The 82,607-nt window shown below is 72.4% G+C and carries 70 protein-coding genes and 2 pseudogenes (1 of these 72 only partly in view); 40 read left to right on the top strand and 32 right to left on the bottom strand.

Translation table 11 applies throughout. From position 1 onward, the window contains the following. From EMA17_RS39055 to EMA17_RS39040, 4 genes are all read left to right on the top strand, one after another. A partial coding sequence (locus tag EMA17_RS39055) for a carboxyl transferase domain-containing protein (protein ID WP_126641950.1) occupies window positions 1-4,066 on the top strand: 4,066 nt, incomplete at its 5' end. Between the two features lie 616 nt (window positions 4,067-4,682). Continuing rightward, entirely contained in the window at window positions 4,683-5,489 is an 807-nt protein-coding gene (locus EMA17_RS39050) for a DJ-1/PfpI family protein (protein WP_174861500.1), read from the top strand. A 234-nt stretch (window positions 5,490-5,723) separates the two neighbouring features. After that, window positions 5,724-6,524, top strand: a complete 801-nt coding sequence (locus tag EMA17_RS39045; RefSeq protein WP_126641949.1) for a peptidoglycan-binding domain-containing protein — start codon at window positions 5,724-5,726, stop codon at window positions 6,522-6,524. A 229-nt stretch (window positions 6,525-6,753) separates the two neighbouring features. After that, the gene (locus EMA17_RS39040; protein WP_126641948.1) at window positions 6,754-7,740 is read left to right on the top strand and encodes an aldo/keto reductase; all 987 of its coding nucleotides are present in this window, start codon (window positions 6,754-6,756) and stop codon (window positions 7,738-7,740) included. 96 nt (window positions 7,741-7,836) lie between these two features. Here EMA17_RS39040 and EMA17_RS39035 read toward each other — a convergent pair whose 3' ends face one another. The 5 genes from EMA17_RS39035 to EMA17_RS39015 form a co-directional block, all read right to left on the bottom strand. Continuing rightward, window positions 7,837-8,790, bottom strand: a complete 954-nt coding sequence (locus EMA17_RS39035; protein WP_126641967.1) for a GNAT family N-acetyltransferase — start codon at window positions 8,788-8,790, stop codon at window positions 7,837-7,839. 257 nt (window positions 8,791-9,047) lie between these two features. Next, on the bottom strand, window positions 9,048-9,794 hold the full coding sequence (locus tag EMA17_RS39030) for a CmcI family methyltransferase (RefSeq protein WP_126641947.1): 747 nt from the start codon (window positions 9,792-9,794) through the stop codon (window positions 9,048-9,050). Window positions 9,795-9,984: 190 nt separating this feature from the next. Next, window positions 9,985-10,368, bottom strand: coding sequence for a MerR family transcriptional regulator (locus EMA17_RS39025; protein ID WP_126641946.1), 384 nt, complete (start codon window positions 10,366-10,368; stop codon window positions 9,985-9,987). A 150-nt stretch (window positions 10,369-10,518) separates the two neighbouring features. After that, the gene (locus tag EMA17_RS39020; protein ID WP_126641945.1) at window positions 10,519-10,914 is read right to left on the bottom strand and encodes a nuclear transport factor 2 family protein; all 396 of its coding nucleotides are present in this window, start codon (window positions 10,912-10,914) and stop codon (window positions 10,519-10,521) included. Between the two features lie 209 nt (window positions 10,915-11,123). Further along, entirely contained in the window at window positions 11,124-11,783 is a 660-nt protein-coding gene (locus tag EMA17_RS39015; RefSeq protein WP_246127187.1) for a TetR/AcrR family transcriptional regulator, read from the bottom strand. Window positions 11,784-11,887: 104 nt separating this feature from the next. On the opposite strand from EMA17_RS39015, the gene EMA17_RS39010 reads away from it, so the two are divergent. The 3 genes from EMA17_RS39010 to EMA17_RS39000 all read left to right on the top strand — a co-directional run bounded on the left by EMA17_RS39010 (window position 11,888) and on the right by EMA17_RS39000 (window position 15,811). Then, window positions 11,888-13,144, top strand: coding sequence for a cytochrome P450 (locus tag EMA17_RS39010; RefSeq protein WP_126641944.1), 1,257 nt, complete (start codon window positions 11,888-11,890; stop codon window positions 13,142-13,144). Between the two features lie 20 nt (window positions 13,145-13,164). Next, a complete protein-coding gene (locus EMA17_RS39005) occupies window positions 13,165-13,359 on the top strand; it encodes a ferredoxin (RefSeq protein WP_126641965.1) in 195 nt (64 codons plus the stop codon). Between the two features lie 250 nt (window positions 13,360-13,609). Further along, on the top strand, window positions 13,610-15,811 hold the full coding sequence (locus tag EMA17_RS39000; RefSeq protein ID WP_126641964.1) for a beta-glucosidase: 2,202 nt from the start codon (window positions 13,610-13,612) through the stop codon (window positions 15,809-15,811). 108 nt (window positions 15,812-15,919) lie between these two features. On the opposite strand, the gene EMA17_RS38995 is transcribed toward EMA17_RS39000, so the two are convergent. The 3 genes from EMA17_RS38995 to EMA17_RS38985 all read right to left on the bottom strand — a co-directional run bounded on the left by EMA17_RS38995 (window position 15,920) and on the right by EMA17_RS38985 (window position 18,587). Then, window positions 15,920-16,498: a TetR/AcrR family transcriptional regulator gene (locus EMA17_RS38995; protein WP_126641943.1), complete on the bottom strand. Its 579-nt coding sequence runs from the start codon at window positions 16,496-16,498 to the stop codon at window positions 15,920-15,922. Window positions 16,499-16,557: 59 nt separating this feature from the next. Next, entirely contained in the window at window positions 16,558-17,238 is a 681-nt protein-coding gene (locus tag EMA17_RS38990) for a hypothetical protein (protein ID WP_126641942.1), read from the bottom strand. A gap of 80 nt (window positions 17,239-17,318) precedes the next feature. Continuing rightward, a complete protein-coding gene (locus EMA17_RS38985; protein WP_218043218.1) occupies window positions 17,319-18,587 on the bottom strand; it encodes a glycosyltransferase 87 family protein in 1,269 nt (422 codons plus the stop codon). 392 nt (window positions 18,588-18,979) lie between these two features. Here EMA17_RS38985 and EMA17_RS38980 point away from each other — a divergent pair, with 392 nt between their 5' ends. Together EMA17_RS38980 and wecB are read left to right on the top strand one after the other, a co-directional pair. Continuing rightward, the gene (locus tag EMA17_RS38980; RefSeq protein ID WP_126641963.1) at window positions 18,980-20,314 is read left to right on the top strand and encodes an XrtP-associated glycosyltransferase; all 1,335 of its coding nucleotides are present in this window, start codon (window positions 18,980-18,982) and stop codon (window positions 20,312-20,314) included. Window positions 20,315-20,360: 46 nt separating this feature from the next. Beyond that, on the top strand, window positions 20,361-21,497 hold the full coding sequence (wecB, locus tag EMA17_RS38975) for a non-hydrolyzing UDP-N-acetylglucosamine 2-epimerase (RefSeq protein ID WP_246127185.1): 1,137 nt from the start codon (window positions 20,361-20,363) through the stop codon (window positions 21,495-21,497). Window positions 21,498-21,592: 95 nt separating this feature from the next. Here wecB and EMA17_RS38970 read toward each other — a convergent pair whose 3' ends face one another. Both EMA17_RS38970 and EMA17_RS38965 read right to left on the bottom strand, forming a co-directional pair. Continuing rightward, the gene (locus EMA17_RS38970) at window positions 21,593-21,913 is read right to left on the bottom strand and encodes a hypothetical protein (RefSeq protein ID WP_126641940.1); all 321 of its coding nucleotides are present in this window, start codon (window positions 21,911-21,913) and stop codon (window positions 21,593-21,595) included. A 134-nt stretch (window positions 21,914-22,047) separates the two neighbouring features. After that, window positions 22,048-22,488 carry a hypothetical protein gene (locus EMA17_RS38965; RefSeq protein WP_126641939.1) on the bottom strand — a complete coding sequence of 147 codons (441 nt, stop codon included), beginning with the start codon at window positions 22,486-22,488 and terminating at the stop codon, window positions 22,048-22,050. 168 nt (window positions 22,489-22,656) lie between these two features. Here EMA17_RS38965 and EMA17_RS38960 point away from each other — a divergent pair, with 168 nt between their 5' ends. Continuing rightward, window positions 22,657-22,911 (top strand): helix-turn-helix transcriptional regulator, encoded by a 255-nt coding sequence (locus EMA17_RS38960; RefSeq protein ID WP_126641938.1) that lies wholly within the window; start codon window positions 22,657-22,659, stop codon window positions 22,909-22,911. Window positions 22,912-22,938: 27 nt separating this feature from the next. Here the strand turns inward: EMA17_RS38960 and EMA17_RS38955 are convergent, their stop codons facing one another. From EMA17_RS38955 to EMA17_RS38945, 3 genes are all read right to left on the bottom strand, one after another. Continuing rightward, complete coding sequence (locus tag EMA17_RS38955; RefSeq protein WP_126641961.1) at window positions 22,939-23,868, bottom strand: M56 family metallopeptidase; 930 nt, start codon at window positions 23,866-23,868, stop codon at window positions 22,939-22,941. 2 nt (window positions 23,869-23,870) lie between these two features. Next, complete coding sequence (locus EMA17_RS38950; RefSeq protein ID WP_126641937.1) at window positions 23,871-24,281, bottom strand: BlaI/MecI/CopY family transcriptional regulator; 411 nt, start codon at window positions 24,279-24,281, stop codon at window positions 23,871-23,873. A gap of 227 nt (window positions 24,282-24,508) precedes the next feature. Next, window positions 24,509-27,640, bottom strand: a complete 3,132-nt coding sequence (locus tag EMA17_RS38945) for a WD40 repeat domain-containing protein (RefSeq protein ID WP_160161723.1) — start codon at window positions 27,638-27,640, stop codon at window positions 24,509-24,511. A 439-nt stretch (window positions 27,641-28,079) separates the two neighbouring features. Between EMA17_RS38945 and EMA17_RS38940 the strand changes: the two genes are divergently transcribed. The 3 genes from EMA17_RS38940 to EMA17_RS38930 all read left to right on the top strand — a co-directional run bounded on the left by EMA17_RS38940 (window position 28,080) and on the right by EMA17_RS38930 (window position 31,965). Beyond that, entirely contained in the window at window positions 28,080-29,636 is a 1,557-nt protein-coding gene (locus EMA17_RS38940) for a class I adenylate-forming enzyme family protein (RefSeq protein ID WP_126641935.1), read from the top strand. 90 nt (window positions 29,637-29,726) lie between these two features. Continuing rightward, the gene (locus tag EMA17_RS38935; protein ID WP_246127184.1) at window positions 29,727-30,356 is read left to right on the top strand and encodes a TetR/AcrR family transcriptional regulator; all 630 of its coding nucleotides are present in this window, start codon (window positions 29,727-29,729) and stop codon (window positions 30,354-30,356) included. Window positions 30,357-30,528: 172 nt separating this feature from the next. Beyond that, a complete protein-coding gene (locus EMA17_RS38930; protein WP_126641934.1) occupies window positions 30,529-31,965 on the top strand; it encodes an MFS transporter in 1,437 nt (478 codons plus the stop codon). Window positions 31,966-32,050: 85 nt separating this feature from the next. On the opposite strand, the gene EMA17_RS38925 is transcribed toward EMA17_RS38930, so the two are convergent. Then, a complete protein-coding gene (locus EMA17_RS38925; protein WP_126641933.1) occupies window positions 32,051-32,626 on the bottom strand; it encodes a DsbA family protein in 576 nt (191 codons plus the stop codon). A 271-nt stretch (window positions 32,627-32,897) separates the two neighbouring features. Between EMA17_RS38925 and EMA17_RS38920 the strand changes: the two genes are divergently transcribed. Beyond that, on the top strand, window positions 32,898-33,821 hold the full coding sequence (locus EMA17_RS38920; RefSeq protein ID WP_126641932.1) for an anti-sigma factor RsbA family regulatory protein: 924 nt from the start codon (window positions 32,898-32,900) through the stop codon (window positions 33,819-33,821). 104 nt (window positions 33,822-33,925) lie between these two features. On the opposite strand, the gene EMA17_RS38915 is transcribed toward EMA17_RS38920, so the two are convergent. Continuing rightward, window positions 33,926-34,129: a hypothetical protein gene (locus tag EMA17_RS38915; RefSeq protein WP_126641931.1), complete on the bottom strand. Its 204-nt coding sequence runs from the start codon at window positions 34,127-34,129 to the stop codon at window positions 33,926-33,928. 634 nt (window positions 34,130-34,763) lie between these two features. Between EMA17_RS38915 and EMA17_RS38910 the strand changes: the two genes are divergently transcribed. Continuing rightward, window positions 34,764-35,933, top strand: coding sequence for an NAD(P)/FAD-dependent oxidoreductase (locus tag EMA17_RS38910; protein WP_126641930.1), 1,170 nt, complete (start codon window positions 34,764-34,766; stop codon window positions 35,931-35,933). A gap of 228 nt (window positions 35,934-36,161) precedes the next feature. Here the strand turns inward: EMA17_RS38910 and EMA17_RS38905 are convergent, their stop codons facing one another. Together EMA17_RS38905 and EMA17_RS38895 are read right to left on the bottom strand one after the other, a co-directional pair. After that, window positions 36,162-36,797, bottom strand: coding sequence for a hypothetical protein (locus tag EMA17_RS38905; protein ID WP_126641929.1), 636 nt, complete (start codon window positions 36,795-36,797; stop codon window positions 36,162-36,164). Window positions 36,798-37,002: 205 nt separating this feature from the next. Next, window positions 37,003-37,959: a S1C family serine protease gene (locus tag EMA17_RS38895; protein WP_126641928.1), complete on the bottom strand. Its 957-nt coding sequence runs from the start codon at window positions 37,957-37,959 to the stop codon at window positions 37,003-37,005. A gap of 187 nt (window positions 37,960-38,146) precedes the next feature. On the opposite strand from EMA17_RS38895, the gene EMA17_RS38890 reads away from it, so the two are divergent. After that, window positions 38,147-38,926 (top strand): alpha/beta fold hydrolase, encoded by a 780-nt coding sequence (locus tag EMA17_RS38890; protein WP_126641927.1) that lies wholly within the window; start codon window positions 38,147-38,149, stop codon window positions 38,924-38,926. A 157-nt stretch (window positions 38,927-39,083) separates the two neighbouring features. Here EMA17_RS38890 and EMA17_RS38885 read toward each other — a convergent pair whose 3' ends face one another. Further along, entirely contained in the window at window positions 39,084-39,545 is a 462-nt protein-coding gene (locus EMA17_RS38885) for a carboxymuconolactone decarboxylase family protein (RefSeq protein WP_126641926.1), read from the bottom strand. Between the two features lie 101 nt (window positions 39,546-39,646). Here EMA17_RS38885 and EMA17_RS38880 point away from each other — a divergent pair, with 101 nt between their 5' ends. After that, on the top strand, window positions 39,647-40,543 hold the full coding sequence (locus tag EMA17_RS38880; RefSeq protein ID WP_126641925.1) for a sigma-70 family RNA polymerase sigma factor: 897 nt from the start codon (window positions 39,647-39,649) through the stop codon (window positions 40,541-40,543). A gap of 97 nt (window positions 40,544-40,640) precedes the next feature. Here the strand turns inward: EMA17_RS38880 and EMA17_RS38875 are convergent, their stop codons facing one another. Both EMA17_RS38875 and EMA17_RS38870 read right to left on the bottom strand, forming a co-directional pair. After that, window positions 40,641-41,030 (bottom strand): hypothetical protein, encoded by a 390-nt coding sequence (locus tag EMA17_RS38875; RefSeq protein WP_126641924.1) that lies wholly within the window; start codon window positions 41,028-41,030, stop codon window positions 40,641-40,643. A 191-nt stretch (window positions 41,031-41,221) separates the two neighbouring features. Then, entirely contained in the window at window positions 41,222-43,432 is a 2,211-nt protein-coding gene (locus tag EMA17_RS38870) for an MMPL family transporter (RefSeq protein ID WP_126641923.1), read from the bottom strand. Window positions 43,433-43,715: 283 nt separating this feature from the next. Here EMA17_RS38870 and EMA17_RS38865 point away from each other — a divergent pair, with 283 nt between their 5' ends. The 19 genes from EMA17_RS38865 (at window position 43,716) to EMA17_RS38780 (ending at window position 68,987) form a co-directional block, all read left to right on the top strand. Further along, complete coding sequence (locus EMA17_RS38865) at window positions 43,716-44,450, top strand: response regulator transcription factor (protein WP_126641922.1); 735 nt, start codon at window positions 43,716-43,718, stop codon at window positions 44,448-44,450. Further along, a complete protein-coding gene (locus tag EMA17_RS38860; RefSeq protein ID WP_246127183.1) occupies window positions 44,444-45,955 on the top strand; it encodes a sensor histidine kinase in 1,512 nt (503 codons plus the stop codon). The genes EMA17_RS38865 and EMA17_RS38860 overlap by 7 nt, the downstream gene beginning before the upstream one ends. A gap of 373 nt (window positions 45,956-46,328) precedes the next feature. Continuing rightward, on the top strand, window positions 46,329-46,484 hold the full coding sequence (locus tag EMA17_RS52195; protein WP_160161722.1) for a hypothetical protein: 156 nt from the start codon (window positions 46,329-46,331) through the stop codon (window positions 46,482-46,484). A 773-nt stretch (window positions 46,485-47,257) separates the two neighbouring features. Beyond that, window positions 47,258-48,610, top strand: a complete 1,353-nt coding sequence (locus tag EMA17_RS38855) for a lysine N(6)-hydroxylase/L-ornithine N(5)-oxygenase family protein (RefSeq protein ID WP_126641921.1) — start codon at window positions 47,258-47,260, stop codon at window positions 48,608-48,610. Continuing rightward, on the top strand, window positions 48,607-49,713 hold the full coding sequence (locus tag EMA17_RS38850) for an NAD(P)/FAD-dependent oxidoreductase (protein ID WP_246127182.1): 1,107 nt from the start codon (window positions 48,607-48,609) through the stop codon (window positions 49,711-49,713). Before EMA17_RS38855 ends, EMA17_RS38850 begins: the two co-directional genes overlap by 4 nt. A 19-nt stretch (window positions 49,714-49,732) precedes the next feature. Further along, complete coding sequence (locus EMA17_RS38845; RefSeq protein WP_126641920.1) at window positions 49,733-52,036, top strand: class I tRNA ligase family protein; 2,304 nt, start codon at window positions 49,733-49,735, stop codon at window positions 52,034-52,036. Then, complete coding sequence (locus EMA17_RS38840; RefSeq protein WP_126641919.1) at window positions 52,033-55,374, top strand: non-ribosomal peptide synthetase; 3,342 nt, start codon at window positions 52,033-52,035, stop codon at window positions 55,372-55,374. Before EMA17_RS38845 ends, EMA17_RS38840 begins: the two co-directional genes overlap by 4 nt. Then, window positions 55,371-56,921 (top strand): AMP-binding protein, encoded by a 1,551-nt coding sequence (locus EMA17_RS38835; RefSeq protein ID WP_126641918.1) that lies wholly within the window; start codon window positions 55,371-55,373, stop codon window positions 56,919-56,921. Before EMA17_RS38840 ends, EMA17_RS38835 begins: the two co-directional genes overlap by 4 nt. Beyond that, complete coding sequence (locus tag EMA17_RS38830; RefSeq protein ID WP_126641917.1) at window positions 56,905-57,168, top strand: acyl carrier protein; 264 nt, start codon at window positions 56,905-56,907, stop codon at window positions 57,166-57,168. The genes EMA17_RS38835 and EMA17_RS38830 overlap by 17 nt, the downstream gene beginning before the upstream one ends. 1 nt (window position 57,169) lies before the next feature. Further along, entirely contained in the window at window positions 57,170-57,784 is a 615-nt protein-coding gene (locus EMA17_RS38825) for a GNAT family N-acetyltransferase (protein ID WP_126641916.1), read from the top strand. Further along, window positions 57,781-58,878, top strand: coding sequence for a C45 family autoproteolytic acyltransferase/hydrolase (locus tag EMA17_RS38820; protein ID WP_126641915.1), 1,098 nt, complete (start codon window positions 57,781-57,783; stop codon window positions 58,876-58,878). The genes EMA17_RS38825 and EMA17_RS38820 overlap by 4 nt, the downstream gene beginning before the upstream one ends. Beyond that, complete coding sequence (locus EMA17_RS38815; protein WP_246127181.1) at window positions 58,875-59,669, top strand: thioesterase II family protein; 795 nt, start codon at window positions 58,875-58,877, stop codon at window positions 59,667-59,669. The genes EMA17_RS38820 and EMA17_RS38815 overlap by 4 nt, the downstream gene beginning before the upstream one ends. A 70-nt stretch (window positions 59,670-59,739) precedes the next feature. Then, a complete protein-coding gene (locus EMA17_RS38810) occupies window positions 59,740-60,603 on the top strand; it encodes an isocitrate lyase/PEP mutase family protein (protein ID WP_126641914.1) in 864 nt (287 codons plus the stop codon). Next, window positions 60,600-61,517, top strand: a complete 918-nt coding sequence (locus EMA17_RS38805) for a beta-ketoacyl-[acyl-carrier-protein] synthase family protein (protein WP_126641913.1) — start codon at window positions 60,600-60,602, stop codon at window positions 61,515-61,517. The genes EMA17_RS38810 and EMA17_RS38805 overlap by 4 nt, the downstream gene beginning before the upstream one ends. Window positions 61,518-61,560: 43 nt before the next feature. Beyond that, window positions 61,561-63,906 carry an iron-containing redox enzyme family protein gene (locus EMA17_RS38800; protein ID WP_126641912.1) on the top strand — a complete coding sequence of 782 codons (2,346 nt, stop codon included), beginning with the start codon at window positions 61,561-61,563 and terminating at the stop codon, window positions 63,904-63,906. A 48-nt stretch (window positions 63,907-63,954) separates the two neighbouring features. After that, window positions 63,955-65,040 carry a saccharopine dehydrogenase gene (locus EMA17_RS38795; RefSeq protein WP_218043217.1) on the top strand — a complete coding sequence of 362 codons (1,086 nt, stop codon included), beginning with the start codon at window positions 63,955-63,957 and terminating at the stop codon, window positions 65,038-65,040. Next, window positions 65,033-66,193: a saccharopine dehydrogenase family protein gene (locus tag EMA17_RS38790; protein ID WP_126641911.1), complete on the top strand. Its 1,161-nt coding sequence runs from the start codon at window positions 65,033-65,035 to the stop codon at window positions 66,191-66,193. Before EMA17_RS38795 ends, EMA17_RS38790 begins: the two co-directional genes overlap by 8 nt. 131 nt (window positions 66,194-66,324) lie before the next feature. Continuing rightward, window positions 66,325-67,659: an ATP-grasp domain-containing protein gene (locus EMA17_RS38785; RefSeq protein WP_126641910.1), complete on the top strand. Its 1,335-nt coding sequence runs from the start codon at window positions 66,325-66,327 to the stop codon at window positions 67,657-67,659. 5 nt (window positions 67,660-67,664) lie between these two features. Further along, window positions 67,665-68,987, top strand: a complete 1,323-nt coding sequence (locus EMA17_RS38780) for an MFS transporter (protein ID WP_126641909.1) — start codon at window positions 67,665-67,667, stop codon at window positions 68,985-68,987. A gap of 364 nt (window positions 68,988-69,351) precedes the next feature. Here EMA17_RS38780 and EMA17_RS54700 read toward each other — a convergent pair. Continuing rightward, window positions 69,352-69,678 (bottom strand): annotated as a pseudogene (locus tag EMA17_RS54700) (class IV lanthionine synthetase LanL); the annotation flags it as partial. Beyond that, the gene (locus tag EMA17_RS54695) at window positions 69,626-70,306 is read right to left on the bottom strand and encodes a class III lanthionine synthetase LanKC N-terminal domain-containing protein (protein WP_246127180.1); all 681 of its coding nucleotides are present in this window, start codon (window positions 70,304-70,306) and stop codon (window positions 69,626-69,628) included. The gene EMA17_RS54695 and the pseudogene EMA17_RS54700, both read right to left, overlap by 53 nt. A 534-nt stretch (window positions 70,307-70,840) precedes the next feature. On the opposite strand from EMA17_RS54695, the gene EMA17_RS38770 reads away from it, so the two are divergent. Further along, on the top strand, window positions 70,841-71,770 hold the full coding sequence (locus EMA17_RS38770; RefSeq protein WP_371863110.1) for a hypothetical protein: 930 nt from the start codon (window positions 70,841-70,843) through the stop codon (window positions 71,768-71,770). Between the two features lie 92 nt (window positions 71,771-71,862). Here the strand turns inward: EMA17_RS38770 and EMA17_RS38765 are convergent, their stop codons facing one another. The 7 genes from EMA17_RS38765 to EMA17_RS38735 form a co-directional block, all read right to left on the bottom strand. Next, window positions 71,863-72,627: a hypothetical protein gene (locus EMA17_RS38765; RefSeq protein ID WP_126641908.1), complete on the bottom strand. Its 765-nt coding sequence runs from the start codon at window positions 72,625-72,627 to the stop codon at window positions 71,863-71,865. A 66-nt stretch (window positions 72,628-72,693) separates the two neighbouring features. Continuing rightward, window positions 72,694-72,957, bottom strand: a complete 264-nt coding sequence (locus EMA17_RS38760; protein WP_246127188.1) for a DUF397 domain-containing protein — start codon at window positions 72,955-72,957, stop codon at window positions 72,694-72,696. A gap of 382 nt (window positions 72,958-73,339) precedes the next feature. Next, entirely contained in the window at window positions 73,340-73,774 is a 435-nt protein-coding gene (locus EMA17_RS38755) for a hypothetical protein (protein ID WP_126641907.1), read from the bottom strand. Window positions 73,775-73,862: 88 nt separating this feature from the next. Then, a complete protein-coding gene (locus EMA17_RS38750) occupies window positions 73,863-74,483 on the bottom strand; it encodes a cysteine peptidase family C39 domain-containing protein (protein ID WP_126641906.1) in 621 nt (206 codons plus the stop codon). Between the two features lie 15 nt (window positions 74,484-74,498). Beyond that, entirely contained in the window at window positions 74,499-75,197 is a 699-nt protein-coding gene (locus EMA17_RS38745) for an alpha/beta fold hydrolase (protein ID WP_126641905.1), read from the bottom strand. Window positions 75,198-75,311: 114 nt separating this feature from the next. Then, a complete protein-coding gene (locus EMA17_RS38740; RefSeq protein WP_126641904.1) occupies window positions 75,312-76,490 on the bottom strand; it encodes a GDSL-type esterase/lipase family protein in 1,179 nt (392 codons plus the stop codon). Between the two features lie 76 nt (window positions 76,491-76,566). Next, a complete protein-coding gene (locus tag EMA17_RS38735; protein WP_160161721.1) occupies window positions 76,567-78,081 on the bottom strand; it encodes an MFS transporter in 1,515 nt (504 codons plus the stop codon). A 182-nt stretch (window positions 78,082-78,263) separates the two neighbouring features. On the opposite strand from EMA17_RS38735, the gene EMA17_RS38730 reads away from it, so the two are divergent. The 3 genes and pseudogenes from EMA17_RS38730 to EMA17_RS55855 form a co-directional block, all read left to right on the top strand. Further along, window positions 78,264-78,926, top strand: coding sequence for a TetR/AcrR family transcriptional regulator (locus EMA17_RS38730; RefSeq protein WP_126641902.1), 663 nt, complete (start codon window positions 78,264-78,266; stop codon window positions 78,924-78,926). A gap of 151 nt (window positions 78,927-79,077) precedes the next feature. After that, the gene (locus EMA17_RS38725; RefSeq protein WP_126641901.1) at window positions 79,078-79,431 is read left to right on the top strand and encodes a hypothetical protein; all 354 of its coding nucleotides are present in this window, start codon (window positions 79,078-79,080) and stop codon (window positions 79,429-79,431) included. A gap of 129 nt (window positions 79,432-79,560) precedes the next feature. Beyond that, a pseudogene (locus EMA17_RS55855) lies at window positions 79,561-79,860 on the top strand (TrmO family methyltransferase domain-containing protein); the annotation flags it as partial. Window positions 79,861-79,980: 120 nt separating this feature from the next. Here EMA17_RS55855 and EMA17_RS38715 read toward each other — a convergent pair. From EMA17_RS38715 to EMA17_RS38705, 3 genes are all read right to left on the bottom strand, one after another. Then, window positions 79,981-80,430 carry a phospholipase gene (locus tag EMA17_RS38715; protein WP_126641900.1) on the bottom strand — a complete coding sequence of 150 codons (450 nt, stop codon included), beginning with the start codon at window positions 80,428-80,430 and terminating at the stop codon, window positions 79,981-79,983. Window positions 80,431-80,708: 278 nt separating this feature from the next. Continuing rightward, the gene (locus EMA17_RS38710; protein WP_218043216.1) at window positions 80,709-81,953 is read right to left on the bottom strand and encodes a sensor histidine kinase; all 1,245 of its coding nucleotides are present in this window, start codon (window positions 81,951-81,953) and stop codon (window positions 80,709-80,711) included. Next, window positions 81,944-82,607, bottom strand: partial view of a response regulator transcription factor gene (locus tag EMA17_RS38705; protein WP_126641899.1) — the 3' portion only. 8 nt of this gene lie beyond the right edge of the window; the window shows 664 of its 672 coding nt (coding positions 9-672); its start codon lies beyond the right edge, outside the window; its stop codon occupies window positions 81,944-81,946. Before EMA17_RS38705 ends, EMA17_RS38710 begins: the two co-directional genes overlap by 10 nt.

Genomic DNA, 82,607 nt, shown 5'->3' with positions numbered 1-82,607 from the left:
GGAGGAGCGCGCCGAACGCCAGCGGCTGTTGTCCACCGCCTTCGGCGGCCGGCCGCAGGTCCAGCACGAGAGCGGCCGACCGCTCGACTTGAAGCTGCGCGGTGTGGGCTACCGTGTCCGCGTCGCGCGGGTGGGCGCGCACCGGTTCCGGGTCGGTATCGAGGCGGGCGAGGTGGTGCGCACCGCCGACGTCGAGCTCGACCGGTTCGACCGGCACACCGGTCAGATCGTGGTCAACGGCACCCGCTACCGGCTGCTCACCGCCACCCACGGGCCGACCCACCTGGTCGAGGTCGACGGCGTCACCCACCGCGTCGGTCGCGACGAGGGCGGCGTCGTACGCTCCCCCGCACCCGCCCTGGTCGTCGCGACCCCCCTTGCGGTCGGCGACGAGGTCGAGGCCGGCGCCCCGGTCCTGGTCCTGGAGAGCATGAAGATGGAAACGGTGCTCCGCGCACCGTTCCGCGCACGCCTGAAGGAATGCTCGGTCTCCGTGGGCAGCCAGGTGGAGACCGGCGCCCCGCTGCTGCGCCTGGAACCGCTCGCCGACGACGACGGCGAGGCCGAGGACACCACCGCCGGCGCGTCCGTCGAGCTGGACCTGCCCGCCGCGCCGGAGACCGTCCCCGTGCGTGCGCGCACCCGGCGCGGCCAGGAGGACCTTCGCAGCCTGCTGCTCGGCTTCGACGTCGACCCGCACGACGAACGCCGCGTGCTCGACGACTACCTCGCCGCGCGCACCGCCGCCGCCGAGGCCGGCCACCGACCGCTGGTGCGCGAGTTGGAACTCGTCGAGATGTTCACCGACCTCGCCGAACTGAGCCGCAACCGGCCCGCGGGCGAGGACGTCGGCGGCGACGGCCACCTGCACAGCGCCCGCGAGTACTTCCACAGCTACCTGCAGAGCCTGGACGTGGAACGCGCCGGACTGCCCCCGGCGTTCCGGGCCAAGCTCGCCAAGGCACTCGCCCACTACGGCGTCACCGAGCCGGAGCCGTCGGCCGAGCTCGAAGCCGCGGTGTTCCGGATCTTCCTCGCCCAGCAGCGCGCCTCCGCCGACGCCGCCGTCATCGCCACCCTGCTGCGCTCCTGGCTGCGCGAGGCGCCGCCGGACGCGACGCTGCACGAGCCCGCGGGTCTGGCCCTGGAGCGCCTGATCGCCGCCACCCAGGTCCGCTTCCCCGTGCTCGCCGACCTCGCGCGCGGCGTGGTCTACGACTGGTTCGGCCGGCCGCTGCTGCGCCGCAACCGCGCCCGTGTGTACGCCGGCGTGCGCAAGCACCTGCGTCACCTGGACGCGCACCCGGACACTCCGGACCGCGCCGAGCGGGTCGCCGAGATGGTGCGCAGCACCGAGCCCCTGGTTCGGCTGCTCGGCCAGCGACTGGTCCGCGACAACCTCGACAACGCGACCATGCTGGAGGTGCTGACCCGGCGCTACTACGGCAACAAGGGCCTCACCGACGTGCGCACCCGCGAGATCGCGGGCTGCACGTTCGTGGTCGCCGAGCGGGCCGGCTCCTCGCTGGTCTCCGCCGCGGTGGGCTTCGAGGCCCTGGGCGGCGCGCTGCGCGGCCTCGCCGAACTGGCCGCCGACGGCAACCCGATCGACGCGGACATCTACCTGTCCTGGGAGAACCAGCCGGAGAGCGCGGACGCGACGGCCGCCGCGCTGCACGAGGTGGTCGCCGCGCAGCCGCTGCCGCCTCGGGTCCGCCGACTGACCACCACGGTGGCCGGTCGTGGCGGTGCGGTGATGCACCACCACTTCACGTTCCGCCCGTCCGACACCGGGATGGTGGAGGAGCGGCTGATTCGTGGTCTGCACCCGTACATCGCGCAGCGCATGCAGTTGGAGCGGCTGAGCAAGTTCGACCTCACCCGGCTGCCGTCCTCGGACGAGGAGGTCTACCTCTTCCAGTGCGTGGCCAGGGAGAACCCCGCCGACGACCGCCTCGTCGCCTTCGCCCAGGTCCGCGACCTCACCGAACTCCGCGACCACGAGGGCCGACTGGTCGCACTGCCGACCGCCGAGGACATCCTCGCCACCTGCCTCGACTCGATCCGCCGCGCCCAGTCGCGGCGACCGTCGGCGAAGCGCTTCAACACCAACCGGATCGTGGTCTACGTGTGGCCGCCGAGCGCACTCACGCACGCCGAGATGGAGATGATCGCCGGGCGCGTGCGGCCGACCACCGCGGGTGCGGGCCTGGAGGAGATCCTGTTCATCGCCCGCCAGCGCGACCCGCAGACCGGCGAGTTGACCAAGATCGCGGTACGGATCCCCTTCGACGCCGCCGGCGGTACCGAACTGACCATCGGCGAGCCGTCGGACGAGCCGGTCGAGCCGCTGGACGGCTACCGGTTGAAGGTGCTGCGCGCGAGCAGCCGCAACACCGTCTACCCGTACGAACTCACGGACCGCCTCGGTGACTTCGTCGAGTACGACCTGAACCACGAGCACACCCTCGTGCCGGTCGACCGGCCCAAGGGCACCAACTCCGCCGCGATCGTGGCGGGCGTGGTCCGCACCGCCACCGCACGGCACCCCGAGGGTGTCACCCGCGTGGTCCTGCTCGGCGATCCGACGAAGTCGCTGGGGGCGCTGTCCGAGCCGGAGTGCCGTCGGGTGATCGCGGCGCTGGACCTCGCGGAGCGGATGCGGGTGCCGGTGGAGTGGTACGCGCTGTCGTCGGGTGCCCGGATCTCGATGGAGTCGGGCACGGAGAACATGGACTGGGTGGCCGCCGCGCTCAAGCGGATCGTCACGTTCACCCAGGACGGCGGCGAGATCAACATCGTGGTCGCGGGCATCAACGTCGGCGCCCAGCCGTACTGGAACGCCGAGGCCACCATGCTCATGCACACCAAGGGCATCCTCGTGATGACCCCCGACTCGGCCATGGTGCTCACCGGGAAGCACGCCCTCGACTTCTCCGGCGGCGTGTCGGCCGAGGACAACTTCGGCATCGGCGGCTACGACCGGGTGATGGGCCCGAACGGGCAGGCGCAGTACTGGGCGCCGGACCTGAACGCGGCGCGCGACGTGCTGATGTCGCACTACGACCACACCTACGTCGTCCCGGGCGAACTCGCGCCGCGTCGGACCGGCACCACCGACCCGAAGGACCGCGACGTGTCGACCTTCCCGCACGTGGTGGAGGGCAGCGACTTCACCACGGTCGGGGAGATCTTCTCCGCCGAGGCCAACCCCGACCGCAAGAAGCCGTTCGACATCCGCACCGTGATGCGCGCGCTGTCCGACCAGGACCACCCGGTCCTGGAGCGCTGGGCGGGCATGGCCGACGCGGACACGGCGGCGGTCCAGGACGTGCACCTGGGCGGCATGCCGGTGTGCCTGCTCGGCATCGAGTCCCGGGCGGTGCCGCGACGCGGCTTCCCGCCCACGGACGGGCCGGCCACCTACACCGCGGGCACGCTGTTCCCGCAGTCGTCCAAGAAGGCCGCGCGGGCGATCAACGCCGCGTCCGGGAACCGGCCGCTGGTGGTGCTGGCCAACCTGTCCGGGTTCGACGGCTCGCCCGAGTCGATGCGCAAGCTGCAGTTGGAATACGGCGCCGAGATCGGCCGGGCGATCGTGAACTTCCGCGGGCCGATCGTGTTCTGCGTGATCTCGCGCTACCACGGCGGCGCGTTCGTGGTCTTCTCCAAGGCGCTCAACCCGAACATGACCGTGCTGGCCATCGAGGGCTCGTTCGCGTCGGTCCTCGGCGGGGCGCCCGCGGCGGCGGTGGTGTTCGCCGGCGACGTCAACGCACGCACCGCGGCCGACCCGAGGGTCCGCGACCTGGAGTCGCGCGCGGCGGCGGCCTCCGGCGCGGACCGGGCCACGCTGACCGCCGAGCTGGACGAACTGCGCTCGTCGGTCCGGACCGAGAAACTGGGCGAGGTCGCCGCGGAGTTCGACCGGGTCCACGACATCCGCCGTGCGGTGGAGGTGGGTTCGGTGGACGCGGTGATCGAGGCGCGGGAGTTGCGGCCGCGGATCATCGAGGCGATCGGGACGCACTGGGCGGAGCCGGACTCGGCGGCCGCGGCGGGCTGAGCGAAGGAACGTACCGGGCGGCCCCGGCTCTTCGGAAACGGAGAGTCGGGGCCGCCGCGCTCGGCCCCGTCACCCGGCCGGGCCCCATCACGCGACCGGTCACGAGTCGCGTCGTCCGGCGGACGGCCGCCGAACCGGCGGCCCGATCGACGCGGTTGTGGTGTGTGTCCCGGATCGAAAGGGCGCGCGCTCCGAAGGCGTCGATCCGTCGGATCGCACGGCCCCTGCGCGTTCGATACGACGCCGACTTCGCCGGCGCGCGCGCCACTTCCGCCCCCAGGTCGCCGCTTCGGCAACCCCCGTGCCCGCGCGCGGGCGACACGCGCGGTCCGGTCGCCGCCCGGACCGCGCGGTCGCGCTCGCGTGCACCGCACTGTCGACATCCTCGCCACTGTGCACGGTGCGGCGAAATCCCAGATTTCTGGGGGGTATTCGGGACGGCCCGGCGAAGCGCCGCCCGCCCGGCCGCGTGTATGACTGGTGGCCGTCGCGAACAGCCGTTTGTTTCAAGGGACTTGGTGTCGGAATCCGCTCACCGTGGGAACTTCACCGGCTCGCCGGCCGACTGCTGGGGCGAGAGGGAACGCCGAGCACGTGTCGAGTGAGAGGTGTCCTGATGGTGAATGACGAGCGGGACGAGGGTCGTCGCGGGATTCTGAAGGGTGCGGTCGTCGCGGCGGTGGGAGCGGGGCTGTTGGCCGCCGGGGCGTCGGGGACGGCCGGGGCGTCGGAGGAGGGGTTGCCGGAGGCGGCCGACCGCGACGACCGTGCCCCGGGCCGGGTTCGCGTCGCCGTGTTGCTCTACGAGGGGGTCACGGCGCTGGACGCGATCGGACCGTACGAGGTCCTGTGCCGGGTCCCGGGCACCCGGGTGACGATGGTCGCGCGCCGGGCCGGGCGCGTTCACACCGACACCGGGCAGGTGGCGCTGATCGCCGAACGGTCGTTGCGCGAGGTGCGCGGCGCCGACGTACTGCTGGTGCCGGGCGGCGGCCCCGGCATGGTGGCGGCGAGCCGGGACGCCGAGACCCTCGACTGGATCCGCCGCATGCACCGCACCACCACGTGGACCACGTCGGTGTGTACCGGATCCCTGATCCTGGGCGCCGCCGGCCTGCTGCGCGGCCTGCCCGCCACGACCTACTGGGCCTCGCGCGGGCAACTGGCGACGTTCGGCGCCACCTACACCCCGGGGCGGTTCGTCGAGGCGGGGAAGATCGTCACGGCGGCGGGCGTCTCGGCCGGCATCGACATGGCTTTGCACCTCACTTCCCGGTTGACGAACGATCGGGTGGCCCAGGCCGCGCAGTTGGCGATCGAGTACGACCCGGATCCGCCGTACGACACCGGCAGCCCGGAGCATGCGGACGCCGAACTGCGCGCGTTGGCCCTGAAGTTGATCGAGGACTCCGCCGCGCGGTAGCGACCCCCGCCCGCTCTCGCAGTCCGATGATACGACCATATGACTACACCACGTCATCGAACATATACTCGTGGTACACATCGCAGGTCGGTGGGTATGCCCCGATCGACGTCAGTGCGCGTTCCGTGCCGCGGCCGCGGAACGCGCCCGGGGTCTGTTCGGGTCCACCGGAACGGGACCGCCCACCCCGGCCATCGAGAATACGTTCCGCCCGGCGTGAAATGGGGGCCGCCCATGGCTACATGGGACGACCTGATCGCACATCTCCAAGCTGTACCGGAAGGCGTATACGAGAGCTGGAACGCCCGCGACGGGTACGACAACCAAACCAAGTGGGGACGGGAGTTCGGCGAGGACGGCGTGCCGTGGTGCGTCATCTTCGACTGGTGCATGTACAACGACGTCGGCCTCGCGGACATCGTGCCCAAGGTCGACAACGTCGGCGCGTTCGCGAACTGGGCCCGCGCGCACGGCCAGTGGTCGGAATACCCGAGTTGGGGCGCCTGGGTCGACTTCGGCAACGGCGCGCACACCGAGATCGTGGTCCGCTTCGACGACGTCCACGTGTACACCAAGGGCGGCAACACGATCCCGGCCGGCGGCGACGGCGGCCAGGGCAACGGCGTCTACTCGCACACGTTTCGGCGCACCGACGCGCGGGTGACCGGCTATCTGGCCCCGCGCTTCCCGGACGGTTGCCCACCCACCGCCGATCCGCACGACCCGCGCGGTAGGTCCGGCGGCGGGATCCCGACCGTCAGCCTCGCCAACATCCTCGACTCCGCGCGCCTCGACCCACCCGCGCCCCAGGGCTCGGCGGCGCACCGCACCGACGTCCTCCTGGTCGAGCAGGCGCTCCAGGCCGAGGGCCTGCTCGCGTCCGCCTACGTCGACGGTTCCTTCGGAACCGCCACGATCCACGCCTACGCCGCCTACCAACGCCGCCTCGGCTACTCCGGCCAGGACGCCAACGGCATCCCCGGCCAACGATCGCTGACCCGCCTGGCCGGCCAACACGGCTTCCGGGTCGGCTGACGCACCATCCGCGAGGCGGTCGGGTCGGGCCCGGGTCGGTTCCCACCGACGCGGGCTTCGACCCGGCCGACCTCGCTGCCGTCGACGCGCACGGATCGGGCGTCGGTCGGCTCCCGATCGCCCCGTCGCCCCCGAGCAGGCGCCGACGGGTTGACCTGGAGCGCGGTCCAGGTTGTTGACTCGTGCCCTCGGGCCCGGGACATCGCGGGCCGCGGCGTTGGGGGTCTCCATGAAGTACCGCACCATCGGGGTCGATTCGGGCACGCGTCGGGAGGTGAGCGTGCTTGCGCTGGGGGCGATGTTGTTCGGGTCGGTGACCGACGAGAAGACCTCCTACGCGGTGTTGGATCATTTCGTCGAGGCCGGGGGCACGTTCATCGACACCTCCGACAACTACGCCTTCTGGGTCGACGGGGGACTCGGCGGGCAGAGCGAGGCGTTGCTCGGACGCTGGCGGCGCAGCCGCGGCGTCGGGAACGAGATCGTCATCGCCACCAAGCTGGGCGCGGCACCGCTCGCGGCGGGCACCGGCTACATCGACAACGCCGAGGGCCTGTCCGCGAAGGCGATTCGCGAGGCGGCCGAGCGGAGCCGGGAGCGGCTGGGGGTGGAGCGGCTCGATCTGCTCTACGCGCACATCGAGGACCGGAGCGTGCCGCCGCGCGAAACCGTGGAGGCCTTCGGGGAGTTGGTGACCGGGGGTACGGTCGGCCTGTTGGGCGCGAGCAATCACGCCGTGTGGCGCGTGGAGCGGGCCCGTTCGCTCGCCGCGGCGGCGGGGGTGCCGGGGTACGAGGTGCTCCAGTACCAGCACAGCCACCTGCGCCCGCGCTACGACATACCCGACGCGCTCTTCCCCGACGGCAGCCTCGGTCACGCCGGTCCGGAGCTGCTGGGCTACCTGCGCGCCGAGCCGGATCTGACCCTGGTCGCCTATTCGCCGCTCCTCGGCGGTGCGTACGCGCGGCCCGACAAGCCGCTGCCGCCGGACTACGACCACCCGGGCACGCCCGCGAGGCTGGCGGTGTTGCGGGAGGTCGCGCGGGAGATCGGGGCGACGGTGAACCAGGTCGTGCTCGCCTGGCAGATCGGCGGCGCGTTCCCGATCGTCCCGCTCGCCGGCGCCTCCTCCGTCGCGCAGTTGGCGGAGAACCTGGCCGCCGTGGACCTGGAACTGACGCCGGATCAGCGCACCCGGCTGGACAGCGCGCACTGAACCGGACCCCGGGCGGCGGATAGTTCGAGCCGGTCCGGGATCCGGCGAAGCGGGCGGGCGAGGACGGCGCGTTCCGCGTCCTCGCCCGCCGGCCCGTCAGCGCCAGGTCATATTGATCTCACGCTCGAAGTTGACATACCCCGCCCGCCGAAACGCGTTCGCCATGGGGATGTTGCCGAGGTCCGTCGCCGCGCGGATCCGGGGCACGTCCTGTGCGGCCAGCACGCGGGTGCCCTCGGCCAGGATGTCGTCGACGTAACCCTTGCCGCGATGCGCGGGCAGTACCGCGATGTAGGCGATGACCGGGTTGTAGCCGTTGTGTGCCGGGATGACGAACCCCAGCGGCTCCCCGTCCGGCAGCGTCGCGACGCGCCACCACTCCTTCGGGCTCGCGTAGCGGTCCAGTTCCTCGTCGTACTGGGCAACCGCCGCTTCACGCGCGGTCATTCGGATCAGCTCGTCCCGCCCGTGCGCGTCCAACGTCCCCTCCAGGACCCCGGTCATCAGCGCGACCAGTTCCTCGGTGTCGTGCACCGGACGGAACGTCAGTCGGCCGCGCGGCTCCGGGATCGGCGTCCCGGGGCGCCATTCCAACCGCAGGCGCTCCACGAACAGCCGGGCGCCCAGGCCCTCCAGCGCCGTCATGCGGGTTCGCACGGCCGGGCCGACGAGCGTGTCCTCGCGCCAGTCGGGCGGGACGAAGCGGGTGTACTCCGGGGGGCGGGTCCCGGCGGGCAGGATGTCGGACAACGCGGTGCGCACCAGGCGCGCCGCGAACTCCGGGCGCTCCGCCGCCGGGACACCGTCGACGCCGTCGTCGACGTCGAGGATGTCCAGGTAGCGCGGCAGCCGGTCGCCCGGACGGCTCCACCACGCGGCTCGGGCCAGGAGTCGGTCACCGCGCAGGGCGACCCACATCCATTCCGGTCGGCGGCGGCCGGCGGCGAGGTCGTCCGACAGTTCGGTGTTGAGGACGTAGGGCAGTAGGGAGAAGAGGGCGAGTTCGTCGCGTCCGGTGATCGGACGCGTGATCGGGTCCTGCTGTTCCACGGTCAAGGCATACTCCGGTGAAGAGCGCCCCGTCCGTTCCGGGGTCAGACTCGGTCGGTCCCCCGGGAGGACACGGGCGCGGTGATGACGGTGTACATCGCGTGTCCCTCCTCTCGTCGTCACGTCCCCCGCGGCTGTCTGCCGAAGGGCGTCCGGCCGCACTTTCTACCGAACAACGCCCGTCACCCGCAAACGCTTTTCCCGCGCGGGCCGGACGCGCGCCCCGCGCTTCCCGTGCCCGTCCGCGCGGCCCGCCGCTACGGCGCCGGGCGGCGCCGTACCCGCTGCAGCCAGCCGTGTGGGTGACTGGTGACGCCGTAGAGTTCCAGGTCGCGGCGGGTGGTGAAGGCGCTGCCGCGGTCGCCGGCCAGCCAGTCGGTGATCGCCGGGACCACGCCGCCCGGCATGCCGGGCGGGCACAGGTCGGGGTCGTCCACGATGCCGTCCTCGACGACGAAGAAGCCGCCGTCGGGCACCAGGTGGGCGAAGTTGCGCAGCGCGGCGGCGGTCGTGTCGTACTCGTGCAGGGTGTCCTCGACGACCAGACAGCGCGCACCGGGCGGGACCAGTCGTTCGACGCGTTCGGCGAGCCCCGGGTCGCGGACGTCGCCCGCGACGAGGGTGATGTCGCGCGCGAAGTGCGGATCGGCGGAGCCGAGCAGCGCGGCCGCGCGCGACTGGTCCAGGTCGACCGAGATCACCCGGACGGCCTCGGGGACCCGGCCGTAGCCGGCCAGGGTGCGCAGTCGGTCGCGGAACCACAGGGTCGAGCCGCCCAGATGGGTACCCAGTTCCACCACGACCTGTGTCCGCGAGGACCACAGCACGTGCTCGAACACGCGCAGGTCCTCGGGAAACTTCTTGATCCGCAGACCGGCGTACCAATCGCGGACGTGCTGCCGGCCGCGGGCCCGCCGGTACTCCAGGAGCGTCGTCTCGTGGTCGGCGACCACGGTCGGCGGCAACCGGTCACCGTCGAAGTTGTCGGTGTCGGTGTCGATCATGGCGGCCCTCTCCTGTCCCGGCGTCCGGACGGGCCGGAGTGCTCCGGCACCCGTACCCGTGCCCGTACATCCATATCGGGAGAGCACACCATCGCGCCCGGTTTCGGCGCTGTCGACACGGATTGTTCCATCATCGAACGCCGCGCGGTCATCCGTCGTCCGCCGGGAGCACACGCGACCGGTCCCGGGATCAGTCCGGCAGCACCGACCGGTAGTAGTCGATCTTGCCCCGCAGATGCCCCTGCCGCGCCCGCAGCAGCGCGATCTGCTCCTCCACCGAGGCGTCGTGCCGCTCCAGGAGGGCGATCCGCTCGGTCAGCGACTCCCGGTCGCCGGTGCGGGCCAGTTCGGCGTAGCGGCGCATGTCCGCGATCGGCATCCCGGTGTCCCGCAGGCAGCGCAGGATGCCGAGCCATTGCAGGTCCTGCTCGGTGAACCGGCGATGCCCGCTGGGCGCGCGGCCCACGTCGGAGAGCAGGCCGATGCGTTCGTAGTAGCGCAGGGTGTCCAGGCTGAAGCCGGAGCGCTCGGCCGTCTCGGCCGGGGTCAGGTGGCGCGGCGCGGTGGTGGTCATACCGGAATTGTGCCGGGCGGGCGCCGAACGCCGTCGACCCCGTTCGCCCGGGGTCGAGGCCTCCCGGTCGCGCACCCGCCCCGTGCCGGGGTCGCCGAGGGCCGCATCGCGGCGACCGCGGGGTCGCCGAGGCCCGACGCGGCCGCGACATCACGGCGTCTTGCTGTACCCCAGCCCCTCGACGATGCGCCCGTCGCGCACCTGCATGAGGTTGACGCCCGCCACGGTGGTGGACTCGGCGTGCGCCTCGCCGAACACCTCGTTCACCTCGCCCGGCGTGAACGTCACCCGCCACTTGATCACCGCGCGGTCGTCGAAGACGTAGACCTCCTCCGGCCGGAAGGCGATCTTCGGGTCGGCCGCCAACTCCTTCCAGAAGGTCTCGCACGCCTCCAGCCCCTCGTAGCGGGTCCCGTCCGGGGCGGGCTGGACGGTGACCATCACACAACCTTCGCCGACCAGGCCCTCGATCAGCGTCGGGTCGTGCTTCGTGAACGCGTCGTTGAACTGCGCGATGACCTCGGCCGTCGACTTGAACGCGGACATGGCGAACCTCCGGGGGGAGTGGTGGGGGGTGCGGCCCGCCGGCGCGGCGGCCCGTGACGACAATCCTCCGCCCCACGTCCGGGACCGACAATTCCCTGCGGGTAATGGCCGTCCCGGGTCCGGGGGCACGCGTGTTCCGGCCGCTGTCGACCGAACGTGCGCCCGAACCGGCCGCGGTACGTCGGACGCGGTCGCGTCGACGCCCGCGCTCACGCCCCCGCTTCGGGCCCGGCCGCCGGAACGGCGCGCATCAGCACCAGCGGCAGGTAGACCTCGTCCACGATGTCGATCACGACCTCGTCCGCGATCGGCGTCCCGAACAGCAGGAATTCGTTGCGCAGCAGGTCGGTGGCCACCGCCGCTCGGCGCGAGGTCGGCACCCCGGGATCGATCTCACCCCGTTCGACGGCGCGTTCGAGCACACGACGGGTCCGTTCCGGGCCGACCGTATGCATCCGTTCCCGGACCAGACAGGCGAGTTCGGGGTCGTGCGTGGTCTCGGCGAGCAATCCGCGCAGGATGCCGCCGAGCGGACCGGCCATCCTGGCCGCCATCTCCCGCAACAGCGCGATCATGTCGGAGCGCAGCGCCCCGGTGTCGGGCGGTTCGCTCTCCCCCACGCTGATCAACTTGCAGGCATCCATGGCCAGTTCCGCACGACTGGACCAGCGCCGATAGAGCGTGGCCTTGCCCGTGCGCGCGCGGGCGGCCACCCGCTCCATGGTCAGTCCGGCGTAGCCGACATCCATCAGTTCGGCCAGCGTCGCCGCCAGGATGGCGTTCTCCAGTTCCTCGCCGCGGCGTCGTGGTCCCTTGCGATGGTCGACGGTCACCCCGCCCACCGGGCCGACATTCGGTGACAGGTTCACTCCTCAAGGTTATCGAGAGATCGTTGCGTTCTCTGTGCGATGAGCCTAGCCTCCCAAGCAGAGAACCACTCGTTCTCTATCAGATCAAGGCTGCGAGGGGATCGATGACCGAGACCGCTGCGACCTTCCCCACCGACGAATCCTCGACCTTCCCGACCGGGGCCGGCCCCGACGAGGCCCCCGCCTTCCCGAGCGACCGCACCTGCCCCTACCGACTGCCCGACTCCTACAACACGCTGCGCGACGCGCCGAGTTCGCTGCGTCGGGTGACCCTGTACGACGGCCGCCCGGCATGGGTGGTGACCCGGTACGAGGCGGCCCGGAAACTACTGGCCGACCCCCGGCTGTCCTCGAATCGCGCGAACCCCGACTTCCCCCTGACCTCACCCCGCCTGTACGCGCTGCGCAACCGCAAGCCCGGCTTCCTCGCCCTGGACCCGCCCGAGCACGGGCCCCGACGGCGGATGACCATCAGCGAGTTCACCGTCCGGCGGATCAAGGGCATGCGCCCGGACGTGGAGCGGATCGTGCACGCCGCGATCGACGACCTGATCGCCGACGGGCCGCCCGCCGACCTGGTCACCCGGCTCTCCTTACCCGTTCCCTCCATGGTGATCTGCGAGTTGCTCGGCGTCCCCTACGCCGACCACGACCTGTTCCAGGACGCGAGCAGGCGCGTGCTCCAGGCCGTGGACGGACCGGAGGCGGTGGCCGCGCGCGACCTGCTGGAGGACTACCTCGGCGGACTGATCGCCCGATTCGAACAGGACCCCGGTCCGGGCCTGCTGTCCCACATGGTGACCGAATACATGGCGAAGGGTGCGCTCGACCGCGACGAACTGGTCGACACCGCCATCCTGTTGCTCGTGGCCGGCCACGAGACCACCGCCTCGATGACCTCCCTCGGCGTGATCACCCTCCTCGAACACCCGGATCAGCACGCCGCTTTGCGGGCCGATCCCACCCTGATCCCGGGCGCGGTCGAGGAGTTGTTGCGCTACCTCGCCATCGCCGACATCGCGGGCGGGCGCGTGGCCGTGGCCGACATCGAGGTCGACGGCCAACTGATCCGCGCGGGCGACGGCGTGATCGTGGCCAACTCCATCGTCAACCGGGACGGTTCGGTCTTCGAGGAACCGGACACCTTCGACATCCGGCGCTCGGCGCGCCACCACCTCGCCTTCGGCTATGGCATCCATCAGTGCCTCGGCCAGAACCTGGCGCGCCTCGAACTCGAAGTGGTCATCGCCGCGTTGTTCGACCGGGTGCCGACGCTGCGGCTCGCCGTCCCCGTCGAGGACGTGAAACTGCGGTCGGGCGCCTCGATCCAGGGGGTCAACGAGCTCCCGGTGACGTGGTGACCGCCCCGGAGCAGGTCGTGCTGCGGGTGACCGGCGACCGGAACGTCTGTGTCGGCGCCGGTCTGTGCGCGTTGACCGCGCCCGAAGTCTTCGACCAGGACGACGACGGCCTCGTGACCGTACTGACGCCGCGCCCCGAGCCCCGCGCCCACCGCGCCGCCCGCCAGGCGGCCGACCTGTGCCCCTCGGGCGCGGTCCGGGTGACCGAGGAATAGCGCCCCCCGGGGACCGGGCCCGCGATCGATCGGGCCCGGCCCCGATCCCACACCCGCCGCGCCGAACGCCCATTCGACGGCGCGCCGGAGGTCGTCGGGCACCCTTGACCATAAAAACCGATCACCTTATGGTTTTCGAACCGGGTGGTGCCCTCCCCGGCCCACCCACGGAGCCATCGATCGGAGTCGCCAGGTGGAGCACGACCTCACCCTCGCCGACAAGGCCGCGCTGACCAGCGGTGCGGGACAGATGACCACCAAGGGGCTCGACGCGGCCGGCATCCCGTCGGTCACCATGTCCGACGGCCCGCACGGACTGCGGCTCCAGAGCGAGGACCCGCAGAACGGCCAGCTCGACCTGCGCCCTGCCGCCCCCGCGACGTGCTTTCCGCCCGCCGTCGCCCTGGGCAGCAGCTGGGACGTCGAACTCGCCCACCGCGTCGCCGGCGCGATCGCCGTCGAGGCCGCCGCGCACGGCATCGGTGTTCTCCTGGGACCCGGCATCAACATCAAACGATCGCCGTTGTGCGGACGCAACTTCGAGTACTTCTCCGAGGACCCCACCCACTCCGCCGCGCTCGGCGGCGCGATGGTGCGCGGCCTCCAGGACGCCGGCGTCGGGGCCACCCTGAAGCACTACGCGGCCAACAACCAGGAAACCGAACGTATGCGGGTCAGCGCGGACATCGACGAGCGCCCGCTGCGCGAGATCTACCTGCGCGCCTTCGAACGCATCGTCCGCGACGACGATCCGTGGGCGGTGATGTGCGCGTACAACGGCGTCAACGGCGTGACCCTGTCCGAGAACACCCGGCTGCTCACCGACATCCTGCGCGCCGAATGGGGCTACGAGGGCCTGGTGATGTCCGACTGGGGAGCGGTCCGCGACCGGGTCGCCGCGCTGCGCGCCGGCCTCGACCTGGAGATGCCCCCGACCGGCGGCCGCACCGACCGCGAGGTGGTCGCCGCCGTCGAATCCGGCGAGTTGGACGAGGCCGTACTGGATCGCTCGGTCGCCCGGCTGATCCGCTTCGCCCACCGGGGTGCCCGGCCGGCCGGCGACGGCTCGACCGCGCCCTACGACGACCACCACCGCCTCGCCGGCGAAGCCGCCGACAACTGCGTGGTGTTGCTGCGCAACGACGACCGGCTGCTGCCCCTGGATCCGACCGCCGGGCGCATCGCGGTGCTCGGCGAACTGGCCCGCACGCCGCGCTTCCAGGGCGGCGGCAGCTCCCAGGTGACGCCGACCCGGGTGGACGTACCACTGGACCGGCTGCGCGCGCTGGCCGACGGCGCCCGGGTCGAGTTCGCCGCCGGCTATCCGCTGCCGGACGGTCCCGAACCCGACGCCGATCCGGCCGTGTTGGCCGACGAGGCGGTGCGCGTGGCCGCCGCGAGCGACACCGTCGTACTCTTCCTCGGCCTGGCCCGCCAGGACGAGTCGGAGGGCTTCGACCGCGCGCACATCGACCTGCCCGCAGACCAACTCGCGCTGCTGGACCGGGTTTCGACGGTCAATCCGCGGGTGGTGGTGGTGCTGTCCAACGGCGGCGTGGTGCGCACCGCCCCCTGGCACGACCGGGTGCCCGCGCTGGTCGAGGGTTTCCTGCTCGGGCAGGCCGGCGGCGGCGCCCTCGCCCGGGTGCTGTTCGGCGCGGTCAACCCCTCCGGCAAGCTCGCCGAGACCGTGCCGCTGCGTCTGGAGGACGCGCCGAGCTTCCTGTCCTTCCCCGGCTCCGAGGGCCATGTGCGCTACGCCGAGGGCGTCTTCGTCGGCTACCGGGGCTACGACGCCGCCCGCCGCGAGGTCGCCTTCCCGTTCGGGCACGGCCTGTCCTACACCACGTTCGACTACGGCGACCTGCGTGTGGAGAGCACCGACGAGGGTGCCGGGTTCACGGTCCGGGTCACCGTGACCAACATCGGCGACCGGGCCGGGCGCGAGGTCGTACAGATCTACTCGGCCGCGCCGGCCGAGTCCCGGGTGGAGCGGCCGGTGCGCGAGTTGCGCGGCTTCGCGTCGGTGCGGCTGGAGGCGGGCGAGAGCCGCGAGGTGGTGGTGTCGTTCGCCCGGGCCGACCTCGCCTACTACAGCGTGCGCGAGGACGGTTGGCGGGTGGAGGGCGGCACCTACCGGATCGAGGCCGCGGCGTCCTCGCGGGACGTGCGCCTGTCCGTCGAGGTCGACGTCGAGGACTCCTCGCGCACCGGCCTGGACCAGCGCAGCACGCTCGGCGAATGGCTGGCCCACCCCGTCGGCGGACCGCTGCTCCTGGAATGCCTGGCCGCGACCGAGCACGCGATCGCCTCGCGCCTGGCGGACGACCCGATGTTGCTGCGCGCGGCGCAGGGCGTCCCGCTGGAGGTGATCGCCGACTTCGCCGGCGGCATCATCCCCCACGACCGACTCGCGGAACTCGCCGCCCGCGTGGCCGCCCCCGTCGGCTGAGGGCGGCGAGTCGGGTGGGCGGGGACCCCTTCCCCGTGGGCTCCCCGCCCACCCCTGCCCGCGAACGCGGGCGCCGGCCGGGCGCGACCGCCACGCGTGAGGCGACGGCTATTCGGGGCGCGGCGGCGCGATCAGTTCCAACAGGTCTTCGAGCGCCTGCTCCATGTCCACCGAACGATCGTTGAGCCACTGCAACTGGATGCCGTCGGCCACCGCGAGCACCAGCGCCGCCAGCCGCTCCGGCGGAATCGTGCTCTCGATCACGCCGTTGCGCGCCTGCCGGGCCAACAACTCACGGATCTGCCCGCGCACCCGCGGGTAACGCTCGGCGAAGAACGCGTGCGCCGGATGCTCCGGGTCGCTGCCGGCCGCCGCCATCGACACGAACAACTCGATCAACCCGGCCGCCCGCGCACCCGCGCGCACCATCTCCAGATGCGGATCGGGCCCCTCGTACTCGTTCCAGAGCCGCCCGTTCTCCTCGTCCCGAGCCCGAAGCACCTGCGTCAACAGGTCTTCCTTGGACGCGAAGTAGTGCATCAACCCCGGCAGGCTCAGATCACAACGCGCCGCCACCTTGCGCAGCGAGGTCCCCCGGTACCCCTCCTCGGCGAATACCTCCAGCGCGACCCGAAGAATCTCCCGCCGCTTCGCCTCACCCTTCCCATACGGGCCACGCTTCACCATGCCGCCACCCTAATGCGCGTGCCGTCGGCGGCCGGCACGATCGCCGCCCGCCCCACCGGTCACCGCGGGAGGGTGGCTTTGGTGCGGAAGTCCGTCATGGAGACGATCCGGTCCTCGGTCGGCAGCGAAATGCTCACCGGGGCGCCGAAGGAGTCGTAGGTCGTGCTGGAGACGTGGCCGGCGCGGTTGGAGTCCAGGCGCAGCACGTAGGGCTTGTCCCCGGTGGCGATGAAGTACGTGTCGGTGGTGGTGCCCTGGTGGGCGACGATCGCGGTGGTCGGCACGCCGCCGACGGGGGCGGCGAGCTTCTTGTCCTCCTTGGCCGAGGAGGCGACCTCGTAGAACGTGCCGCATCCGTCCCCGGCGGGCGTCCGCACGAAGGACTGCTTCAGGTCCGCGGGTACGTCGTAGGCCGAACCGCCCGCCTTGCGCAGCGATTCCACCGCGAGGTCGGTGCTCGTGTACAGGTCCGTGCCGTGGCAGAACATCTCGCCGGCCCGTTCGGTCCCGCCGATCGTGATCACGATGTGCAGGCCCTGGCGGGGGTCGAACCAGATCTCCTGGGTGCCGCCGGCCACCGCCGTGGTCGACCCCTTGGCGTGGAACGTGGTCGCGCCCATCACCGTGTTCACCCGGGTGGGGGTGTCGCCGGATTCGTCCTCCGACGTGGAACACCCGGCCGCGGCCAGTCCGAGGGCCAGCGCGGCGACGGCCACCGAGCGTATGCGGATCCTGCCCATGCGTCCTCCGTACCTCGGCCGATCCCCCCGGGATCGGCCCGATGATCATCCGGCGAGCCTAGGGTCCGCCCGCGCGTGGGTCATTGCCGGATCCCGGCAGTCAACTCGGCCGCGGAGCGCGGTACACGCGTCGGTCGTACCCGGGCCGTACCGGCCGCCACCAGCACGAAGGCCACGCCGTACGCCACGTAGCAGGACGAGCGGAACAGTTCGAAATCCGTCATGTGCCATTCCTGGTCGGGCAGGTGCGGCACCGACCAGACCAGGAAACTCGGGAAGACCAGGAGACCGGCGAACAGCGCGGTGTGCGCCCGGGTGTGCGGGCCGTGCACGGTGGTCCACAGCAGCAGGGCGATGGGTACGCACCACACCCAGTGGTGACTCCAGGAGATCGGACTGGCCAGCAACCCGGTCGCCGCGCACGCGGGCAGGCCCCACGCGTCCCCGCGCCGCCGGTACGCGATCAGCGCGCCGCACAGGCCGAGCAGGCTCAGCCCGACGATCACCGCGCTCCAGCCGAGGCCGAGGTCCCGGGTGCCGGCGAGCCGGGTGAGCAGGCCGCGGATCGACTGGTTCGCGGCGTTCTCCAGCCGACCGACCCGATCCGGATCGAAGACCAGGTCGGTCCAGAACCGTCGGGTGACCCCCGGCAGCATCATCGCGGAGAACGCCACGGTCGCCGCCGCCGTCGCCAGCGCCGTGCCCGCCTCGCGGCGCCGCCCGGTGAGGAGGAGGTACACGACGAAGACCGCCGGGGTGACCTTGATCCCGGTCGCGATCCCGAGCACCGCCCCGCGCAGCGGAGCCCCGCGCGGCCGGGTGAAGTCCCACAGGACCATGGCCGCCACGGCGAGATTGACCTGCCCGTACCGCATGGTCGTGAACACCGGCTCGAACCAGATGGCGAAGGTCGTGGCCGCCGGCACCACCGCCGGCCCGAGCCGACGCCCCTCGGGATCCACGAGCCGCATCGACAAACGCACCACGACCGCGACGAGCAGCAGGTTCACCGCGACGCCGACCCCGAGCAGCGCCCGCAGCGGCAGGTAGGTGAACGGCACGAACAGGATCGCGGCGAACGGCGGGTAGGTGGCGCCGAGGCCGTGCGGCGTGTTCAGCGGTCCGTACAGGTCGATCCCCTCGCGCACCGCCAGCCCCTCGGCGCGGTAGACGACGAGGTCGACCATGGACGGGTGGCTGAGGTGTCGCACGTACAGATACACGGCGATCGAGCACGCGCACGCGAGGGTCCATCCGACGATCCGCCGTCGTTCCCCGAGTCTTCCCCACTGCGCCCATGCCCCGGCCGGTCCGAAGCGTGGGGGTGCGGCCGCGTCTCGGCGAACCATGGGATGTGAACCGGACCCGATGGGTCGTCTCATGAGACGAAACTAACCCGTCGGATGGCCTTCTCCGTGTCTTCGGGCGCGCGGCGGGGGTCGGTGTGTCGGGCGGGCGGTGGGTGAGCGGCAGGCGGGCGTCGGCACGGGTGCCGGCGCCGGCGGACCGGCCGGGGTGAGGCGCGCCACTTGGCTTTCGGGTTGGAATTTGTCCGAATTTGCCTTAGATTCAATGGTGCGTGAGGCGTTTTGTGCACCGAATGACAACCACGTGAGCACATGTGCCTTGGATTCGAACTGGAGGTAGTTTCATCCCCGGCGCTGTGCGTGAGTACGTCCTGGCCCACCAGACCGGCATTCTCTGGGCGGCCACCGCGCTGTCCCTCGGTCTGCTCGTCTACATGTTGTTGGTGTTCGGCCGCTTCCTCGTCTATTGGGCCGGCACCCGACACGCCTTCCGGCACAACCGGCCGGCCGATCCCGGCGACCCGACCGCCTTCGAATGGCACCTGGTCGTCCCCTGCCGCGACGAGGAGGCCGTGGTCGCGCAGACCCTCGCCGGTCTGCGTCGCTCCGCCCCGCACGCGCACCTGTGGATCGTCGACGACCACAGCGACGACCGCACCGGCGAACTGGTCCTCGCCGCCGCCGAGCACGACGAGCGGGTGCACCTGGTCCGCCGCCGGCGCCCGGACGCCCGCATCGGCAAGGGCGCCGCGCTCAACGCCGCCTACCGCGAGATCCGCGCCCGGCTCCCCGCCGACGCCGACCCCGCGCGCACGATCGTCGGCGTGATCGACGCCGACGGCCGGCTCGACCCCGGCGCCCTCGCGATGGTCTGCACCGACAAGGCGATGGGCCGCCCCGACACCGGTGCCGTGCAGATCGGCGTACGGATGCGCAACGTCGACGACCCGCGTCCGCTGCCCGAGCGCGGCCGGTTCGCCAACGCCCGGGCCCGGCTCCTGGTCCGCATGCAGGACATCGAGTTCCGCGCCAACAACACCGGCATGCAGTTGCTGCGGCGGCGTACCGGCAGTGTCGGACTGGGCGGCAACGGTCAGTTCGTCCGGCTCACCGCGCTCGACTCGCTCGCGGGCGACGACGGTCGGCCGTGGCCCGAGCGCGCGTTGCTCGAGGACTACGAATCCGGCCTCGAACTGCGCCTGGCGGGCTGGCGGCTCACCCACGTCGCCGAGGCGCAGGTCTCCCAGGAGGCACTGCCCTTCTCCCGCCGCTTCCTGACCCAGCGCACCCGCTGGGCCCAGGGCAACCTCCAGTGCCTGCGCTACACGCGGCGTGTACTGGCGTCCCCGCACTACCGGTGGTCGGGCAAGGCCGAGGTGCTCTACACCTTCCTCCAGCCGCTGGTGTGTGTCCTGCTCGTGCTGCTCACGCCGCTGTCGCTGGCGATCACCGGGGTCGGGCTGATCCTGTTCCCCGACGAGACGGCCGACTTCCAGTTCCGCTTCGGGCCGGTGATGGCCGCCGCGTTCGTACTCGCCGCGGTGCCGATGGTGGCGTGGGGTCTGGCCTATCGCAAACGGGTGCACGCCGACCGCGGATGGCTCACCGGACTGGGGTGGGGCGTCCTGATGTGGCTGTACACGTACCACCTGTTCGTGGTCGCCACCCGGGCCGCCTTCCGGCTCGCGCTCGGCCGCAACGGTTGGGCCAAGACCCGGCGCAACGCCGAGGTCGAACCGGCGGGCGTACCCACCGCGCTCGAAGCCTGACCCCCACTCTTTCGATACCCCCGCCCCCCGGCTCGGAGATCCGTACGTGAACGTGCCCCACCTGCCCGCCGCCAGTGTCGCCGTCGTCCTCGGCACCCGCCCCGAGCTGGTCAAGCTCGCCCCGCTGATCCACGAACTCGGCCCCGCCGCCCGGCTGGTGCACACCGGCCAGCACTGGGACGAGGCGATGTCCGGGCGTTTCCTGCGCGACCTGGACCTGCCCCGCCCCGAGCTGCTGACCGGTGTCGGCGGGCGTCCGCGCGCCGGGCAGATCGCCCACTCGCTGGACCAGCTCGACGACGCCTTCGCCGAGCGGCGGCCGGTCGCGGTGATCGTCCAGGGCGACACCAACGCCACCCTCGCCGGCGCGCTGGCGGCCAACGCGCGCGACATCCCGCTCGTCCACGTCGAGGCCGGGCTGCGCAGCTTCGACCGGGCGATGCCCGAGGAGCACAACCGGGTCATGGTCGACCACGTCGCCGACGTCCTGTGCGCCGCCACCGCCACCAACGCGGCCAACCTGCGCGCCGAGTCGGTCGACGAGAGCCGCATCGAGATCACCGGCAACACGGTGGTCGAGGTGGTCCGGCGCCAACTCCCCGACCGGGCCGCGCGGGCCGCGCTGCTCGCCGGGTACGGTCTGCGGCCCGACGGCTACGTCCTGGCCACCGTGCACCGCCCCGAGAACACGGACACCGCCGAGGCGCTGCGGGCCGTGCTGACCGAACTCGACGCCATCGCCCGGGCCGGCACGCCGGTGCTGTTCCCGATGCATCCGCGTACCCGCGCCGCCGTCGAACGCTTCGATCTGGCCGCGCTGCTCGGGCGGATCACCGCCGTCGAGCCGGTGGGCTACGGCGAGTTCCTGGCCCTGGCCCGGCATGCCGCGCTGCTGGTCTCCGACTCGGGCGGCGTCCAGGAGGAGTGCACGGTGCTGGGCCGGCCGCTGCTGGTCGTGCGTCGCTCCACCGAGCGTCCGGAGGCGGTCGACGCGGGCTTCGCCGTGCTGGTCCGGCCGGGACCGGAGTTGGGCGACACGGCGCGGTCGTGGCTGGCCGACTCCGGGGAGCGGCTGGCCCGGTTGGCCGAGACGGCCAGTCCGTACGGGGACGGCCTCGCGTCGGCGCGGATCGCCCGCTCGACCGGACTGCTGGCCGGGGTGGCGGCGCCGATGGCGGCCTGAGCCGCCCGAGCCGTGCGCGCGACGGCCGAAGCCGGTCGCCGGGGGTTCCGGCGACCGGCGTCGGCCGTGTCGTGTGGGGTGGGGCGGGGTTCGGGTCAGCCGAGGAGGCCGCCGGTGTCGGCGCCGCGACGACCGGGCACCAGGGGCGCCTGTCCGACCGGGACGGCGGGCCATGGTCCCGGGCGGGCGACCGGGCGCCACAGGCAGTACGCCGCACAGGCCGAGGTGAGCAGACCCGCGCCGAGCACGAGCAGGCCCTGCGGGTCGAGCCGGCCGAGCGTGCCGCCGCCCGCGAGGTCGACGAGGTGCGGCACCAGGAACGTGCCGACCGTCACCCCGCCCGCGCCGAGCGCGACCCGGAACGCCGCCACGCCGGCGCCGACGACCATCACGCCGGCCGGGAACGGACAGGCCATGCCGAGCAGGGCCAACCACGTGGCGGCATAGGGCGGTCGGCGCAGACCGTCCGGGATCAGGCTCGGGGACTGGATGGGCCGGCGGGGGCGCGGGGGCGGGTCCGCCGGCTGAGGGGCGGGGCGCGGTGGTCGGGTCAGACCCGGCTGGGTACGCGGGAGCGGTCGACCTGGCGGATCGCGTCGTCGACGGTCGACTGCGCGGTGTCCAGCCACTCGTGGGTGATGTCGAAGCTCTCCCCCACCTCGACCGGCCACCGATGCAGGCGCGGTTCCTCGCCGGCCTCGGCGGGGCGCGCGTGCAGCAGGGCGTGGCTCAGTCGGGCCACCGCCGCGAGTTCCTCGCCCGCCACCCGCAACCACTCGCGCACGGCGGGTTCGGTGACGTGGCCGATGTTGCCCGGATCCTGGAGCGCCTTGCCGATCGCCCCGGCCGATCGCCCGGCCAACTTGCGCGCCCGCAGGCCGGGCGGCAGGCCGGTCAGGCGGGACAGTTCGGACAGCACAAGCCCCTCGACGAGCGTCACGGAATAGGTCAGTCGGCCGATCTTCAACAGGTAATCGTCATCTGGAAGCACCCCGACATTCTCCGTTACCCACCCCGCCCCGGGTCACTTTCCCACCCCGCGTGTCTCGGCCCGAAACCGCCGCACGTTCCGCGGCCGGGGCGGTGGAGGTCGGGAGGTGAGCTGTATGGTTTCTACATCGTTGTAGAAGTTTTGGTCGTGGAAGGGGGCTCGGACGCGGTGGGTAGGGCTCAGCGCAGTGCCATGTGGCGGCAGATCGTTCGGGTCGCGGTCGAGCGGGAGTTCTGTGGGCCGTGGCTGCTCGGCGAGTTGCGGCGGCAGGGGTTCGAGGTCGCCGCCGAGCGGTTGTCCGCGATGTTGCGCCGCATGGAGGGCGACGGCACGCTCGTGTCCGAGCACCGGACGGTCGACGGGCAACGGCGCCGGATGTACCGCGCCTCCGCGGCCACCCGCGAGCGCGCGGCCCGCGAGTAGCGCGCGTTCGGCGGCGCGGTTCCGGGCCTACAGCGGCGTCGCGGCGATCAGGAGCAGGACCAGCGCGACCGCGGCGTTGAGCGAGGCGAGTACCGACACCGTGGTGCCGGTCGCGGCGACCAGGGCCGCGACGCCCGCCCGGGAGCGAGGGGTGGGCCACGCGGTCGGCGGCGGCGGACCGAGCAGGGCGGCGACCCGACGCGGCACCGGTCCGGGCGCGGCGAACGCGGGTGCGGCGAACGGCGGGCGGCCCTTGGCGGCCAGCGCCGCCTTCCCCACCGCGCGGGCTATCGTGCGCCGGTCGCCGAGGGCCTCGGCGGCGTCCTCGTCGGCCCAGCGTTCGACCGTGTAGGCGACGGTGGTGTGGATCGGGCGCAACAAGGGATGGGCGCAGGCCGCGAGTCGGGTGGCGGCGAGCGCGAGGTGGTGCCGGCCCCTCAGGTGGGCCCGTTCGTGGGCGATCAGCGCGCGGCGTTCCTCGTCGTCGAGCGGGAGGAGCATGCCGGTGGAGACCACGATGCGGTCGGGCGGCCCGCGCAGGGCGTAGGCGTAGGGCGTCGGGTCGGGCAGCACGGTCAGTTCGCCGCCGGCGGGTGCTCCCGCGACGGCGTTCAGCGCCAGGCGGTGCTCGACCCGGTCGCGCCGGTGGGTGACGGCGACGGCGGTCAGGATGGCCAGGAAGGTGGGGATGGCCAGGATCCCGAACAGGCTGACGTGCGGGATCGCGTCGCGTACCTCCGCGTCCGACCAGCCGTCGGGCAGCGGATTGCCGGGCAGTTGCGCCGTGCCGACCACGACCAGCAGCGCCAGGCACAGGGTGCTGCACACGGACAGGACCACCGAGACGACGGTGAGCAGGCGGGTGGCGGTGCGCGGGTGCAGGTGGTCGCCGGCCAGTCGGGCCACCGGGAACGCGGTGAGCGGCAGCAGCAGCGGCAGGTAGAGCGCGAGCGGCATGCTCAACCCCGGCTCTCGGCCGGTCCGGCGGCACCGAGCAGCGCGCGCAGGATCGACTCGTCGGCGGCCGAGAGTTCGGAGACGAAGCTGGCCAGCACCGCCTGGCGGTCGGCCTCGTGGTCGAGGAGCGCGCGCATGCGGCGGGCCACGATGCCGGCCTCGTCGGTGACCGGGGTGTAGGCGTACGCCCGCCCGGAACGGGCCCGGGCGAGGAGTCCCTTGTCGTGCAGGCGGGACAGGATGGTCACCACCGTGGTGTAGGCGAGGCCACCGGCCAGTTCGGCCTGGACCCAGGCCGCGGTCCGGGGCCCGCGCGCGACCCACAGCAGCGCCAGCACCTCCGACTCCAACTCCCCCGGCCCGCGCCGCACCCCACGCGCCGACGGTTTGCCGGGATTTGGACGGACCGTCATATCGCCTCCGGAGGTCGTGCCGCGGGTCGTGCCGAACTGGTGCCGATGTCGTGCCGAGGTGGCGTCGAGGCGGTGGCGAGACGGCGCCGAGGTGGTGCCGCGCAGCCGTTCCACATCCGTGCTCCGAGCCTTCCGCGCCCATGTGCTTACTACACCTATGTAGAGTATCGCCGCCGCCCCCGACGCCCGCGGCACCGGCCGCACCCACGGGGGCCCGCATCCCGACGCTACGGGACGCCCCCGGCCCCGCGCCGACCCGAGGTGTCGGCGGGCTGTCGGGCCCACAGGCCGATGTCCGTGTCGAAGGCGATCAGCAGACCTCGCGGGGTGAAGGTGAGCGCGCGGGAGGGGGCCGGGAGCAGGATGCGGTCCAGGAGGCGGCCGGCGTCCAGGTCCCAGATCCGCGCGGTGTGGTCGTCGGCGCCGGTGGCCGCGACGGATCGGCCACCGACCGTGGCGCACGCGACGGCGTGCACGCCGTCCGCGTGACCGGTCAGCGGTCGGCCCAGCGAGGTGCCCGCGCGCGGATCCCACACCCGCGCGGTGGCGTCGCCGGCGGCGCTGACCACGATGGGACGGCCGCGCACGGTCGTACAGGCGAGCGCGTGCACCACGCCCGTGTGGCCGGTCATCGGGGCGCCGACGGGCCGACCGTCCGCCGGGTCCCACACCCGTATGGTGCCGTCGGCGGAGCCGCTGACCACGAAGGGGCGGCCGTCGAGGACGGTGCAGGCCAGTGCGTGTACCGGTCCGGTGTGGCCGGTCAGGGGCGTCCCGATCGACCGGCCCGTGAGCGGGTCCCACATCCGGACGGTGGCGTCGGCGGATCCGCTGACCACGATCGGCCGGCCGCGCAGCGTGACGCACGCCAGCGCCGTCACCCACCCGGTGTGTCCGGTCAGCGGCTCGCCGAGTCGGGCCCGGCTGGTCAGGTCCCAGAGCCGGACCGCGTTGTCGCGCGATCCCGTGGCCGCGATCGGCCGGCCGCGCACGGTGGCGCAGGCGATCGCGTGCACCCACCAGACGGGTTCGGCCAGGGTCGCGCCGAGCGGGTCGGGGATGTCGAGGCGACGGATCCGGATCCGGTCGTCCTGCCCGCCGGTGACCACGACCGGCCGGCCGGCGACCGTGGCGAAGGCCACCGCCCACACCGCGCGCCCATGCCCGTGCCGGGGCCCACGCGGTTCGTCGGCGAGCCCGGTACCACCGGCCGCGATCGGCTTCCACGCACCGGGCGCGGTCGTGCGATTGAGCCATGCGGCCAACGCGGGGGCGCCGCGCCGATGCGCCTCCAGCGCGAGCAGCCGCCGCCGGGCGGGCGGAACGGCCCCGTGCGGCGGCGGCGTCGGACGCACGACGGCGGCCATCCACCGCTCCGCCATCCCGGCCCGAGCGAACGCGGCCAGCAGATCGGCGGGGTCGCCGCACGCCAGGTACGCGTCATCGGCCAACAACTCGCCCAGCCGCCCGGCCGCCTCGGCATACCCGAGGACATGCCGCAGCACATACGGCGAAGCCGCATCCCACCCACGCCGCGCGCCGGCGCGCCCGACACACTCCAGCAGCCGATCCAGCACGGCCCCGGCCGTCGGCACACCGGTGCCGGGAGACGGCGCACCCGGATCGGCGTCCGGTCGCGGGCGGCGGACGAGATGGTCGACGAGTGCCCGGTGGCGGAGCCGGTACAGGAGCGTGCCGTCGTGGTCGGGGGTCGCCCGCACGTGGAACAGCGCGTCCGGCGGCAGCGCGCGGGCCCGCTCGGGGTCGAGGTCGGGCGCGAACAGTCCGGCCAGGGGCAGTGCGACCTCCGCCGGCATGCCCTCGCCACGCGCGTGTGCCAGTGCGGCCAGGACCGCCCGGACGTGCTCGCCGTCGGCGCGCACGCCCAGGTCCAGGTCGAGCACGGCCGGCAGCTCGGTCGGCACCAGGACGCCCCGTCGAGCCGCCTCGTCCGGGTCGGCGGGCGGCGGGACGGCGGCCACGTGGTGGGCGAACACGTCGGCGATCAGGAACGCCCCCCACTCGGCCCCCTCCGCGCCGCGCGACGCGAGCCGATCGGCGACGGCTCGGGCCAGGGCCTCCCGGATCGCCCCCATCGCGGGCGGCCGATACCCGGGCACCTCGGCCAGCCGACCCCGCAGATACGCGGCCAGGTCCGCCCGCACCTCGTCCGGGTCGGCGGCGTCCAGGTCGAGCAATCCGCCCTGGGCGCGGGCGAGTTCGAACAGTCGGTCGAACATCGGCCGGCGCCGGGCGGCCACGATCAGACGCACCGCCGGACGGCGGTCGGCACGCCGAATCCACGCCAGATCGGCCAGGTCCGCGCAGGTGGCGGCGGGTTCGAGGGCCTCGTCGAGAGCGTCGACCAAAATCGCCGGGGTGTGCGGCCCGTCCCCGAGCAGCCGAGCCAACGCCCCCGCATCGAGCAGGTCGTCCGGGCGCGGATCGTCGGGCACGAGTTGCCGAACGATCGCGGCCAGAATCTCGTGCCGGGTACGCCCCCGCGCGTGCACGGCCGCCATGTGCGCGGCCGCGGCCGGACAACATCGAGGATCGTCGGCGAGCAACCGCCGCCGCACCTGCGGAGCGGCGGCGACCAATACGGGGTGCGCCGCACACGCAAGCATCGACAGCAGCGCCGACTTGCCCACCCCGGGGCCACCGGCGACCACCCGCAGCCCGCCCATCTCGACATCGTCCGACCAGCCCACCAACGCCCGCAGCGCGGAGCGCCGCCCCACGAACCCGACGCGGGCGCGGCCGTCGACCACGCCACACCCGACGACCCCGGATTCGAGGAACACCCGTAACGCCGGATCGACGCCGGCGAGACCGGGCGCGGTCGGGTCGAAACGTGGGTTGGGAAAGAACGGCGGGGTCGGTTCGTCCGGAGCCGCTGGTGTCGCCGTGCTGTATACGGGACGGCCGCGACCGGGCGGTTCCGCCATCACCCGCCGGATCCGCCGGGCCACCACGGAGAAGGCGACGTGCGAGCGCGCGGGGTCGGCATCGAGTCCGGTATCCGCGACCTCGTCGAGGACCCGGGCGAGGACTCGTCCGAACCGCCCGTCGCAAACCCCCGGCTCACCCTCGCCGGCGGCGATCACCCACACCCGCCCGGACGTACCCGAGCGATCCACCGACTCCCGCACCGCGCTGGCATCGGCCCGAGTCGCATCGGCCCAACACGGATCGAGGAGAAAAAGCGTCGGCGCGTCGGCCCGCTCCGCGTCGGCGATCCACCGCCCGACCTCGACACCGGGACCGATCCGCCCGTCACCCGGCACCACGTCCGGCCCGCGCGGGTCGTCGGCGTCGGCGCACCCGCACCCGTGCCCGTGCCCGGCAACGTAAACCACCCGGGCCGCGGCGATCGTATCCGCCCGATCACCACCCGACTCCGCGCCCCGAACGCCGGGGTGGACCTCCGTGCGGTACCCGAGCCGAGTCAGCGCAGCGACAACCTCCGGCCACGCCGGCGCGCCCCCTCCGCCCCCATCCGAACCGACCGCGTCGAACCGGCCGATCCCCACCACCACGGCACGCGCGTCAGCCTCCACCGGGACCCGCTCCCCACCCTCGGCACCAGTCAGCATGCCGGCGTGACGCGACCCGGGGGACGACTTCGCGGATCTGCGTACGGGTGAGGGCGGGTCGGTGAAGCCTCCCGAAAGAAGGAGGCGCGCACGATCCGCACGAGAACCTGTTTTCGCCATATCCTTGACGTCGTCAAAAACCCTTGCCTATCGTTCCCGTGCCGACGCGGGTCGCGCGAACGACGAGCACGAGGGGATCACCATGGCGGGCGGCACGATCGACGGATTCCAGGTGCACGGACAGGACATCCCCTGGCTGCTCCGGCACTGGGCCGAGCACCGCCCCGAACATCCGGCCCTGGTCTGGGAGCCGGCCGAGGGCACCGGCCGCATCTGGACCTACGCCGAACTGCTGCGCGACACCGAACGATTGGCCGCCGGCCTGACCGGGCGCGGCATCGGTCGCGGCGCCAAGGTCCTGATACACAGCGAGAACTGCCCCGAGATGGTGCTGGCCTGGCTGGCCTGCGCGACCGTCGGCGCGGTGGCGGTGACCACGAACACCCGGGCCACCCCCGCCGAGATCGCCTACTTCGTCGAACGCGCCGGCTGCGTGGCCGCCGTCACCCAACCCCACCTGGCCGCCCCACTGGCCCGGTCCGGCGCCGCGTTGGAATGGGTCGCGGTCATCGACGGCACCGCCCCGGACACGTTCGCCTTCGCCGACCTGTACGGCGACGCCGCGACCTGGACCGGTCGGCCGATCGAACCGATGCTCCCGTTCGGGATCATGTTCACCTCCGGTACCACCAGCCGTCCCAAGGCCGTCGTACACACGCACGCCAACGCGATCTGGGCGAGCCGGTCGGGTCCGCGCGGCATCGACCTGGGCCCCGACGACCGCTACCTGATCCACCTGCCCTTCTTCCATGTCAACGCGCAGAGTTGGTCGTTCTTCTCGGTGCTCGGCGTGGGCGCCACCGCGGTACTGACGCCCAAGTGGTCGACCAGCCGGTTCTGGGACGTGGTCACCCGGCACGGGATCACCCACATGTCGCTGATGCCGTTCTGCTTCGGCGTCCTCGCCGCCCCGAACCGCCCGGAAAGCGCGCTGCGCGTGGGCGTGTTCGGTCAGGTCGCCCCGGCCCTGGACACGATGCTCGGGCTGCGCGTGTACGCCGCGTTCGGGATGACCGAGACGGTCACCCACGCGATCACCGGCAAACCCGCCGAGCACCTGCCCGCCCGCTCCATGGGCCGCCCCGCACCCGGGTACGCCTGCGCGGTGGTCGACCCCGAGACGGGCCGGGAGTGCGCCGAGGGCGAGGTGGGCGAGTTGTGGCTGCGCGGACAACGCGGCGTGCAGCTGTTCCTGGAGTACCACGGCGATCCGCAGGCCACCGAGGCCGCGTTCGTCGGCGACTGGTTCCGCACCGGCGACATGGTCCTGCTGGGCGCCGGCGGCAACGTGTTCTACCGCGAGCGGGACAAGGACCTGCTCAAGGTCGGCGGCGAGAACGTCTCGGCCCGCGAGGTCGAGGACGTGGTCGGCGCGATCCCCGGCGTCGCGTCGGTCGCGGTGGTCGGCAAGCAGCACGACTTCCTCAGCGAGGTCGTGGTGGCGTTCGTGATCCGCGCGGCGAACGCGCCGGACGAGGACACCCTGGAGAAGGACATCCTGGCGGCCTGCCGTGAGCGGTTGTCCGACTACAAGGTGCCGCGCGCGGTGTACTTCGTCGACGCCTTCCCCCTCGGCACCCTCGACAAGGTCCTCAAGAAGTCGCTCCGCGAACTGGCCGACGCCCGCCCCCCGCTCTGACGCACCACCACCCCCGCCCCGCGCCCGCGCCCGAAGAGGGGGCGGGGCCGGAGGTTGACGGCTTAGGTATTGAGTAATAACTTACTTCGCATGGCAGCCCCTGCGAACCACACGGCCGGCACCGTCCGGATGAGCGCGGACGAGCGTCGCGCCGCGGTCATCCGCGCCGCCGTCACCGAGTTCGCCAAGGGCGGCCTGAACGGCACCTCCACCGCGTCGATCGCCAAGCGCGTCGGCGTCTCGCAGCCATATCTGTTCCGCCTGTTCGACGACAAGAGGGCACTGTTCCTCGCCACCGTGGAATACGCCTTCGACCGGGTCGAGGAGCGCTTCCGCCGCGCCACCGAGGGCCTTACCGGCTACCCGGCAATGCATGCGATGGCGCACGCCTACCACGACTTCCTCGACACCGACACCGATCTGCTGCGCATCCAGCTACAGGCCTACGCCGCGGCCGAGGACTCCGAACTGCGTTCCGAAATCCGCGGGTTCTGGAACCGGCTGGACGCGTTCGCCCGCGAGGTCACCGGAGTCGACGGCGAGGAACTCACCAACTTTTTCGCGCGCGGCATGCTCTGCAACGTCATCGCCTCGCTCGACCTGCCCCGCGAGCGGTACTTCGACGACGTCCTCTCTGCGGACGGCAAGTTGCTCCGCTGCGACCTGTGCGAGGACTCCGAGCGGTTCGACGAGCCGCCCGCGTCCGCGCCGCCCGCCTGATCCCCACCCGCCCGACCCGCACCACTCGCGGGCCCTTCTCCGCGCACCCGTTCTCCGCGCACCCGTCGCCGATGGGCAGAGCCCTGCCCGTAGAAGTTAGTAATCAATAACTAATCCGGCACGTCAAAGTTAGTAATCGATCACTACACCCGGACTCGACCCAAGGGATCCCATGAGCCAGCAGCAGGCGCGACCCGCGACCGGATCGCGCACCGTCCTGTGGACCTTCCTCGCCTCGAGCTTCGCCCTCTTCATGGCCTCGCTCGACAACCTCGTCGTCACCACCGCGCTGCCGTCCATCCGCGAGGACCTCGACGCCGGGATATCCGAGCTGGAATGGACGGTGAACGCCTACACCCTCAGCTTCGCGGTGCTGCTCATGCTGGGCGCCGCGCTGGGCGACCGGTTCGGCCGCCGCCGGATCTTCGCGACCGGTATCGGGATCTTCACGGTCGCCTCCGCGATCGCCGCGATCGCCCCGAACTCCGAGACGCTGATCGTCGCCCGCGCCCTGCAGGGCGCCGGGGCCGCCGCGATCCTCCCGCTCAGTCTCACCATCCTGACCCGCGCGGTCGCCCCCGAGAAGCGCCCCATGGCCCTGGGTCTGTGGGGCGGCATCAACGGGCTCGCGGTGGCTCTGGGCCCGCTGGTCGGCGGCGCCGTCGTCGAACACGGCTCCTGGCAGTGGATCTTCTGGCTGAACGTCCCCCTCGGCCTGATCCTGGTCCCGCTCACGCTGCTCAGGGTGGACGAGAGCCACGGCCCCAACAGCCGCCTCGACCTGGTCGGCACCGTCCTGGTCAGCCTCGGCCTGCTCGGCCTCGTCTTCGGGCTGGTCCGCGGTGAGGGCCACGGCTGGTCCAGTGCCGGCGTCATCGCCCCGATCGCCGTCGGCGTCGCCCTGATCGCCGCGTTCGTCGGCTACGAGCGCCGCGCCGCACAGCCCATGCTGCCCATGGCGATCTTCCGCAACCGCGCCTTCACCGCCCTGACCTTCTCCGGGCTGCTCATGTTCGCGGGCGTCTTCGGCTCGATCTTCCTGCTCACCCAATACCTCCAGGGTGTCCAGGGCTACTCGCCGCTCGACGCGGGGCTGCGGATCCTGCCGTGGACGATGATGCCCGTGGTCATCGCCCCGCTCGCCGGCCCGCTGTCCGCGCGGATCGGCGGCCGGCCGCTGGTCGTCGCGGGTCTCGCCCTGAGCGCGGCGGGTCTGGCCTGGTTCGCGCTCACCGCGTCGACCGACGTCACCTACGCGCAGCAGATTCCCGCCCTGATCCTGAGCGGGCTGGGGATGTCGCTGTACTTCATCCCCACCGCGAGCCTGCTGATGTCCGTGGTCCGTACGGACCAGCAGGGCGTCGCCTCCGGCGCCAACAACGCGATGCGCGAACTCGGCGGCGTCCTCGGCGTGGCGGTGCTCGCCTCGGTCTTCGGCGGCAACGGCGGCTTCGGCTCGCCGCAGAGCTTCGTCGACGGCCTCGTACCGGCGCTGTGGGTCGGCGTCGCCCTCGCCGGCGTCGGCTCGGTCACCGCCGCGCTGATCCCGCGCGTCCACGCGGACGCGGCGACGCGGGCCCCGGCGCCCAAGGTACCGATCGGCGTCTGACCTCCCGCACCACCGGCACCTCGTGGGCGCGCCCTCTCCGGAGGCCGCGCGCACGAGGTCTTCGCCGGTCGAACACCGCACGCGGTCAGTGCAGTTGGGCCAGGAACACCTTCGGGCGCAGCGCCTTGCCCGCGGCGTCCAGGACGGTCAGCGGGGTGCCGTCGCGCAGCACGGTCGGCGTCCCGGTCACCCCGGAATCGGCGAAGTCCGCCTGCACCCGATCCACCCAGGCCCGGTGGGTGAATCGGCGCACGACGTGGTCGAAGTCGGCACCGCGCAGCGCCGGCACCTCGCCGGCGGCGTCCAGCAGGAAGTCGGGATCGGCGAAGGAGTCCGTCGACTCGTCCGGCTGCCGTGCGTACAGCACGCGCAGGTAGTCCAGGAAGGCTCCCTGGCCGACGTCCGCCGCGCCGCGCAGGGCGTTCACCGCCCGATGCGAACCCTCGCCGCCCAGCCGTCCGTCCAGGAAGGTGGCGAAGTGGTACCGCAGTACGAACCGGCCCTCGTCCGCCAGTCGCCGGAACACCGGCCCGAGCCCCACCTCCATGCGTCGGCAGAACGGGCAGCGCGGGTCGGCGTAGAGGTCCAGACAGCGGGCGAGGTCCTCGGGCCCGTAGACGAGGGCCGTGCCGTGCGCGCCGGGAGCGGTGCGGAAGCTCATTGTTCGCCTCTGTCCGGCCGACCGCGCCCCGACTCCTCGGACCGCCCGTTCGGGGTAACCCGGCCGAGGCGAGCGGACCGGCGCGATCGGGCGGGTACGGCGCGGACACCATACCAATGACCTTCGGTATCCGGTCGGTCGCGTGCCGTATCGCTCGCCCGCGCGGCCGCCCGGCGGTGCTTCGGGGCATTTGCGGCCATCGGGTAGGTTCACTGGGAACCGGCCGGTCGGGAACGGCTGCCCGCCCGGCGGTGGAGAAGGTGACGACCGGATGGACGCGGCCCCGAGGTTTCGCCACGAGGCACTGCTGTACGCGGGACTCGACGACTTCGTCGAGCGCACGGCGGCGTTCGTGCGTGCCGGGTTGCGCGCGGACGAGGCGGTCGCCGTCGCGGTGATCGAACCGCGCGCCGGCGCGCTGCGCAAGGAATTGGCCGCCGACGCCGACCTGGTGACCTGGATCGACATGGAGCGGGTCGGCCGCAATCCGGCGCGGATCATTCCGACCTGGCGGGAGTGGACGGCGGGGCAGGGCTCGCGGGGGCGGCGCGGCGTCGGCGAGCCGATCTGGGTCGGCCGCGACGCCGCCGAACTGGTCGAGTGCGGCCACCACGAGATGTTGCTGAACCTGGCCTTCGCCGGCGAGCCGTGGCGGCTGCTGTGTCCGTACGACGTCTTCGGCCTGCACCCCGACGTGATCGCCGAAGCGCGTCGCACCCACTCCCGCCCGCCGACCGGCACCGTCGGCGGGCGGTACTCGCGCCCGGACGCCGCCGCGTACGCGGCGACCCTGCGCGGCCCGCCGCTGCCGGCCGCCCCGGGGCACGCCGAACGCCTGGCCTTCCGGGCGGGCGAACTGGCCGGTGTCCGGTCCCTGGTCCGCCGGATACTGCCCGACGCGACCGGCCCCCGGGTCGATCACGCGCTGCTCGCGATCGGAGAGATCACCGGCAACAGCGTCGTGCACGGCGGTGCGGCCGGCACGATCGTGCTGTGGTCCGAGGGGGCCCACCTGCTCTGCGACGTCCACGACGCCGGCCGGATCACCGACCCGCTCGCCGGCCGACACCGCCCCACCGCCGAACAGGACGGCGGCCGCGGCCTGTGGATCGCCAACCAGATCTGCGACCTGGTCCAGATCCGCTCCACCGAAACCGGCACCACCGTGCGGCTGCGCCTTCGGGTGTCGGACTGATCGGTCGACGCGCGGCGGCCCCGACCTCTTTCGCCCCGAGGAGCGGGCGGGTGAGGTCGGGGCCGCGGGGTGGGAAAGACTGGTGGGACGGACCGGTAGGAGATTCAGTGTCGGGAGGTCGGTGTCGCGCCGGGCGCCGCGATCTGTTCGATCTCGACCATGCACGCCACACAGAACGTCTCCCGCCGGCGACTGCCGTGCACTTCACGAAAGTTCGGCAGGGTCTCGCCGCACAACGCGGTGTCCTCGCCCTCCATCGCGTGCCACACCACATTGTCCGGACCTTCGACCGCTCGCATCACATGCATTTCCGCTCCCGTGTGCTGGGATTCACCGGCCTCACCATGCAATCCGGGGGCGGTCCCGCGCGCATCCGGGCCGGGCCCGCCGCGAGCCGGGCCGGACGGTCCCGATCCGCGTGCGGGGACACGGAGTGCGAGGTCACCGGCACGCGGTCGGCCGTCGAGACGGGCGGGGCGGGATTGGCCCGTCCGGGTGATCGACCGGGACGGCGGGCCGTCGCGGCCGGGGCGGCCCGGGCGGCCGTGGGACGGACCGATTCGAGCGGCCCCGGTGAATTCCCTCGTCTCCGCCGCGAAGTATCGCGAACCATTTCTCCGTCGATATCGATCGGGATTCACCCCTGATCCACAACCAACGGGAATACGCCGATCCGCTTTCCGGGTCGCCCGCGAAAGAAGGCTTGATTGCCGTCCGATGGCGCCGTATGTTCGATCCGGAGTGCCTGGCATCCCTGAAATGATCGTTTACATCCGGGAGACGGTCGGTGGCGACGTCCGAATTCAAATCCCTGGCTTTCCGGACTCACTTTTCCCGGGCGGTGGGCGATGCAGGGCGGCGCCCCGAAAAGGGCCGTCCATCGAAACCGCTAGGCGGCGGCACCGAGGCGGGGCCGGAGGCGGCGCCGGCATGGGGACGGTGATGCGTACCGTGATCGTCGGCGGCGGCGTCGTCGGCCTGCTCACCGCCCTGGAGTGCGCCCGGGCCGGCCATCGGGTCACCCTCGTCGAACAGGGCCGCCTGCCCAATCCGCACGCGGCCTCGCACGACCGGCACCGGGTGCTGCGCGCCCTGCACCCGGACGATCCCGGGGCCACCCGGGCCGGGGTCGCCGCGCATCACGCCTGGCGGGTGTGGGAGGCGTATCTGGGGGTGCGCTGCTACCACCAGGTGGGCGCGCTCACCGGGTTGGCACCGCACCGGGTGGACAGCGCCCGCGCCCTGCTCGCCGCCGCCGGCGGTGGCGGGCACGCGCTGGACCCGATCGCGCTCGCCCGGCGCTGGCCCCATCTGTGCTTCCCCGCCGGCGCGGGCGCGGTGTACGAGGAGCGGGCCGGCGTACTGCTCGCGGACCGCATCCTGGAGGCGGCCGTCCACCGACTGCGGCACCATCCCCGCGTACAACTGCTCGCGCACACCGCCGTCGTCCGCCTGGACGTCGCCGACCGCTCGGTGATCCTGGCCGACGGGCGCGTCCTGCGCGGCGACCGACTGCTGGTCGCGGCCGGGGCGTGGGCCCGCACGCTGCTGCCGCCGGTCGCGGCCGATCGGCTCGTCCTGCATCGGCAGACCGTGCTGTACTGCGCGGTGCCGCGCGAGCAGCACCACGCGTGGACGGGAACGCCGGCGGTGGCCGCTCTGGACGCCGGGTCCGGCGCCTGGCTGGTGCCGCCGGTCGCGGATGCCCCGCTCGGGTTGTCCGCGCACGAAGTCGCGCGCGTGGTGCCCTCGTTGGCCGGCCGCGATGCCGCCGTCCGCTGGACCCGGACCCTGCGCGAGCGGTTCGCGCCGCTGGTGCCCGGCTTCCATCCCGGCTGGATCACCGGCGCGCGCGACTGCTATTTCGTCGCCGACGCCGTCACGGGCGGCGCGCTGCTGCTCGACCTGGCGGACGGCGAGGTGTTCGCCGACGCGGCGTCGGCCGGCGGGTCGTTCAAGTTCGCGCCGCTGACCGCCCGGATGCTCGCCATCCGCCTGAGCGGCGGCGCCCCGCCACCCACCGGCCTGCGCTCGCTCGACCGCCCGCTGCGCATCGGCACGGGCCGACTCCCGGACCCGCCCGGGCACTTGCCGGAGCAGAGGACGTGGTGATCGTGGCCGCCGTCGCGCCGACGGCGACGCCCGCCGCGTGCGGGCGCCCGATCTCGGCGCGGACGTGGGCGAGACGTTGCGCGGGCCCGGGTCGGTGTCGACGACCGGGGCCGCGCGGTCGCCGACCACGATGCCGACGTCGGGCACGGGCGGCACACGCCGGGCGACCCCGCTCCGCGCACATTGAACGCCGACCCGACCCCGCCCGCCGACCCGCGCGGCTCGGGCCTACGTCGCCGGGAGCAGGCCGTTGCGGAGGAGGTCGGCGAGTTGGGTCGTGGCGAAGAGTCCGGGTTGGCCGCCGGTGCGGATCACCAGGGTCGGGTGGTCGGGCAGGAGCGGGGAGGCGAGGAAGACGACGGCCGTCGGTTCCCCGCCCGTGCCGGCGAACATCACGGCTCGGCCGAGCGAAGTGGTCACGGTTTCGACCGGGCGGTCCGTCGGGATGTCGGACTCGGTGCGGTAGAGGTCCTTCGGGCTCAGCCGCTCCCATCCCGGCATGGTGCGCGGGTCGCAGGCCGTACCGAAGGACTGGATCACCAGGTCCGGACCGGCCGTACCCCGATTGACCACGACCCGCACGCCCGGGCAGAACGAGCCGGACACCGCCGCCGAATCGCCCTGCACCCAGCGGTCGGTGGGCACCCGCAGCCGGAACACCGCGACCCGGGTGCGTACGGTCGCCAGGGTCAACCGAGCCCCCTCCCCGGTCCACGGCAGCGCGGAGGGTGTCTCGTCCGCGTGGGGCCGCCGATACCCGCCCCCACCCGAACCGCCGCACGCGGTCGCCGCCACGGCCATCACAACCGGTACGACCACCCCGCGCATCCACGCCGTCCCCACGGTGACCCGCCGTCCACCCATCGCCCGGACTCCCCTTCCGTCGGCACATCCGGCGAATGGACGCAGGCCGCTCCGAACGGGTTCCCCCACGCACGTCGGCGCCGTCGAGGTGCCGGGCGCGCCGGTCCCGGTGCACCGCGGCACCGCGAACGACCACGCGGTGTACGTCGAGCCGAACGTTCGGGTCCGCCACCCGATGCCCGACCCGCGCGCGACCGGGGTGATGTCAGGCGTCGGGGCCGAGGGTGTTCAGGAAGGTCTTGGCCACATCGATCGGGATCGCGAAGGTGATGCCGACACTGCCGGCGTCGGCCTCGACGCCGCTCCCGCCCCGGGGAAGGTCGTCGCCGCCCTCGGAGGTGGTGTCGTAGATGGCCGAGTCGATGCCCACGACCCGGCCGGACAGGTCCACGAGCGGGCCGCCCGAGCTGCCCGAGCCGAACGCGACGTCGGTCTGGATCGCCGGGTAGGTCACCGTGTTCGAGTCGGTCGCCGCGATGGGCGAGGTACGCGCGCCACTCGCGTCGTCGGGCACGACCGCACTCTCCCCGGACGTCGTGATGGGCCGGTTCAGCGCGCCGACCACGCCGGAGGTGACCGTGCCGCCCAGGCCGAGGGGCGACCCGAACGCGACCACCCCGTCGCCCACTTGCAACGACGCCGAGTCGCCGAGCACGGCCGGGGTGAGGCCGCCGACGCCGCTCACCCGGACCACCGCGAGATCGTGGGCGGCATCGCTCGCCGACACGGTACCGGCGGCGGCGCGACCGTCGGCGAAGACCACCGTGACGCCGCCGGAACCCGCCCCGGCCACCACGTGATCGTTGGTCAGGATCCGGCCGGCGGTGTCCAGGACCACCCCCGAACCCGTCACCGAGCCGCGCCGTGAGGTCACCCGCAACTCGACCACACTCGACCGGACGGCCGCCGCCACCGCCGACACCGACCCCGCGCCCCCGCTCGCGGAGGCGTTGTGCACCGGCACCCCGCCGACCGCCGCCGGCGGCGCGTGGTCGGAGTCCTCGAAGTGCCGCACCACGACCACCCCCGACAACCCGCCGACCAGGCCGGCCACCACGACCGCCACGGCCGGCACCAGGAAGGCCCGCTTCACCCGCCGCCGGCCCGGGGCCCGCGTCTCGATCCCGGTGGACTCCGCACTCCCCGCATTGTCTTCCGTCATACCCGAGACTCTCGATCCCGCAGATGAAGACAACCTGAGAACACCCCCAAGTCCGCCTCAAAACCCGACACCGGCGGCCCAAGCGTGCCCGCGTGCCCGCGTGCCCGCGATGAGTTTTGCCGGCCCGGGCGGTCCAATGAGTGTGACGTCGCGTATTCACTCGGACGAGGGTCAGGAGAGCAGTGGGATGACGATCAGTGCACGCACCGCCGGCTACGCGCCGGTCAACGGGATCGAGATGTACCACGAGGAGCACGGAGTCGAGGGAGCCGTACCCCCGTTGGTTCTGCTCCACGGTGGGGCGCAGACCATCGACCTGTCCTTCGGCGCGCTGCTGCCCGCGCTCGCCGCGCACCGTCGGGTGATCGGCGTCGAGTTGCAGGGGCACGGGCACACCGCCGACACCGACCGCGAGATGTCGCTGGAGGTGTTCGCCGACGACGTGATCGCGCTGCTCGACCACCTCGACGTCGATCGGGCCGACCTGCTCGGCTACAGTCTCGGCGGCCTGACCGCGCTGCGTGCCGCGGTGCGCGCGCCGGAACGGGTGAACCGGCTGGCCCTGTTGGCCACGCACTACCGGCACGACGGCTACTTCCCGGAGATCGCCGCCCCCGAGCAGACCTCACCGCGTCTGCCGACCGAGGCCGACTTCAAGGCGATGGTCGAGGCGTACGCCCGGGTCGCCCCCGACCCGACCGCCTTCGAGGCCACCCTGGCCAAGCTCCAGCCCGTCGCGCACGGCTTCACCGAATGGACCGACGACGAGTTGCGCGCGATCGCCGCACCCACCCTCCTGGTGATCGGCGACACCGACTTCATCCGGGTGGAACACGCCGCGCGCATGCACGAGTTGATCCCCTCGTCCCGGCTCGCGGTCCTGCCGGACACCACGCACATGGGCGTGCCCGGGCGCACCGACCTGCTGCTCCCGATCCTCGACGCGTTCCTGCCCGTGCGCACCTGAGCGCCGCCCCGAGCCCTGCCCGTCCCGGGCGACCGCCGAAGGTGTGTCCGCCCACGCCTTCGACCCCCGTTCGGCCGACACCACGCACGCCCTCCGCGCGTGGTGTCGGCCCCGGGACCGTCGCCGGATCCCGGGTACCGCCCCGTGCCGCGGCGGCTCAGCCCCAGGAGGCGCCGGCCGGCTCCTCGATCGTGGTGTTGATCCGGTTGAAGAAGTTGGTGATCGAGATCATCAGGATGATCGCGGACAGCTGCCGCTCGTCGAAGTGGTCGGCGACCTCGTCCCACAGCGCGTCCGGTACGGCCTGGCCGCTGTGGTCGGCGAGCCGGGTGGATGCCTCGGTCAGGGCCAGCGCGGCGCGCTCGGCGTCGGAGAAGAAGGGAGTCTCGCGCCAGGCCGCGACGGCGTGCAGCCGCTCGTCGGTGGTACCCGCCTTCTTCGCGCCGGCGACACCGGCGAACACACAGGCGCTGCAGCCGTTGATCTGACTGGCGCGCAGGTGGACCAGTTCCAGGATCTCCTGCGACACGCCGCTGGAATACATCGCCTTGTAGATGTTCTGGATGCCCTTCACCGCGTCGGGCAGGACCATGGCGGGGTTCTTCATCCGAGCGCTCATGATGTCTTCTTCTTTCCGATCGTGGGCGGTCGGTTCGTTTGTGTACCGGCCGGTTATCGTCCTTCACTCCACTGACGAAACAGCCGATGGAGATGTGACAGGTGAGCGAAGAAGATTTCCTGGCGCTGCGGTTCGAGGAGACCCGGCCGCATCTGCGGGCGGTGGCCTACCGGATGCTGGGCTCGCTCGGCGAGGCCGACGACGCGGTTCAGGAGGCCTGGTTGCGGCTGAGTCGGTCCGACGTCTCCGAGGTGCGGAACCTGGGCGGCTGGCTGACCACGGTGGTCGGTCGGGTGTGCCTGGACATGTTGCGGTCGCGGGTCGCGCGCCGTGAGGATCCGCTGCAGGACGACGACGGACTCGTCCGCCTGCCCGATCCGATCGTCAGCGGTCCCGACGGCGTGGATCCCGAGCAGGAGATCCTGCTGGCCGACTCGGTCGGCTTCGCGCTTCTCGTGGTGCTGGAGACGCTGGCCCCCGACGAGCGGCTGGCCTTCGTCCTGCACGACATGTTCGGCGTGCCCTTCGACGAGATCGCCCCGGTCCTGGACCGTACGCTCGCCTCCACCCGGCAGCTCGCCAGTCGGGCCCGGCGCCGGGTCGAGGGCGCCTCGCCCGCCCCGGAGCCCGACCCGGGTCGGCGCCGCGCGGTGGTCGACGCGTTCCTCGCCGCCTCGCGCGGCGGCGACTTCGAGGCCCTGGTCGCGGTGCTCCACCCCGAGGTGGTGGCCCGCTCCGACGGCGGCACGCTGCGCCCGCGCCTGCTCCGGCGCGGTGCCGGTGATGTCGCGTCGCAGGCGATCACCTTCGCCCGTTTCGCCGAGATCGCGCTCCCGGCGCTGATCAACGGCACGCCGGGCGTGGTCGCGCTGGCGTCCGACGGCACGCCGCTGTCGGTGATGGCGTTCACGATCGAGGACGGGCGGATCACCGCCCTGGACATCCTCACCGATCCGGAGCGGCTGGCCGGGATCGACCCGAGCGTGCTCACGCGCTGACCGGGTCGCCCCACGGCGGTCGGTGCGGCGGGCATCGCGGCCCCGCGCACCGACCGCCGACGTGCGATTCGGTGGCCGCGACGCGCGCCCGCCCGCCCTACGGGCGCGGGATGCGGCTGTAGTCCTGGCCCGGGATCTCGATCAGCGCGTGCGTCGGCGCGATCTGCAGGTGATGCGACCCGTCGATCTCGTACCCGCCCGGGACCCGGTATCCGGCCCAGATCGGCAGGTCGACGCGCAGCGCCCAGGCACCGGACGCCGTGCGCTCCCAGCGCACCACACGACACAGCAGTACGCCGCGGTCCTCCGGCTGCCGGACCCACACCCACGTGCCCTCCGCCGGTGGTGGGGGTCCCGGCTGGGCGTGGCGCGGCGACTCGGCGGCGCGGGCCGCCTGGGCGCGGGTGGCGTCGACGCGTTGCCCCAGGGTCGCTCGGCCACCGGAGAACGACGCCTCCAGTGCGTCGACGTCCGGTGGCTCGGTCATGCCGATCATGGTAGCCCCGATCGAACCCGAATTCGAACGTGTGTTCCCATCGGGTGTTCGGGCGACCCATCGGGCGTACCACCCGCCTCGGGTACCCCCGTGGCGCGCCCGCGGCACGTCCGCCACGTCGCGTCCGGGGCATCCGCGGATTCCTTCGAACCCCGGCCCGTACCGCGGGAATCGTGTCTCGTTCAGCACGTGTTCACCCGCTCCGGCGGCACGGCAGCGGCGCCGTCGAGTCGGCGCGTCGGTCCGGCGCCTTCCAGGTCCACGTCCGGCAGGAGGCGGTCGAGGGCCCGGGGCAACCACCAGGCCCGATCGCCGAGCACCGCCAGGACGGCCGGCACCAGCGTCATCCGGACCACGAACGCGTCGAACAACACGCCCGCGGCCAGCGCGAACCCCATGCCCTTGACCACCACGTTGTCGGACAACACGAACGACCCGAACACGGACACCATGATCAACGCGGCGGCGGTGACCACCTTGGCGCTGTGCCCGTAGCCCACCCGCAGCGCGTCGAGCGCGGGCCGGCCGCGGGTGTACTCCTCGCGCATCCGCGAGACCAGGAACACCTCGTAGTCCATGGCCAGGCCGAACAGGATGCCGATCAGCAGGATCGGCAGGAAGCTCACGATCGGCCCGGTGCCGTCCAGTCCCACGAGCGCGGACGACCAGCCCCACTGGAAGACCGCGACCACCGCGCCCAGCGCGCCGAGCGCCGACAGCAGGAAGCCCAGCGCCGCCTTCACCGGCACCACCGCCGACCGGAACACCACCGTGAGCAGCAGCACGGCCAGGCCCATCACCACCAGGCAGTACACCGGCAGCGCGGCGGCGAGTCTGCTCGCCACGTCCAGATCCACCGCCGTGCCGCCGGTCACGTCGATCCGGGTACGGGTGCCGCCGGCGATCGGGTCGCGCGCGTGCCGGATGTCGTCGAGCAGGTCCCGGGTACGGGTCGAGTCGGGCCCGGCGGCCGGCACCACGTGGACCATCACCGTCCCGCCGCTCGCGTCCGGAACCGGCTTCGCCACCGAGGCGACGTCGGCGAGCGTGGCCACCTTCGCGGCGAGCATCTCGGCCGCCGGCATCGCGCTCGCCGGCGAACCCTGGACGACCACCACCAGCGCGCCGGTGTACCCGGGCCCGAAGCCCGCGTCGATCAGCCGCTGCGCCCGCACCGCGGTCGTGTCGCCGCGGTCCTTGGGCAGGCCCGGTCGCAGGTCGAGGGCGGGCAACGCGCACAGGGCCAGGCCGGCCACGCCCAGCGGCAGCACCACCCACCGCGAGCGGATCACCACGCCCACCCACCGCGCGCCCGGCGCGGCCCGCCCCCCGGCCCGGCCGGCCCCGTCGGCCCGATCCGCCGCCCGCCGCAGTGCCGGGATCGCACTGGACGCCACCCGCGCACCCAGCACCCCGAGCAGCGCCGGCAGCAGGGTCAGCGCCACCAGTACCGACACCACGACGGTGACCGCGGCCGCCACCCCCATCACGGTCAGGAAGGGGATGCGCACCACGGCGAGTGCGGCCAGCGCGATCACCACGGTGGCACCGGCGAAGACCACCGCCGTCCCGGCCGTACCCACCGCCCGCCCCACCGACTCCGCAGGCTCCATGCCCGCCCGGACCTGATCACGGTGCCGGGAGACGATGAACAGCGCGTAGTCGACCCCCACCGCCAGACCCAGCATCAACGCCAGGGTCAGCGAACTGCTGTCCATGGTCACGAAATGCCCGCCCGCGAGCACCAGAAGCACCCCCACCGCGACCCCGACGAGCGCGGTCACCAGCGGCACCACCGCCGCGCGCAAGGAGCGGAAGACGAACACCAACACGCCCAGCGTGACGAACAGTCCGGCCAACTCGGCGACACCGAACGGCGCGGTCTCCTCGACGAACGCCTCGCCGCCCAGTTCCACCGTCAACCCCGCGCCCCGCGCCCGCTCGGCGACCTCCGCCACCGCGTCGCGCACCGACGCCGGCACGTCCTCCGGCCGCTTCGCCGCGAAGGTCAGCGCGGTGATCGCGGTGCCGCGGTCGGCCGAGACCGCGCCGGCCGGGTAGGGGGCCTCGGCGGCGGCCACCCCGCGTACGGCCGCGGCCTGTTCGGTGGCCGCCAGGACCGCGGCGCGGGCCGGGCCGGCGTCGATCCGCTCCCCGTTGGACGTGTGGAACACGATCCGGCCCTCGGCGCCGTCGGCGGTCGGGAAGCGGTCCCGCAACACGTCGAGGGAGCGCTGCGACTCCGTGCCCGGGATGTCGTTGTGCGACGCGAAGGGTTTCATCAGGGTGAGCGCGGCCGCCGCCGAGGCCACCAGGATCAGCACCCAGGCGGCGATGACGAGCCGGCGGCGGCGAACGGCGAAGCGGCCGAGGCGATACAACAGCGAGGACATCACGAACTCCCGGACGGATACGGCACGGGGATGGGAATCGGGTCGACCCGACCCCGTCCACGCTAGGAGCCGACCGCCGCGCAACCCCCGCGATCCGGGCCGCGAAAGGCCCCATTCACACACGACTCCCATGGAATGCGCGCGGGTTCGTGGGCCACGCTGGTACCGGACAGGGGCCCGCCCGCGGCCCCGGCCGGCCGCCGTAATGTCGGGACGGCACCCGCCCCCTCGGCCCACCGCCGACCGCGACCCTCCGGCGAAACGCGCATCGAGAAGGAACCAGATGAACACTGCGGAGCCATCGCCCGGTTCGTCCGTGCCGCCGACCGAGCGCGGCCGCCTCCTGGTCGTCGACGACGAACCCGCGATCGTGGACACCGTGACCCGGTTCCTGCGCTTCGTCGGCTACGACGTGCGCACCGCCGGCACCGGGCGCCAAGCGCTCACCGTGGCCCGGGACTTCCTACCGGAACTGGTCCTGCTCGACATCATGCTGCCCGACGGCGACGGCTTCGAGGTGCTGCGCCGCCTGCGTGCCGACGGCCTGCCCGTCGCCGTGGTCTTCCTCACCGCACGCGACACCCGCAGGGACGTGGTGCGCGGGCTGACCGCCGGCGGCGACGACTACATCACCAAACCCTTCGGGCTGGACGAGGTCACCGCACGCGTCGAGGCGGTCCTGCGCCGCACCCGCCGCGCCGACCCCGGCGGCGACGTGTTGCGCGTGGCCGACCTCGAACTCGACTCCTCCGCCCATCAGGTGCGCCGCGCGGGCCGGCACATCGACCTGTCCCCCACCGAATTCCGCCTGCTGCGCTACCTGATGCTGCACCCGGACCGGGTGCTGACCCGGGCCCGGCTCCTGGAACACGTCTGGTCCTACGACTTCAACGGCGACGACACCGTGGTGGCCACCTACATCAGCTACCTGCGCCGCAAGATCGACGACGGGCAGGGTCCGCCGCTGATCCACACCCGACGCGGCGTCGGCTACTGCCTGCGCACCCCGCCGTGCTGAGGCTGCGCGCCCGGATCCGCACCCAACCGCTGCACCGCCGCCTGGTCGTGGTGATCATCGTGGTGTGCACGGTCGTGCTGAACACCTGCGCGGCGGTGACCGTGGGGGTGCTCCGCGACTCGCTGTTCGATCGCCTCGACGAGCAACTGGACACCACGGCCGCCGCGTTGCGCGCGCTGGACACCCGCGAGCGCAGCAACGCGCCGATGAGCCTGGATCCGGGCGTCTGGCTGGAGTATCCGGGCGGCCTGTACGTCGCGCTCGCCGTCGTGCATCGGCAACCCCAGGGTCCGGGGCCGCGGTTGAGCGGTCCGCTGCCCGCTAGCGGCGCCACGTTCACCACCGGCTCGGCGCAACCGGGTTCGCGGGAGAGCTTCCGGGTGCGGGTGCAGGAGTTGACCGACGGACGCACCGCGCTGGTCGCGCTGAGCGTGCGCGAGACCGAGGCGGCCGCCGACCACGCGCTCTACGTCGTGCTGGCCACCGTCGGCATCGCGCTGCCGACCCTGGCCCTGCTCGCCGCGCTGTTCGTGCGCCGGGAGTTGCGGCCGCTGGAGCGCGCCGCCCGGGTCGCCGACACGATCGCCGCCGGCGACTACGCACGGCGCGTGCACGATCCGCTGATCGGCCCGCGCACCGAGGTCGGTCGACTGGCCATCGCGCTCGACCGGATGCTCGACGGGATCCAGGCCGCGCTGGCCGCCCGGGACGCCTCCCGGGAACGGTTGCGTCGATTCGTCGCCGACGCCTCGCACGAACTGCGCAATCCGCTGCAGTCCATCGGCGGATACGCCGAGTTGTACCAGCGCGGCGCACTGCCGGACCGGGCCGCGGTGGACGACGCGGTGAGCCGGATGCGGGCCGAGATACGCCGGATGAACGGCCTGGTCGAGGCGCTGCTCCTGCTCGCGCGCCTGGACGAGGAACAGGACACCGACCTGGAACCGGTCGACCTGACCCGGGTGGTCGCCGACTCCTGCCGCGACGCCGCCGCGGTGGAGCCCGACCGACCGCTGACCTGCGCCGGCCGGCCCGCCGAGGATCGGGTGGGCGTGCTCGGGGACGAGGACCGGGTGAGCGTGCTCGGCGACGAGGATCGGTTGCGGCAGCTGGTGGCCAACCTGCTCGGAAACGTCCGGATGCACACGCCCGTCCATACCCCGGCCGAGGTCGAACTGCGCGCGGCGGACGGGGAGGCGGTGCTGATCGTTCGCGACCGCGGTCCGGGCATCCCGGACGCCGATCTGCCGCACGTCTTCGACCGCTTCCACCGGGCCGACAAGAGCCGCAGTCGCACCCAGGGCGGCAGCGGCCTGGGGTTGTCCATCGTCGCGGCGATCGTGGAGATGCACCACGGCACGATCACCATCGGCCCGGCGCCCGGCGGAGGGACGGTGGTCGAGGTGCGGTTGCCCGCCTTGGCGGAGGCGGATGCGGAGGCCGGCTCGGGGCCGGGCCGGGCCGGTGGGACGGGCGGGCCGATCCGCAGGCTCGATCCCCCGTGACGGTGAAGGCGTGGAAGCCGGCGGGCAGGGCGGTGCGCGGGGCGTGCCCGCAGGCGGCGACGATCCGTACCGCGCCGATGTCCTGCCGACGCACCGGCGGGGAGGCGCACATACCCGCCGGCGGATCTCGTCCTCGGCGGGAATTCCCGGCTGCGGCAGCCGAATTCCGGACACTGTCCGACCACGCCCGGACCCGCTCCCCGGTCGGCGACGGCGGGCCCGGCGGCCGGTGGGCGCGGCCTGCCGACAGGCCGGAGATCGTCCCTCCGGACGATCCCTCGGCCCCGGGAACGGCGTCCGTCCCGGGGCGGGGCCGGGTCGATCGGCCCGAAGAGGGTGACGTGCCCCATCTCGTCCGGCATACTTCCGATTCATGTTCCTCATCGGCGGCCTGTTCCTGGCCCTCACCCTCCTCGGGCTACCGCTCTGGGCGCTGTTGTCCCTGGGTCGATACCTCGCCCGCGCGATGAGCCGGCCCCGCCCGGAGCGTGCTTCCAGGCCCACCGCCTCGGCGGCCGTGCGCACCTGATCCGCGGCCGGCACGCGGACGATCCCGAAATCGACGGCTCCCCTCCCCGGGGAGCCTCGACGATATGCGGTGGCGAAAATACCCGCATCGATCTTGTCGGCGGGCGAAGATCAAATTCGTTCATCCATGGCCCGACCTGCGCATGTGCGCGTCGATATCCACGGCAAACGATCCGATCAATGCCATCTCGCCAGTTGTCACAGATTGGGGAACCGGAATACGATCTTCGCATTTCCTCGCGGTCGACCGGAAATGGATCTTCTCCCGGGTTCGCCGCGACGCACTAGCCAAGCCGCCCCGACCTGCTATACAGTCAATCCCGGTCATCAATCCGCGCGAAGTCGCACGGGAAAATTTGATGACCCGAACCTTCGGTTAAATAGAAATGAATAGCTGAACCCAGCCATTCCGAAGCTTCCCGCGAAGCCGACGCTCCCTCCTCCGGTCGACATCGGCATCGACTCGACCGGACGGGCCGGGGCCCGGTCTCCGCGCCCCGGCCGCCGATTCTCGAAATTCGAGAACGGGCGGGCGGGGAATCCCATGCGCGCACCATCCGACCACTTGTCACCACCCGCCGCGCGCCGCGGACCATCGTTCCACCGCCGCGGCGCCCGACGGCCATCCTCCGAGAAGCATCCGTCGTGAAGCTCCGTGCGTGCCGTTCCCGACGCCCGGGGCTGTCCCCCGGCCGTGACGCGAGTTACGCGCGTCCAGCGGGGGATGTCGCCGGATGACCAATCCTGCGCGAGTGCTGGGAGTGTCGTCGAGCCGTGGGGAAACCAGTCGAAAACCGTGTTTCGGGAAACAGCGAACCCCAATCGGCGCAGTACCGCTGCGTCGGCATCGGAGTCGGTCCCGCCAACCTGAGCCTGGCGTCACTGCTGCACGGGCGCTCGGAGACACCGAACCTCTTTCTCGACCAGAAGGAAAGATTCGGTTGGCACGACAATCAGCAGATACCCGGCGCGTCGCTACAGGTGTCGTTGCTCAAGGATCTCGTCATCCTCTCCGACCCGACCAACGAGTTTTCCTTCCTCTCGTATCTGCACGAGCAGGGCAAGATCTACCACTTCATCAACGCCCAATACGACGCGGTTCCCCGCCGGGAATTCAGGAACTATCTGGAGTGGGCGAGCCGACGCAACGAGAACATCGTCTTCGGCGAAAAAGTGGTCGCCGTGGATTTCGACGACGTACGTGATTCGTTCGTCGTGCACACCAGCAGGCGCACCGTCACCGCGGAGAACATCTGCGTCGGCGTGGGCACCAGATCATGGGTTCCCGCACATGCCCGGGACAAACTCGGCGACACGCAGTTCCACGTCAGCGATTTCATCGACGGAACACGGCCCGGACTTGCCGGAAAGCGGGTCGCCGTGGTCGGTGGCGGCCAGTCCGGGGCCGAGGCGTTTCTGGATCTGATATCCCGTGCGCCGAAGGAGCTGCCCCGGCGTGTCACCTGGATCTCGCGGCGCGGGAACTACTTTCCCATCGACGACTCGCCGTTCACGAACGAGTACTACACGCCCAGCTATTCGGAGTATTTCGCCGGGGTGGACCGGGCGGTTCGCGAGTCGCTCAACAGTCGTCATGTGCTGAGCAGCGACGGCATCTCCGAGTCGACGTTGCGGGACATCTACCAGCGCTGCTACGAGCACCGCTTCATCGAGGGCACGCAGGATCTGCTGGCGCTGCTGCCCAATCGTGCGGTCACCGACGTGAGCGGGAACGAGTCCGGCGGGTGGACCATCGAGATGGGCCACAACGACCGGCCGGACGTGGTCGAGTACGTGGATGTGGACACCATCGTGTGGGCCACCGGATTCCGTCCGGCGTCGACCGAATTCCTCGCGCCGATCGAGAGCCGTCTGGAACGCGAGGGCGACGAGTATCGCATCGACCGGGATTTCGCCGTGCAATGGGACGGCCCCCGCGACCGCCTCATCTTCATGCAGAACGCGGCACGCGGTCAGCGCGGGCTGGCGGACCCCAATCTGAGCCTGACCGCCTGGCGCAGCCGGCGCATCCTCGACCGGCTTCTGGGGGTGGGCTCCGACGAACAATTGCCGTCGTTCGTCGAGTGGTCCGCCAAACCGCCCGTCGACGACCTGGACGCTCTGTGAACCGGGAACACACCGATGTGGCGGTCGTCGGCGCCGGAATCGTCGGCTGCCTGGTCGCCCGGGAGATCGTCGCCCGCGCGCCGGAGGCGTCCGTCCTGCTCCTGGACCGGGACACCGTCGGTGCCGGCGCGAGCCGCCGGTCGGCCGGACTGCACTGTCCGCGCGGCGCGACGGAGCGGGTGCGGCGCATGACGGCGTACAGCCAGGACTACTACGCGGAACTCAAGCACAACGCTCCCGAGTTGCCGATTCACGCGGTCCCGATGTCGGTGGTCGCCTCCCCCGTGAACGCCTCGCGCGTGCACGAGATCTACCTCGACAGCGCCGAGTTGACCCCCGTCGACCCTTCCGAGGACCGAGCCGGCGCGCCCGATCTACGACTTCCCGAGCACGCGCGGATCTGGGAGTGTCGGGGCGCCCAGTACGCCGACGTCTACGCGCTGGTGCGCGACCTCACCCGCGAACTGCGGGCACGGGTGACCCTGCGCGAGGGCGTGCACGTGGATACGATGCGCGCCGTCGGCCACACCGACCCCGGCCGCGAGCCGGACGTGGGCGGTGTCGAACTCGCCCTCGGCACCGGGGAGACGGTGACCGCGGATCGGGTCGTGCTGGCCCCGGGACCCTGGCTCGCCGAACCCGCCTGGCGCGAGTCGCTGGCCCCGCTCGGCGCCCGGGTCAAGAAGATCGTCGCGCTGCACGTCGAGCGGGTTCCGACCCGCACCGACCGGGCCGTCGTCTTCCACGACGAGGACGCCTTCCTGCTGCCGCTGCACGCCTCGGGGCACTGGCTGTTCAGCTACACCTGTACGACCTGGGACGTCGATCCCGACGACCTGGCCGGCGGCCTGTCCGCCGACGACGTCGACCAGGCGCGCGCGAGCCTGCGCCGCCACGCCCCCGCGCTGGCCGAACACCGCGTCTCGGGACGGGTGTTCTGCGACGCGTACAGCCCCACCGGCGAACCGCAGGTGCGGGCGCTGGGCGACGGCCGCGTCGTCTTCGCCGGCGCCGCCAACGGGTCCGGATATCGGCTCGCCCCGGCGATCGCGGCGGAGGCCGCGGATCTGCTGGACCTGTCCTCGATTCCTCCGCACGCGTGACCGAAGTGAAGGAGCCGTCGTGAAGATCAGCACCTACCGCCCCGACGCCCCCCACGCCGCCGACGGCGTCGCCGTGGCCGCCGTGGAGGCGGGCTCCGCGACGCGGCTGGGTGTCGGCGCGACCTGGGTCGGTGTCGCCCCCGGCGCGCGCTCGGAGGCGCACCAGCACGACGAGACGGAGACATGGGTGTTCGTCTCCGGCACCGGGGAGTTGACCGTGGACGCCGAACGCCATCCGGTGTCCGCCTCCACCGTGGTCCAGTTCGAACCGTTCGAGACCCACTCCGTGGAGAACACGGGAGACACCGACCTGCTGTTCGTCAGCCTGTACTGGCGCGACGGCGAACGGGCGACGCACGCCGCCCACGACACCGGACACCGCGGGTTCGGCACCCGTCCCGTGTTCGTCTTCTCCTCCGCGCCCACACCCAACGGCGACCTGCATCTGGGCCACCTGTCGGGGCCGTTCTTCGGCGCCGACGTGTTCGTGCGCCACCAGCGCATGCTCGGCGCCGACGCCTGGCACATCACCGGCAGCGACGACTACCAGAACTACGTGGTGGCCGCCGCCCGTCGGGAGGGCCGCACCCCGGCGCAGACCGCCGCGCACTACAGCGCCGAGATCCTGGCCACGCTGAAGCTGATGGACATCGACGTCCACCAGTACACCGCGACCAGTCGCGACGACGCCTATCCGGCCGCGCTGCGGGCGTTCTTCTCCCGACTGACCGCGTCGGGAACCGTGGCGCCGCGCGAGAGTGCCGCGCTGTTCGCCGCCGACACCGGCGAATACCTGTACGAGTCGGGGGTCTCCGGCCGCTGCCCCACGTGCGACGGCGACAGCGGCGGCAACATCTGCGAGACGTGCCTGGAACCCAACGTGTGCACCGACCTGATCGAGCCGCGCTCGGCGGCGTGCGACGCGCCTCCGCACGAGCGGGCCCTGGTGCGCTACACCTTCCCGCTGCACGAGTTCGGGAAGGTGGTCACCGACCACCACCGGCTCGGCCGGGTCCCGGCGGCGGTCAAGGAACTGGCCGAACGCCTGGGCCGCCGCGAGCAGTTGCACATCCCGGTCACGCACGTGGCCGAATGGGGCATCGCCCCCGCCGAGACCGATGTGCCGGGCCAGGTGATCTGGTCCTGGCTGGACTACGCCTTCAGCATCCTGTACGGCATCGGCGAACTCGGCCGCGACCTGGGCCGCGACTGGGACGCGGACGCCCCCTCGCCCGACTGGAAGATCGTGCACTTCCTGGGCTCGGACGGCAGCTTCTTCCACCCCATGTTCATCCCGGCGCTGTATCGGGTCGCGCATCCGCGCTGGCAGCCGGACATCGACTACAACATCAACGAGTTCTACCTCCTGGAGGACAGCAAGTTCTCCACCAGCCGCGGCCACGCGATCTGGGGCAAGGACGTGCTGAACCCCCGCACGGTCGACTCGATCCGCTTCTACCTCGCGCTGACCCGCCCCGAGGGCCGGCGCACCAGCTTCTCCCCCGACACCTACGAGACCTTCGTCCGCGACACCCTGGTCGGCACCTGGCAGAGGTGGTTGAACGACCTGGGCGAGCGCGTCGCCGAGCGGCACGCCGGCGTGGCACCCGACGCCGGCGTCTGGCGGCCCGAGCACGCGGCCTTCCTGGCCCGCCTGGAGGCGCGCCGGTCGGCGCTGACCGGGGCCCTGGGACAGGACGGCTTCTCGCTCAACCGCGCGGCCGAACTGCTGGACGGCATCGTCACCGACGTCACCGCCTTCGCCCGTCTCCAGGCCCCCGCCGCCGACGTGGCGGACTTCAAGGACGAGGCGCGCACGGGGATCGCCCTCGAACTGGCCGCCGCCCGACTGCTCGCCACGTGCGGCGCCCCGGTGATGCCCCGGTTCGCGGATCGCCTCTCGGCCGCGCTCGGCATCCCCGCGCCCACCCGCTGGCCCGCCCGGGTCGACCTGGTGCCCGCCGGGACCGCCGTCGACCTGGCCGGTCGGGAGTTCTTCGCCGTCCCCGGGACGGCCGACGCGCGATCCTCGGACCCGACCGCCGACCGACCGGCGCCGCCGCTGCTCCCCTGGTTCAGCGCGCTGGTGCGCGATCTCCTGCGGTTGCCCGCCGACGAGCCCGTGCACGACCGTTCGCTGATCCAGCTGGGCATGGCGTCGCTCCAGGCGATCGCCCTGCAGTACCGACTCACCGAGCAGGTGGACGCCGACGTGCCGATCGAGGAACTGCTCGGCGCCCGCACCGTCGCCGAACTGAGCGCGCTGATCGCCGAGGGCCTGGATCCGGACGACGTCGCCGCACGCACGGGGGTGCCGGCGTGAAGCACCTCGGGGTTCTCCGCGAGATCGAGGCCAGAGGGCTGACCATCTCGGCCTCCGGAGCCGATCTGCGCCTGCAGGGTCCCCGGGAACGGATGGATCCCGAACTGCTGCGCCTGATCAAGGAGCACAAGGCGGCCCTGGTCGCCCATCTGGACCCGCCGGACGGCTTCGCGATGACCGACCTGCAACGCAGCTACCTGGTCGGGCGGGGCGAGCACGTCGAGATGGGCAACGTGGCCAGTCACGTCTACCACGAGATCGAGGGTGCCTGGGACCTCGACCGCCTGGAGGCCGCGCTGCGCGCGGTGGTGGCGCGCCACGACGCGTTGCGCACCCGCTTCACCCCCGACGGCCGACAGGTGCGGGAGGCCGAGGTCGAGGTGCGCGTCGGGCGCATGGACCTGCGCGACGCGTCCGAGGCGACGCGGCACGAACACCTGCGCGCCGAACGCGCGTCGCGCTCGCACCGTGTGCTGCCCGCCGACCGCGCGCCGCTCGTGGCGGTCGACGTCACCGTGCTGGCGGACGATCGGATGGTGCTGCACGTCGACCACGACGGCCTGGTCATGGACGCGATCGCCATGTTCCTGTTCTTCCGCGACTGGCGCCGGGCCTACGACGCGGGCGAGGACGCCGCCGAAAGCCCGGCGGAGGAGGCGTCCTTCGAGGCGTACGTGGCCGCGGTCGAGGCCGCGCGTACCCGGGCCCCGGCGAAGCGGGCCCGCGGGTATTGGATGGAGCGGCTCGACGACCTCGCGCCCGCCCCGGACCTGCCCCTGCGTACCAGCCCCTCCTCGATCGTGGCACCACGCTTCTCGGCGCGCTTCGCCCGGCTGACCGAGCCGCGGTGGAGCGCGCTCAAGGCCCGGGCGGCGGCGGCCGGACTCACCCCCTCCGCGGTGCTGTTCGCGGTCTACGCGGACACCCTCGCGGCCTGGGGCGCCGGTTCGCGGTTCACGATCAACACCACGGTGGCGAACCGTCCGCCGATCCACCCGCGCATCTTCGAGGCCGTCGGCAACTTCTGCGAGACGATGCTCGTCGAGATCGAGGTGGACCGACGCCTGCCCTTCGTCGAGCGGGCCCGGGCGTTGCAGGCCGGGCTGCGCCGGGGGTTGGACAACCGGCATTTCACCGGCATCGAGGTGTTGCGCGAGGCGGCCCGACGCGGCGACGGCGCGGCGCGCGGGCCGATGCCGTACACGTTCAACAGCGCGCTCGGCTACGCGCACGCCGACGTCGACGGCTCGGCCCTGGAGGTGTTCGGGCCGGAGGTGTACACCTCCAGTCAGACCCCGCAGGTGTGGCTCGACGTCTCCACGTTCGAGCAACACGGCGGCGTCGTGGTGCAGTTCGACAGTGTCGACGGGCTGTTCCCGGACGGTCTGGTACCGGATCTGGTATCGGGCTACCAGCACCTGCTGGAGGCGCTGCTCGCCGAGGAGTCGTGGTCGGCGAGGACGTTCGACCTGCTGCCCGAGGCGCAGCGCGAACGCCGCCGGACGGCCAACGCGACGGCGACGGCGCCGCCCGCGCCGGGCATGTTGATCGACGCGTTCCTGGCGCACGTGGAGCGTGCGCCGGACGCGCCGGCGGTGCTGACCGCGGGTGCCTCGCTCAGCTACGCGCAGGTGTACGGGCACGCGGCACACGCCGCCGCCTGGTTGCGCGCCCACGACGTGGTCCCGGACGAGTTGGTCGGGCTGGTGATGGGGCGTGGGCCCGAGCAGGTCGTCGGCATCCTCGCGACGATGCTCGCCGGGGCCGCGTACCTGCCCGTCGACGCCGCGCTCCCGCCGGCGCGGCGCGCGTACATGCTGGACAACGGCCGGGCGCGGGTGGTGTTGACCAACGACGCGCGGGCGGGCGCCGAGGCGGGACGCGAGGTCCTCGTGCTCGACGTCGGCCGCCCGCTGCCGCCGGGACCGGTGCCCGATCCGCGTCCGGTGCCCGGTGCGAGCAACGACGACCATCTGGCGTACGTGCTGTACACGTCGGGGACCACGGGCGAGCCCAAGGGCGTCATGGTCGCTCGCGGGAGTGTGGCCAACGTGGTCGCCGACTGCAACACGCGCTTCGGCATCGGGCCGACGGACCGATTCTTCGGCATCAGCGCCTTCAACTTCGACCTGTCCGTCTACGACGTCTTCGGCGCCCTGTGCGCCGGGGCGGCCGTGGTGTTGCCGGACGCGGACCGCGCGGCCGATCCCGCGCACTGGTTGTCGTTGTGCGCCGAGGCGCGCGTGAGCGTGTGGAACTCGGTGCCGGCGATCGTGTCGCTGCTGCGCGACCAGGCGGCGGAGGGTACGGACGCGCTGGACACGCTGCGCCTGGTGATGATGAGCGGCGACCGTATCCCGCCGACGTTGCCGCAGGACCTGCGCAAGCTCGTGCCGGACGCGCGGATCGTCTCGTTGGGCGGGCCGACGGAGACCACGATCTGGAACGTGTCGCACCCGATCGGCCCGGACGAGGACGGCTCGCGCAGCATCCCCTACGGCCGGCCCAACGCGAACAACCGGGCCTACCTGCTCGACGAGTTCGGGTGCGACGTGCCCGACGGGGTCACCGGCGAGATCTGGGCCGCCGGGGTGGGTCTGGCCCGGGGCTACTGGGACGACCCGGAGTTGACCGCCGCGCGCTTCGTGCTCGATCCGGAACGCGGTGAACGCCTGTACCGGACCGGGGATTTGGGCCGCTACCTGCCGGACGGCGAGATCGACATCCTCGGTCGGGGTGACTTCCAGATCAAGGTGAACGGCTACCGCATCGAGGCCGGCGAGGTGGAGACCCGACTGGTCGCGCTGTCCGCCGTGGAACGCGCGGTGGTCTCCCGGCAGCCCGGCGCGCGGGGCGATCGGCTGGTCGCCCATCTGGTCCCCGCCGGCGACGAACGCCCGGACGTGGAGGCGGTACGCGCCGCGCTGCGCGAACATCTGCCGCAGTACATGATCCCGGCCGCGGTGTACTGGCACGCCGCGCTGCCGTTGACCCGCAACGGCAAGGTCGACCGGGCCGGGCTCGCGGCCGCCGCCGAGGCGGCCGGGCCGGCCTCGACCGCGCCCACCGCCGCCGATTCGGAACTGGAGCTGGTGGTCGCCGGGTTGTGGGCCAAACCGCTGCGCGTCGCGGACGTCGACCTGGACGTCACGCGCCCGCTGTACGACCTGGGCGGCGACTCGCTGGTGGCCGCGCGCATCCTGGCCGGGGTGCGCAAACGGTTCGGTCTGACCATCACGCTGGACCGCCTGCCGGAGGTGGACACGATCCGCACGATGGCCGCGCACATCGAACGCGGCCTGGCCGAGCGCACCGGGGCGGGGGCGAGCACGCCGTGAGCGACTCGGTGATCAACCACATCGCCTCCCGGGCCCCCTCCCCCGGCGGGCGCGTCTCCTTCTTCCGGCTCGGCGGGACCCGGACGATGGAGCTGACCGAACTGCACACGCGTGCCGGGCGCCTCGCGCTGTGGTTGCGCGACCTGGGCATCGAGCGGGGCGACCGGATCGGTGTCATCGCCGCGAACGGCCTCGAATGGGTGCTGCTCGATCTCGCGGCGATCCGCCTGGGCGCGGTGACGGTGGGCTTCGACCCGGCCAAGTTCGACACCGACACCGGACTGCGCGAACGCTACCGCCTGGGTGTGCTGTTCACCGACGGCCCGGCGCGGGCCCCCGGCAGCAGGGCGCTCGCCGAGATCGAGGTCGCGGCGGCCCTGTCGGACGACGGCCGGGTATTGGAGCCGGTCGTCTACTCGCCCGACGACGTGTTGTCGCTGAAGCTCACCTCGGGCAGCACCGGCGAGCCCAAGACGCTCACCGCGTCCGTCGGCAGCATCGACGACGATCTGCGCGCGGTCCAGGAGATGTTCGCGCACGGCGACGGGGACAACCTGCTCGTGTTTTTGCCGCTGTCGGTGCTCCAGCAGCGCTACTGGACGTATTCCGCGCTGCGTTGGGGCCACGACGTCACGATCTGCACCTACGAGGCCGCGTTCCCGGCGCTGCGCGCGATCCGGCCGACGGTGGTGATGGGCGTGCCGGGGTTCTTCGAGACGGCCAGGAAGCACATCGAGGCGCGGATGCGCGGCGCGGGTGCCGACACGGACGAGGCGACGGCGCGCCGCGACGGCGCGCGGCGGTTGTTCGGCGACCGCATCCGCTATCTGTGGACCGGTTCGGCGCCGGCCTCGACCGGCACGCTCGCCTTCTTCGAGGACGCGGGACTGCCGATCTTCGAGGGCTACGGCCTCAACGAGACGTGCATCGTCACCAAGAACCACCCCGGCGCGCATCGGCGGGGCAGCGTCGGGCGCGTACTGCCGGGCAAACGGGTGATATTGGACGCCGAAGGGGTGATCCACGTACACGCCGACCACCCGGTGTGCGCGGGTTACGAGCAGGCGCCGCCCGGGGTGTCCGAGCGGGTGTTCGCCCCCGACGGCACGGTGCGTACCAACGACATCGGCCACTTGGACGAGGACGGTTTCCTGTTCGTGCACGGCCGCGCCGACGACGTGATCGTGCTGGACAACGGCCGCAAGGTCGTCGTGCGGCCGCTGGAGGAGCGGATGAAGGCCAGTCCCGCGATCGAGGAATGTGTGGTGTTCTGCCCGACGCAGACCCGGCTGGTCGCCGTGGTCTCCCCGGCCGAGGACGCGAGCGGACCCGACCTGGAGCGCGCCGTCGCCGAGCAACTGGCCCTTACCAACGCGGCGTTCGGCCCCGACGAGCAGATCCGCGCGGTGGTGGTGGCCAGTCCCCGGTTCAGTGTCGGGAACGGACTGCTCACCTCCCAGCTCAAGCCCAGGCGTGGGCGCGTTCTCGACGCCTACCGATCCCGGATCCACGACACCGAGGGAGGCATCCATGCAGTCCGAGATTGAGACCGTGGCCAGGACGAACCTGGCCCGGGTGTTGGAGTCCGACGTCGCCCCCCAGGACATCGACCCGGACCAGGACATGGTCGGCACGTACGGATTGACTTCACTGAACAAGGTCTTGTTCCTGATGGCCGCCTGCGACGATGCCGGGGTGGACCTGGCCTGTTTCACCGAACCCGACGTCGCGGCCATGAGCACGCTGCGCGACGTCACCGAGGCGCTGTCGCGCCACGCCGGAAAGGCGGCTTGAGATGACCTGGGTGCGGACCGCTTCGACGACACTGGAGAACGAGCACGTCCTGCTGCGCCCGATCGTCCCCGAGGACCGCGAGGCGATCCGCAAACAGGCGATGGACCCCGAGATCTGGCGCTATTTCGTGCTGGTGATCGCCACCGACGCCGAGTTCGACGCGTTCTTCGACGCGGCGCTGGCCGATCAGGACGCCGGTCGCCGGGTCGTCTACAACGTGATCGACAAGTCGGTGGACCGCACGGCGGGCAGCATGAGCTTCTGCAGCATCGCCGAGCCGGACGGGCGGCTGGAGATCGGGTGGTCGTGGCTGGGCGCCGAGTTCCGGGGCAGGGGCGTCAACCGCTGGGCGAAGTTCCTCATGCTGGAGCACGCGTTCGAACAACTGGGTGCCGAGCGGGTGGAGTTCAAGACCGACGTGCTCAACCTCCAGGCGCGGGCGGGTCTGCGCAACATCGGCGCCACCGAGGAGGGGGTGCTGCGCAGCTTCAATCCGATGCCCGGCGGGCGGCGCCGGGACGCGATCTACTACAGCGTGCTGCGCGGCGAATGGCCGTCGGTGCGGGAGCAGTTGCTCGCCGGGCCCAAGGTGACCCGGCCGACGGGGCAGGCATGACCCCCGACACCCTCGCGGTGCCGGTGGTGCGGGCCCGGGGCGACGCCTTCGCGTGCGGGCGGCGGCACGGCGTCGAACGCGCCGAGAGCCTGCGGGCCTTCCTCGACGACGGACTGGCCCGGCTGAACCGGGTCGGGTCGACCCCGGTGTCGTGGGCGACGCTGCGGCCCACGCTGGACGCGTACCGGGTCGAGATCGAGACCCAGGCGCCGCTGCTGGCCGAGGAGTTGCGCGGGCTGGCCGAGGGCGCGGGGCTCGATGCCGACGAGGCGCTGCTGCTGCAGATCCGGCGCGAGGTGATGGGGTACCGGCGCATCCCGACCATGGGCGACTGCACGACGTACGCCGTCGCCGGCGCGGCCGGTGCGGTGCTGGCGCAGACGGTCGATCTCAACGGCGACCTCGACGACCAGATCTGTGTCCTGGACATCGCGCGGACCGGCTCGCCCCGCCGGGTCCTGGTGCTCGGCTTCGGTGGCCTCCTGGGCTATCTCGGGATCAACAGCGACGGCCTGGCGGTCGGGCTCAACCTCGTGCTCGGCGGCCGGTGGCGGCCGGGTCTGCCGCCGTACCTGGCCATCCGTCATCTGTTGGACAGCGCCGCCGACGTGGACGAGGCGGTGCGGATCCTGCGCACCCTCAGGCTCGCGAGTTCGCGCAACCTGGTGTTGTGCGACGCCCGCAAGACGGCGTGGGTGGAGATCCTGGACGACGAGCAGCGGGTGAGCGAGTCCTCGACGAGCATGCACACCAACCACTTCCTGCACCCGGACTTCCTCGCCCACGACGAGCTCAACGTCTTCGCCCGGAACTTCTCCCGGCAGCGGCTGGACGCCTGCCGGGCCCGGGTGGGCGAGTTGCCGCCCGACGCCGGCGTCGAGGAACACTTCGCGCTGCTGTCGCGGGCGCCGATCCGGGTCGAGGGCAACGGCGACATCCGCCGGGAACGCACGGTGGCGGCCGCGGTGTTGCGGCCGGACCTCGGCGAACTGCACGTGCGGCCGGGCGATCCGGCGCTGAACCGCACCCACTCGTTCGCACTGGGCGCGCCCGCGACGCTCGGCGGGTCCGCGTCGGCGGAGGTGACCTCGTGAGTGTGTCCGTGACCGGCGACGGCTGGTTCGTCTCGCGCGACGACGCCGCCGCGCACACCCCGCTCGTCTACTGCTTCGCGCACGCCGGCGGCGACTCGCGGTCGTTCCTGGCCTGGCAGGAGGAATTGGGCGACGAGGCCGAACTGGTCGCGGTGTGCCCACCCGGCCGCGCGCACCGGGCCCGGGAGGCCCGACCGACGCTGGCGGGGTTCGCGGACGGCGCGGCCTCGGCGATCCGGGCCCGGGCCGGCGCGGCGGGCGCCGACGGCACGCGGCCGGTGTACCTGTTCGGGCACAGCCTGGGCAGCCTCGTCGCGTTCGAGACCGCGCGGCGGTTGCGCGATGTACCCGCGCTGCGCCGGTTGTTCGTCTCCGGGGTCTCGGCCCCCTCGCTCGCGCCCTCGGAGCGGGTGTGTCGGCTCGCCGCCCTGGAGGGCCGCGCGTTCGCCGAGGCACTGGAGTTCTTCGAGGGGCTGCCCCCGGAGGTCCTGGCCCAGGAGGAGGTCCTGGACCTGCTGCTGCCCGGCGTGATCGCCGACTTCCGGATGGCCGCCGGATACGAGTACACGGCCGCCGCACCGTTGTCGGTGGGCGTCACGGTGATCGCCGGGCGCGACGACCCCTATCTGTCCGCCGACAAGGTCGCGTTGTGGGAGGGGGAGTGTGTGCGCCCGCCCGAGTGCCACTGGGTCGACGGCGGCCACTTCCACTTTCGCGACACGGGCCCCTCGGCGGTGATCGACCTGCTGCTGAGCGCTGTTCGGGCCGACCAGCACGTCGAAGTGATCTGACATTCCAACAGCGCCTCACCACACGAGCGCGTCGACACACCGGCGCGTCGACACATCGGAAGGAACGGCAATGCTGCTCGACCCGGCTGACCAGTACCGCAGGGGCCTCGCCTTCAAGGAGGCGCACGAGAGCCCGGGAGCGTTCGTGGTGGCGAACGCGTGGGACGCGGGCAGCGCCCGCCTGCTGACGGGGCTCGGCTTCACCGCGCTGGCGACCACGAGCGCGGGACTGGCCTTCGCGCTGGGCCACACCGACGGCGTGAACCTGCTGGATCGTGGTCAGGCGCTGGACAACGCGCGCGCGATCGTGGCCGCGACGCCGCACCCGGTCAGCGCCGACCTGGAGAGTTGCTACGGCGCCTCGGGCGAGGAGATCGCCGAGACGATCCGCCTGGCCGCCGAGGCGGGCCTGGTCGGTGCCTCCATCGAGGACGCCACCGGCGATCCGGCCGACCCGATCCTGCCGATCGATGTGGCCGTGGAGCGGGTGACGGCCGCCGTGGCGGCGGCCCGGGCGCTGCCGTTCCCGTTCACGCTGACCGCGCGGGCGGAGAACTTCCTGCACGGCCGCCGCGACTTCGCGGACACCCTCGCACGGCTTCGGGCGTACGAGGAGGCGGGCGCCGACGTGCTGTACGCGCCGTGCCTGCCCGACGTGGAGGCGATCCGCACCGTGTGCTCGGTGCTCGACCGGCCCGTCAACGTGCTCGCGGGAGTCGGACCGGCTTTGTCCGTACCGGAGTTGGAGAAGCTGGGCGCCCGACGGATCAGCCTGGGCTCGGCGTTCGCCCGGGCCGCGCTGGGCGGTTTCCTGCGCGCCGCGCGCGAGGTGCACGAGCACGGGACGTTCACGTTCGTCGCCGAGGCCGTGCCCTACGCCGAGGCGAACACGCTGATGTCCGCGCCGGCCGGCGCATCGGAGGAGGACGCGTGAGCGCACCGGCCGCCCACCTGCACGCACCACGCTACGTCCTGGGCGAGTTCGAGGTCGCGCACACGAGCATCGGCAATCTGCCCGCGCGCGCCGCCGAGTTCAGGATGGCACCGACGCCCGACCTGTGGGGCTGGGGCAGCGTGCGCCGGACCGAGCGCGGCCTGGCCGAGCTGGCCGCGGAGAGCGCCGCGGCCACGCTGCGCGCCGGCGCGAGCGACGCCGACGCCGTCGTGCTGTGCTCCACCCGCGTGCCCGGGCCCTCGGAAGGGCACGGCGCGTTCATGGAGACGTTCCTGGCCGAGGCGGGCCTGGGCGACGTGCCCTTCTACGGGCAGAACATGAACCGCTGCGTCAACCTGCTGGCCGCGATCGACACCGCGACCGCGTTCGTCCGCGCCGGCCGCCACCGGCGGGTGCTGGTGGTCACCACCGACAGCGCCGCGCACGAGGACGACCGCATGGCGAGCTACGCGCTGTTCAGCGACGGGGCGGCGAGTTGCCTGGTGACGGCCGACGGCGAGATCGAGGGCGGCTACGAGATCCTGGCCTGCGCGAGCGCCGAGGACCGGAGCAGGCTGGCGCACTCCAACGAGATCAGCGCGGACCTGGCCCGCACCGTGAACGAGCGCCTGCTCACCCCCCTGGGCATGAAGCCGGGCGACATCGCGGGCCTGATGCACGCGAACATCTTCAAACCCGTGATCGTGATGAAGGAACGACAGGCCGGCTTCACCCCGGCCCAGCTCCATCTGGACAACATCACCCGGGTGGGCCACTGCTTCGCCGCCGACCCGCTGATCAACCTGGTCGACCGGGCCGAGGCGGGGCACGTACAACCGGGCCGGCACTACCTGTTGGCCGCCGGCGTCCCCGGGCAGCGGATCGGGGTGCTGCTGCGCCGAGCCGGCGCATGAGCGCGGCCGAGACACCACCGAACGCCCGAGCTGGAGGCTCAGGATGACCACCGCACCGCGTACCCCGGGTCCCGACCGCGCCTTCGTGCCCTTCGTGCTGCCCGACACCGTCGACGCGCTGCCGCACCGGCCCTTCGTCTTCGGCCGCGCCGCCCGGGACCGGGCCCGGGCGGCGGTACGCGCGGAGCCGGACGAGCTGTTCCGCCTGCTGCTGCGCGACCAGGAGTCGGAGTCGACGCTCCTGGTCGCCCGCCACGTGCTGGACGCGTTCCTGACCGACGCGGGCCGCCCCGGGCCCGGCGACCCGACGGGTGGCATCGACGCCGAGGCCGATGTCCTCGCCGGGGCGATCGCCGCCGACGTGCGGGCCGCCCGGGCCGAGGCGGCCGAGGTCCTGGAGGCGCTGATCCGATCGGGTCCGAACGCCCGCGCGGACGCCCTGCGCGGGCGCGCGCCGCTGGCACTGGCGGCCGGTTGCTGGCTGGACACGCTCTCCCAGCCCGCGACCCAGCCGTCCGTCGTGGTCAACCGGCTCTTCGCGCACCACCTGACGCTGCGCGGCGGCGGCAACCCCGAGCGCGGCCAGGCCCGGTCGCGCCGGCGCGCGCTGGAGGACGCGGGTGTGCTCCTGCCGGAGATCGCCGCCGCCGACTTCGCGGACCGGGCCCGCACACGCCCGCTCACCGCCCTGCACGCCGCCTTCTACCTGGCCCTGTCCCGGCTGCCGGCCAACTTCCTGCCCGAGGTCTCGGGCGTGCACTACGCCTTCCTCGCGCTCGGCGTGGACGACCTGCTCGCCGACACCGCACCGCTGCTGCCGGAGCCGGCCCTGCGCGAAGTGCTGGCCGAGCACCTGGCCGTGGCCGGACCGGCCGCGCGCCGCCGGTTGTACACGGCCGTGCGGCTGACCCTGGAGCTGGAGCGGGAGCACGTCGCGATGCTCGCCGAACACGCGGCCTGGCGCGCCGGCCGCACCCTGGAGTCGCGGGTCGCCGCGATCATCGCGCGCCACGCCCCGCTGGCCGGCCGCCAACACGGCGGCACCCGGGTCGGCGGCCGGGCGCTGACGGACGTCTTCGGCGCGGCCCGGATCGACCTCGTGGGATTCCTCACCGATCTGCGCGAGTCCGGATATCTGCGCGGGCCCGGCAACGGCGACTGCCGACTCCTGGACGCGATGCGCTTCGGCGGGCCGATGTTCGGGATCTTCGACGAGCACGAGGCGGCCACGTTCCGGGCGTGGGCGGTGAGCGTACAGGCGGGCGAGCGGCCCACCGTCGAGATCTCCGCCGAGACCGCCGGCGACGCGGCCGCCGAGCGCCGACGCGCCGCGATCATCCGCAGCGCCCCGGCCGACGTGGTGATCGCCGAGGCCGAACCCCGCGACCACCGCGAGCTGTTCCACCACCTGGTGAACATCGAGAACTTCGCCAACACGCTGCCGATCGCCGCCGAACGGGCCGAACGATGCTTCCGGGACGCGGAGATCCTGTTCGTACACGGGGCCGGCGGCCGGTACACCGACGCGACCTGGTTCGACTACAGCCCGCGGGCCCTGTACGAGCGGGCCGAGCGGGTCTACTGGGACAAGCTGGTCGACCCCTACGAACCGCTGCGCGAGATCCCGGACCGCGACGAGGTGTTGTTCCGGCAGTCCACCTACTACCTCACCTACCTCATCGACGGCGCGTGGCTGCACCGCCTCGGCAACCTCGGGCACGACGAGCGCGAGACCGACGCCATGCTGTTCGCGATCTACGCCGACGAGATGGGCAACGGCGACCTGCGCAAGAACCACATCACACTGACCCACCGGGTATTGGCCAGCGCGGGCATCGAACTGCCGCACATTCGCGACGAGGCGTTCGTCGAGCAGGACGAACTTCCGGACGACCTCTACGGGTTCGCGATCCAGCAGCTGTGCATGTGCCTGTTCCCCGATCGTTTCCACAACGAGATCCTGGGCTACAACCTGGCGATCGAGATGTTCGGCTCCGGCGAGATGCGGCTGCACGAGATACAGAAGTTGCGCCACCACGGCATCGACGACTGCTACGAACAGGCCCACCTGACCATCGACAACTTCTCCGCCGGGCACGCCAAACAGGCCGCCGACATCATCGTCGGATTCCTCGACCGGGTGCGGCGCACCGCGGGCGAGGCGGCGGTGGCCGAGCAGTGGCGCCGGGTCTGGCGCGGCTACGCCTCCTTCGCGTACTTTCTCGAACAGCCCATGCTCAAGCGCATATCCGCCACCGGCGATCCGGTCGCCGGAGCCGAGGGCGCGCCCGCCGACACCGCGCCCCGCGACACCGCGGACCCCGATACCCCGTCCCCCGATCCTTCCGCCCCCGGCGCGGCCGACGACCTGGCCGACCTGGTCATCTGAGTCGGCCCGCCCCCGCGCGACCACGAACCGGAAACCGGAGGACAGCACATGGCCGATCCCCGCCCGCGCACGACCGATGTCGGGATCACGATGCGGCACGAGACGCGCGAGAGCGAGCGGCGCGCGCCGATCGTGCCGGCCGACGCCGCGCGGCTCGTCGCGCACGGCATCACGGTCACCGTCGAGCACTCGCCGCAGCGCGTGTTCCCGATCGGGGACTACCTCGACGCCGGTTGCGTGGCCGCCGACGCCGGGAGCTGGCGCGCCGCGCCAGCCGCGGAGTTCGTCGTGGGCCTGAAGGAACTCCCCGACGAGCCGCCCGCGTTGCGGCACCGGCACGTGTTCTTCGGCCACGCGTACAAGGGCCAGCGCGACGCCCGGGCGCTGCTGCGGCGCTTCACGGCGGGCGCCGGCGCGCTGCTCGACCTGGAATACCTCACCGACGCGGACGGTCGGCGGCTGGCCGCTTTCGGCTACTGGGCCGGATATGTGGGCGCCGCGCTCGCGGTGCTCCGGCATCGGGGCCGGCTCGATCCGCCGCTGCGCCCGCGCCCGAAGGAGGACCTGGACCGGGTGTTGCGCGAGACGTCGAGCGGCGCGCGGCCGAGGGTGCTGGTCATCGGGGCGCTGGGCCGGTGCGGGCGCGGCGCGCGCGACGCGCTGGCGGTCGCCGGAATCGAGCCGACCTGCTGGGACGTGGCCGAGACCAGGTCGCTGGATCACGCGGCCCTGCTCGATCACGACATCCTCGTCAACGCCGTGCTGGTGACCGCGCCGACCCCGCCGTTCGTGACCCTCGCGTCGCTCCGGTCCGGGCCTCGGCGACTGTCCCTGATCGTGGACGTCACCTGTGATGTCACGTCCCGGAACAATGTGTTGCCCGTCTACGACGACATCACCGATTGGCGCGAACCGGTCCGCGCGTTGACCGATGTCGGTGACCCGCTAGGGGTGATCGCCATCGACAACCTGCCGTCGCTGCTTCCCGGCGAGGCCAGTACCGCCTTCTCCGCCGAACTGACGCCCCATCTACTGACCCTGGGAGAACCGGGTCAACCCTGGCAGCGCTGCCTGCGGGTCTTCCGCGAGGCATGCGAGGCGAACGGCCTGGAAACGGAGAACGTCCATGTCTGACGCGATACCCGCCGGCGGAACCGTGCACTGGATCGGCACCGGCCTGTCCACCGGCAGCGGGGTGCGGGTGGTGGCCGACCGGGCCGAGCGGCTGCTGGTCTGGGGCCGTACCGACACCAAGGCCGAGCGGTGCCTGGCCCGGTTGGACCTGACCGGTCGCGCCGCCGCCCGCGCGTACGATCTCGACCGGTTGAGCGCGGAGTTGCACAAGGGCGACATCGTCGTGTCGATGTTGCCCGCGAGCGAACACCCCGCGCTGCTGCGGTTGTGTATCGAGCGCGACGCCCACTTCGCGTGCAGCAGTTACGTGTCCGAGGAGATCGTCACCGAGGCGCCGGCCGCGACGAAGGCCGGTCTGGTCGTGCTGACCGAGGCGGGCCTGGACCCGGGCATCGACCATCTGTTCGCCGACCTGCTGGTGGCCAGGGGCCGCGAGGTCGTCGGCGACGGCCCGGCGACCGTCGAGTTCACCTCGTACTGCGGCGGAGTCCCCGCCGAATCCAACGAGTTCCGCTACCGCTTCAGCTGGGCGCCGCGCGGGGTGTTGAACGCGCTGCGCGCGCCGGCCCGCTACCTCGACGGCGACGTCGAGCAGGTGGTCGACCTCCCGTGGACGGCGACGCGCGCGCTCGTGCTCGACGGCGAGACGTTCGAGGCGTACCCCAACCGCGACAGCCTCCCCTACCTCACCCAGTACGCGTTCCCGACCGACTGGCGGGCCCGCGTGTTCGTCCGGGGCACGCTGCGCCTGGACGGCTGGTCGCGGGCGTGGGAGGACGTGTTCACCACCGTGCGCACCGGCGACGGCGACCGCATCGCCGCCCTCGCCGACGAACTCGCCGCCCGGTATCCGACCACCGACGCCGACCGGGACCGCGTCGTCCTCGCCGTCGCGCTCGACATCGAGGGCGCGAACGGCACCGGCTGGCGCGGCGAATACGTCCTGGACACGGTCGGCGACGCCGAGGAGAGCGCGATGGCGCGGTGCGTGTCCCTGCCGCTGGCGTACGGGATCACCGAGATCCTCGCCGGACGGGTGCCCGCGGGCCTGCGCCAGGCCGCCCAGGGTGCCGAGGACGCCCGCCGGTGGCTGGAGTTCCTGAGCACGAACGGCGTCGAGCCGCGCTTCGACGAGCGGCACCGGACGGCCTGAGCGCCGCAGCACCGCAGCACCGCTCGTCGCCGCGATCCACTCGGCACCTCGCTCCGGCCCGTCCCGCACCATCCGGCCCGCCCGAACCACCCGGACCACCCGAACCGCCCGATCCAGGAGGACACGGAACCATGACCCAGGCACCGTTCGAGTCGCGGGAATCGGCCGACCGGCCCCAGGCGTTCATCCTGACCGGCTCGTTTCCCGTGATCCGCCGCAATCCGCTCTACCTGACCGAACTCTCCGGGCGTGGGCTCAAGATCCTGGTCATCACCGCGGAGTCCTACCGCGCGCAGGCGACGGAGGCCATGGCCGACACCTCCAACCCCGCCGCGCAGATCACCGAAATCGCCTATGTCACCGGCGACTTCACCGTGCAGGGCGCGTTCGTCGCGGGCGCGATCGCGCGCACCTCGGCCTGGCGCGAGGCGTACACCATCGTGGGCGCCTACGCGGTGGGCGACTACCTCGCCGAGCCGACCGGCCTGCTCGCCGACGGGCTCGGCGTGCGTTCGCCCGGGCTGCGCGCCAGCCGCGCCTGCCGCAGCAAGTACCTCCAGCGCTGGTACGCCCCGGGCCTGGGCCCGGCGTCGCTGACCATTCCCGCCGGCGAGCGCGAGCGGGTCGACCTGGACGCGGTGCGTTTCCCGGCCGTGGTCAAACCCGCCTCGCGCGCGTCCAGTTCCGGCGTCGAGACGGTGGCGGACGTGGCGGGGCTGCGCGCGAGATTGGCGACGTACCCCGACCACGAGGTCGTCCTCGTCGAGGAGAAGGTGTCGGGCCCGGAGTTCTCCGTGGAGAGCCTGATCCAGGACGGCGAGGTGGTCTTCGCCTCGGTGACCGACAAGGTCACCACCGACAGCCACACGCACACCTTCGTGGAGATGGCGCACAGCGTGCCGAGCGTGCGCGAGGACCTGCGCGCGGCGCTCCTGGGCGCCAACCGGGAACTGGTGGCGGCGCTCGCGTTCGAGCACGGCATCGCCCACTCCGAGTGGCGGGTCGGCGACGACGGTCGCCCGCGCCTGATCGAGGTGGCGGCGCGCACCCCCGGCGACGGGCTGCTGACGCTGTATCAACTGGCCACCGGACGACCGCTGGAGCCGGAGATCCTGCGCGTCGCGCTCGGCGAACCGGCGAACTACCCCCGGCCGTACCGCTATGCCCGCCAGGTCTACCTGGAGCACCGGCCCGGCACGCTGGAGGATGTGGTCCTCGACTGGCCGGACGTGCGGCCGGAGTGGATCGGCGCCAGCGGTGTGTGGCCCGACATCAAGCCCGGCGGGCCGGGCGAGGAACCGACGCTGCGGGCCGTGCTGGTCCTGCGCGAGCGCGGCGCGGCGCTGACCCCGCTCGCCGACTCCGACGACCGGTCCGTCACGTTCTTCATCGACGCCCCGACGCCCGACGGGCTCGATGCCCTGGAGCGGCGCGTGCGGGCCGCCATCCGCGTCGTCGTCGGCTGACCGACATGGTCGACGTCGCCCGCGACAAGGGCCACGACAGCGACGAGGCGACCGTGGTGGCCACCTTCCGGCAGGCCTCGCTCCCGGCGAAGACGCTGCTCACCGGGGCGTTCATCAACCGCCTCGGGGCCTTCCTGAACATCTTCCTGGTGTTGTTCCTGACCTCGCGGGACTACTCGGACGCGCAGGCGGCGTTCGCGCTGGGCGTGTACGGCGGCGGCGCGATCGTGGGGGTGCTGCTCGGCGGGGCGCTGTCGATCCGGCTCGGCGCGCGCAACGCGAGCGTGGTGAGCATGGTCGGCGCGAGCGTGCCGCTGGCGGCCATCCTGTACCTGCCCTCGTTCGGGCTGATCCTGGTCGCGGTGGCGCTGGTCAGCATGGCCGGGCAGTTGTACCGTCCGGCGTCGGCCACCCTGCTGTCCGACCTCACCCCGGCGAACCGCCAGGTGATGATCTTCGCGATGTACCGGTTCGGGCTGAACCTCGGCGTCACCGTCGCGCCGCTGTTCGGGTTCGCGCTGTACAACCTGGCCGGGCACAGCTACGCCCTGGTCTTCTGGGTCGAGGCGGCGGTCGCGCTGTGCTACGCGGCCCTCGCGTGGGTGACGCTGCCGCCGCGATCCGCCGAGCCGGGCGCGGCCGGCGACACGAACCCGGAGGCCGGCGAGGAGGGCGAGCGGGTCGGGCGCGGCGGGTATCGGGCCATGATCCGCGATCGACGCTACATGTTGTACCTGACCGCGATCTTCTTCTTCGGGGTCGTCTACGTGCAGTACCTGTCCACGCTGCCGCTCGACGTCAAGGACAGCGGCGTGGCGATCTTCTGGTACACCCTGGCCGTGTCGCTGAACGGCTTCATCGTCATCGCGTTCGAACTGTTGATGACCAAGTACGCGCAGGCGTGGTCGCAACGGCTCACCATGGCGTGGGCGCTGGTCCTGGTGGGCGTCGGCGTGGGCGTGTACGGCCTGCCGCTGGGCCCGGCCGTGATCCTGCTCGGCACGCTGATCTGGTCCGTCGGCGAGATCCTGGGCGGGCCGGCGACCACGGCCTATCCGGTGGTGGCCGGGCCGGCGCGGCTCAAGAGCCACTACATCGCCGGCTTCCACTTCGCCTGGAGCCTGGGCGCGGCGGTCGGACCGGTCGTGGGCGGGTGGCTGTTCATCCGGTTCGGACACGGGGTGTGGCCCGTACTGACCGTGGGCTCGGCGTTGTCGATCGTGCTGGTGCTGGTCTCGGTACGGGACCGGCCACCCACGACACCACCGACCCCGACCGACACCGACCCCACCGACACCCCAACCCGCGCAACCGCCGGCCCGGCCTGAGCGCGTGGGCGGGCCGGGTCCGGGTCCGCCCGCAGGAAGTCGGCGGCGTGCGCCAACGTCCATCGCTCCGGGACGTCGGCGGTGAGTCCGACGACCAGCGGCGCCAACGCGTCGAGCGCCGGGATCCCGGGGGCCGCGGCGCCGACGATCGCCGCGATCCGCTCGCCGGTCGACCGCGCCGGCGCGTCTTCCGTGGCGAGGACCGGGCGCGGGCGGCGCGGACCCGCTCACGGTGAGGTATTCGGGCGCGCCGAACCCACGAGTACCGATCACGGGCGCGCGACCGTCGCGGCACCGCGCCCTCCAGGTCCACGAGCACGGGCCGGCCCTGCGGCGTGATCATCATGTTGCTCGGCTTGAAGTCCCGTAGCACCAACGATTCCTCGTGGACGCGTACCACCAACCGCACCAGCTCGCGGGCCAGTTGCCACGCGACCGGGACCGGGATCCGGCCGTCGTCGCCGTGCCGGCGCTCCAACCGGTCCGTGGTCCACCGCTGGAGCGTGTCGCCGTCGATCAGGTCCTCGACGAGGAAGACGTGCCCACCCTGCTCGAACACCTCGCGCACCGCCGGCACGATCCCGCCGGGCGCGAGTCGTTCGAGCTCCTTCGCCTCGTAACGAAGCCAGTCCCGGGCGTCACGCCCGTCCGGCCCGGAAGCCACGTGCGGACGGGCCTCCTTGATCAGCACGTCCTCGCCGGCGCGCTCGTCCCGGGCCCGGTACACACCGCCCCGGTTGGAGTGGTTGATCGCCTCCCGGACCCGGTAGCGGTCCGCGAGCCGCGAACCAGGCCTCGCGTCGGTCCGGTACGAACGTGCCGTCGGGCGCCTGGAGGCGACCCTCGTAGAAGCCCTCGTCGGTCAACTCCCGGGGGTGGGCGAAGCAGCCGAACCGGTAGTGGACCGGGCTGCCCGGCCGATACCGCCGATCGGAGAGTATGGCCGGCCCCGGCAGCCCCTCGGTCGCCGCATGCAACTTGGCGTTGAGCATGGCCAGTTGCTCATCGTCGGCCGGATAGGCGGTGATGAACGTGCCGGACATCGCCCGCACCGCCCGCACCGCGTTCAGCTCGGCGGCGGCCTTCGGCGTCACCGCGAACTTGAACGCACAGCCGTGCGCGACCAACACCCGCGCCGCGTTCTCCAACACCCGAGGCGCGGATCGAACCGTCGACGACAGATGCAACTTCCAACCCTGCCGCCGCCGAATGTGCTTGGGCGGCGCCACCATGCACCAGGGATCCCCGGGCCACAACCGCCACGCTCCGGTGTCGTCCACCTCCGCCAAAACCTGCGCGACCGCCAACGGAAGTGCCACCGCACATCCCCCCGAACCACTCACCCGAGTCACTCAGTGACACCTCGAACCACGTTCCCGAACCCACGCACCACTCGGGGGCGCCCCTCGTGGCCGGCCGACCACGTCCACCGTTGCGCCGAACCATCAGATGACATCGCCACGTCACCGGCCGGCCAGCCGCCGCAGCTCGGACCACCCGGCCCGTCGAACCGCCCCGAGCCGAAGAAGTCGCGGCAGGACGGGAAAAGTTGCCCTTGCCGATCGGGCCCGCCGAGGTGACCGCCGTACACCCGCCCCATCGCGCGTCGGACCAGAACTTCGGGTTCCGGCCGACGGCGGCACGAGGAGGGGAGCGCCCCGGAGCCGTTCGAATCTCGGTGGCTCCGCTGCCGTGAGCGAGGCACAATCCGCAGGGAACCTGAGCTGATGGGAGCCGACTTGGACGTGTTCGGGTGTGTCGGGTGCGGAACAGTGTTGACGGCGCCGGTATCCCGGGTCGCCCTCCCCGTCCACACCCACCACGGGGCGTGGGAGGAACTTCATCCTCCGCTGATGGAGCCCTCGACGTATGCCGTCGACCCCCAACCCACCGGACCGCCCTGGCGGTTGTGGGAGGAGGTCGGGGAGGACACGGCTGCCCGGCAAGGCGTCTACGCGCCGGTGTACGCGGTCTCGTTCGGCGCGCGGGACAGGATCGTCATCGCTCCCGGGGACTCCCGGTCCATGACCCTGATCGTCGAGAAGTGCGAGGGCTACTGCCGGGGGGTGGACGGCCGGGCCGGCCCCAACCTGGCCTGCGTGGAGTGCGGGCGGGCTGCGGCGACCCGCGTCGACGACTGTGGATCGTGGCAGACGGTCTGGTTGGAGCCCGACGCGGTCGTACGCCGTCCCTCGGGGCGCCCGGCCGGCCCGGCTCCCGACTGGGACGACCTGGAACGCGCCGAACACCGTGTCCCACCCGTCGAACCCGACGGGTCGTGGAGCCGCCGCTGGGAGGCGGCGGTCGGGGTCGCACTGGCCCACCTCGTGGCGGCCACGGAGGGCCGGCCGGTGACCCTCCCCGCCGGCCCGGTCGCCGAACTGCTGGGCCACGCCGTCGAGCGGTACCTCCCGGACGGGCCCGGCGCCCGGTCCGTGGGGTTGGCCGGCCCGGGAATCCGCCTGCCGCATCCCCGGCCCGACGTCCTGCTCGTCCCCCGCCACCCCCTCACGGGTGCGCCCTGGCGCCCGCTCGGCGACGAGGGCGTCGTGGTGCCGATGGATGGCGGGGTCTGGGGATACCTCGCGCACCACCCGGGCGAGACGTCGCCGATGCCCGCGACCGGGGTGCTCCCGGAGGGCGTCCTGCGCGACGACTACCCGCTGCCGCCACACCCTTGGCAGTCACTGACGCCCCATTCCGGTGCGTTCGCGTACACCCTGGTCAGATTGCCCGCCATACGCGCTCCTCGGCTGCGCGGGTATCGCACCACATTTCGCTGAAGGGTGTCCGAGAAGAGTCATTCGGAGAAGCCGGCTTGGGTCGGCTCGGGGGTGTGGGTTTCCGGGAGGGATCGGGCGGGCCGCGTCGTGGGTCAGGGCTTTTGGCGGGCCAGGGTGTAGAGCTTGGCGGTCAGCGTGGCTGCCTCGTCCGGGGAGATGCCCTCGCCGCCCGTCTTCATTTCCGTCAAGACGGCGACGTCGACGCCGCCGAGGGTTGCGTAGTCGGCCCAGGCACAGACCGGGAACCGGAAATCGGCAGGGGCCTTCGCGGCCCCGTCGCCCTTGCCGTGGGTGAACTGCATGACCTGGCACTTCATCAGCGCGCCCTCGAAGCCGGCGGGCTTGACGGTCTTGGCGCCTCCGATGGGCTGTATGTCGGTCCCCGGCGCCTTCCCGGCGCCCTTCATGCCTTTGTTGCCGACGTTGGCCAGGTAGGCGTCGAGTGCCTTGGCGGGGTCGGTGATCTCGCCGTGGAAACCGTGGAAGTTCAGCCGAGTGCCGCCCAGCCTCGCCCGGTTGTCGGGGTCGGGATTGGGCGCGTTGTAGACGCCGGACACCGTTTGGGCGTTCTTCACCCCGAGGTCCTCGGCCTCCTTCGCGTCGGGCGTGGTGCCGGTGCTCGACTTCGTGTAGGCGTCGATCGACTCCGGGACGACGAGCTTGTAACCCTTGGTGCCGGCGGCGACCGCACCGCCGGTCACGGAACCACCGCCCGGGGCACCGGTGGTCGCGCCCACAGTGCTGCCCGGATCGAGCGCCTTCGCATCGTCCTTCTTGTCGCCCGACCCGCCGCACGCGGCGGTCATCACGAGGAGGGGTGGTATGACGGCGGCAGCGAAGCGGGCACGAAACGGCATGAAGAATGGTTCCTTCCGGGAGGCTCGTCCCCGACGGGAACATCCGCCAAGCGACGTGACAGGCCGTCAGGCTGCCGCAGCACAACCACCCGAGTCATGGGGATCCCCCTCACGCGGCCCACCGACGCGAGGGCCGAGGACGCACACTCGCGGCGCCCAACGCGATCGCCGCGACGCACCGTTCGAAGGCGGCGGCGCCGAAGACGAGGGCCGGCCCCCGGGTACCTTCGAGTCCCGCACGGCGACCGTCCCCGACAGCGGGGCGGCCTCCACGCAGTTCGTGTTGTTCGCCGTGTAACTGCTGGTACGCCAAGGCGCGTTCACCAACATCGATGCGTCGGCTGCGGCATATCCCATGAGACGTGCTCGGTCGGTGTGGGTAACCGAGCCCGGCTCCGGATCATTGTGTGGCTGTCGACAGGATCCAACGCCGCATCTCGCAAGTCCAGGAACAGCCCGCGCAGACGGCGATTCTCCAGTGGCGTCGTGATGACCGCCATGGACAGGGCCGATTCCGTGAAGCCCGGCCTACCCGGTCTCCCTTGCCGGGCCCGGCGAGCCGGTCCCGTGGGCGTGGTGCGAAGCGGGGATGGCCTGCTACCGCACCACGCTCATCCGTGCCTTCGCGACGCGCGGCGCGCGGAACTGCCCGGGCGGACGCGGCATCGACGGCGGACCGCGCCGGTTCCGGACGACGGGGTGGGGTGATCCGCTAGTTCTCCCGCGCCTTCGTCGCCGCCACCCGGGCCTCGATCTCCTCGCGTACCGGGCGGTAGCGTTCCTCGGCCGCGCGCATGCGGGCCACGCAGCGCTCCCACGAGCGGCGGGAGCGGGCCCGCCGGTTCGGGAACCACGAGTAGCGCCACAGTCGCACCGTGGCGGTGTCGGCCATGAAGCGTGGCTTCGTACGCATGCCGTGCTCCCAGCGCACGTCGGACTGGGCGTCCAGCAACTCCTTCTCGAAGTCGTGCGCGGCCAGCGTCCACCGGTGCTCCTCGTCCGGGGTGGCCTCCACCTCGGGACGCCTGGGCGCGGGGATCGTGGTGATCTCGTAGCGCACGAACTCGAGTCCGTCGGGTACCTCCACCCACGACATCGTGTCCCACGGCTTCGGCGTGAGCGAGAACGTAAGCGCACTCAGGATCACGGTCGGTACTCCCTCGCCGAACAGACGTTTGCGCCCAGCGTAGTACCGGGTCGCGACCCGGGCATCGGCCGACGACACACCGCACGCCTCACAGGTGTAGCACGATGCCGCGCCGTGCCGCGAACTCGTCGAAGCGGTGCGGCGCGAGCGTGGCGGACACCGCCTCCGGGGTGTGTCCGGACGGATTGTGGAAGGTGACCGCGTCGTCCCGCCGACCGGTGACCAGGACGAGGTGACCGCCGCGCCCCGGTGCCGGTCGCTCGGGGCGGCGAATCTCCCGATGCACGGACGCCATCACCAGGCGGCCCCGGTCGAGTTCGTCGGCGAGCCGGTCCGGCCCCAGCTCGGTGACCACCTCCGCCCGCAACCCGTGCGCCTCCCGCACGTACTCGACGAACGGCCGGTAGTAGAGACCGTCGACCCCGCCGTCCTCGCGACGCACATACCCGCCGTGCGCCGCGCAGCCGACCATCAGCTCGTACAACGAAGGCGCCTCGCCGTCGCGCGCGAACAGCGCCATCCGCAGGCAGGCCATCCCGCACCACCGCCCGGCCCAGTAGCCGTAGGCGGCCCGATCCGGCGCCCCGCTCTCCGCCCAGGCGTCGTCGTCGCCCGGCGGACGACCGGCGTAGACGATCGCGTCGATCAGACCCGGGCTCGCGTACTGGGTGATCGCGGGTATCGGATGACGCGTGTGTCGAAGGAACACAGGGAATCCTTCCGGCTACCGGCCGGCCTCCGCCAGGAGGATCCGGGCCAGTTCGTGCGGTTGGGAGTACATCGGCCAGTGGCCCGTATCCATCTCGACCAGCCGCCACCGTTCGCTCGTCAGCAGCTTCGCCACGGCGTCGCTCGGTTCCGGGCCGTCGAGGAGGCACTTGAGGTAGGTCGTCGGGATGTCACCCAACGACCCCGCCAACTCGGCCCGTTCGGTCAGGGTGTCACCGGGATGCGGCGTCGCGTCGGCCACGAGTCGGGCGATCTGCCCGTCGGTGAGGCCCTGTCCGGCGAACTCCGCCGCCGGCGGCACCGCCCAGAAGCCGTCGGCGGCGACGATCGCGGCGGTGATCGCCGCCTCGCCGGACCAGAAGCCGGACGCGAACGACTCGCCGTGGACGGCGACGTTCGCATCGACCAGGACCATCCTTCGCAGCCGGTCGCCGATCCGCTCGGCAGCCCGACCCACCGGGATGCCCGAGTAGCTGTGTCCGACCAGGACCACATCGCGCAGGTCCCGCCCCTCGACCTCGTCCACGATGTCCCGGACGTGCGTACGCCGCCCCGCCGGCGCGCCCCGCTTCTCGGCCAGGCCGGAAAGCGTCAACGGATACGCTCCGTGCCCCGCGGCTCGCAGGTCCGGCACCACCTCGTCCCACGCGGGGGACCCCAACCACGCACCTGCGACCAACACGAAATCCGTCATCGCGGCACGCTATCCGATCACCCCGACACCACCCGGAACGGCGTCACCCGCCGGTCCCGGTCCGGGGACCGGGCGGCGGGTGACAGGCGGCGGGCGCGCTCGGGCGCACGCCCCTCACAGCCGTAGGTGGGCCGGGTCGTAGGCGTCGGCCATCGCGCGGACGCCCGCGTCGTTGAGGTGCAGGTGGTCGCCGCTGTCGAGATCGGCCCGGATGAAGTCCGGGGCGTCGGGGTCCCGGACCGCGGCGGCCACGTCGACGACCGCGTCGAAGACGTCCGAGGTACGGATCCAGTCGTTCACCCGACGGCGTTCCGCCCGCCCCTGGGCGCTGTCCACGCCCGGGTAGATGGTGCCGCCGTACGGGCCCATCGTGGCGCCGATGGAGGTCAGCCCGGCCGCGCGGGCCTGCGCCGCCAGCGCGATGAAGCCCTCGATCAGGTCCGCCGCGCGGGCCGGCGGCTTCCCGGACATGCCCGGCAGGCCCAGGTCGTTGAGGCCGAAGTGGAAGAGCACGTGGGTGACGCCCGGCACGGACAGCACATCACGTTCGAACCGCGCGAGCCCGTGCAACCCGACCTCGTCGGTGAGCAGCCGGTTGCCGCCGAGCCCCTGGTTGACCACCCAGCCCCGGGCCAGTCGCCGGTTCAGCTGGTTCGGGAAGCGTAGGTTGGCCCCGACGGTGGTGCCACCGCCGCCGAACCAGGAGTCCCCGAACGCCACGGCGATCGCGGTGCCCTCGGGGGCCAGGACGTCGACCCCGGCCACGTAGTACCGCCCGTCGATCTCCTCCGCGTCGTCGAACGCGGCCCGCCCCGAGGCGTTGCCGGCGACCAGGTAGGCATTCTGGGAAGGGGTGTGCGCGTAGGTCGCCAGGCCGGTGTCCTCCGGGAAGTACAGGGTCAGCGCCAGGTCGGTGCCGGCCTCGGTGGCGAACTCGACCGGGTCGCTCCGGATCCGGGCGCCGACCGGGATGGTCACCTCGGCCGCCCCGTCGAACCGCAGTACGGCCTCCCCCGCCGGATCCACGGGACCGCCCGCGCCGGCCGAGCCGACCCGCGCCGCCCCGATCACCAGGGGCTCCCTGCCGTATTCGTTGCTCAGCAACACCCGCAACGTGGTGCCGCCGCCGTCCATGTGCAGGATCTGTCGCAGTGTCTGGTCACGGAAGGCGCGTGAGGGCTGGATCCGGATCTCCTCGTACCCGCCGAGCACGGCGGAGCGGAAGCCCGCGACCCAGGTGGTGGCGGGGGCGGAAGCGGGGGCGGGGGCGGCGGTCGTGTCGACGCTGATCATGATCGGTGAACTCCTTGACGGATGAGGGTGGTCGATGGGCCGGACGAGGGGTGGTCGTGCGCTCGGGCGAGCCCGATCAGGCCCGCGCCGTCCGGCTCCCCCGCAGGACCGCCACGGCGACCGCGGCGACCGCGAACAGCGCCGCCGCGGCGTGGAAGGCGAAGACGTAGCCGTCGGTGGCGGCCTGCTCCGGGGACGGGCCGGCGCCGGTGTGCGCGTCGGCGAGCGAGGCGAACAGGGCCATGCCGATGGTCGGGCCCATCAGCATCGAGGTGTTGAACGCACCGCCGGCCAACGCGGCGTCCCCGGCCGACACGCCCCGCGTCGCGCCGACCACCGCCGAGGCAGCGGTCAGTGCGATCCCGACGGGAAGGACGAGCATTCCCGACAACGGCGCGCCGACGTAGGCGGATTCCGCGTCGATCCGGCCGAACAGCAGGAACGCGATCGCCATCGTGATCAGGCCGAGGGACGCGGTCCGCCGGGCGCCGAGCCGGGCCACGATCGCCACGCCGGCGGCGCTGACTACGATCAGCGCGAGGGTGTACGGGACGAAGCCCAGCGCGGAGCGCAACGCGGACCAGCCGAGCACCCGCTGGAAGTACAGCGACATCAGGAACGCCGCCGACGATCCGGCGATCGGCGCGAGCATGCCGGTGGCCAGCGCGCCGACCCGACGCCCCGAGGCCAGGAAGCGCAGCGGCATCAGCGGCGCGGCGATCCGGTTCTCGGCCACCCCGAAGCCGAGCAGGAGCACGAGTCCGGCGCCGATCGGGAGCAGTACGGCGACGGTGAGCCAGCCGTGTGTGCCGACGGCCACCAGGCCCAGGCTGAGCAGCGCGACGCCGCCGGTGACGAGGGCGGCGCCGAGTACGTCCACCCGGCCGCGCGTCGGCGTCGGGCCCGCCGGCAGGTATCGCCCGGACAGGACCGCGACCACCAGGCCGACCAGTGCGAGGGCGACGAAGGACCAGCGCCAGGAGGCCCAGGTGGCGGTGGCACCGGCGAGTTGCATGCCCAACGCGGCGCCGACGCCGGAGAGTCCGCCCCACGCGGCCATCGCGCGCCGTCGGGTGGCCTCGACCGGGAACACGTCCCCGACCAGGGCCATCGCGGCGGGCGCGGCCACCGCGGCACCGGCGCCCTGGAGCAGCCGGATGGTGATCAGCGAGCCCCCGCCGGGGACGAGCGCGCCGGCCAGCGAGGCGACGGCGAACAGGGCGATGCCGGCCCGGAAGGCGTTGCGTCGGCCGTACCGGTCGGCCATCCGGCCGCCGAGCAGGAGCAGGCCGCTGAAGGCGAGGGTGTAGGCGGCGCCGGTCCAGACCAGGCCGGAGGCGCCGAGGCCGAGGTCGGCGGCGATGTCGGGGCCGGCGGCCGAGGTGATGGTGACCGAGGTGTTGAGGACGGCCTGTACGGCGGCCAGCAGGGCGAAGGCGGCGCCGGTCCGGGTGGCCGCGGTGGTCGTCGCCGGTGTGCCGGTTGCCGTGGGCGCCGGTGTACCGGGCGTCGTCGGGACCGCGGCGGTGGCGGCGGTCGCGACCCTTGTCGCCGATGCCGCCTTCGGCCTCGTGGCCGTGTCGTGGTTCATCTGCCGACCCCTTCCAGGTGTCCGCCGTTCGATGAACCAAACCATACAGTGCAGTTCATATGAACTCAACAGTGCAGTTCAGTTGAACCAACCCGTACGGTTCAGAATTGATTAGACTGAGTAACGATCAAGCGTTCAGGCGCCGTGCCGAACGCACGCGACGACCAACGGAGGAGCCGACCGTGTGGGCAGCCGAGCAGACCCCCAAGCGCATCCCCTCGGGTGACCGCGCGGCACGCAAGCGCGCGGCGATCCTGAAGGCGGCGACCGACGCCTTCCTGCGCGACGGCTACGGGGTGGGCATGGACACCATCGCCGCCGAGGCCGGCGTCGCGAAGGTGACCGTCTACAACCACTTCGGCAGCAAGGAGGCCCTGTTCATCGCGATCGTCGGCGACATGCTCGATCGGGCACTGGTCGACTCCATGCACCTGATCGAGGAGCGCCTGGGCTCCTCCACCGACGTACGAGCCGACCTGATCGCCATCTGCGAGGCATGGGTGGCCGGCCACGCCACCCCGGAGGTGCTCGCGCTGCACAACGTGGTGCTGGGCTCGATGCCCCGCCTGCCCGAACTGGGCCGCACCTGGCAGGAACTGGGCCCGGACCGCTTCCACGTGGTGGTCCGCACCGCGCTCACCAGGCTGGTCGAACGCGGCGAACTCGCCATCGACGACGTGCCCTTGGCCGCGATCCAGCTGTCCGGCCTGGTGCTGATGCCGCACATCGCGTACGGCTCCACGGGCGCCGCGCCCGACGCGGACCTGACGTCCCGTCTGATCACCGGCGGCGTGGACATGTTCCTGGCCCGATACCGCCCCCGGACCCGCCCGGACGCCGGCTAGTCGGTCCCCCTGCCCGCACACACCCACACACCCACACACCGTGCAAGGCGCGGACCCGCCGGGCGCCACGAAGCAATCTTCCGGAATGTCCGCTTACTTTACGTGAATTCCCTCTAAAGTCGGCCAGGCAACCTTTTGGAAGGGATTCACCTTGAAACTCCGCAATGCTGCCGGCGCCGCCGTGGCCGCGCTGGCACTGGTCCTGTCGCTGCCCGGAACATCCGTGGCCGCCGAGGGCCGGTTCCACTACAAGTACGTCGACACGTCGGGCCGGGAACATCAGGTCACCCTGCACGACCCGCGCAGCGGCGTGTGCATCGACCTGTACGGCGTCGGTTCGGACGACGTCCCGCCCGGCTACGGCCCGCACAACGAGACCGATTCCCGGGTCACCGTCTACCGGGGGGCCGACTGCACGGGCGCCGAGTGGCGCCTGAAGCCGCACGGCAAGCCCACCCGTGACGACCTCGAGGTGCGCTCGGTGCTCTTCGACGTCGCCGACTGACCCGAGCCCGCGTCCCGCCGACGGCCTCCGTCGCATCCGCCGTCCCGCGTCGGTCGAGCCGGCGACACGGGGTGCGATCGACGACGAAGGGGGCGAAACGACGCACGACGACGCGCGTCCGGGGCCGGCGTGCGGCCGGGTCGAGTCCCGCCGGTGGATCGGGCGTCCGCGCCCGGGCGGGGGGACGAGGGTTCACCGGAGGACTGGCTCGGGTTCGAGCCGGACGTGGCCGACGGGCTCCGGGAACCGGCGGTCGGCACCGACGTGGTGCCGACCCGGCTCGACCGGGCGGACCGGGACGTGCTGTCCGTGCACCCGCGCGGCGACGCCCGCACGCGCGTGCGGGGCGTGTTCGACGCCCGCTCGCCGGACCGGCCCAACCCCATCGGGTCGCACCGCGTACACATCACCACGATCGACGGCCCGCGGATGGGTGGCCGCGACCTCGAAGCGCTCGACGGCACCCCGATCGTGGACGTCGAACCGGTATCGGGGGCATCGGCGAGCCCCGGCCGACGACGTTGCCGCCGCCGGCCCGGGGATTCGACGTCAGCCGAGGATCTTGACCGCCTGGTAGTAGGTCCAGGCCGTGCTGTTGCAGGTCGCCCGGGCCACGGCGCCGTACGGGGCGCAGACCCGCTTGAGGTCCTCGTACAGCGCGCTGTCCAGGCGGGCCTTGTTGGCGGCGAAGGTGCCCGCCGCCTTGTAGTTGCGGTAGCCGAAGTCGTGCCGGGCACACGAGTTCTGGAACGGGAAGCCCAAGGGGTTGTCGGGCGACCCGCTGCAGTAGTCGGTGGACCAGTCGAAGTTGTAGGCGGCCCAGTTGCCCTGGTTCTGCCGGGCGGACCACCAGGCGTTGTAGCTGGCGGCGCTGGTCTGGGTCCAACCGGAGAGTACCTGCGGCTTGTCCGCCGGAGCGGCCTGGACCGGCGTGGCCACGCCGACTCCGACGCCGATCGTCATCGCGGTGGCGGCAAGTGCCATGGACAGTCGACGCATCGAATACCTCCAGGATGCCGACGCTCCCGGTGTGGAGTGCCGTGGGCAGGGGATGCAGGTGGTACGGCCGAGCTCCGAACTCACAGACTCCCCACGACCGGTCGGCGACGCGAGACGCGATCCGAGGACGCGGGAGCGGAAGCCATCCCACCGGACGATCGCGCCGGCCGTCCAGACTTCGGCGGACTTCGGATGACAATTCATCCTCCGGGTACATCCGCTTCACCCGATGCCCTTGCGCACACCGTGCGTTGCCCGCCGTCCCCGAGCCGGGCCGGCTATACGGGTCGGTCCGCGACCCCGCTACGCGCGTCCGCAACCTCGCTACGCGCGTCCACGTCTGTCCCGCCGACGAGACGCGGCCCGTCGGCGTGGGCTTCCCGCGCGCTCGGGAAGCGGATGGTGACGTCCAACCCGCCGCCGTCCCGGGCGGTGAGGGTGAGGTCGCCCTGGTGGACGGTGCTGATCGCACGGACGATGGACAGGCCCAGACCGGCGCCGCCGTCGGCGGATCGGCGGGTGTCGCGGCCCCGAACGAACGGCTCCAGCAGGCCCGTCGCGTCCTCCCGCAGGATCGACGGGCCGGTGTTGGTCACCCGGAGGAGTACATGGTCGCCGATCCGGTCGGTGTGTACCGTGATGCGGCCGTCGACGTGGTTGTACCGGACGGCGTTGTCGACCAGATTGCCGATCAGCCGCTCCAGCAGCACCGGTTCGCCGTACATCCGCGCGGGTCGGCCCGCGACGCGGCAGGTGAGCCGCCGTGCGCTCGCCGCGTCGGCGGCGCCGTCCAGGATCCCGGTCGCGATCTCGGCCAGGTCGACGAGGCGATGCCGGCCGGGATCACTTTCGCTGCGGGCCAGTGCGAGCAGGCCGTCGAGCGTACGCCGGCTGTGGTCGATCGCGGCCCGGATGTCGTCGGCCATCGCGAGCAGTTCGGCCCGGTCCGGCTCGCCGTCCAGGGTCACGTCGATCGCGGTGCGGATCGTGGTGAGCGGTGTGCGCAGTTCGTGTGCGGCGTTGGCGGTGAACAGCCGTTGTCCGGCCAGGATCCGGTCGCGCTGCGCGACGCCGGCGCGGATCCGGTCCAGCATGCCGTTGATCGTGGCCGCGAGGTCGCCGAGTTCGTCCGGCGGCGTGCCCACCGGCACCCGCTCGGACAGGTTCTCGGCGGACAGCCGCTGCGCGGTGGCCGCGATGGCCCGGATCGGCTGCAACACCCGTCCGGCGACCAACCACCCCAGGGCCGCGGCCAGTACGGTCACCACGGCGAGCGCGATCCCGGCCCGGGTGAGCAGGTCGGACAACGTCGTGGCCCGCACGCGTTCGGCGAGTGCGGTCATCTCCCCCACGTTCGGGGGTGATTCGGTGTCGGTACCCGGGCCGGCCAGGACCTCGATCCGGATCCGATGCCGCAGGCTCCGCCGCACCAGCAGATACGTCAGCGCGGTGAGCACCACCCCGGCGGCCAGGACCAGCGCGGTGTACAGCGCGGTGAGCCGACCGCGCGCGGTCAGTCGCACGCCGGCCGGGCCACGATCCGGTATCCGACACCGGTCACGGTCTCGATCAGGACCGGATCGCCGAGCTTGCGCCGCAGCGTGCCGACGGCGATCCGGACCGCGTTGGTGAACGGGTCGGCGTGCTCGTCCCAGACCTTCTCCAACAGCGTCTCGGCACTGACCACGTCCCCGGCGACGGCGAGCAACCGTTCGAGCACGCCGAACTCCTTGGGCGTCAAGTGCAGTGCCCTGCCGCCGCGTTCGGCGCAGCGCCGAGCGGGATCGAGCGTCACGTCGGCGGCCCGCAGCACCGGCGGCCGCGCGGGCGCGCTGCGACGGGACAACGCGTGCACACGGGCCACCAGTTCGGCGAACGCGAACGGTTTGCCCAGGTAGTCGTCGGCGCCCAGGGTGAGCCCGTCGACCCGGTCCCGAACGGCACCGGACGCGGTGAGCATCAAAATCCGCGAGGTGCCCGACTCGGCGAGCCGCCGACAGACGGTGTCACCGTGCACGATCGGCAGATCCCGATCCAACACCACCACGTCATAAGGGGTCGATTCCCCCTTATCCAGGGCACTTTGCCCATCTCCCGCGACATCGACGGCAAATCCGTGTTTGCGCAGTCCGGCGGCGATATAGCCGGCCAGCGGCTGCTCGTCCTCGACCAGAAGC

It is taken from the genome of Embleya hyalina (assembly GCF_003967355.1).
In the GTDB taxonomy this organism is placed as follows: domain Bacteria; phylum Actinomycetota; class Actinomycetes; order Streptomycetales; family Streptomycetaceae; genus Embleya; species Embleya hyalina.
Note: the sequence above shows the minus strand (reverse complement) of the source record. Positions and strands in the feature narration are given on the sequence as shown.

Excerpts from the sequence above, each read along its gene's own strand:
- EMA17_RS39050 (WP_174861500.1), top strand. The coding sequence starts at position 4,683 with ATGGTGAATGACGAGCGGGACGAGGGTCGTCGCGGGATTCTGAAGGGT.
- EMA17_RS39045 (WP_126641949.1), top strand. The coding sequence starts at position 5,724 with ATGGCTACATGGGACGACCTGATCGCACATCTCCAAGCTGTACCGGAA.
- EMA17_RS39040 (WP_126641948.1), top strand. The coding sequence starts at position 6,754 with ATGAAGTACCGCACCATCGGGGTCGATTCGGGCACGCGTCGGGAGGTG.
- EMA17_RS39030 (WP_126641947.1), bottom strand. The coding sequence starts at position 9,794 with ATGATCGACACCGACACCGACAACTTCGACGGTGACCGGTTGCCGCCG.
- EMA17_RS39025 (WP_126641946.1), bottom strand. The coding sequence starts at position 10,368 with ATGACCACCACCGCGCCGCGCCACCTGACCCCGGCCGAGACGGCCGAG.
- EMA17_RS39020 (WP_126641945.1), bottom strand. The coding sequence starts at position 10,914 with ATGTCCGCGTTCAAGTCGACGGCCGAGGTCATCGCGCAGTTCAACGAC.
- EMA17_RS39010 (WP_126641944.1), top strand. The coding sequence starts at position 11,888 with ATGACCGAGACCGCTGCGACCTTCCCCACCGACGAATCCTCGACCTTC.
- EMA17_RS39000 (WP_126641964.1), top strand. The coding sequence starts at position 13,610 with ATGACCACCAAGGGGCTCGACGCGGCCGGCATCCCGTCGGTCACCATG.
- EMA17_RS38995 (WP_126641943.1), bottom strand. The coding sequence starts at position 16,498 with ATGGTGAAGCGTGGCCCGTATGGGAAGGGTGAGGCGAAGCGGCGGGAG.
- EMA17_RS38990 (WP_126641942.1), bottom strand. The coding sequence starts at position 17,238 with ATGGGCAGGATCCGCATACGCTCGGTGGCCGTCGCCGCGCTGGCCCTC.
- EMA17_RS38985 (WP_218043218.1), bottom strand. The coding sequence starts at position 18,587 with ATGGTTCGCCGAGACGCGGCCGCACCCCCACGCTTCGGACCGGCCGGG.
- EMA17_RS38980 (WP_126641963.1), top strand. The coding sequence starts at position 18,980 with ATGTTGTTGGTGTTCGGCCGCTTCCTCGTCTATTGGGCCGGCACCCGA.
- EMA17_RS38970 (WP_126641940.1), bottom strand. The coding sequence starts at position 21,913 with ATGGCCTGTCCGTTCCCGGCCGGCGTGATGGTCGTCGGCGCCGGCGTG.
- EMA17_RS38955 (WP_126641961.1), bottom strand. The coding sequence starts at position 23,868 with ATGCCGCTCGCGCTCTACCTGCCGCTGCTGCTGCCGCTCACCGCGTTC.
- EMA17_RS38950 (WP_126641937.1), bottom strand. The coding sequence starts at position 24,281 with ATGACGGTCCGTCCAAATCCCGGCAAACCGTCGGCGCGTGGGGTGCGG.
- EMA17_RS38940 (WP_126641935.1), top strand. The coding sequence starts at position 28,080 with ATGGCGGGCGGCACGATCGACGGATTCCAGGTGCACGGACAGGACATC.
- EMA17_RS38935 (WP_246127184.1), top strand. The coding sequence starts at position 29,727 with ATGGCAGCCCCTGCGAACCACACGGCCGGCACCGTCCGGATGAGCGCG.
- EMA17_RS38930 (WP_126641934.1), top strand. The coding sequence starts at position 30,529 with ATGAGCCAGCAGCAGGCGCGACCCGCGACCGGATCGCGCACCGTCCTG.
- EMA17_RS38925 (WP_126641933.1), bottom strand. The coding sequence starts at position 32,626 with ATGAGCTTCCGCACCGCTCCCGGCGCGCACGGCACGGCCCTCGTCTAC.
- EMA17_RS38920 (WP_126641932.1), top strand. The coding sequence starts at position 32,898 with ATGGACGCGGCCCCGAGGTTTCGCCACGAGGCACTGCTGTACGCGGGA.
- EMA17_RS38915 (WP_126641931.1), bottom strand. The coding sequence starts at position 34,129 with ATGCATGTGATGCGAGCGGTCGAAGGTCCGGACAATGTGGTGTGGCAC.
- EMA17_RS38910 (WP_126641930.1), top strand. The coding sequence starts at position 34,764 with ATGCGTACCGTGATCGTCGGCGGCGGCGTCGTCGGCCTGCTCACCGCC.
- EMA17_RS38905 (WP_126641929.1), bottom strand. The coding sequence starts at position 36,797 with ATGGGTGGACGGCGGGTCACCGTGGGGACGGCGTGGATGCGCGGGGTG.
- EMA17_RS38895 (WP_126641928.1), bottom strand. The coding sequence starts at position 37,959 with ATGACGGAAGACAATGCGGGGAGTGCGGAGTCCACCGGGATCGAGACG.
- EMA17_RS38890 (WP_126641927.1), top strand. The coding sequence starts at position 38,147 with ATGACGATCAGTGCACGCACCGCCGGCTACGCGCCGGTCAACGGGATC.
- EMA17_RS38885 (WP_126641926.1), bottom strand. The coding sequence starts at position 39,545 with ATGAGCGCTCGGATGAAGAACCCCGCCATGGTCCTGCCCGACGCGGTG.
- EMA17_RS38875 (WP_126641924.1), bottom strand. The coding sequence starts at position 41,030 with ATGACCGAGCCACCGGACGTCGACGCACTGGAGGCGTCGTTCTCCGGT.
- EMA17_RS38870 (WP_126641923.1), bottom strand. The coding sequence starts at position 43,432 with ATGTCCTCGCTGTTGTATCGCCTCGGCCGCTTCGCCGTTCGCCGCCGC.
- EMA17_RS38865 (WP_126641922.1), top strand. The coding sequence starts at position 43,716 with ATGAACACTGCGGAGCCATCGCCCGGTTCGTCCGTGCCGCCGACCGAG.
- EMA17_RS52195 (WP_160161722.1), top strand. The coding sequence starts at position 46,329 with ATGTTCCTCATCGGCGGCCTGTTCCTGGCCCTCACCCTCCTCGGGCTA.
- EMA17_RS38830 (WP_126641917.1), top strand. The coding sequence starts at position 56,905 with ATGCAGTCCGAGATTGAGACCGTGGCCAGGACGAACCTGGCCCGGGTG.
- EMA17_RS38825 (WP_126641916.1), top strand. The coding sequence starts at position 57,170 with ATGACCTGGGTGCGGACCGCTTCGACGACACTGGAGAACGAGCACGTC.
- EMA17_RS38820 (WP_126641915.1), top strand. The coding sequence starts at position 57,781 with ATGACCCCCGACACCCTCGCGGTGCCGGTGGTGCGGGCCCGGGGCGAC.
- EMA17_RS38810 (WP_126641914.1), top strand. The coding sequence starts at position 59,740 with ATGCTGCTCGACCCGGCTGACCAGTACCGCAGGGGCCTCGCCTTCAAG.
- EMA17_RS38800 (WP_126641912.1), top strand. The coding sequence starts at position 61,561 with ATGACCACCGCACCGCGTACCCCGGGTCCCGACCGCGCCTTCGTGCCC.
- EMA17_RS38795 (WP_218043217.1), top strand. The coding sequence starts at position 63,955 with ATGGCCGATCCCCGCCCGCGCACGACCGATGTCGGGATCACGATGCGG.
- EMA17_RS38790 (WP_126641911.1), top strand. The coding sequence starts at position 65,033 with ATGTCTGACGCGATACCCGCCGGCGGAACCGTGCACTGGATCGGCACC.
- EMA17_RS38785 (WP_126641910.1), top strand. The coding sequence starts at position 66,325 with ATGACCCAGGCACCGTTCGAGTCGCGGGAATCGGCCGACCGGCCCCAG.
- EMA17_RS38780 (WP_126641909.1), top strand. The coding sequence starts at position 67,665 with ATGGTCGACGTCGCCCGCGACAAGGGCCACGACAGCGACGAGGCGACC.
- EMA17_RS38770 (WP_371863110.1), top strand. The coding sequence starts at position 70,841 with ATGGAGCCCTCGACGTATGCCGTCGACCCCCAACCCACCGGACCGCCC.
- EMA17_RS38765 (WP_126641908.1), bottom strand. The coding sequence starts at position 72,627 with ATGCCGTTTCGTGCCCGCTTCGCTGCCGCCGTCATACCACCCCTCCTC.
- EMA17_RS38760 (WP_246127188.1), bottom strand. The coding sequence starts at position 72,957 with ATGTTGGTGAACGCGCCTTGGCGTACCAGCAGTTACACGGCGAACAAC.
- EMA17_RS38745 (WP_126641905.1), bottom strand. The coding sequence starts at position 75,197 with ATGACGGATTTCGTGTTGGTCGCAGGTGCGTGGTTGGGGTCCCCCGCG.
- EMA17_RS38740 (WP_126641904.1), bottom strand. The coding sequence starts at position 76,490 with ATGATCAGCGTCGACACGACCGCCGCCCCCGCCCCCGCTTCCGCCCCC.
- EMA17_RS38735 (WP_160161721.1), bottom strand. The coding sequence starts at position 78,081 with ATGAACCACGACACGGCCACGAGGCCGAAGGCGGCATCGGCGACAAGG.
- EMA17_RS38715 (WP_126641900.1), bottom strand. The coding sequence starts at position 80,430 with ATGCGTCGACTGTCCATGGCACTTGCCGCCACCGCGATGACGATCGGC.